This window comes from Mycobacteroides sp. LB1, assembly GCF_013449725.1.
GTDB lineage: Bacteria > Actinomycetota > Actinomycetes > Mycobacteriales > Mycobacteriaceae > Mycobacterium.
The window spans coordinates 346,029-459,043 of record NZ_JACCFF010000002.1 but is presented as its reverse complement, the minus strand read 5'-3'; the positions used below and the strand labels follow the sequence as shown (position 1 = coordinate 459,043).

Here is a 113,015-nt window from a genome sequence, read left to right as displayed (position 1 = left end):
TCGGTGCGGGACCGGCGCCGGCCGGTGGCGGTGCCACGGCCCCTTCCTCGGGTCCCACCGCTCCGTCGACGTTGCCGTCGCGGGCTTGATGCCACAGATCGCGGATCGTCCCCAGTGGGCCGGACCCGGACCCAGACCCGTAAACCGGGTTCGCGACCTCGGGCACCGATGGCTGACCGGGAGGTGGGGGCGGTGGACCGACAGGTTCGGTAGCCGCGGCTGCCGCGTCCGGAGTCGACGGCCCCGGCGGAGGCCCCGGCGCCACGGGATCAGCTCCGGCGGGGGGCGACAGAGACAACGCGGCGCCAGCGACGATCACGCCAGCGACGAACAGCTTGGCTGCGTCCATCCAGCCATCGTCGCATAGACGATCTGCAGCCGCTGGTCAGTGGCCGTGCAGCGCGGCGATGGGGCGTTCGCCGCCGTGATCGTCGATGCCCACGCCCTCTAGACCTCTCGCCTAGGATCGCCCACCTAGAATCACAAAAGGAACAGGCGAACAGGTAGGGAATGAACTCACTCGGAATGTCGATCGGGGCTACACAGCTGGTTGCCACCGATGGCAACTCCGACGGTGTTCCCGTCGTGCGAAGCTCGATACTCACGCTCCACGAGGACCGGCTCTCGGAAGTCGGCATTCCAACCGAACCGGGTTTGGCACTCACCGGATTCGTCGACCGAGTCGGAGACCCGGTGGGCATCGTCGGAGCCGACGGATCCGTGCACAGCGCCGATTGGGCCGCGGCCGAGGCCGTCCGGGTCATGATCGCCGACGCGGCCGTGGTCGCGGACTTCGACACTCCGCCTGTGCTCGCGGCCGCCGTTCCCGCACACTGGGGCGCGCACTCTCTTGCCGCGTTACGTGCAGCGATAGACAGGGTGCCCGCCCTTGCGCCGGGCGGAAAGCCGATGAAGTTGGTGTCGGACGCACATGCCGCCCTGGTGAGTATGGGCGACCGTATCCCCGATCGCGGCGTTATCGTGGTCTGCGACTTCGGCGGAACCGGCACGAGCATCACGCTGGCCGACACCGCGAGCAACTTCGACCGGATCGGCGATACCGTCCGCCATCGGGACTTCTCGGGGCAGCGGATCGATCAGGAGCTTTTGGCGCAGGTTCTTGCCGATCTCAACCAGGATCCGGACGGAACCGCGTCCCTCGGGGCACTGACCCGGTTACGTGATCGCTGCCGCGCGGCCAAGGAACATCTTTCGACCGACATCGCCACGGTTGTCCCGGTGGAACTGCCGGGAGCCACCGCCGATGTGCGGCTCACCCGCAGCGAGTTGGAAGACCGCATCCGCGAGCCACTTGCCGCATTGATTTCCAGGGTCCAGGAGACCCTGGAACATAACAACATTCCTCCCGCCGGAGTCAGCGCCGTCCTCACCATCGGCGGCGGTTCCGGCATCCCCCTTATCACCCAACAGCTTTCCGAGCGCTTGCGATGCCCAATCATCGCCGCACCGCGGCCCCAGCTCGCCGCGGCGTTCGGCGCGGCCATCCTGGCCGGTCGACCCGATGAAACACCGTCTCCCGAAGCAACCATGATGCGGCCGGTGCCCACCGGTGAGGACACCACGAAGAGTCCAGCATCCGCGCCCATGGACACCGTCGAATCCGGGCTGGCATGGTCGGAAGCCGACACTTCCCCGGAACTGGAGGAATTCCAGGACTACTCGACACCCGCTACCGCCGCGCGGCCAGAGGTGACGTTCAACCCCGCACCGGCCGACTATCGCGATACCGACCGAATGCGCTGGTTCCAACGACCCGCCCTGTGGTTTCTTGTCGCGACGGTGTTTTCGGCGGCGGTGTTCACGGCCCTGTTCATCGCATGGCAGGACCGCGACGACGCTCCATCACCGAGTATGCGGCCGTCGACCACGACGACAGCACCGAGTTCGCCGCACCCCTAGCAGCCTCGCGGCCACTTCCGCCTCGCCCGGACGGATGACGGCTGCCATGGGCAGATCCAATTGCGCTACCGCGCTGATCGTGTGTACTGGACGCATGACCGGCGCCAAACGATTCTGGATCGCAGTGTTGGTTGGGGTGACTACCGGTGCCCTGACGTGGACTCTGTTGCAGCGCTGGCAGGTTGCTCTCCTAGCGGTCGTCATCATGACCGCCGTCGTCAACGTCATGTGGTCACTGATTGTCTTGTGGCCCATGGATCCCGAACAGACACGTGCCCGTGCGAGCAGCGAGGACATGGAGGACGAGCTGGGCGATCTCGCGCTGCTGCTGATCTTGGTTGCCAGCCTCTCCGCCATTGGGATTCTTCTGATCTCTGCCAATGACGAGGACAAGGGTGCCTACGCGGGGCTGTGTATCGGGTCCATTCTGACCGTGTGGGCGATGCTGCATACGATCTACGCCGCTCGGTACGCACGGATCTACTACCAGGGCCACCCCGGTGGCATCGACTTCAATTCCGAAGTCCCGCCGCGCTATGTCGATTTCTACTACTTCTCGTTCAACCTCGGTATGACTTACCAGGTGTCGGATACCGCGGTGACCGAGTCGCATATCCGCGATGTTGTGCTGAAGCACTGTCTCTTTAGCTACATCTACGGGACCCTGATCATCGCGTGCACGATCAACCTGGTCATCAATCTCGTCGGCTAGTCCTGGGTGCTTCGTGCCCGCCGATACCGCGCGGTGTGGAAGTCGCGGTTGCCGAATTCTGACTCAATTGCGGTGAGACGCTTGAAGTAATGCCCGATTGCCAGCTCCTCGGTCATGCCCATGCCGCCGTGCAACTGGACGGCCTCCTGCCCCACCACGCGCGCCGCCCGCGAGATCGTCGCCTTAGCGGCCGACACCGCACGGGTGCGGCGCGGACCGTCGAGGTTGAGTGAGGCGAGATAGGAGGCCGCGACCGCCTGCTCGACCTCGATATGCATGTTCACCATGCGGTGTTGCAACGCCTGGAAATTGGAGATCGCCACGCCGAACTGCTGACGTTGCTTGGAGTATTCGACCGTGTCGGCGAGCACCTTGCGCAGCATGCCGACCGCTTCGGCCACGGTGGCGGCCGTAGCTTCGTCAAGCGCGGCATCGATCAGCGGCCACGCGGCGTCCACCTCTGAGATGCGTGCCGAATCCGGCACGCGCAGATTGGTTATCACGAGGTCGCTGGCGTGGTGATCGTCGATCGTCCGGTAGTGATGTGCGGCGATTCCTTGGGGCGGATTGGCGGGATCGAATGGCACCGCGAACAACGTCAGGCCCGCCGTGTCTGTGGCGTCACCGGAGGTCCGTGCGGTGACGAGCAGATGCGTGGCGATCGGCGCATCGGTCACCACGATCTTCTCCCCATCGAGTATCCAGTCCTGCCCGTCGCGGCGAGCGGTCGTCTGTACCGAGTGGAACGACTGCCCGGAAGTGGGCTCCAGAGCGGCGAATCCGGTCACCACATCGCCAGCCGCGATACCACCGATGAGCTCCTCGGCCAGGTCGCAGGTCGATCGGCGGAGCAGTCCGCCGCCGAGCACCACCGTGCCGATGAAGGGCTCCACGACGAGGTGGTGTCCGAGTACCTCGGCGATGACAAGAACTTCTTCCGCGCCGCCACCCAGACCTCCGCGGTCCTCAGGTAACGGGGCGGCGAGTATGCCGAGCTCCTCGGCGAAGGACTTCCACACCAGCGGCTGCCAGCCGACATCCGAGCGCGCCGCGCGTCGGCTGGTATCCAAGGCATACCGATTGGACAGGAAATCCGATACGGAGTTCTTGAGGAGTTGTTGTTCGTCGGTGAGGCTGAAATCCATGGTGATATTCGCTCTTGTCTATCAGAGGCCGAGTTGGGCCTTGGCGAGGATGTTGCGTTGAATCTCGTTGGAACCCGCGTAGATTGATCCGGCGCGGTCGTTGAAATAATGCAGCGGCGCCACTGCCTGCCATAGCTCACCGCTGTGGTAGCCGTCGGCCGGCGGGGTGTATTCGACAACCGGACCGCCCGGCTTCGTGACATGAGGCTGATACACGCGACCGCGCGGACCCGCGGCCTCCAATGTGAGCGTGGTGAGCTCCTGTGAAAGCTCGGTGCCGAGAATCTTGAGCATCGAGGACGCGGTGCCGGGATTGCCGCCACCGGCCACCACCGCAAGCACTCGGTGCTCGAGAACTTCCAACACGTCGACTCGGATGGACAGATCGGAGAGTTTGGCGGCGAACACGGGATCATCTGCCAGTGTTCCACTTTCGCTGGGCATCGCCCGTGCGGCAGCGCTCAGCTGATCGAGGCCCACCTGAAGCATCGGAGCCGCTGCCCCACCGCCGCGCTCGAACTCGAGCAGGTACTTGGCGACGGTCCAGCCGTCGTCGATCTCACCGAGGACATTGGACTTGGGGACGCGCACATTGTCGAAGAACACGACATTCTGGACCTCCTCCCCCGAGCTCATCACCAACGGCTGCACCTCGATTCCCGGCGAGGTGAAGTCGATGAGGATGAAGGTGATACCGAGCTGCTTCTTCACCCCCCTGGTGGTGCGAACAAGCGCGAACATCCAATTCGCCTCGCGCGCATGGGTGGTCCAGATCTTGGAGCCATTGAGGATCACATCATCGCCATCGGCGACCGCCGACATCTGCAGTGACGCCAGGTCCGAGCCGGACTCGGGTTCGCTGTATCCCTGGCAGAAGAACACCTCGCCGGTGAGTATGCGAGGCAGGAAGAACTTCTTCTGCTCCTGCGTGCCGAATTTGACGATGGCGTGTGCGACCATCCGAATACCCATGGGCGACAAGGCAGGTGCGCCGGCAAGGGTTGATTCGACCGCGAAGATGTAGTGCTGTGCGACGCTCCAGGGTAGGCCCCCGTGCTTCACCGGCCAGGACGGTGCGGCCCACCCCTTTTCATGCAGGATCGCCTGCCACTGCATGCTCGCCTCGTGGTCGCTGTACACGCTCGTTTGTAGACGCCCCGCCGCCTGTAGATCCTCGGTGAGGTTCTCCTCCAGGAACCCCCGGACCTCCGTGCGGAATTGTTCTTCCTCTGCCGAGAAGGCCAGGTCCATGTGCACTCCGTTGTGTCGAGTCTGCGGTGGGAAAAGCGATGAATCGCATTAATCTGGATGCAAGCGCATTCAGATTAATGCGCGTTCCGTTCCCGGGCAATACCGGCTCCTGCAAGACTGGTCGGGTGTCATCCTCAGCCGGCCGCTCGTATAGTGGCCTTCCCGCAGACGAACGCCTGGCTCGGCGTCGGCGGCAGCTGCTGGAGGTGGGGCTGGACATCCTCGGCGCCCCGGACGGACCCGGCGATCTCACCTTGCGCACCGTCTGTCAGCGCTCTGGTCTGGCGCAACGCTATTTCTACGAAAGCTTCGCCGACAAAGACGAATTCGCCGTCGCGATCTTCGATTGGGCCGTTGAAGGACTCACGTCCACCATCGAATCCGAGGTGGCTGCGGCGCTGCCCCGCCAGCAGGTTAGAGCGGGTATCAGCAGCGTGGTGCGTGTCATCAATGCGGACCGCCGCATCGGGCAATTGCTCTACAGCCCACATCAGGTCAATCCGGTTCTGGTTCGCAAGCGGTTCGAAGCCACTGCGATGTTTGTGTCACTGTTCGCCCAGCATTTGCGCGACTGGTTTCGTCGTGACGATGACGGCAGCCTTCCGGTGCTGGCTCATTTCGTCGTGGGTGGCGTTGGGCAGGCCGTCGCGGCGTGGCTGAATCAGGACGTCGCGGGCACCGAGGAGACCCTCATCGACCAGTTGGTCGACATGCTGCTGGCCCACGGACCCGAGCGCTCCACGCAGCTCTGAGGGTCAACCGTCGGGTCTTGTACCCATACCCCGCGCCGGTATACTGAGCATTAGCTGAGATCTCCGTGAGAGCTTCCTGATTTTCTTGAGAACGATGTAGACATACCTCCTGAAATTAATATATGCATAGATGGACATGAATCTGATCGGACGTGAATCGCCATCGGATCGATTAGCTGTTAGTTGAAAGTTTGGAGAGGTGCGGACATGAGAGTGTTGACGGCAGTGGGTTCGGCAATGGTCCTCGGCGTAGGCACGCTGATCGGGTCGCCGCTCGCGATGGCGGCGCCGGAGCCGCCGCCCGTTTGTTACGCGAACCAGCCGAGCGTCGGCTCCACCGAGTTCGACCCGTGTCTTGCGCCGGGTGATGTCGAGTACCAGCAAGGTGCGCATCAGCCGACCTATGAGGGCGCCAATCCGTTGACACCCCCCGGTGTCAATCCGTTCGTGCCAGATGGCACGAACAAGAACAACGCCGGCTAGCGAGCGACGCGACGCGCTGGGAACACCTGCTCGACACGCGGAAAAGCCCTTGAGAACACCGAGGTGGGCAGCCAAGGATATGGGTGTGAATTACGGTGAGGTGCTTGAGAAGTTGGTCGCGTGGGCGACTGAGACGGATACCGTCCGGGCGGTCCTTGTCACGGGGTCCGCGGCTACTGGGGATGCCCATCCCCTGTCAGATCGGGATATCGAGCTCTACGCGTCGGACCCCGATGAGCTGGTCGAGGACGATTCGTGGTGGTCATCGTTGGGTGAGGTCCTGGTCGTCGAGAGACTCGAGGATGAAGACCTCGGGTACCCCACCCGACTGATCTATTACGCAGGCGGAAAGCTCGACTTCACCCTGATTCCCTTCGAAGACCTCGCAGCGGCGGAGCACGACCGACCGTTTCAGGTGCTGCTCGACAAGGACGGCTGCGCACCCGATCCGGCCTCGGTGAGTGCGGGCGAGAGTGGACCGCCCGCGGAAGAAGAGTTCGAGGAGTGCGTGCATTGGGGCTACGCCGCGGCCCTGATGTGCGCGAAAGCGATAGTGCGCAATGAACTCTGGTCGGCGAAGCTGCGTGACCAAGACCTGAAGGAAGAGCTGCTGCGGATCATCGAGTGGGACCATCGCGTTCGGTATGGCACTGCATACGACACTCGATACCTGGGCATCCGCATGAACAGCTGGATGGACGCCGATGTCCGCGACGAAATCAACGGCTGCTGGGGCCATTTCGACGCCGGCGATACCACCGCGGCCCTGCGTCGAACGGTGGATCTGTTCGCGCGTCTGTCAGCGCGTGCTGGAGCAGCCCTCGGCTTCGAACCATTCCAGCACGAACGGCTACAGCACGAGATCGAGCAGATCTTGTCGCTGCGCGTCGAGGAGGTTGTCGCGCTTCCCTAATACCAGCACCCGCCGAGGACGGTGCTTCATGATGGATGCCATGGAGTCGTACCGCGTCGATCGGTGGCTGTGGGCGGTCCGGCTGACGAAGACACGGCCGGACGCCGCTGCGGCATGCCGAGGCGGGCACGTGCGGATCAACGATCGACCGGCGAAGCCGTCGACGACGGTGTCCCCGGGTGACGAGGTCCGCGCTCAGGTGGGTGACCTGACACGAATCGTGAAGGTGGTGCGGGTGATCCAGAAACGGGTTGGTGCCGCCGATGCCGTCACCTGCTACCTCGACCTAACACCTGCTCGGCCTGAGGTTCCTCCGGTTCTGGTGGCGTTGCGTGATCGCGGCGCCGGGCGGCCGACTAAACGGGACCGGCGAATGCTGGACAAATGGCGTGCGGGCCGGGAATGAGCCGTTAGTAGACGTCGCGCACGTATCGATGGCTCTTGATGAGCTCGTTGACGTACGCGTGTGCACCCGCGGCATCCATGTCGCCGCAACGGGCGACGATATCGTGCAGTGTCGCGTCCACATCCTTGGCCATGTGGTCGGCGTCGCCGCAGACATACACGTATGCGCCGGCCTGCAGCCAGTCGTACAGCTCTGCCGCGTTCTCCGCCATGCGGTGCTGGACATACCGTTTGGGTTCACCTTCGGCCCCGTCGCGGGAGAACGCGAGGTCGAGTCGCGTCAAGGTGCCCGAGTCGACGAAGCCTTGAAGCTCCTCGCCGTAGAGGAAACTGGTCGCACGGCGCCGGTCACCGAAGAACAGCCACGAACGCCCCGTTGCGGCCGCCGCCTGGCGCTCCTGCAGAAAGCCGCGGAATGGTGCGATACCTGTCCCCGGGCCGATCATGATGATCGGTACGTCGGCGGCGGGCAGCCGGAACGTGTGGTTGGGCCGCAGATGCACCCGCATCGACTGCCCGCGATCGGCCAGGAATGTCGATGCCACACCGCCATACGTGCGATCGGCATCGGTGTATCGGATCGTCGCCACGGTCAGGTGCACGGTGTCGGGGTGGACCGCCGGGCTCGACGCGATGGAGTAATCCCGGAATTGCAGCGGACGCAGGTTGTCGACCAGTTCGTCGACGGTCAACTCCCCCAACCTGATGAGGTCGAGGACGTCCTTGCCGTACAGCCACGAACCCGGCGCGGGAATGACATCCCCGCCGAGTGCGTCGACCGCCTCCGCGTTCTCTGTTCGAGTGGCCACGAGCGCCCGAAGTGTTCGCGAGGGGGTACGGATCTCCAGGTGCTCGGACAGCAGTTCACCGAACGGCTCATCGTGACCGGCTACCCGGTGATCGGCCGCGACGCCGAGCTCGGCGAGTATCGCCTCGACGAGGACGGGATCGTTCGCCGCGTGTACGGCAATCGAATCGCCTGCCTCATAGGCGATTCCGGACCCCGTGAGATCCACCTCGTAATGGCGGACTTCCTTATCGGAATCGGCAGCGGTGAGCAGTCGATTGACGAGAAGCCGGGCCTGCGCGGGTTCGTTGCGGTCGCGTTTGGGTGGGGCGGGCACCTCGGTCACGACGGTCGCCGTCGCGGGGCTGGCGTGTTCGGCTGCCAGGAGCTTGACCAGGTCGGTTGTCCAGTCCTTCGACTGCTGTAGGTAGGGGCCGTCGATGTCGATACGTTCCGCCAGCCGGGTGGCACCCAGGACCGCAAGGCGCTCATCGAGCAGCAGGCCCGCATTGCAGAAGAACTCGTAGCTGCTATCGCCCAGGGCGAGCACCGCGAAATTCAGATGCTCAAGCCGATCGGCGGCTTCGGCGCTGAGCGCCTCCCAGAACAGCAGCGCATTATCGGGAAACTCACCGTCGCCGAATGTCGACACCACCACAACGAAATGGGTGGCCGATTGCAGGTCCGCGATATCGACTTGATTGAGTTCGATCGCCTCGGACTTGATGCCGGTGGCCTCGTCCAGTGCCTCCGAGAACGACATGGCGGCGTCCTCGGCATTACCCATATCGGTGCCGTAGCCGACAATCATCGAGAAATCCGGCTGGGCGCCCACTGCACTCCCTCGCTCACGCGCGGGCTGGTCCCAGCGCTGGGTAAGGGCAACCTTACTTGGATGGTGACGGCCATTGGGAGCGCCCCCTCTTTTTGTCTGGGTGGACCGCGTATGAACCCGCTAGCATCCGAGAGTGGCCTGGCTGAATACCTGGTGGCAGTACGACGTGGTGGACGGTTACAAAGGTCCGCTCCTACTTGGCTTCGTGGCGTTCGTGGTGACCTTTGTGGTGACCCGCACCATCACCCGGCTCATCCGCGCGGGGAAGGGTCCCTTTCACAATATTTCCGGCGGTGGTGTTCACATCCACCATTCGGTACCGGGTGTGGTGATGTTGATAGTCGGTGGTTTCACCGCCCTCGGTTCGCCGCCACTGTCGGCGTGGACGTACCTGGCGGGCGCGTTGGTGGGGATCGGTGCTTCGCTGGTGCTCGATGAGTTCGCGATGATCTTCCACCTGCAGGATGTCTATTGGTCGAACGAGGGCCAGTTATCGGTCGACATGGTCACGCTCGCCGCCGCGTGCATTGGCCTCGCCGCCGTCGGTGTGTCTCCACTGAACGTGGACGGCCTGACCGGTGTCATCGCAATTGCGCGTGGAGTCGCGGTAGTCCTGCTGCTGGTTCACCTTGGGTTGGTGGCGATTACCGCGCTGAAAGGCAAGTACCCCACCGCGATGATCGGGATCTTCATCGCTCCCGTCGCATGGTTATCGGCTGCTCGTCTCGCCCGTCCGACATCCCCGTGGGCGCGGTGGCGTTACTCGGCCGAGAAGGTCACGCGGGCGCAGCGGCGGGCGCTGGCATTCGACCGCAGGTGGGGTCCGCTGCGTGAGCGCTGGCTCGACGCCATCGGTGGCACGCCAACACCGGAACTCCCTTAAACACCGACGCAGTCGCGGACCCGCTGAACAATCTCGGCGAGCGTTGACTCTTGGTGCACCGGCGCCGCCCACTCCGGGGCAATCGCCAGCTGCACCCAACTGGTACAGCCGCCGTGTTCGTCGCTGCGCCGCAGCCGCACGGGTGCGACCAATGGGTGCACTCGCACCACCAGCGCCGTGAGACGGTGCTTGGGTCGAAAATCCAGGCGGTCCGCGCGTATCGATTCGGTTGTCCAGATATGCAGTGGTGCAATCTGTTCGAGCCCGTCGGGTTGGTTGACTTCGATGGCGGCGACAACCTCGGCGCCGGCGCGCACGATGACTTCGGTTTCGGTGCTATCGGCCGCGGCGGCTTTCAGCAGATCGTGGTGCTCTGGACGTACCCGCTCGGTGTGGCCGTGCACGACCGTCGGGAAGAGTAAGAACCGGGAATCGGCAAGTGTGAAACGCTTTTCGTGAATTCCGCCCTTGCGCAGCAGAATCGTCTGCCGACCGTCGAGCATGCCGTGTATCGCAGCGCTCCACTCCTTCAACGCGAGCTGACTGTCGGTCACCCAGCGAGCCTACGGCCGGGGTGTCACCAGTACCGGGCAGGTCGCCTTGTGTATCAGCGCATGGCTGGTGGAGCCGAGGAAGAAGCCTGCGACATCACCGTGACCCCGGCTTCCGGTGACGATCAACTGCGCATGTTCGGCATCGTGGAGCAGTACGTCGGCAGGATGCCCGACCGCGACCACACGCCGGACCGTCACGTCCGGGTACTTTTCCTGCCATCCCGACAGACGCTCGGCGAGGATCTGTTCCTGGCGCTGTTCCTCCTCGACCCGATCGGTCGCGCTCCAGGCTGTGTAGGCGTAGACGTACCCCGGCGGAATGTTGTTCCACACATGCACCGCCACAAGCTCGACATCTCGCATCGCGGCCTCCTCGAATGCCCAGGCAATCGCGCCGTCACTGGAATCGGAGTCGGCGACGCCCACGACAACCGGTCCGTCTGCCGGTGCTCCAGATTCCCGGACGACGACGATCGGACTGTGTCCCTTTGCGGTCAACGTCACCGACACCGAGCCGGCCATCATCCCGGTGAATCCACCGAGTCCGCTGGAACCGAGCACCGTCATGACGGCGTTTCTGGACAGTTCGACGAGGATTGCCACGGGTTTACCGATCGCCTTGACGGTGGACACCTGAACATTCGGGTGTAATGCGTAGACGTGATCCTTGGCCTGACTGAGGAACTCGGCGCCGTCGGTATCCAGGTGTTGGAAGAAGCTCGCGGACGCCCCGAGGTTGTATCCGTGTCCGAAGCTGCCGTAGTCGACGGCATGGACCAGTGTCAGCGGCAGATTTCGACGCTCTGCCTCTGCCCCGGCCCAGGTCAAGGCGTGCAGCGCCGATGTCGATCCGTCGACACCCACGAGGATGTGGGGACTGGGCACTGTGGTGGTCATGGCTCCAACGCTATTGACCGCCTCGCATGGCCTCCATGGACCAATAGCCCCACTCTGAGTGACTTTCGCCCGTACATACGTGTGCTGGATCACGCCGTGCGGGGTCAGTCGTGTTGGCAGAGCAACTGTTTGGAGCCGAAGGTGTGGCAGTTCGCAGGACTAACGACTCTGCAGGTCCTGCTAGCGTGGTCAGTAACGGAATCCCATCGATGGTCGATATGCACGTCGGGGATGTGGCGGAAGGTAAACGAAAATGGCCTTGACGGCGAAGTTGATTGTTGGTTCTGGCGCGGTGCTGCTGTCGCTGGTCGCGGGTGGTGGGATTGCGTCTGCGGAACCTGACGTGAGTGCCATCGTCAACACCACGTGCACGTACCCGCAGATCATGGCGGCATTGAACGCGCAGTCGCCTGAGGCGGCGCAACAGGTGAACGCCAACCCGATCGCCGGAGCGTGGCTGCAGCAGTTTGTGGCCTCTCCGCGGGTCAAGCGTCAGCAGATGGTCAACGAGGTCAGAGGGATGCCTGCGGTTCAGGAATACACCGTCCTGATCAACCAGGTGGCCACCTCCTGCACTAACTACTGACCGGCAGTTCTCACCCGCGCGTGGCCGGTGGCGTCTGTTGATTCCGAAGGCCCTCGATACACCTGGTGTCGGTGTGACGAATGTCCCTGCAGCTATCCGACTTGATGTACTTAGGCTAGGCTTGGTTTAACTGACCTCAATGAGCCGGTCATCGGCTCCCTGTCGGTTCGAGACCAAGCGGAATGCTGGTCAGGGCGGGTTCGCTCAACGAACGAGAAACCCAACGTCACACGCTGGATACGCCGTGCGCGGCGCTGGGTGAGGAGGATCGGCTGAACGGGCTGTATGACCAGGACCAGGAGAAAAGTAGCTGCGGCGTCGGCTTCCTGACCCGCAAGGACGGCATTCAGACACATGATGTCGTGCGCAAACTCCACGAGGCGCTGTGCGCGGTGCCGCACCGCGGGGGAATGTCTTCCGAGGGCGTCGGTGACGGTGCCGGCGTCAATCTTGACCTTTCCCTGCGTTTTTTCTCCGAGTTGACGGGCAACCCGCGGCTGAGACTTGGACAGTTCGGTGTGGGTAACTTCTTCCTGCCCAACGACCCGGCGTTCCACGCCGAGGCCGAAACGGTGATCGAGCAGGCACTGCTGGCGCAGGGTTTCACGATTCTGCTCAAACGTGATGTGCCGGTGGACAACAGCGCGATCCGCCCGGCAGCCGTCAAATACCAGCTGCCGGTTCGGCAGTGGGTGTTCCTTTCTGATTCCGACCGCGAGACGCACGAGGCGCTGATGGCGATCGAGGCCACCGCCTACACGCGCCCGGAACTGCTGGGGCTCTACCCGCTCTCGCTCAGCACCCGCACCCAGGTGCTCAAGGGTCGGCTCAACTCGAACGAGGTAGTCCCCTACTTCAGCGACCTGTCCGATCCCCGCATGGAAGTGCACTCGATGTTCTTCCACACTCGTTTTTCGACGAACACCGCACCGAATGCCACCATGGCCCAGCCGTTCCGGTTGATGGCACATAACGGCGAGCTCAACACGGACAAGAAGAACCGCCTGTCGGAGAATGCGATGGCGCGTGCGCGTAATCGGGCGATCATTCGTCCCCTCGGGCAATCGGACAGCTGCCGGTTGGACCAGACCCTGCAGAGCCGGGTCCTCGAGGATGATCTCGACCTCGTCACCGCCGTCGTCGCGATGATGCCGCCGGCGTGGGAGAACGACACGACACTGTCGCCGCGGGTGACCGCCATGTTGGAGTACTTCAGCCTCTACGAGGAGAAGAATGACGGGCCGGCTGCGCTGATATTCGGTGACGGCAACATCATTGGTGCGCGCCTGGACCGGCTTGGCCTGCGGCCCCTGCGTACCGTCGAGACGGCCGAGTACCTGGGTGTGATGTCCGAGGCCGGGCAGGTGTACTTCGACCCTGCCGAGGTGCTCGAGCGAGGCCGTATCGAAGCGGGCGGCATGCTGTACTACGACCACAGCGAGCGCCGGTCGTACGGCACCATCGATGCGCTGGAAATGCTTGCGGCGCGGCATGATTACCCACAAATGCTGGCTCGGGCCCGGGTGAATATCGCGGATCTCCCGGACGTTTCCCCCGTGGACCAGGGCTCACCGGCGCGCTACGACGGTGACCTCGACCGCCACCAGCGGTATGTGGCCTACTCGCTCAACCAGGAGAGCTTCAAGTTCCTGATGGACCCAATGCTGGCCACCGGCCAGGAGAAGATCTCCGCGATGGGGTACGGAGCAGCCATCAACGCGCTCTCCAATCAGGAAGGCGGCGTTGCGAAGTACTTCTCGCAGCGGTTCGCGCAGGTGACCAACCCGCCCCTGGACAGCATCCGCGAAGCGGACGGCATGACCCTGCGCGTCGCACTCGGGGCGAAACCGAACAGCGGCGCACAGGGCGCCCCGCAGATCGTGGTGCCCTCCCCCATCCTCACTCATCTCGACATGCTCAAGATCCGGGATCAGCACCGCACCCCGGTCCGGCGCTTCGGGATGCGCTACCGGGTTGATCTCTCGGATGCGGTGTCTAACTCCGATCGGCTCGTGCAGTCGATCGACGAATTATGCGACACGGTAGAGGAATTCGCGCGGGAGACGGGCGGTATCGCGGTGATCTCCGATCGCCACGTCTCGCGTGACCGCGCGGCGATGCCTCTCATCATCGTGATCTCCGCCATCAACCAACGGCTGATCGAGGAAGGCCTGCGGTTGCGCGTCTCGTTGATCGCTGAAAGCGGTCAGCTGTGCTCCTCGCACCACGTGGCCGCAGTGCTGGGATTCGGTGCCTCCGCGGTGTATCCGCTGGCGGTGCAGATGCGGGCAGAGGAGAAGTACGGAACTGACGTAGACGACGCGGTCAAGGCATTCAAGCATTTCGCCAAGGCCGCCGAAAAGTCGCTGATGAAGACGATGGGCAGGGTCGGCCTCTGTACCGTCGAGAGTTACATTGGCGGGGAGTTCTTCGAGCCCAACTACCTGGACACCGCGGATTCGGTGTTGCGCAAGTATTTCCCCAACGTCATGTCGCCGGTGGCCGGTGTCGGCTTCTCCACGCTGGCGGCAGGCGTTGCCGACTGGCATGCGCGGGCACTCGCGGTAACGGGAGAGAAGGACGTTCCGCTCCTCGGTCTGTTCAAGGAACGGGCCGAGGGGGCGGGCCACTCCTACGGCACGACGGCGGTGCGCGGGTTCGTGGACATGACCGAGGAGTCGATTTCGTTCGGCGACGAAGCGCGGCCCGAGAACCCCGGCATGACTGACCCGGCCTATTTGAGGCTGCTGCCGCTGCACCAGCTCGAGGGTGCTTTCGGCCTGGACGATGATGCCTACCGCAACAACAGCTTCGACGAACTTCCTGCGCGCGCGGTCGACAGCTTCGATATCACTCCCGGGTACCGGAACTTCGTCCGATCGATGAACACCGAACGCACCCGGCGCCCGGCGGCGCTGCGTGATGTGCTGGCGCTTCCCGCCGACGTCAACTTCGTGCGCACGGCCGCCGAATTCCGAAGGGAAATGGGCCAGTTCGCCCGTTTCGGGAACAACGACTTTCAGGTGCGGGGGCTGTCCTGTCGGCAGGCGGGTGATGATTTCGTGCTACGACTCTCCCACACCCACGAGCGTCTCACCGCGCTTGCGGCCTCGCTGCGTGCGAGGTTCGGCGGCGAGATCACCGGGCAGGAGATCATCGACGGTGAACTGAGGCTGCGGGCGACGGGCCAGGCCGGGAGCTACCTGGCGAAGATCAGGACAGCGCCGGAATCGATTCCGCTGCCTGTGGTGCAACCGGCCAGCGAGATCACGCCCGCCCTCACCTCGGGAGCCATGAGCCACGGCGCGTTGGTGGCCCCGGCGCATGAGGCGGTGGCTCACGGAACCAACCTGGTCGGCGGCTTGTCGAACTGCGGTGAGGGCGGTGAGCACATCAGCCGGTATGGCACCATCCGCGGCTCCCGTATCAAGCAATTCGCGTCGGGCCGTTTCGGGGTGTGGGCGGGATATCTTGCCGACCCGATGCTCCAGGAGCTGGAGATCAAGATCGGCCAAGGCGCTAAACCCGGTGAAGGCGGCCAGCTTCCGGCGCCAAAGGTGACCGTTCAGATCGCGGCAGCGCGCGGTGGGACCCCCGGTGTTGAACTCGTCTCTCCCCCACCCCATCACGACACGTACTCGATCGAGGACCTGGCTCAGCTCATCCACGACTGCAAGGCGGCCCGTGTCCGGGTGATCGTGAAACTGGTGTCCTCCGAGGGCATCGGCACGATCGCGGTGGGTGTCGCGAAGGCCGGGGCCGATGTCATCAACGTGGCGGGGAACACCGGCGGAACCGGTGCGGCGGCCGTGACGAGTCTCAAATATGCGGGCAGGTCGGCAGAGATCGGTGTCGCCGAGGTCCATCAGGCGCTCTGCGCCAACGGTATCCGGCAGAAGGTGGTGCTGCGCTGCTCGGGGGCACACCAGACCGCCAGTGACGTCATCAAGTCGGCGCTGCTTGGGGCGGACAGCTTTGAGTTCGGCACCACCGCACTGATGATGCTCAAGTGCGTAATGGCCAAGAACTGCAATATCAAGTGCCCAGCCGGGCTGACCACCAATGCCGAGGTTTTCGAGGGTGATCCGCGTGCGCTTGCGCAGTACTTGCTGAACATCGCGCACGAAGTGCGAGAGATCTTGGCGACGCTAGGCATGAAGTCACTGCGCGAGGCGCGCGGGCGCAGCGATCTGCTGCACCTACTCGACCATCCCTCCAGTATCGGCAGGCTCGACCTGCGCCGAATGCTGGCGGTGGCAGAAGAATTCGTGGTCGATAACCCCGTGTATATGGAAAAGGACTACTCGGTGGACGACCGGTTCGCCGACCAGCTCGATTTCGATGGCGTGATGCTGCCGCCCCTGCAGCTGACCAACCAGAACAAGAGTGTGGGCGGGCAGCTGGCGATCGACATCGAGCGGACGCTCAACTATCGGGGGGGCGATGGATCGGCGGTCGCCGCCGACGAGCGTGGCCGTCGATATCTGTTGCCGGATAGCGTCATCGTCACGACCACCGGCTCCGCCGGCCAGAGTTACGGCGTCTTCTGTAATGACGGCATGGTGCTCACGCACACGGGCACCTGCAACGACGGCGTAGGCAAGAGCGCCTGTGGCGGCACGATCACGGTGCGCTCACCCGGCGGCGGTTCGGGCACTCACGGCGGCAATGTCCTCATCGGGAACTTCGCCCTCTTCGGTGCTTCCGGAGGTCGGCTCTTCGTCGAAGGACAGGCCGGGGACCGTTTCGCGGTCCGGAACTCGGGTGCGACCGCGGTGGTTGAGGGCGTTGGCGAATTCCTGTGCGAATACATGACAAACGGCGCGGTGCTCAATATCGGCGGCTTTGGTAAAGGCGTCGCCAACGGGATGAGCGGCGGGTTCCTCTACCAGTACGACCCGCAAGGCCAACTGCCGTCCAAGGTGAGCACCGACTCGGTGCTGGTACTCCCCGTCACCGACGCCCCGTTCCACGAGGCCGCCGCGCGCATCCTGCTCCAATGGCATGTGGAGGCCACCGGATCGGCGCGAGGCCAAGCCCTGCTCGATGATTGGCAGATCACCCGGCAGCACCTCGTTTACACGATGTCGCGGGCTCTGTTGCAGTACCAGGACTCCGACGCCATTCTGCAGGGCAAGACGCGCAAGGAGCTCCTGGACGAGCTCACCGCGGCCCTGGCCGGCTACCAGGTGCACAAATTCAAGCTGTCCTACCGTGACCAGCGCGATGTCCTCGGCGGTTCGGTGCCCGCATACGGTGAGACCGATACCGAGGGCATGTACGCGCTGCTCAACACCTACACGGTGCTGAACATGGCCCAGCAGCTCGCGCTGTCCCGGATGCCGAACGTCACGGACGTGACCGATCCGCGGATCGGCAGGGCGGTACGCAATCTCGTGCTCACCGAGGACTTCTTCTTGATTCAGAAGCTGCAGAAGTACGCGCGAGAGGCGATCGACGGACATACCGACGAGGACCTGGCCGTGCTCATCGCGGACAAGCGGCTCACCGACTACAAGGACGCGCTGAGCCAGCGCAACGTGCTGTCGATGGACAGCCCCGGCACCTATGGCTGGATCCTGCACCAGAGTGCCAAGAACATCGACAAGATCGGCCGCTTGCCTTCCTTCGAAGAGCTTTTCGCGCATCATGCACTGCCGGTCGTCGCCCTATCCGGTCCCGCCCTCCAGACCACGTGAAGAAGCCATGAAGATCGCATACATTCCCGAAGACGCCCCGTTCAACGAGGACCAGCGAGCCTGGCTCTCGGGTTTCCTGGCGGGCCTGCACTCCCGCCTCGCGATGAACCTGGCGTCGCCACCCCCATCGGCCACCGCCGACCTGACGGCTCCGCGTCCACCGCTGCGCATCTTGTACGGCACCCAAACCGGAAACGCCGAGATCGTGGCGGGCGATACCGCGGCGGCCGCCAAGGCTCAGGGATTCGACGTGACGGTTAGCGGACTCGACGAGATCGCTCTCGATGAGTTCGCCGGACTGAAATACGTCCTCATCGTCACGTCTACCTATGGCGAGGGCGAGATGCCCGATAACGCCGAATTATTCTGGGAAGCACTGTCTTCGACGCTGGCGCCGCGCCTGGAAGGGGTGTCGTACGGAGTGCTGGCGCTCGGCGACACCAGTTACGACGGGTTCTGTCAGGCGGGCAAACTCATCGATACACGGCTCGAGCAGTTGGGCGCGAGCCGTGTGGTCGGGCGCGCCGACTGCGATATCGACTACGAGGCGCAGGCCGCCGAGTGGGTCCTGGGTGCGGTGGGGAGCCTGGTCACCTTGGCCGGAGCCAGTGGCGGCCCGGGAACTCCCCCGCCGAGCATCGTGGTGCGCTCCGGTTGGACCCGGAAGAACCCGTTCCCGGCGGAGGTACGGGTCAACCGGTTGCTCTCACGGGCGGGTTCGGACAAAGAGATTCGGCACTACGAGTTCGCGCTCGCCGACAGCGGCATCGTCTACGAGGCGGGTGACGCCCTGGCTGTCATCCCCGAGAACGACCCGGCACTGGTGGAGGCGATCACGGATCACTTCCGTGTCTCCGCCGGCACCCTCGTCGACGGCGAGCCCCTGGGCGAGCTGCTGGGCAGGCGCTACGAGATCAGCACACCGTCGCGAGATCTGTTGAGCGAGGTGGAGAGCCGTGCGGAGAGCGAGGAGTTCTCGCACGCCTTGCGCGGCGGGGTGAAGGAGGTGCTGGACACCTGGCTGTACGGCAAGGACATTCTGGACATCCTTCGTATCGGCGGGGACGCGCTGAGCCTCGAGGAGTTCATGGGCCTTCTCAAGCCGCTGCCGCACCGTGCCTACTCGATCTCGTCGAGCTCGCTGGCCCACCCGGACCGCATCCACTTGACGGTGGCCAGTGTGCGGTACCAGAGCCTGGGTCGTGAGCGCGGCGGCGTGTGTTCCACCTTCCTGGCCGACCGCAGCGGCGATGCGCGAATCTTCCTGCAGCCCAACAAGTCATTCCGGGTGCCCAGCGACGGCGACGCTCCGATGATCATGGTCGGCCCCGGTACGGGCGTGGCACCCTTTCGGGCATTCCTGCAGGAACGCGAACAGAGCGGTGCGGGAGGCCGCAACTGGCTCTTCTTCGGTGATCGGCGCCGGGCCCATGACTACATCTACGAGAGCGAGCTCGAAGGCTGGCACGCCTCCGGTCTTCTCGATCGTCTCGACCTGGCCTTCTCCCGCGACCAGGCCGAGAAGGTCTATGTGCAGACACTGATGCGTGAGCATGGCAGGGATCTGTTCGCATGGTTGCAGGACGGCGGGCACTTCTACATCTGCGGTGATGCGACGCGCATGGCCAAGGACGTGGACAAGGCGCTGCACGAGATCGTCGGTGAGCACGGCAGATTCAGCTCCGATGAGGCGTCCGAATACATCAACACGCTCAAGCGGGAAAAGCGGTACGTCCGCGATGTGTACTGACGGCCGGCGCTGCGAGCATTGCTCCGCCCGGCGGATCGCCGCGGGGCCAAATGCCATTGCCGAAGCACTCTCCGCCCTTGGCACGGTGGTGGCGGTCACCGCGAACGATGCCGCCCTGCTGAGCCATACCGGCGAATACCTTGAACCCTCATTTCCCGGGGAGGCGCTCAGCTGCGATGAGGAGTACATCGCGCTCCGGCTGAATCCGGCGCTCGTCCGCGACGCGTTCCTGGCCCCGCGCGGCCTGACGATGGTCGGTGACACCGGTACTCACCGCGCCTATCTCACTCCGCTCTCGGATCGGCTGGTGGTGAGTGCCCTTGAGTTGGCGCCCGCGGTGATTCCGGAAACGTTCCCCGTCACCGACTGGTCTGAAGTCAACTGGCGTGACACCGACCAGCTCACCCATCTCGACGCGCTCACGCCCGGGCGTTACCGGATACTCCCGTTTACCGGTGCACGCAAAATTGACTCTGGGGTGGTCCCCTATCTCTTGGCGCACCTGGTGGACGTGGACATGCCGTTCACGATCGCGGTCCCCGGCGGCGGCTGCGTACAGCTGCACCGCGGCCACGCCGCGATGGTCGAACAGGCTGGTGCACATATCGCCGTCATTTTCGGGGCCTCGCGGTACGCCATGGACCCGGTGTTCATCGCCGAAAGCTGGGTGACATACGCGCATGGCACACAGGGGCTGACATCCTCGGTGGAGCTGTACGACCACAGTCACCGGTGTGTCACCACCATCACGCAGACGGGGCCGATCACGGCGCGACTTCACCAGGCGTGGGAACACATGGTTGCTTCGCTGCCGGACGGCGATTGACGGCGGTACGCCAGATACTTTGATGCGCTGCTCACAGCGGGCAACCGGTGGCGTGTGAACAGATTGAGATGTCCCGGTGAATTGGAGGCAGCGTCCGGGAAATTGTGCGGCTCTAGCGTGTGCGCATGGAAGCGACACCCGTAAGGCGAAGTATGGGCGGTGAACCGTGAGCGGCCTGGTCACGGTCGTCAATCCGATTCTTCCCGGCCGGAATGCGGAAACGCGGCAGGCGCAGTACTACCAGGATCTCCTCGGCGATCTGCATTCGGCGGCCCAGCGAGAGTTGGATGATCATCTGGCTTCTCTTGAGCGAAGAAGGCTGAGTGGCAAGCCGTCCAACCTCTCCCGCCTGCATCGGCTCGTCGGTGCTAAGCGCGCAGAATTGGCTGCCCTCGACCAATTGCTCGTGGCGCTGAGCGATCGATTCGGCGACCACTCGACTCGGTCAGCCGGGTAGCCTCGCCCGGCGGTACGACGTCCCCGGGTGGTCACCGCCAAGCCGGGGTCCAGCACCGCCGAGGTGCTGACGCAGGGTGGTTCGCTCCCGCTGATGCGGCACCCGGCCGCGGCGGCGCAGCTCGGGAACGACGAGGCGGCCGAAATCGGTGAAAGTTCCGGGAGTCGTGACGTACGCGATATTGAAGCCGTCGACATCGGCCTCATCGACCCAGCGTTCCAATTCGTCGGCGATATCGGAGGCGGAGCCCACCAGAACCGGCCCGCGGCCGCCTATCCCGATCTCTTCGGCCAATTCCCGCGCTGTCCAGGTGCGGTTCGGGTCTTTCGTGAACGAGGCCAGGGCCGAACGATTGGCATCGGTCTCGACGTGGCGCAACGGCTCGTCGGGTGCTGCCTCGGCCAGGTCGACTCCGGTCCAGCCGCCGAATAATGCCAATGCTCCTGTGGGGCTGACGAATTGGCGATATTCCTGCAGTTTGTCGACCGCCAGCTCGCGGGTCTCGGCGACGATCGGTGTCACCATCGTGAACACCTTGATGGACCGCGGGTCACGGCCCAGTTCGGCCGCGGCCGAACGCAGAGCCTGCACGGGCCCGCGGACCACCTCAGGGGTCGGGCCCGATACGAACACCGCTTCGGCATGGGCGGCCGCGAATCGGACACCGCGCGAGGACGCGCCGGCCTGGAACAACACCGGCGTGCGCTGCGGGGACGGTTCACACAGAAACGGTCCCGGGACGGTGAAATACCGCCCGTGGTGCGCGATGTCGTGGACCTTGGCGGGTTCGGTGAAGATGCCTCGCTCGCGGTCGCGCACCACGGCGCCGTCCTCCCATGAGCCCTCCCACAACTTGTAGCAGACCTGCAGGTATTCGTCGGCGATGTCATAGCGCCGGTCGTGCGGTATCTGCGAGTCCAGACCCAAATTCCTTGCCGCACTGTCCAAATAGGAGGTCACGATGTTCCACGCGACCCGCCCTTCGGTGAGGTGGTCGAGGGTCGATAGCCGGCGGGCGAGTGCATACGGCTGCTCATAGGTGAGCGACAGGGTGATCCCGAATCCCAGTGTCTCGGTGACCGCCGCCATCGCCGAGACGGCCAATGACGGGTCGTTGACCGGGAATTGCGCCGCGTCGGCCACTGCAGCGTCTCGTGATCCACCGTAGACGTCGTACGCGCCCAGCACATCCGCGAGGAACAGCAGGTCGAAACCGCCGGTCTCAAGTGAGCGGGCGAGCTCGGTCCAGTAGCTCAGCGTGCGATAACGGTGCCCTTGGTCCTCGGGATGGCGCCACAGGCCCGGTGATTGGTGGCCGACACACGCCATATCGAAGGCGTTGAGATAGATCCTGCTCACAGTGAATCTCCGATCCGGTCGCGGTAGGTCTCACGCGCAGCACGTGCCGAGGCGAAAGTGAGCGCCGCCAGCGCCAGGTAGTAGACGACGATGGGCCAGGGGTTGCCGTGATTCGCGGCCAGCAGCGCCGCGGCGATCAGCGGGGCGAATCCGCCGGACAGCACGGCACCGAGCTGGTAGCCCAGAGATGCCCCGCTGTACCGGACGCGAGTGTCGAAGAGCTCTGCGAACCATGCGGCCTGGGGCCCATACATCGCGTCGTGGACGACGTTGATCCCGAAAACGATCGACAGCACGACGAGGATCTCCGACCCGGTGCGGGCGGCCAGGAAGAACAGTGCCAATGCCACCGGGCCCGCGACGGCACCGAACAGATAGAGCGGCCGGCGCCCAAGCTTGTCCGAGAGCGCGGACCATGCGGGAGTGCTCAGCAGGCCGATCGCCGAGGCGATCAGGACGGAGGTCAACCCGACTTGGCTGTCCTTGCCGAATATGTCTTGCAGGTAGGTCAGCGAATACGTTGTCAACAGCACAAACAGTGCAATCTGCGATAGCCGTAAGCCAGTGGTCAGCAACACATTACGAGGCTGCGTGCGCAGCACCTCCACGACGGGAAGCCGTGCCACCTCCCCTCGCGCGCGCACCTTCTCGAAAACCGCCGAGTCGCTCAGCCGTAAGCGGATCGCCAGACCGACGGCCACCAGGATGATGCTACTGAGGAAGGGGATCCGCCAGCCGTAAGCAAGAAATGCCTCGGACCCGGTGAGCGCACGGGTCAGCGCGAAGACCCCAGTGGCCAAGAGCATTCCGGCGGGTGAACCCAACTGTGTGAAACTGCCGAACAGCCCGCGGCGGCCGGGCGGTGCGTGTTCAACCGCCAGCAGCGCTGCTCCGCCCCATTCCGCACCGGCGGCCAGCCCTTGTAGAACTCGCAAGGCGGCGAGGGCGATCGGTGCCAGGACTCCCACTTCGGCATAGGTCGGCAGCACACCGATCACCGCGGTGGCGATACCCATGAGCAGCAGCGCCCCGACGAGAACGGTTTTGCGCCCCACGCGGTCCCCCAGATGCCCAGCGATCACGGCCCCGACGGGCCGGGCGCCGAAACCTGCCGCGTAGGTGGCGAACGAGGCGAGAGTCCCGGCCGTCGACGAGACGGTCGGGAAGAACAGCGGTTTGAGGACAAGTGCTGCGGCCGTCGCGTAGAGGTAGAAGTCGTACCACTCGATCGTGGTGCCGACCATGCAGCTCAGTGCGACGGTGCGTGGACTCGGGACTCCCCTATCGGCCGGTCCACCCGCATGGACGGCAGGTGCCGCGCTGGTGGTAGTCACGTGACGCCATGGTGTATCACCGGGTTGCCGGCGGGAACCTTTGCGCTCGGCGGGATTTCAGCAGCGGACTAGACACCACCGGCCCGCATATCGGGCTGAGAATCCTCCAATGGGGCGAGGATGACGGTGAGCCACGTGAGCGCCAAGGTGGCAGCGGAAAGCGCCGCGGCCACTGTCCACCACAGCGGGTCGGATCCGTCCGCCGTCTGATGCCACCACAATGCGGCCAGGCTGATGACTGTGCTCAGCGCCGCCGTGTAGGCCGCCGCGCAACACCACCGGAAGTACCGGCGACGCAGCGCCACCGCCGAAACCACGCAGGCGACCAGGAACATGGCTGCTGTCCCCGGTACCACCGCGTCGACATGCAGGGTCGGACTGGCATGCGCACCCAGATTGGACCAACGCCCCACCGCGGCCACACCCAGGACGACAGTCGCCACCAGCGCGACTCTGCGCCGCGAGGGGCTCATCCACACGTCCTCGAGCACGCGCAGCTCGATAGCGCGCAGCGTGTCCTCGATCCCCGCGTCGTGCCGCTGAGTTCTCACCCGATGCCTCCTGATTCCGAACAGCCTCGACACTAGAGGTCGTACGGATCGGCGCAACAGTTCCCTAAGACCTTCATTCGAAATCGATCGACGTTGCGCGAAGCGGCATTTTATGTCCTCGGAGGCAGGCCGATAGCGTCCGATTGATGGAGTGGAGTTTTCGGTCGGCCGAAGAGCTTGCGACCGCGTTGCGTACCGGTGCGGTGACATCGGTGGCCCTGACCGACGAGGCAATCGCCCGTATTGAGCGGGACGATGAGGTGACCAACGCGATCTGTGTGCCGGACTTCGATCGCGCGCGGGCCGCCGCAGATTGTGCCGACCAGGCGCGCGCCCGCGGCGAAGACGGGCCGTTGCTCGGTATTCCGGTGACGGTCAAGGAGTCTTACAACATCGCGGGGCTGCCCACGACGTGGGGCGCGCCGCTGCACAGGAATTACCTACCGACCGAGGATGCGGTGCAGGTGTCGCGCCTCAAGGCAGCCGGGGCGGTGGTGCTCGGTAAGACCAATGTGCCGTTCATGCTGCAAGATCTGCAGAGTTTCAACGAGATCTACGGCACCACCAACAACCCGTGGGATCCCAGCCGCACGCCGGGCGGATCCTCCGGTGGATCAGCGGCTGCTCTGGCATCCGGATTCGGCGCACTGTCCATCGGCTCGGACATCGCCGGTTCCCTGCGGACCCCCGCGCATTTCTGCGGCGTTTATGCACACAAGCCGACACTCGGTCTAGCGGCGAGCCGCGGCATGGTCCCGCCGCGTGCGCCGGCATTGCCTGCCGACCGTGACCTGGCCGTGGTCGGTCCGATGGCGCGCACTGCCCGCGACCTCACGCTGCTGCTGGATGTGATGGCTGGACCGGACCCACTGACTCGTGGAGTCGCGTTCGACCTGGCTCTGCCGCCCGCCCGCCATGAACGGCTCTGCGACTTCCGTGTCCTGGTCCTCGATGAGCATCCACTCATTCCGACCGGGTCCGCGGTGCGGGCGGCCGTGAACCGAGTCGCCGACGCGCTTCTCGCGGGCGGCGCCGGCGTGGAACGGCGCAGTCCGGCGGTGCCCGATCTGACCGAGGCCGCGACGCTCTACATAGAACTACTGACGTCGAACGTCGCCGCAGGTTATTCGGTGGAGAGATACGCACAACTGCGATCCGACGCCGCCACCCTGAACACGGACGAACGGGGTTTTAACACGGCGTGGTTGCGTGGCCCGGTGTTCAGCCACCGCGACTGGATGGAGGCGAACAACCACCGCGAGCTGCACCGCCACGGCTGGCGGCGGCTCTTCGCCGAGTTCGATGTCGTGGTGTGTCCCATCACGCCGACTCCCGCGTTCCCGCACGACCACGAACCGAATCTGGGGGAACGGGGCATCGATATCGACGGAGCCATATACCCGTTCGTCGACCAGTTCGTCTGGGCCGGACTGGCGACTATGCCCGGCCTGCCCGCCACAGCCATACCTGTGGGCCTCTCCCCCGAAGGTCTGCCGGTAGGAGTGCAGCTCATCGGCCCGATGTTCGAGGACCGCACCCCGCTGCGGCTGGCCGAACTGCTCGAACAGAAAATCGGCGGCTTCCAGGGACCGAAGTAGGGATGAGCCGGCATGGCGTACATCTGGACGGGTCGACCATTTATTTGCGGTGACGGCTAGCATTGGGACATGACAACGCAGTTTGACGCCGTCATCATCGGTGCCGGTTTTGGCGGGATGGGGGCGGCAATTCAGCTCAAGGAGCTGGGCCTGACCAATCTCGCGATTCTGGATCGCGAGGATGACCTCGGTGGGACCTGGCATGTCAACCACTACCCCGGCCTGGCCGTGGATATCCCTTCGGCGACCTACTCGTACTCGTTTGAGCCGAACCCTTACTGGTCGCGGTTGTTCGCGCCCGGCTCGGAGCTGAAGCAGTATGCCGCCCACGTGGCCGAGAAGTACGACTTGCGCAAGTACATGCGTTTCAACACCCCGGTATCCGGCACGCGCTGGGATGAAGAGGAACAGCACTGGGTGGTGACGACCGAAGCCGGCGATACCGTGACCGGCCGCTATCTGCTGACGGCGACGGGATACCTGTCCCAGCCGAAGATGCCCGATATCGAAGGCATTGAGACCTTTGCCGGTAAGGTTATTCATACCACCAAGTGGGACAACAGCTTCCGCGCTGCGGGCCATAAGATTGGCCTGATCGGCACGGGCGCCACCGCCGTCCAGCTCATCCCCGAGCTCGCCAAGGATGCGCAGCACCTGACCGTGTACCAGCGCACCCCAATCTGGGTGGTGCCCAAGGCCGACGCAAAGGTCCCCGGCGTGGTCAAGCAGCTCTTCGCGCGGGTACCGCGCACCCAAAAATTGGCCCGCACAGTGGGGTCGGCGATTCTCGAGGCCATCATGGTGGGCGGGGTGCTGCATTTCCGCCAGTTCCGGAAGCTCAACACCGGGGCCGCAACGCTGGCCAAGGCGCACCTGTTTGTGCAGGTGCGTGATCGCGAGCTGCGCCGCAAACTCACCCCGGACTACGACTTCGGCTGCAAGCGCCCGACGTTCTCGAACTCGTACTTCCGTGCGTTCAGCAAGAAGAACGTCACCCTCGAGACGGCCTCGATCGAACGCATCGAACCCGATGGCATCGTCACCGCCGACGGCCGCAAGACAGTCATCGACACCCTGGTGCTGGCCACGGGATTCAACCTCTGGGAATCAGCCTTCCCGGCGTTCGAGATCATTGGCCGCGAGGACTACAACCTCGGAAAGTTCTGGCGGGACAGCCGTTTCCAGGCATTCGAAGGTATCGCAATACCCAAGTTCCCAAACCTGTTGACGCTCAATGGCCCGTACTCGTACAGCGGGTTGTCCTACTTCGACACGATCGAGTCGCAGATGCGTCATATCAAGCGCCTCTTCGGCGAAATGTCGCGCACCGGTGCGGAAACCTTCGAGGTCACCGAGGAAGCCAACACCGAATTCCTGAACCGCATGGTCGGTAACCTGGACAATTCGGTGTTCTATCTCGGCAGCTGCCAGACGGCGCGAAGCTACTACTTCAACCAGCACGGCGAGGCGGCGCTCCTGCGTCCGACCTCGACGGCCAGCGCCTACAAGGAACAGGAATCCTTCCCGCTGGAGGCGTACCAGCTCGTTTAGTCGGGTGCCTCAGGACTTACCTCAAGGCCTTACTTCAGGACACAGTCACCGCACACCGCGGAGCGGTCGTCGGTGAGCTGGTAGATGAGGCAGCAGCTCCGCCTACGGAAATCCGGTCCGGCACGCAGGGCGCCGTCATCGATGCGCGGATCGCGCAGGTACGTATCGGCCGTCTCGCGGGCGGTATCGGTCAGCTCGGGTCGCGATGCGGCGATAAGGTACGCGGCACTGTTCACGGCTGATCCGACGTTTCCCCACAGGACACGGTCACTTACGCCGGTGCGGTCGAGGAATCGCTGCGTGAGCACGACGACTGCCGGACCGAGACCGGTGCTCCCGGGTTCCGTCCGCACGGTTACCGACAGTGGAAACGGCCCGCCCAGTTGGTCCTGCCACCACAGATCATCCAACTCCTGTGAGATATGGGCCTGGCCGCATGCCATGGCGCCGATCACCGGCGCGATGATGCGTGCGACGAGTCCGAGGTGGGCGATGGAGGAAGCCACGCGGAGGTCGACGTCATCGGGGTCTTGTCCGGTGCGTGCGGCGAGGGCGTTTCTGACGGCGTTGATGCGAGTAGGCAGCCCTGCTGGTTCGTCGACGAGATCGGCCATCGGCCGCCACGGTGCTACCGGCGCATCGCCGACATCGTGTGTCTCGACGACGAAGAAGGGCCCGAATGTCGATAGCTCCGTGAGCACACGCCGATGATGCCACCGTCCGGGTAGTTCCGATCAAGATCCCCGCGCGTATTCCGTGCGTTAGGTTGAGGACTGTCAGCGCATTCGACAGGCGTTACAAGGGAGGGTGGGCCCGTGGTTGAGCAGGTCGGGGACCTCACATCAATCGGTTTTGAGTATCACTACTCGTGTCCCGCCAGCGGGGTGTGGTCGGTACTGACCTCTCCGTCGTTGTTCGGACAATGGGTCAAGGATTTCGACCCGGTCCGGTACGAGAAGGGAGTTGCCTTCTCGTTCAATGTTTTTCCGTTCGTGGGAAGCGGTTTCGTGGGTGCGATCGATGGTCGGTTCACCGATGCCGTCGTCGATCGGCTGTTGGCGTACCGACTGGCCACCCGCGATGGTTCGATCACCATAGACTCGCGCTGGTCGCTGAGTCCGGACGCGGAGGGAACGCGACTGGTGGTCGACGCGACGGGATTCGATCCGGGCGACCACGAGCAGATGAAATTCAGACAGCTGTGTGCGGTCGGATGGCCCGCGGTGCTGGACCGAATCGACGAGATTCTGCGGGAGCGGTCAACGCCGTGACGTGATGTGACTACTCGATCACGCGAACCAGGTAGGGGGTCATTGTGTCGAATCGAACCGGCGAGACCTGTACCGCGGGCTCGGATGCTTCCAACATGAGATTGTTCCCCAGGAACATCGTCACGCTCTGACTGCCCTCGGGACCGTAGAAGATGAGGTCACCCGGAATAGCTTGCGAGGGCGGTATTTTCCGCCCAATGTTGTACTGATCGTTCGACCTACGGGGCAACTTGATTCCGGCGGCGGCGTACGAGTACACCATGAGCCCCGAGGCGTCGAATCCTGGAACCTTCGGAGCGAGCGCAGGAGCCGGAGCGGGAATCAGTCCCAGCAGGCTTGTGGTGGCCGCGGGTGCGGCCGGTGTGTTATCGGTACTCGTGGTTGGGCCGTCGGTGTTGCCGCCCCCATAGGTGAATGGCACACCGCGTTGGGACAGCCCCCTCGCGATCACCGCATTGATGATCTTCTGGGTGTCGGCGGGGCGCCTGATGACGTCGGCGGAGGCCAGCCCCGGCGTAGCGAACAGCAGGGCGATGCCGAGCATGGCGGCGTAAGTGCGTTTCATTCGATTGTCGCTTCTCTCCGGCCGTGAACGCTGACCCCTCGGGTGGTACCTCCGGCCGGCGAGGACCACCAAGATCCTTTGTACCTCCGCCTGTCGTGATATCCCAATTAGGTTCTGCGACATAGCCAATGAGTTGTCGTACCGTGACCTAACGGTGACACTGAGCACCAGTCCGGCCGCAGGTCAACCCTTGTGCTCAACGTTTCCTGAGCGCCGTCGGCCCGCCGGTCGTAGGCTGACGCCATGACCGATCACGACCGCCTTGCCATCCGCCGCGAGATTGCCGACGCACTCACGAGTGCGTTCGAACGACGTCATGAAGTGCTTGATCTGATTGTTGAAGCCGATGACCGAAAGAGTGCGATCGACGCGATCGCTGCCTTGTTGGGAACCTCGCATTTGGGCGGCGAGGCCGTCATGGGTATGTCATTCGACAAGCTGACCAAGGACGCGCGCCGCCAGAATGCCGCAGAGCTCGAGGATCTCAACAGCCAGCTCACTTTCACGCTCATGGAGCGCCCCGCGAGCTCGGGAGACAGTCTCGAACTGCGCCCCTTCTCCGGGGACTCCGATATCGATATCTTCGCGGTACGCACCGAAGAGATAGGTGAAGCCGGTGACGGTTCGCGCGCCCCGGCGGGCGGTCTCGATGACGAGTTGAGGGCAGCGCTGGCTCGCATCGACGATGAGGAGGCGGCCTGGTTCGTCGCGATCGAAGGGCACAGCAAGGTGGCCATGGTCTTCGGCGAACTGGTCGATGGTGAGGTGAACGTCCGGATCTGGGTTCATCCCGACCATCGAAAGAGGGGTTACGGTACAGCGGCTTTGCGGAAGTCGCGATCGGTGATGGCGGCCTACTTCCCCGCCGTCCCCATGGTGGTGCGGGCCCCCGGGGCCAGCCCTGCTTGAGTGTCGACGCAACGGAGCGCTCGTCAAGATTGTTGATCAATGTGCTTGATGCACTGTCGAATTGGTGTGAGTCCCGTGGATGGCACTGATGAGGCATTCGGTGGCGACACGCCGCTCGGTCGCGTCGCTTCGGACGGTTGAACATTCGACATTCCGCTACTGTTAGCGCGGTATGAGCAGACACGAGGAATCTCCCATGGGCATCCTGGTGTCTCAGATATACCGGCTGCTGTGGTCACGAGCGTCGGTGATCGTGCGCGATTTTGGCGTGACGATTCCACAGATGGAGTGTTTGGCCGTGCTCTCGGCACAGCCCGGGATATCCAATGTGGAGATTGCCGCCGAGCTTCGGATTACTCCGCAGGCGGTGAGCCTGGTTCAGCGGTCCCTTGAAGAAGCCGGACTGGTTTCTCGTTCGCGTCGGCAAGCCGACGCCAGGGTGCTGACCACCGAGTTGACCGCCAAGGGTCGGAAGCTCTTCGAGCGTGCCGATGCGACTTTGCGCGAGGACGACGAGGAAGTTCTCGCCAATATGCCCGCGAAGGACCGGACCCAGCTGCGCAAGCTGCTGGGTGGGGTGATCGAAACGATGTCGACGCGGTAACTCCACCGCCTTCGAGTGCAAAAGTGCTCAGTGTCAACACTATTGATGACATTTGTCAGGTTCTTGATGCCGACCAGACCGTTTCTAACTTTTTTGGGAATTCCTGGACTCATTCCAGATAACTGAGGCATACTGGCGTTGTGTCCTTCACATCCGATGAGTACGCGGAGCTGCTGCGGACAGCTGATCTGCGCGTGACCCGGCCGCGGGTCGCTGTGCTGGAAGCCGTGGAAGTGAACCCGCATGCCGATACCGAGACCATCTTCGGTGTGGTGAGGACCGGTTTGCCCGAGGTATCTCGACAGGCCGTTTACGACGTCTTAGCGGCGCTGACCTCGGCGGGCCTGGTGCGCAAGATTCAGCCCTCCGGCTCCGTCGCGCGATACGAATCGCGGGTCGGCGACAACCACCACCATGTCGTATGCCGATCCTGCGGCGTCATCGCCGACGTCGACTGCGCCGTCGGTGCCGCGCCCTGCCTTACCCCGTCGGACTACAACGGATTCATTCTCGAAGAGGCAGAGGTCATCTATTGGGGTCTATGCCCCGACTGCGCTTCTTCGAAGGCCACATCACAAGTTTCGGGATCACACACGTGATCACAGCCCACATCACTATCCACTCCCGAAAGGAACGCTGTGTCTGAAGAACACCCGCCCATCGCAGAGGCAAACAACCAACCCTCGAATGGTTGCCCCGTCGCCGGAGGCCGCCTGAACTACCCCGTCGAGGGCGGCAACGCCAATCGCGAATGGTGGCCCACCCAGCTCAACCTGCAAATCCTCAAGAAGAACCCCCCTGCCGCGAACCCTCTCGGTGAGGATTTCGACTACGCCAAGGCCGTGCAGACGATCGATGTCGACGAGCTCAAGGCCGACGTCGAGAACGTGCTGACCGACTCACAGGACTGGTGGCCCGCCGACTTCGGCAACTACGGCCCGATGTTCATTCGCATGTCGTGGCATGCCGCGGGTACCTACCGTGTCGCCGACGGTCGGGGCGGCGCGGGCGCGGGTATGCAGCGGTTCGCCCCGCTGAACAGCTGGCCCGATAACGTGCTGCTAGACCGCGCCCGCCGCCTGCTATGGCCCGTCAAGAAAAAGTACGGAAACGCTCTGTCCTGGGCCGACCTGATTGTGTTCGCAGGTAACCACGCCATGGACACCATGGGGTTCAAGACCTTTGGCTTCGCCTTCGGGCGCGAGGACCGCTGGGAGCCCGAGCAGGATGTCTACTGGGGCCCGGAGCACACCTGGTTGGGCGACGAGCGCTACACCGGTGACCGTGACCTGGAAAACCCGCTTGCCGCGGTGCAGATGGGTCTGATCTACGTCAATCCCGAAGGCCCCAACGGCAATCCGGATCCACTCGCCGCCGCCATCGACATCCGCGAGACCTTTGCCCGAATGGCGATGAACGACGAGGAAACCGCGGCGCTGATCGTGGGTGGTCACACCTTCGGTAAGACGCACGGTGCGGGCGATGCCGGCCTGGTCGGGCCCGATCCCGAGGACGCGCCGCTCGAGCAGATGGGTATCGGCTGGAAGAGCTCGTTCGGCTCCGGTAAGGGTAACGACGCAATCGGCAGTGGCCTGGAAGTCGTCTGGACCCACACCCCGACCAAGTGGGACAACAGCTTCCTGGAGATTCTGTACGGCAACGAGTGGGAGCTGACCAAGAGCCCTGCCGGTGCACACCAGTGGAAGCCCAAGGACGGTGGATGGGCCAACTCGGTGCCCATGGCCCAGGGCACGGGTAAGACGCATCCCTCGATGCTCACCACGGACCTGTCGATGCGGTTCGATCCCATCTACGCGGAGATCACCGAGCGCTGGCTGGCCCATCCCGAGGAGCTCGCCGATGCCTACGCGAAGGCGTGGTACAAGTTGATTCACCGCGACCTGGGGCCGGTTACCCGTTACCTCGGTCCGTTGGTGCCCAAGGAAACCCTGTTATGGCAGGACGTCATTCCCGCTTCGGAAACCAACATCGGGGCCGATGACGTCGCCGAGCTGAAGAAGCAGATCCTTGCTTCGGGTCTTACTGTGCCGCAACTTGTTTCGACCGCATGGAAGGCCGTGGCATCCTATCGCAACAGTGATAAGCGCGGCGGTGCCAACGGTGGGCGTCTTCGGTTGCAGCCGCAGGCCGGCTGGGAGTCCAACGAGCCGGATGAGCTTGCCCAAGTGATCCGGACGCTTGAGGGTATCCGGGAGTCGGTCAACGCCGGTGGCAAGAAGGTGTCGTTCGCCGACATCGTCGTGCTCGGTGGTGCGGCGGCCGTCGAAAAGGCGGCTAAGGAAGCCGGATTCGACGTCACGGTGCCCTTCACACCCGGCCGTGGCGATGCGACTCAGGAACAGACCGATGTCGAGTCATTCGCATATCTGGAGCCGACTGCCGACGGATTCCGGAACTACCTTGGCAAGGGCGCCCAGATTCCGGCTGAGTACAAGTTGATCGATAAGGCCAACCTGTTGGCGCTCTCCCCGCCGGAGTTGACTGTCCTTGTCGGTGGTCTGCGTGTGTTGGGTGCCAACTACCAGGGTTCGGAGCTCGGTGTGCTCACCGAGAACCCCGGGACGTTGACCAATGACTTCTTCGTCAATCTGGTCGATATGGGCACCGAGTGGACACCGTCATCGGCCGATGACGGCACTTACGTGGGCAGCGATCGTGCCACCGGTGTGGTGAAGTGGACCGCGAGTCGGGTGGACCTTGTGTTCGGTGCCAACTCGGAACTGCGTGCTCTCGCAGAGGTTTACGCGCAGGACGACGCCAAGGAGAAGTTCGTGAAGGACTTCGTCGCGGCATGGGTCAAGGTGTCGGACGCGGACCGGTTCGACGTGTCCTGATCTGCAAATCGAGTGCGAGCCTGGCCCGAATTGCCGCGCCGGGCTCGCACTCGATTTGGGTTAGTCGTCCTTGGGTGAGGTCCGCGTCGTCAGCGGCACCTCGGCTTCCTCGAAGATCTCTTGGATGGTGTCCCAGTCCTTCTTCCCCACCGCGGACTTGATCCGCGTGACATCCTGTAGCACGAACCGGAATGGTTCATCGTCGGGAGTGCCGAATCCTCCACGCAGGCAATCGACAAGGGCGTCGAGATTGCTGCCGAAATAGCCACCCGGCCCATTCACCGCGCGCCCGAGCTCGGTGAAGAAGTCTGCCCGCGTGCGGATGCGGGAGCCGTCGACGACGTAGGTCTTCATGCGCCTTCAACCTCACAGAATGACTGGTAGTGATCGCCCGTGTAGTAGACGTGCGGCGGATCGTTCAGCGGAGTGCCCCCGGTGATGACGCGCCGCGTGCCGCGCGTCTTGCTGCCCGGCGTGCGGACCGTGTACTCGTGGTAATACCCGCGAGGCTCCGATGGCAGGACTCTCTCGCGGTTCTGGAAGACGACGCCGTCGTTTCGTGGATACGGGAACGGTCCATTGGAATGGATCAGTCCCACCGTTCCGGAGGCCTCGGAAGGCAGATCGGACAGGGCGCACCGAGTGATGGTGGCGCGGGCCGGTGTGGGCTCGGTGCAACCGATGAGCGTCAGTGCCAGGATCGCGGCACCCATGACACGCAAACGCGGCGACATGACCATCCTTTGTCGAGTAAGAGTTCGACTCGACGGTACGGCATGCGTTTGCCGTAATCCCCGAACATGGGGCGACGGCGGCTGAGCTATCGCGATCCTCCTCGTAGTGCAGCCAATTCCAGGCGCTCGGCGGCATGTTTGGCCTCTGCCAATGCCCGCTGCTCATCGGGTGGGTCGGCAGATAGAAACGAGCCGGTGCCGGGTGCGCCGGCCAGTCCCAGCTTGTTCACCCGCTTGGGTACCGCCGCGCCTTGGTATTCGAGCGGGATCACCTGGCCGTGCTCGTCCACTCCGGCCAATGGCTGGTGAACCTCGATATACGCGCCGTGCGGCAGCCGCTTGACGATGCCGGTCTCGACGCCGTGTTCGAGCACTGCCCTGTCGGCGCGCTGAAGGCCGATGGCCCACCGGTAGGCGATGTAGTACACGACAGCGGGCAGGACGACCATGCCGATGCGGCCGATCCACGTCGTTGCGTTCAGCGAGATGTGGAATGCGAACGCGAGGGTGTCATTCATGCACGACAGGGTCAGCAAGATGTACAGCGAAAAGGCCGCTGCCCCAATGGCGGTGCGGACCGGAGCATCACGCGGACGCTGCAATAAGTTGTGCGGTGTGCCCCCATTGACGCACTCGCCGGTGAAGCGTCTCTCTATCCATGGCCAGGCGACGATCACCGCGAACGCGGACATGATGCCCAGAACTCCCCACAGCACCGCGGGCACCGTGTAGCCGAAGATGTACAGCTCCCAATTCGGGACGAGCCGCAACAGGCCGTCGGTCCACATCAGGTAGATATCGGGGGGCGATCCGGCCGATATCTGGGATGGCTTGTAGGGACCTAGATTCCAGATCGGATTGATCTGCAGCAGACCGCCCATGATCGCGAGGATGGCCGTCACGACGGCGAAGAAAGCGCCGGATTTCACGGCGAACACCGGAACGATCCTTACCCCAACGACATTGGACTCGGTGCGACGCGGTCCCGGAAACTGGGTGTGCTTCTGGTACCAGACCAGGGCCAGGTGCACGGCGATGAGCGCGATCATGATGGCCGGAACGAGCAGCACATGCAGGACATAAAGTCTTGGCAGGATGATGTTTCCGGGGAAATCGCCACCAAAGAGGGCCCAATGCATCCAGGTGCCGATGATCGGCAACGACATCATGCCCTGGGTGACCACGCGAAGCCCGGTGCCGGAGAGTAGATCATCGGGTAGCGAGTAGCCCGCGAACCCCTCGGCCATAGCGAGGATCAACAGCACCGAACCGATGACCCAGTTGGCCTCGCGCGGGCGGCGGAACGCCCCGGTGAAGAAGATGCGGGCCAGGTGCACCACGATGGAGGCCGCGAACATCAGCGCCGCCCAATGGTGGATCTGCCGCACGAACAGTCCGCCGCGCACCTCGAAGCTGAGATGCAGAGTGCTTTCGTAGGCCTTGGACATCTGCATACCGCGCAATGGCTGGTAGACGCCGTTGTAGGTGACCTCTGCCATCGACGGGTCGAAGAAGAGTGCTAGATAAACGCCCGAGATCAGCAGCAGCACAAAGCTGTACAGCGCGATCTCACCCAGCAGGAACGACCAGTGCGTCGGGAAGACCTTGTTCATCTGTCTTCGCAAACCCGGTGACGCGTGATAACGCGAATCGACTGCTTCGGCAAGCTTCGTTGCTTGACCCATAGCTGCTCCCTGGGAAAGAGACTTTATGCCTACTACGGAGGGTAGTACGTAATTACTACTTCCGGTAGTAGTTTCTGGCGAGTTTGTTGAGCCGTCGTTTTTCATAACAGAGCGATTGCTCTGTTATTGTGCTTGCGTGCCGCGCCCGCGTATCCACTCCGTCGACGATCTGCTCGATGCCACCGAACGGATCGCGGTGGAGGACGGCCCGGCGGCAGTGACGGTTCGAGCGGTATCCCAAGTGACCGGGATTTCCAACGGCGCCATCTATCACGCCTTCGGATCGCGCGGCGAGATGGTCGGACGGGCGTGGTTGCGTGCCGCCCAGCGGTTTCTCGATATGCAATGTGGTGCCGTGGACGAAGCCCTTGCGGTGAGTGGACCCGTTGAGGCGGCAGCGGTGAACGCCGTCGTCGCCGCGGCCGACACCCCCGCCGTCTTCGCGGAACGGTTCCCCGAATCCTCGCGGCTCGTGCTCGGTGTGCGGCGTGAGGATCTCATCGGGCCCGATGTTCCCCAAGGCGTCGCCGCCGCGATAGCGAGTGCCGACGAGGTCCTCGTGGCGTTGTTCATTCGGTTGTCGCGAGTCCTGTGGGGCCGGGAGGACGGCCGCGCGGTACAGGTCATCGAGGACTGCATCGTGGGATTGCCCTCCGGTCTGCTACTTCGGGGGCGCCGTCCACCCGATGCCGCGACACGTTCGCGCCTGGAGGCGGCAGTACGCGCCGTCCTTGCCATCGACCCACCCCCAGCACGCCCAAAAACCAAGGGCACCAACATGAAAGGAAATATGCGATGACCGCCACCCTAGAACTTCAGGATACGATCGCCGTTCTCAACCTCGGTGAGGACGAGAACCGGTTCTCCCCCGATTGGCTTGATACGCTTGACGGTCTTCTCGACGATGTGCTCGTGCGCGCCCAGGCTCTGGTCACCGTGGGGACCGATAAGTTCTACTCGAACGGGCTGGACCTGGATTGGCTCATGTCCCACGGGGATCGCGCCGACTGGTACATCGGCCGCGTACAGGCGCTGCTCAGCAGGGTCCTCACGTTCGCATTGCCCACTGTCGCCGCTGTCAATGGTCACGCCTTTGGGGCCGGCGCGATGCTCGCCGTCGCCCACGACTACCGCGTAATGCGTTCCGACCGCGGATACCTGTGTTTCCCCGAGGTCGATATCAAGATCCCCTTCACCCCTGGAATGGCGAGCTTGATCCTGGCCAAGGTGACCCCGCAGACCGCGGTAACCGCCATGACCACCGGGCGCCGCTACGGCGGGGATGCCGCCGTAGCAGCCGGTTTAGCCGACCGGGCCGCCGTCGAACACGAAGTACTCAGCGACGCAGTCGATCTGGTGAGGCCACTGGTGGGTAAGGACAGCGGAACGCTGGGCGCCATCAAGTCGACGATGTTCGCCGCGGCCACCGCGGCCCTGGTGGCGTGAGGCGGCTCTACTGAGGAGGAATGACGGGTGGGCGGCACACGTTGCCCACCGGGTCCCACCACCAACCGTCATCGCAGCTCAACGGCGTTGTCGCTACCGGTGGCCGACAGGTGTTGGCCACCGGGTCCCACCACCCGTTCTCACAGTTGGGCACGAGCGGGTCGGCGGAACTGATCGCGGGCGAGATGGTCGCCAACGCGATCAGGGGAAGCAACGATCCTGGCGCGGCGATTGCCATCCGGCGCAGAAGCATCTTCATTCGGAACACCTCCGAAACAGTCGGGTACGTAAGCGCGTGCGAGCTTACTCCGCGCTGTCAGGTGCGCCGCGGCGTTCTCCGGTCGAGTAGCAGCCGCGCCGCCATATCCAAGGCGTAGCCCAGCACCCCGATGACGAGAATCACCGCAACGACCTGGTCGTAGGCAAGCTGGTCCCGCGCATTCAGTATCTGGTAGCCCAAACCCGATCGCACACCGAGCATTTCGGCGGGTACGAGAACCACCCAGGCGATACCCAACGCGATGCGCACGCCGGTCTGAACGTGGCCGCGGATGGCCGGGAGTATCACCGCGGTGAGGAGTTCGATGCGGGTGGCATGGAACGACCGCGCCACGTGCAGATACCCGGGTTCGATTCCGTGCACACCGGCGGTGGTGTTGATGAGGATCGGCCACACCGCAGCCGCCGCGATGAGGAAGACGACCGGTTGGCTCCCGATACCGAAGACCGCCACCGCGATAGGTGTCCACGACAGCGGCGAGATCATCCGCAGAAATTGGACGACGGGACGTGCGGCGCGTTCCGCGGTGGTGCTCACGCCCAGAAGCAGTCCCGCCGGGATACCGACCAGGGCGGCGACGGAAAGTCCGATCAGTAATCGCCACAGGCTGACTCCGATATCCGGCAGCAGCACACCGCGATTCAGCAGATCAATGGCCGCGGGCAATGCCTTCTGCGGAGCCGTCTGGCGCAGCAGTGAATGGGGTTCACTGAGCACTGAGCTTGCGAGCCACCAGAAGGCGATGCTCGCGCCGATGGCAAGTGCCGGTGGCCAGATCTTGGCGAGCAGCGGTGGCTTCTGTGATGCGGGCCCGCTCTCACGGGTAGTCGTGAGGGTGCGCTCGATAATGCTCATAATGCCCGCACCTGTTCAGTTCGAGTGAAATCGGCCGCGATACCGAAGGCCGCCGGTCCCCCGTGTGCGGTGATCGCCCTGCGTACAAAGGAGTCGTCGACGAGGTCGTCGTGCACTCGTGCCGGATCCAGGCGGTCAAGGAATCCGCGGTCGCCGTCAACCACGGTGTCGTGCATCGACTCGACGAGTCGCTGGGTGAAGCTCCGATACGGAAACGGCTGGTAGCCCAGGCGATGTGGATGCCAATCCGGATGTTTCAGTGGATACGGCGGATTCGGGTAGGTCAGCGCGGTCTGTATGGCGGGCACGGGCTGCGGAAGGTACTTACCGCCGCCGAGCGCGCTCGCCGCCGACTTTCGGTCGGCATCGATGCGGAGCTGCGCGGCCACCACGGCATCGGTGACACCCTGTACGGCGGACGCGCGACGTGCGATCACGTCATCACGTGTGACGAGCACGCAGCATGCGTGATCGCGCCACACATCGCCGAGAAATGTGTGAATCCGCCCGATCTTCTTGATCTGTGCGATGGCATTGAACGGATCGGCGACGACGTATCCCCCGATGGATCGATTGGCCAGGGCCGGCACCATATCGGAGGGGCTCATCACGACGAGTTCGACGGTGCGGTGGGCGCGGGACGCGGTGCTCCTGATCACCGGTCGCAATCCATGGCCGCGCAACAGCTGTTGCAGCACGATGTTGTGGATCGACCACCAGAACGGAATGGCCACCTGTGTGCCCGCTAGATCTTCCAGATATTCGATATCCGGTGCCACGGTGAGCGCGGATCCGTTGGTGTGATTCCAGCCGAGCACCCGCACGCCGTGTCCCAACACCTGGCGGAGCTGGATCGCCATGGGCATCAACAGATGCGCGACGTCGATCTGTCGTGCCATGAACGCCTCTGCCAACGCGGCCCAGCTGCGGAACAGCACCGGTTTGGCCGCACTGACCGTGCCGGCGGGATAGAGCCCCGCGGAATGGGCGATCAGCAGCGGGGCGGCATCGGTGATCGGTAGATACCCGATGCGTAGTTGGGCGGTGGTGTTCGTGGTGTCGGACGTTGCGGCACGGATCAGCCCAGTAGCGCCGAAAAGACCGGCCGCGGTGGTTATCCCGGCGGCGCCCGCGAGGACGGCGCGGCGCGAGGTAGTACCGTTCACTCGATCTCCGCGTCCGCCGGTTGGTACTGGGTAAGGATCTCGTGGCGTATCCGGTCGCGCTCCCCCGCCGAGTCGTCGAGCACCCACTCCTGTCGTATCCGGCCGTTGTTGCCAAGAAGAACCACCCGGTGTGCGAGCGTCAATGCCTCATCGACATCGTGGGTCACCAGGACAACCGTGACGGCCAGTTCGGCGGCCAGATTCGCCAGCCAGGATTGCAGATCGGCGCGGGTCACCGGATCGAGCGCGCTGAACGGTTCGTCGAGCAGCAGTAGTCGCGGGCGGGTCGCTGTGGCGCGCAAGATCGCGACACGTTGAGCCTGGCCACCGGAGAGTTGGTCGGGATATCGGTCGGCGAGCTGCTGGAGGCCGAAACGTCGGACCAAGTCGTCCACATGGTCATCGTCGAACCCATTGCGGTGCACCGTGAATCGCTTCGCGAATGCGATGTTCTCCGCCACGGTCAGCCACGGCATCAGTAGGGCATCCTGAAAGACGACGCCGGTTCGGGGTCGCCCTCCATCCGACGTCCAGGTGACGGTTCCGGAGCTCAGCTCCTCCAAACCCGCCAGTACCCGCAACAGGGTGGATTTTCCGCTCCCACTGGTGCCCAGGATGGCCAGGAACTCGCCGGACGTGACATGGACGTCGATCTCGCGGAATGCCACCGTCGGCCCGAAATGCTTGGTGGCACCCGTTATTCGTACTGCGTCAGTTCCCACCGCAGTTGTCCTTCCGAGGGTGACTGAATGGGTAGGAATGCGGCTTCGCGAAACCGCCGGTTTGCCGCGGTGCCCACTGCGTATCCGGCGCCGCCGACCAATGTGGCCTCCAGGCGCGTCGCCTGGCCGGCGAGCACGGCGGCGTCGAGCCGCAGCCGAAGGAGGTCGGCGATACTCGGTTCCGATGGTCTGGACGCGAATGCGTAAAGACGTTCTCGCTGGGCTTGATTCCGCTGTATAAGCTCGACCCGTTCCGTGGTGAACTGGTCGGCCAGCACGCCGCGCGCGGATTGTGCACCGTCAAGAGCGGCCGCGCCTACTCCGGAGCAGAAGGCGGTCTGGAGCAGAAGAAAGGCCGGCCGGATCCGGGCGACGAAACTCGGCAGGTCGGTGCTGATCACGTTCTCGATGGGGACGTGCACATTCTCCAGGTACAGGGATGTCGAGGCCGTTGCCTTCAGCGCCATCAGGTTCGGTGGCCGGTCGATCCGTACCCCGTGCGCGTTGATATCGACCGCCGCCACATAGGTTGCGCCATCTGCCCCGCATGCCGGTAGCACCATCAACGCATTGGGGAACACATTGGAAGCCCATCGGATCGGTCCGGTAATGCGCAGCCCGCCATGACGTGTAACGGCGCGCAGCGGCACCTCCCCCAGCCCCGCAACCTGTTTGAGGCCGGCTGCCATCGCGGTGACCCCGGTGCGGCGTCCGGTCATCAGCGCGGGCAGCTGCGCGGCGCGCAAGGCCTCCGGAGCCAGGCTCAGGTATTCGATGGTCATGCGATGCGCCCAGGCGGAGAAGCCCACGGCCAGACTGCTCGTCGCTACCCGTTCGATCACCCGCACCATGGGTGCGAGGTCCGTACCGCCAATACCGGTGGAGAACAGGCCCTCTGCTCCCAAAGCGGCTAGATCGGCGCGTACATCGGCTTGATCCGAGTCGAGAGCAGGCGCACGGGCGGCCACCTCATCGCTGACGCGATCCAGCGCCGCGTCCACATTCTTGGCCACGGCGGCCGTCATAGCGAGATATCCCCCAGTCCGTGCAGTCTGTCGACCGGAGTGTCAACGGCCTTACGCGCGCGGAGCACTGCCGCCTCATCGGGGGCGTCGTAAAAGCACAGGCATTTGTCCATGTCTTCGCGGACATACGTACGCAGGAAACTGACTTCGGGTACGTCGGCGTACTTCGGCGCCTTGGCCATTTTGCGCGCCAGGTAGGTCTGCATGTCCAGATCGGCGGGTAGATCCCATTCCACCAGGTACCCGGCGACCGGACGGACGGACTTCAGCTGGTCGAGATCGGCACCCACGAGGCGAACCGTGTGCGGTCCCGAAACCGACTCGACGCCGAGGGAATCCGCATCCAGTAGCGATGCGTCACCGTCGAATTCGGCGATGACGAAGACGCTGCGCGCCTCGCGTGTCACCTGCGCTTCGATCAATTCGCCGCCGTCGCGGTGAAGTCGCCCGTCGATCTCCTTGAGCAGTTGAGTGGCATCGGTGTTGTCGGCGGGTTCAATGGCGATCTCGTAGAGGTGCAACGTCACGGAACTCTTTCCTTACTTCGGTGGACCACTTGGGTGGGTGACAACTCGACGGTTTCATGGACAGACCGGTCTGTCTATGCGTCCTATCTGGGTTACCCTGCTCCCATGAGTCCCACGACCGCACCGAAGGCCGCCGACACCGCGTCGGGCCTCCGTGTGCTCGGACCCGCCGATCGGCTGCTGCGTGCGGCCTCAGATCTCTTTGCGGCGCAGGGAATTCGCGCCGTTGGCATCGACCAGATCCTGCGCGAGGCGGGAGTTGCCAAGGCGAGCCTGTACAGCACTTACGGTTCCAAGGATGCGCTCATCGTCGCCTACCTCGAAGAAATTGATCAGCGTGATCGCAACCGATGGAACGCTGCTGTCGCGGCGCAGCGCGATCCCGTTGCGAAGATCCTGACATTCTTCGACCTGGCCGCCACCGCCGCGAAAACAAGGAACTTCCGTGGGTGCCTCTACGCCAATGCCGCCACGGAATTCCCCGGAACAGTATGGGAACCGGTGCGCGCACATCGTGAGTGGTTCCGCGCGACCGTGACAGCACTGCTGCGCGAGGCTGGGGTATCACACCCGGACAACATGGCCCGACGAGTGCAGCTGTTTTACGACGGCGCTCTGACCGCATCCAAGATGGAGAAATCCGCAGCGCCGATAACGCTGGCGCGCAAACTCACTCGCGAATTGATCGGCTAGACGGCAGGACTCTGGTTGGATGGGTCATATGACTGAGGACGTCAGAGTGGTCTCGGCGAGCCGTGAAGTGAATGCGCCGGCAGCGGTGATCTTCGAGTTCATCGCCGATGCGGCACGGCAGCGTGAATGGGACGGCAACGAGAACCTTGCCGAGGCCGCCACCGGACAACGCGTTCATGGTGTGGGTGATGTGTTCGCGATGACCCTGACCAATGGTGCCGTACGCGAAAACCGCATCGTGGAGTTCGAGGAGGCGCGCCGGATCGCGTGGTTGCCCTCGGAAGTGGGCAAGCGACCACCCGGCCACCTGTGGCGATGGGAACTGGAACCGCTTGGCGACAGCCGTACCCGGGTGATCCACACCTATGACTGGACGAATCTCGCCGACGAGAACAGGCTGCCCCGGGCCCGTCGCACCACCTCGGAGCGGCTGCAGGACTCGGTGGACAGACTCGCAGCGCTTGCCGAGTCGGGCGAATAGCAGCGAACACCAAGGCATATGGATCTGCATCAGTTGGAGTGTTTCCTCGCGGTCGTCGAGGCGGGCACCTTCACCGGCGCAGCGAGGCGGGTACATCTGGCGCAATCGGGTGTCAGTGCCCACGTCAAGGCGCTCGAGCGCGAGCTCGGACAGCCGCTTTTCGAACGCCGTGCCCGTTCGGCGGTTCTTACTGCCGCGGGGCAGGCGCTTCTTCCTCATGCGCGTGCGGCGTTGGACTCCCTGGCTGCGGGACGCGCGTCCGTAGAAGGCTTGACCGGACTGCTGCATGGGCATTTGGTGATTGGAACGATCACCTCTATCTCGCCCCGCCATATCGATCTGCCTCGGTTGTTGACAACATTTCACCGCCAGCACCCAGGCGTTGAGTTATCGCTTATTGAGGACACCTCCGCGGTTCTGGCGCGACGGGTGACCGAAGGTGAACTGGACGTCGCCCTTGTGAGCCTCACCGATGATTCACCCGCTGGCGTCCATGCGCGGGAGCTCACCCGGGATTGCATCGTTGCAGTGTTTTCGCCCTCTCACCCCCTGGTGCGCCACGGTGACAGGGTTTCTCTGGCAGCTCTGGCGCAGTATCCATTGATCGCGCTGTCACCAGGGTCTGGTATTCGGACCCAGCTCGACAAGACGCTGCATGCGTCCGGAATTACCGCCCGCATCAGCTTTGAGGCCAGCGACCCAGATGTGCTGGTAGCGCTCGCCGCCCAAGGGCTTGGCATAGCCGTGGTACCGGAATCGGCGATGCGACAGACTAAGGGTGTCGTGCATGCTCAGCTGCCCGACGTGCCGCCCGGTCGCATCGGAATACTTTGGCGTAAAGGGAAATCAGTCAATCCTGCGGCCCCGGTGTTCGTTCGTCATGTTGTTGCCCGAGTGCGGGAGATGCTGACTTAGAGCCATTTCGTGGCGTGCGGAATCCAGTCCGCGCCAGCGTTTCGCATATGGCGTATCGACGCCGAACTGATCGAGGATGCGGGTCACGCTGTGATCCACGATGTCGTCGATGGTGCGTGGGTGGTTGTAGAAGGCCGGCATCGGTGGAACGATGCGTACGCCCATCCTGCTGAGTGCCAGCATGTTCTCCAGATGAATGGTATTGAGCGGGGTTTCACGTGGAGCGAGAACCAGTCGACGTCCCTCCTTGAGTACGACATCGGCGGCTCGACAGATCAGGTTGTCGGCGATTCCGTAGCGGATCGCGGCAACGGTCCGCATGCTGCACGGCACGACAATCATTCCGTCGGTTCGAAACGATCCCGAAGAAATTGCCGCACCCTGCTCGCCGAGCTTGTACGTCACATCGGCCAACTGGGCCACCTCGCGAACCGAGCGGGTGGATTCCATTTCGATATTGGAGCGGGCCCAGGCGCTCATTACCAGATGCGTTTCCACCGAGGGTATTTCGCGCAATGTTTCGAGAAGTCGGATGGCGAATGGAGCTCCGCTGGCGCCCGTGATCGCGACGATGATCCGGGTTGGTCTATCGGTCATCGAATGTCGCCTGTCGGGGGTGTGCGGCCGAGAGGGCGGACAGCATCGCGGTGCTCCGTTGCCAGTTCTCCTGCTGTGCCAGCCGTTCCGATGTTTGGAAACTCATGGGCTGCAGTGCGATTCCGATATCATCGTGGCGATATTCGGTCACCGTGAAAACGCAACCCATGAGCCCACGCTCGGTGACCGATCGCGTCATTCGCAGTTTGGCGTGATGGCATGCGGTGCCGTGGGCCGCGAGTAGGCTCGCGGCACCTGTGCGCTTTAGATTCGCGCGGGTGACCCGTCCGGCCACTACAACGAAGAGGCTCAAGCCCTCCGGACCGGGTTCCAGCTCGGAACGAGACAGCAGGGCGGAATGCGGATATCCGCCGGTGTCCACGGTGACGAATGGGAAGGCCTGCTCGCGAGAATCGACGCTGGGAAACCCGCGCAGCAATTCGCAGAGGTCATCGGGTAACGCCTTGGCGTTCATAGCGGGAGCGTCGCCTTCCACCGATCGCGGATCTGGGTGCGGTACGCCTGGTCGAAGCGGTTCGCCTTCGGATAGGAGTCCATCCACGAGAACGGCTTACACGCGTCGATGAGAACGATGCCCATGGACAAATCGTTGGCTTCCCGTTGCGCTGGTGACAAACGGGGGTCGATCGCTGTGGTGGGTGTCCGCACGATCTGAATTGACTCCGATGGGTTCACCCTTGTGAAGATCGCCCACAACACATGATTGATGTCAGTGATATCAATGTCGTCGTCGACCACGACGAAGTAGCGATCCATGCCACCGGTGCGTTTGCGTCCGGCGGCGGCCAGCAATGCCTGCATGGCATCTCCGGCACCGGTCTGCTTGAGGGATATCACCATCATGAGCTGGCGCGCATACGCCCAGACGCCCTGGATGTTCTGAACGCCGGCGGCTTCGAGATGGTCCCAGGTCACCGAGGCCGAGTACAGGGGTACGGCCTGATCGCCGGCGGGAACCGTAGGGATCATCGGGGGCGCACCGAGGATGATCGGATTATCGCGGTGCAAGATGCGCTGCACGCGCACCACAGTCTCGTTTCCTGCGTGAGTGAAGTAGCCTGTCCACTCGCCGAATGGTCCCTCGGGAACTGATTCCTCGGTAACCGGTGGCATCTCGCCCTCGATCACGATCTCGGCGTGTGCGGGAATCGGTAACCCGGTTCCCGGTGCCGCGAGGACCTCGACGCCGCTGCCGCGCAGACCACCTGCCACGTCGTATTCGCAGACCTCCGCCGGTGCCGCTATGGCCGCGGCCGTTGTGAGGATGGGATCGCAGCCGACGACGACTGCGATTGGGCAGGATTGGCCCTTGTCCCAATACTTTTTGGCGATCGCGAGTGCGTGCCGGTTGCCAAGCATCCACAATGACAGCCGGTCCTTGCCCTGCACGCAGCCTCGGTAGGTCCCAACGTTGACCCAGCCCGAATCGGGGTCGCGTGTGATCACCATGCAGGCGGTACCGATGTAGCGCCCGCCGTCACCGTCATGCCACTGAGGTGTTGGGAACACAGTGAGGTCGACATCGTCGCCCTCGATCACATTCTCGAGGATTGTGCCGCTGGAGACCTCCACCGGTGCAATGGGTTCGATGCGCTTGCTGAGGTCCTTCCAGGCACGGACGATGTCCATGGCCGGTGTTTCCACGGGCAGTCCCAGGGCCACCGCACACCGCTGGACGGTTCCCATGAAATTGGTGAACACCCGGTATCCGGTCGGGTAACCGGGAATGTTGTCGAACAACAATGCCGGTCCCTCTTTTTCGGCGAGAAGTTCAGTAATGCAGCCGATTTCGAGGTTCCAATCGGCTCCGTCGATCGTCATCACCTCTGCATCGCCCAGCTCACGGGTTAGCGTGTCGATGTAGTCCCGCAGATCACGAAAAGCAACCATGGTCTTTGTAGGCCGCGTACCTGTACGCCGCCTATCTCCTTCCATCCGTGGATATTTCGGTCGGCCTCGGATTTACCGGGCTGTCCGGTCCACTGTGCATCGAGAGCAAGATATAAGTCCAATAGCTAGTTCAGCTAGAAACCATCTGCTATGGAGATGGCAGCATCCTGACGGTTGTCGGCATCGATCGCAAGGAAGCTTCCAGACAAGTCCTTGACCTCAAGTTCACTTGAGAATGAACACTGGACGCATGACAACGAAGACATCGAATATGCGCCAGATTCGATCCGACCTGTGGGAGGCACGGACGGATAGCCCGTTTCCCGGACTGACCACCCACGCCTACCTGTGGACTCGTCCTGAGGGGAACGTGTTGTTCTACAGCCCGGCCACCGAGGCCGATTTCGAGGCCATCGCCGAGCTGGGTGGTGTCGCCCACCAATACCTATCGCATCAGGACGAGGCGGGACCGATGCTTGCCGTCGTGAAGCGACATTTCGGATCAAAGCTGCACGCCTCTGTCGAGGAACGGCATGAGATTGGCGAGCACGCGGAGCTCGACATTCCCACCGACGAACGCCATGTCGACGGCAACGGCGTGGAGGTGATTCCCACACCGGGACATTCACCCGGCAGCACAAGCTATCTGGTGACGGGCGCAGACGGCGACAAGTATCTCTTCACCGGAGACACGATGTTCCCCACCGAGGGGGGCGCATGGTCGACCTTTGTGGTGCCCGGGCGCGGTGACGCCGACGAGATGTGGTCGAGTCTGGAACTTCTAGGGAGTCTGTCGCCGGACGTCGTCGTCTCCAGTGCATACGGCGGAGACACCGCGGTGTACGAACTCCCCGAAGGCCGTTGGCGCGAACTCATCGCGCAGGCACAGCGGAGCGTACGGCGCGACTAGGGACGAACCGCTTGCGCGAAGCCGAAAACCTCGTTCGGATCGTAGGCGGCGGCAATCCGCCGCAGCCGCGGCAGATTCTCCCCGTAATACGCCGCAGCCCAATCGGGCATGCGGGGGTCGATGTAGTTCACATAGGCCGCGGCACCGCAGATCTCGCCGAGCCGGTCGCGTGCTTCGTCCACACGCTGAGACGCGATCGCGGAGTCCGCTCCGACCCCGTGGTAGATCTGGATCGATGCGACGGCATGTCGATGAGGGAAGGCGTTGGCATCGGCCGGAATTCGGCTCACTGCCCCGCCCAGGCTGTCGAAGATGAACGTGAGCCCGGGCTTGCCCACCAGGAGCGCCTCGATTCGGGCGGTGTCGACTCCGGCATGCGGGACCATCCGGGAGGACGCCACGAATGACTCCCGCTCCAACTGGCCAGGTGCACTCCCAGTCCACGACGGATGGCACTGGGCCACAGTCAATGTGGAACAACCGCCCATGAACTTCATGGCGCCCAGGAAGCTCTTCACGGCCTCGAATCGGTCGGTGGGGCCGATGCCGATTGCGCTGCGCAGATTCTCGATCAGTGCGCGCGGATTGGTGCTCCCAGCGATACACCCGACGATCCGGCATTGCGGTGCGGTGCCGCCCACGGCGTGCAGGGTTGTCCACAATTCATCGGGCGCATCGGCCATGAAGGTCAGCCACCTATGCATGATCGCGGCCGTGTCCCCCGGCGCATAGTCGAGGGTGAATACCGTCAGCTCGGTGGCTTCGGCCGTGGCAAAGGTGAACTCCGTTGCAATGCAAAAGTTTCCGCCGCCAACTCCGCGGATGGCCCAGAACAGGTCGGGTTCGGAAGTCGACGAAAGGATTCGGATTTTGCCGTCGGAGGTCACCGCTCGGGCAGAGATCAACTGGTCGCAGGTGAGTCCGAACTTACGTGTGAGAACCCCTACTCCGCCTCCCAGGGTCAACCCGGCGATACCCACGGTCGGACAGGATCCACCCGCAAGCATCCGGCCCGCCTCGGCGACACCGGCGTACACGTCGATCAGACGGGCTCCGGACCTGACCACCGCAGCGGTCCCAGTCATCGAGACCGTCGCCATGCGACCAAGATCGACGACCAATCCGTCGTTCGGGATGCAGTATCCGGCATAGCTGTGTCCCCCACTGCGTGCCGCAACAGGTATCGCGGCGTTCGAAGCGAACTCCACACAACGTGCCACATCCTCTTCGGAGGCGCAGAAGGCCACCGCGCCAGGATGATTCACATCGAACAGTGGATTGAACGCCCTACCGGCCTCAACCGACCCGGCCTCACCGCGGACCACCAGGGCTCCGGATAGGCTGCCGCGCAGGTCTTCCCATCGAGGAATGGCGGGGACGTCGGCCGGGTGCTGCCGGGAACAGCCCGTGATCGCCACTCCACCGAGAGCCACGGCCGCCGCGGCCGTTAGCACCGTACGTCTGGTGACCGATCGCGAGTGGTGCGGCCGCGGATCCATCGCGCCTCCTTTCGGTCGTGATACGGGTGATACCCATCTTGTCGCCTTTAGCCGGCGGCCGTGCCATGCAACGGTAGATTGGCCCACATGACGGTGAGCTCGGCAGCTGATCCGGCAGCCGATAGTGCGATCAGCCCCACCGGGCCGCAGGTCGGAGCATTTTTCGACCTGGATGGCACCCTCGTGGCCGGATTCACCCCGACCGCACATGCCCGTGATCGGATGCGTCGCGGGCAGGCCGGTATCGGCGAAGTTCTCGGAGTTCTGGAGGCCACCTTCCGGTACAAGCTGGGCCGCATGGAATTCGAGCGCTTAGTGGTGCGTGCGGCCGGATACCTGCGCGGAGACTCGCTAGCGGAACTCGAAGCCGTCGGCCAACGAATCTTTCACCAGCACAATGCCTCGATGATCTACCCGCACATGCGCGAGCTTGTGCGGGCACATCAGGACCTGGGCCACACCGTGGTGGTCAGTTCATCGGCGCTGACCATTCACGCCGAACCAGTGGCGCGCCACCTCGGGATAACCCATGTGCTGTGCAATCACTTCGACCTCGACGACCACGGACTGCTCACCGGTGGCATCCGCAAGCCAATCGTGTGGGGGCGCAATAAGGCGACCGCGGTCGCATTATTCTGTGAATCCAATGATGTTGATTTACAACGCAGTTACTTCTATGCGGACGGCGAAGAGGACATCGATCTGATGTCTCTTGTCGGCGAACCGTGCCCGGTCAACCCACGCGGCCGGCTCGCCGTCATGGCCGCCGAGCGGGGGTGGCCAGTACTGCGGTTGGACGATCCAAGACCACGTGGAGTGAGCTCTTCACTGCGCAGGCTCGCGGGCTTGGCCCGCCGATAAGCTTGGCGTATGGCGGGACGGTATGCGGCATTGGGAAGTTCGATGGCGGCGGGGCCGGGCATCATGCCGCGAGCACCGGGCTCACCCCGGCTCGCGGGCCGCTCGACCCGCAATTACCCGCACCAAGTTGCCGAGCGCACGGGATATCAGCTGGTTGACGTCACCTACTCCGGCGCAACCACGGCACATATCCTGACCGACCCGCAGCACACTGCTGCACCGCAAATCGATGCGCTCGACGGCACCGAGGAGTTGGTGACCGTCACCATCGGAGGAAACGACGTCGGCTATGTGCCGTTCCTGATGGCGGCATGCCTGCCGCGCTTCCTCCGAGCCGCGCCGGTGATTGGCGGGCCATTGCGCGGTGTCCTGGATACCGGGCAGCGGGAGGCGGCGCTGGCCGCGCTCGGTGAATCCCTGCGTGCCGTCGGTGAGCAGGTGCGCACCAGGGCACCACATGCCAGGGTGCTTTTCGTCGATTACCTTGTGCTGCTGCCGCCGGAGGGTGAGCCCGCGCCGCCATACACGGAGGCCGAGGCCGATTTCGGTCGTCATATCGCCGCGGAACTTGCCGCCGCCACCGCGGCGGCCGCTCACTCCGCCGACTGCGAGATAGTGCGCGTATCGGCGGCCAGTGTTGGTCATCACGCCTGGTCAGATGAGCCCTGGACGACGCGCCCCGGAATCCCCTGGCCGTGGCGTGCGGCTCCGCTGCACCCCACCGAGGACGGTATGAGTGCCGTGGCCGATCTGGTCGCGGCCGCATTGGACGCCGCGTCTAATGACTGAGGTTGCGCTATGGCGGGTCCACCGCATTGCGATACTTGACCTCATGACCGTGCGCCTAGTCCGCCTGCTGATGGTTTCCGTCGTCGGAATCGCGATCGGAGTCGGATTCGCCGGCCCCGCGGCGGCCGTTGCTCCCCCTGCGGACGGCACCTACCGGATGATCGAGGAAGGCCTTGGCCAGGTTGCCTGGAAGATGTCCGCTGTCTGTGTCCAGGCCTCAGGTACCCGCATACAGTCCGACTACACCGACCCCACCATCCAGGCCGATGGCTGCACGCTGACCGTCACCAGCTCGACGCCCGACATCCTCAAACACGGCGATAAGCTCCAGAACTACTCCATCCCGGCCAAGCTCGTCGATGACCAATGGACGTTCCTACACCCCCGGCCGCAGGGCATGACCTGCCCGGACGGGACTTTCGCACCCACCCAGGACAAGTACGTCTTCAACGACGAGACCCTGACCGGCGTGCACACCACCATCCACAGCGCGGTATGCGGCGGTCCGCCGGGGATGACGAAGAAGCCTTTCAGCCTGCAGTTCGTGGCACCGCTCGACGTGCCCGTCGATCGGTTCCCGCAGTACTGCGACGGGTTCGCCCACTGCTGGTGACCTGCTAGGGCAGTAACGGCACCCGCCAGAGCGCCATTCCCGGGTCGATGACCCACAGCCGCGTCATCGTCAACCGCGTGATCAGTAACGCCCCTCGGATCATCACCACGGCGAGCGGCAGCTCGGCGAGCACTGCGGCCAGGATCGCCCACCGCAGCTCCGACGGGCCCGCCGTCATCACGTCGAACCATGCGTCGCAGATCAGTAGCACGCCGGTGGTGAACGCGGTCAGCACCAGCAATTGGCGTCGCAGGAGACCCAGCACCGCGGTGGCCGCCATGAATGTCACCAGCAGGATGTCGAACCCGACCCACGTCGCCGTCCACCGCTGTGCCACGTAGTTTTCCGGCAGCGTGAACGCCAGATAGGTGATCCACGGGATCAATGTGATCGCGCCTCCGATCATCAAACCCAGCCGTAGAGTGCGAAACCTCGCCAGATTCGGCGGTGCCACCTCGCTGAGCGGGCGTTCCAGCCTTTGAATCAGGTCTTTTCGCTCGGACGCGGAGAGGCCGGCGATCGCCTCATCCGACAGATAGCTCTCGGTCATGGCCGTGGTGTCCCGCCTGTCTCGTAAAGGGGTGTCCAGGTTGCTCCCAGGAAACCTCATCACAATGTTTGCGTGCCACCGACCACAACCCCGACGCCCCCACCGCCGACGGTACCCACGCCGATACCGCAGCTGCCCGCGAACGATTTTCATCAGTTCAGCCACGGCGTCTCGGCACTCGGTGGCTGGTTTCCCGTCACCGTCCAGGTGCTGGCGATCGTTGCCCTGCTGGTGGTCATCGGCTGGCGGACCCGGCGCTGGCGTCTGCTGTGGGTACCCGTCAGCGCCGTCGTCGGCGCGCTCGGCGCCCTCGCGGCGTGGATATACACGAACTCCGAAGGGCTGGCATCGGACCCGGCGCCGTTCGCGCTGTGGGTATGGATCGGTGTGTTTGTCAGCGCGCTCGCCGTCGCCATCCTCGGCTTTCGCGGCGCACGGTGGTGGCGGCGTGGCGTATCGCTGCTCGCCATCTCCCTCACGCTGCTGGCGGCGCTCGTGTCACTGAATCGCTGGGTGGGTTACTACCCCACCGTGCAGGCTGCCTGGGGGGCGATCACCGCTGGGCCGCTTCCCGGTGAAACCGATATCAGTGAGCTTGCGGGACTGCGTAATTCACACCCGACGACCGGCAAGCTCGTTCAGGTGGACGTTCCCGGGGACGCGAGCGGATTCGCACATCGCGGCGAATACGTCTACCTACCGCCGGCCTGGTTCGCCGGTGACACCCCGCCGCGGCTACCGGTGGTCATGATGATCGCCGGCGAGTTCAATACCCCGGCCGACTGGGTCCGCACCGGTAACGCCACCCAGATGATCGACGAATACGCCAAGTCCCATGGTGGGCAGGCGCCTGTATTCGTGTTCGTCGATGTCGCTGGCAGCTTCAACAACGACACCGAATGCGTCAACGGGCCGCGCGGCAATGCCGCCGATCACCTCACCGAAGACGTTCGCCCCTATGTGGTTTCGCAGTTCGGGGCGTCGGCGGACCCTGCCAACTGGGGTGTTGTCGGCTGGTCGATGGGCGGCACATGTGCCATCGACCTAACCGTGATGAACCCGAATCTGTTCTCCACTTTTGTCGATATCGCCGGTGACCACGGCCCCACCGCCGGAACCAAGGAACAGACGATCGAGCGACTTTATGGCGGCGACGCCGCCCGTTGGGATGCCTTCGACCCGCGCACCGTGATGGCCAAGCACGGGCCGTATACGGGTGTGACGGGATGGTTCGAAGACGCCATACCGCCAGCCGGGAGCAAGAAGCCCGGCGGTGCCAAACGACCGACGGCCGACACCCCGACCGGGATCGGTGGGCACGACGAGGTGACCGATGACGATCGGGACGGTGCCTCGGCGGACCTGTGCGCGGCCGCGCAGCAGGTGCAGATCTCCTGCTCGGTCCACCAGATGATCAGCGGGCACACCTGGCAGTTCGCCAGCCGAACATTCTCGGACGCGCTGCCATGGCTGGCGGCGCAGATCAGTGATCGGTGATCTGAGTGCGCAGCGACTCGAGCAGCTGCTGCCACCATTCGCCGTGACGCAGCAGGAACACCCCATCGGGGAAGGAATGCCGAGCGGCGTTGTCCACTGGCACCGTCTCCCAGCCGAGATGCTCTACGGTGACTCGGGTTTCGTCTCTCACCGACTCGAAGCGCACCTCGACATTGGTAATCTGATCGTCGGCGAAGCTCTCCTGCCGCCACGTGAATCCCAGTCGGGATCCAGGCTCCCAGGTCGTCACCATGCCGATCTCGAACTGGGACCCGTCCGGATAGGACTCGGTGAAGCGGCCGCCCGGCTCGGGCTCGAACGCGAGCGTGCCGCGGCTGCGTCTGGTGAAGCCGAACAGTGCGCTGGGCTGCCACCAGAGACCGATGTCGTTGACGAATACGTCGAAGGCGTGCCGCGGGGTGGCCCGGACACGCAGTGAAACCAGGATGCGTGAAGTCATCGGTCAGACTGTCGCTCGATGTGATCTTTGAAGGCCACCAGCTGGGTGGCCCAAAGCTTCTCGATCTGGTCGATCCATGCCTTCAGTTCTGCCATGGGAGCAGGCCGCAGGGTGTAGATGCGCACACGCGCGTCGAACTCGGGGTGGGATTCCTGGACCAGCTCGCTGGCCTTGAGGGTGCGTAGGTGCCTGCTGAGTGCCGCCGGGCTCAGGCCGACGACCTGCGCGATCTCCCCCGCACGGCACGGCCGATCCCGAAGCGCCTCAACGATTTTTCGTCGATTCGGATCTGCCAGCGCGGCGAGTGTGCGATCTATGCTTGCGGGCGGCACTAAGGGCCGCGTCAAATCCAGCCCTCGATCTTCAGGCCGCTGGCCTTCTCGGCGTCCTCACGCGACACGGCCCGCATGGTCTGCGCGAATGCCCACACGTGACCCTCGGGATCGCGGGCGCGGTACACACGGTCACCGTAGAACTGGTCGGTGGGCGGCATCAGGATCTCGGCACCGGCGGATTGCGCCTGCTCACAGTGCGCGTCGACATCTTCGTCGAGGTGCACATGGATCGACTGGGTACACCGTCCGCCCACGGATTTGGGGCTGGCCACGGTCTCGTCCCACTCCGACCCCACCATGAGATAGCAATCGCCGAAACGCATTTCGGAATGTTCCAGCTTGCCCTCGCTGTCGGTGATGACCATGGATCGTTCGAATCCGAAGGCCTTCTCCAGCCAATCCAGCGCTGCCGACGGATCCTGATAGACGACCGCCGACGCAAAGCTTGGACGTGTGCTCATATCCGAACCACCTCGTTCTCAGTAGGAGTACCCGATGGTTGATATTTAACGCTCGCGTTGAATAACTGTCAACGTTGTTTCCGGCGAGCAGACGCTTATTGCACAGAAACGCCGGGTGGAGCGTGCAACAAGCGTCTGCTCGCGGAATCAGACCTTGGAGATGACGCGCTCGGCGAAGCTCTCCAGGTTCTTGATCTTGGTATCCAGTGGCTCGGTGTCCGACCCCACGATGTACGGAATGCGGAAGCCGACGATGACATCTGTTACGCCCTTGTCCTCCAAGCGCTTCACACCGTCGACCGTGAATCCGTCGAGAGAGATGACATGGACTTCGAACGGCTTGTCGGCCGTACCGTCCTCCGCGCGGAACCGGTTGAGCTTGGCCAACAGCTCGTCAAGATCCTCGGTGCCGCCGCCGTGCATCCAGCCGTCACAGCGCGCGGCGCGCCGCAGTGCGGCATCGGCATGTCCACCGATGAGGATCGGAATCGGCTGTGTGGGCGCCGGGCACATCTTGGTCTTGGGAATGTCGTAGAACTCGCCGTGGAACTCGAAATAGTCGCCGGTGGTGAGTCCTTGAATGATCTCGATGCACTCGTCCATACGCTTGCCGCGCTTGGCGAACGGCACGTTCATGAGCTCGTAATCCTCGGGCCAGGGGCTCGTCCCCACGCCCAGGCCGAGTCGGTTGCCGGTCAGGGCGGCGATGGACGAAGCCTGCTTGGCCACCAGCGCCGGCGGCCGGATCGGCAACTTGAGGACAAAGATGTTGAACCGGAGTGTCGAGGTCACCGCACCGAGTGCCGCCGTCAGCGTGAGCGCTTCGATAAACGGTTTGTCTTCGAGGAATTCGCGGTTCCCATCGGGAGTGTACGGATACTTCGCATCCGATTCGTGGGGATAGGCCAGGCTGTCGGCGATGGTCATGCCGTGGTACCCGGCCGCCTCGGCTGCCTGAGCCAACGGGATGTAGTACGACGGATCGGTCATCGCCTCGGCGAAGGTGAACCGCATAGATTCCTCCTGAAATACCTGAGTATGCGCAACTGCTGTCGGTAGTACGCACTCTAGCGGTTCGCGAAATCTGAACTCGCGTATTGGTTTTGCTACCGCGGTGCGGCCCCCGATTGAACCGAATTCGCCTTCTCGTCGGCCCCTGCGATGGCGAAAAATAGTGCGGGAATGGCAATTTCGATGGCGAGCATGACGATCCAGAACGAGTGCGGCTGTCCCCTATCGATCAGGGAGGCCACCCGGCCGAGCCCGCCCACCAGTAGTCCGGCTGCCAGGAACCGGATGGCGACGCCGGGGATGGGCGACTGGCGGGCAACCCAGATCCAAGTCGCACCGTAGACGGCGAACAGCCCGGCGAAGAATCTCTCCTGGCTGTCGGTGCTCGCGGTGATGTCTCCCCCGCCGATGACCGTTTCTGCGCCGCCGATGAGGTGATACAGGCCGATGGCCAGACAGATCACACCGGTCAGGATTGCCAGGTACTTGAGCGCTTTGTCCATCGCCGTGTTCCTTCGCGATCGCAGGATCGAACTTGATAGATCGTTCTAATTGGACCGTACAATGCCCTTGGACCAGACACAAGAGTCTCCGGAAGGACGCACCATGCCCGCCGACACACGCGACCGCATCGTCGACGCCACCTGTGAGTTGTTCCGCCGACAGGGCATGACCGGTACCGGGCTCAAGCAGATCGCGCAGAGCGCGGGCGCGCCCTTCGGGTCGATTTACCACTTCTTTCCCGGAGGTAAGGCGCAGCTAGCTGACGAGGCCATCCGGACCTCGGGTGCGATGTATCGGGACCTGGTGCTGGCGATCTTCGATGAAGTCGGCCCCGATCTACCGTCCACCATCCGTGCCGCATTCGCGGCCGCGGCCGACAATCTCATAGCCACCGACTACACCGATGCCTGCCCGATCGCCACCATCGCACTGGAGGTGGCGAGCACGAATGAAACGCTGCGACTCGCCACGGCCGACGTATTCACGGACTGGATCGACCAGGGGGCCGAACGCATCGCCGGATCAGGTCTCCCGCATGAGGTGTGCCGGAGCCTCATTCTGGGGTTCATCACCAGCCTGGAGGGCGCCTTCGTCCTGAGCCGGGCGCTGCGCAGTCCCGAGCCACTGAGGGCCGCCGGTGCGACGGTGTCGGCTGCGGCGACAACTGCTCTCGCCGAGCATCAAGGGGTGACCGTTCGTTCGTCGGAATAAACCGGACTGCAGTCCGGTTAAGTAGGTATCGGAACAACCACGAGGAGGTTCTCATGCCAGCTATTACCGCCGACACCCTGACCCTGCCACGCATCCCTACGCCCGAACCTGCTGATACCGAACGTCCGGTGCGGTCGATCACCACTGGGTCCCGGGGATACGAGGGGGAAGGCTTCCCCGTCGTGCGTGCCTTCGGCGGCGTGCCGTCCGCAGAGTTGGATCCATTCATCCACATGGACCAAATGGGTGAAGTCGACTATGAACCGGGTGAGCCGCGCGGGACTGATTGGCATCCGCACCGCGGCTTCGAAACGGTCACCTACATGATTGACGGGAGATTCGCGCACCAGGATTCCCATGGCGGCGGCGGCCTCATTCACGACGGTGCCACCCAGTGGATGACGGCCGGATCGGGAATCCTGCATATCGAAACTCCCCCAGCAGAATTGGTGGAGAGCGGCGGAATATTCCATGGCATCCAGCTCTGGGTCAACCTGCCTGCGCGCGACAAGTTCCTGACCCCCGCCTACCAGTCGATCGAGGGAACGGAAACCACACTGGTGAGCTCGCCCGACGGCGGCGCCCTGGTGCGGATCATCGCCGGAGACATCGGCCCGTATCACGGTCCGGGAAGTACGCACACACCAATCACCCTGGCGCACGCGACCATTGAACCCGGGGCCGGGATAAACGTGCCCTGGAACCGGGAGTTCAACGCGCTCGTCTACGTGCTTTCCGGACGTGGTTCGGTCGGCGCGCTGGGGCATCCGATCGAACAGGGGCAGCTCGCCGTACTAGGGCCCGGCGATCGGATTACGGTGCAGGCCAATGCGGGTCAGGACGGAAATCGCCCGGCGATGGAAGTGCTACTGCTGGGCGGCCGACCCATCCGTGAGCGTGTGGTCGCCTACGGGCCATTCGTGATGAACACGAAGGCTGAGCTGATTCAGGCGGTGGAGGATTATCAGGCGGGCCGCTTCGGTGTCATTCCGCCCAACGCTCTGATGCCACACGTCGTGCGCTGACCACGAACCGCCTACCGTCGGAACGCCCGGCGGTAGGCGCTCGGCGTTGTCGCGGTGACCTTCCGCAGATGCGTCCGCATGGCCGTAACACTGCCAAAACCGCATTGTGTCGCAATGGATTCCATGGTCATTTCGGTGTTCTCGAGCAGTTCGCGAGCGCGGGTGGCGCGCTGCGCGTCGAGCCACCGCTTAGGCGTGGTCCCCACCTCCTCGCCGAAGCGCCTGTTGAACGTGCGGAGACTCAGATGCGCGTGCCGCGCGAGTGAGGAAACATCGTCGATATCGGCGATGTGCTCGGCCGCCCAGCTCAGCGTCGGACCGAGGCCGCCGGAATCGTGAGAGGTCTTGGTGGGCGGGATGAACTGCGCCTGGCCACCATCTCGGTGCGGTGCCATCACGTTCCAGCGGGCCAAATCGGATGCCACGGCGGCGCCCAGCTCGCGTCGCACGACATGCAGGCACAGGTCCATGCCCGCGGACAGTCCCGCCGACGTGAGGATGTCCCCATCGTCCACGTACAGCGCCTCGGGTCGCAGATCGACCAGCGGATAGAGCCTGCGCATATCGTCGCAGTACTCCCAATGTGTGGTGGCGGGGCGTCCATCCAGCAGGCCCGCCGCAGCGAGAACGAACGCACCCAGGCAGATGCTGAACACCACGGCGCCGCGTTGGTGCGCGCTCACCAGCGCGTTCAATACATCGTCCGGCGGCGGATGGTCATGTGGAGCCCGCGCGGGTACGACGACGATATCCGCGGTCTCTAGCGCGTCGATGCCCTGTTCCACCTCTAGGGCGAAACCATCTGGCGTCCAGACGGTTCCGGGCCGGCGACCGCACGTCACCAGGTCGAAACCATCGGGTTGCCCGGCGCGCCCCGGTCCTCGCCGGAACATCTGCACGGCGCACGCCAGGTCATAGGTGATGACTCCGTCGAGCGCGAGTGCCGCCACCGTCTTGGTGCCCATGCCTCACTATGGCATGAATCCGAGTACCTGTGGCATTTCTGCCACTGGCTGTTTCCGGTGCATCGGCCTTGACTGAGGTGGTGATGACGATCGACTTGGACTGGCAGTGGGCGACCCGGACCGGCGGAGAGGTCTCGACAGCCCAGCGACGGGTATTGTTCGGACGCTTGTTTCGCGCGCTGCCCGGAATGGTCGGCGATGCCGTCAAGACCCGGGTAGGCCGCCGTGGCCAGGGGCGAGTCGAATTCGGATCGATCGCGGTGCCCGATTCCGCACTTGCGTTTGCAGCGGAGCAGGAGGCGCGCGACTCTGTAACTCCGCATGTGCTCGAGCACTCCTACCGCACCTACTTTTTCGGAAAGGCGCTTGCCGCATTGGACGGCGTACAGGTCGACGACGAGCTGGTTTACGTCGCGAGCTTGTTGCACGATCTACAGCTTGAGCATCCGACGCCGGGGCGATGCTTCGCCGTGGTCGGCGGTGAGCGTGCCGCCCGATTCGTGCGGGACCAAGGGGTCGGCGAGGACCGTGCCCAGGCGGTGGGTGCGGCGATCGCTGCACATATCACCCTGGGTGCCAGCGAAAACCTTTCAGACGCAGGAGGATTTGTGTCGGCGGGCGCAGGAACGGATGTTTTCGGGCTGCGGTTGTCGGACCTCGAGCCCGCATGGGTGGAGGAGCTGCTGCGGCGGCACCCTCGTCTGGAATTCAAGCGGCACATGCTCAAAGCCTGGGCGGCAGAGGGTGCCGCGGTACCGAAGGGCCGCGCGGCGTGGCTGACCCGCTACGCGGCGTTTCCGCTCCTGGTCAAGGCCGCCCCCTTTACGGAGTAGGGCTACCCTGCAACAGCCGGCGCAGCAAATGTAGCGCGACGGTGGTGGCACGCTCACGAATCTGGTTGCGATTTCCCGGGATAACGATCCGGAGCTCGGCCTTCTCCCCGGTCGCGGTCTTGGCGCAGAAGCACACCGTGCCCACGGGTTTCTCCGGTGTTCCACCGCCGGGCCCGGCAACACCCGTCGTCGAGACCGCGATATCGGCGGCCAACGTCGTCAATGCGCCGTCCGCCATGGCCTCGGCGACTTGCGGCGACACCGCGCCATGGCTCGCGAGTAACTGTGGATCTACGTGCAGTTGGCCAATTTTGACATCGTTGGCGTAACTGATGATGCCGCCCAGGAAGTAATCCGAGGAACCTGGCACATCGGCGATCCGTGCCCCCAACAGTCCCGCGGTACATGACTCCGCAACGGCCAGGCGCCTACCGTGCAGAAGTCCGGCCACCAGTTCGTCGACAGTCGTACCGTCTGAAGAGAACAGGGCCGAGCCGTGCCGTGTCTCGATGAACTTGTAGAGACGGTCCCACTGCGGGCGGTCGGACGGTTCGAATCGGGTGACCACCTCCACCTCGCTGCGTCGCAGGCACGTCGTGATCTCCAGTGCAGCAAGGTTTCCCAATTCGCCTTCGGCCAGGCGCAGAGTCTCGGCGATATCCGGCTCGGTGATGCCGTACAGGCGCAGAGTCGTCTGTTCGATGGCTGCGGCATCGTCCCCCACGAGCACGCGGAAGGGCTCGGAGCCGACGGCCGACGGCCACATTCGCTGGAGCTCATGCGGTGGTCCGGGTAGCACCACGATGACTACCCCGCCGGCGTGCATGACCGCGCCCGGTGCAGTGCCTACCGGATCGAGCACCTCCCCCTGCGCCGGAACGAGTGCTTGTTTCGCGATGCCGACACGCAACGCGTCCCAGTCGACGTTCTCCCAGCGGTTCGCCATCGGCCGTAGCCGATCCATGATGGAAGTTTCCAGGTTGGCATCGAAAACCAGTGTGGTACCAGCAAATTCGGCCACGGTTGGCAGGGTCATATCGTCGGCCGTCGGCCCCAGGCCCCCGGATGTGACGATGAGGTCGACACCTTGACCGGCGAGGAATGTCAGCTGTGCGGTCAGATCGTCTTTGCGGTCTCCGCATACACAGATATGCGCTACGTCCACTCCCACTTCTCGTAGACGTTCGGAAAGCCACGGCCCGTTCGCATCGGCCACCCGCCCGGTGAGGACCTCCGTGCCTGTGACGACGATTCCGGCGCGCAACATGTCAGCAGCCTAGGCCGGTAGGTTTATGGCATGGATGAGGGAGCCATCATCGAGTACATCATCATGACCTTCCCGGACCTCCAGCACGAGGTCGTCGAGGGGAATTGGTTCTTCTTCGGCGGCACCAAGCGGCAGGTGCCCGTCATCACCCTGATGTCGAATGAGGCGTTCGACAAATACTCGGATCTGGCGCGCCCATCGGTGTACCGGCTCAATATCGGCGTCAGTGGTGACACCTTCGCCGGGGTCGTTGAGATGCCCGGCGACGAGACGGCCGACATCGACTACGCGGAGTTCGATCGAGTCCTGCCGCATCCCGAATACGGGGGCGCCAAGTGGGTATGCGTGGTCAATCCCGGTGAGGGCACCTTCGCTGAAGTCATCCGGCCGCTGTTGGCCGAGGCCTACGCGCGTGCCCATGGTGACTAGCGGATTCTGAGCAGCGTCCACATCCGCCGGGGAGTAGCCACTTCGCCCAGGGTCGGTGGCGCCTCGCCCTCGTCGATAAAGCCAAGCGATGCAAGCCGATTCGCGAGCGAGGTGTCAATGTCGCGGACGGCAACGACCGTCCGGCGAGACCCATCCGGGCGGTCTGCGAGATGGCTCGCAAGTGCGGATATCGCTGATACGCGGGCGTTGTCAGGTGCCCACGAGCTGAATCGTGGCACCAATTCCGTTGTCGACGTGCCAATATCGGAATGAACCTCAACCGAACCGCAAGGACGCTGGGCCACCGAGACGCGGTATCGGTCTTGAGCTGTGGGCTCGATGCGCACCAATTCCCCACTGTTGGGCGAGATTTCGAGTGCGGTCTGGCGTGGAGTTGATTGCAGCATGACGTTGCATACCTGCTTGGTGCGGATCGCCTGGTGTCTGCCCCATGCCACGAGATACTCCAGGCTTGGCGTGCGGTGCGCGGAGGGCGTGAAAGGTCTTTCGGTAGAGGCAATTTCTGCTAAGCGGTGCCTAACCGCATCCCGACCCTCGGATGTATTCGCGAGCATCCATATGTGATGGTCAGATACCTGCCCGTCGTACCTGCGCAGCGCGCGACGTGTCTGCAGCTGAAGCCAATCCAGCGATGCAAAGAACCTGTTCGCACGTACATTTGATGCCGCGGCGGGCGCCAATACAAACGGGATATTGGGATTTCCCTCGAATGCGGATAGGACGGTAGTCAGCAGCGCCCACGCACTCACGGCAGGCGGAACATCGGCGGCCCAGGTCGACATCTCGGCGCCGCCCGTGCGGGGATCGCGTCCGGCCATGAAGAAATGGCCGACAACACGCTCGATCTCGTCGTCCATGCGCACCAAAAGATACGAGACGCCACCCGCCCTCGCATCGGCGAGGGCCGTGCGCCAGGTGTACGCCCACATGACGGGTGAGTGAGCGTTCTCCCAGTCCATATCATCGCGACCGAACGCTGGTGACAGCCTCTCGGTAAACCTCAAGCAGGTTTGCCGCCAGGATGGGCCATCCGACAGCCGGGGCGGGCGTAATACCACTGTCACCCCGTCGATCGTGACTGGACCGTGGCTGACGGTCGACCCGGTTCGGCATTTGCCACGCACCGCGCCAGGCTACCGCAGAAACGTTCGCTATGCGCAAACAGTCAGATGGCGGGTACGAGGACGAGTGGAACCCTCTTTGCGCCGATGAGGCGATGTGACACCGACTGTCCGAGAAGAGTGTCGAGCGCAGATGCGGGTCCTCCGCGCGGACTCCCGAGAATGATCATCAGTGCCTCGTACTGCTGTGCCACCGCGAGAAGCGCAGCTGCGGCACGCCCATGCGCGCGGTGGTATTCCCAGGACACGTCGCTGCCGGCGAGCTCTTCACGAGCCGCGGTCTCGTCAGCGGCCACAGCCGTGGGCGCCTGGGACTCCCAACTGTTGGTGTCGGGGTCCAACGGTTCGTCGTCCATGTCCAGAATGTGCACAATGTGCACGCACGCGTCGAGCCGTTGGGCCAGATCGATCGCGAAGTGCAGCGCGGCAGTGCTCGGCGGATACCTGTCCCATCCGACGACCAGATGCACCGCGGGCGACTCGGCCATAGCTATATCCTCACGCCAACAGCCACCCGAGCGCCAGCCCGGCGGCACATGCCCCGATGGTGCCGAGCAATGTGCCAAATGTGTTGTACAGCGCGAGGGACCATTGCCGCTGCTCGATCAACCTCACCGATTCGACGCTGGCGGTGCTGAAGGTCGTGTAGCCGCCGCAGAAGCCGGTTCCGAGGATGGCAAGTAGATCGGATGACGCGTGGTGGAAGATCACCACTCCGGCCAGCACGCCGATGAGTGCCGACCCAGAGACATTGATGAGCAACGTTGTCCAGGGGAACCGATGGGTCCATCGATGCTTGATGCTCGAATCGATGACGAACCGCAATACCGCGCCCAGGGCCCCGGCCACGACGATGGCCATGACAAAGGCGATGTCCATCACCCGGAACCCCCCGAATAGCGCGCGAGTGCTCTTGCCGCGGTGGCTATCCCGGCCAGCGCGGCGGCCAAACCCGCCGCAACGCTGACCAATGCGTACCCCAGGCCGATGCCCGGAAAGCCGTGGCGCGTGAGCGTGCTGACCTCCAACGCGAGCGCGCTGTACGTGGTGAACGCGCCGCAGAGACCAGTCCCGAGGAACAGCCGGGCGCGCTGACGCCAGCCGCTATCGGATCCCAACAGAGTGACGGTTTCGAGGAGCGCGCCGAGGATGAATGCTCCGGATAGGTTGGCCGCGAATGTCCCCCAGGGCCACGAAGCGCCTGAGGCCGGCCACATCTGCTCGAACCAATACCGCAATCCGGTCCCACACATGCCCCCGAGGAATACCCACAGCAGCGCCGCAGGTCGCAGATGGACGGGCCGCATGGACTCGCTGCGCTCTTCGCGGTATCGACCTGTCACATGCGGGCCCCATCGTGTTACGTCTCATCAACACAGGAACTATCAGCCGTCAGTGGCGGTTCGGGACAAGCCCCGGCGAGATCCATCGCGCAATGCGACTATAGCGTCGCGTTGGCACCGCAGCGATCAGTAGACGTCGCGGACGTAGCGTTTCTCGGCTACCAGGTCCTTACGGAACTCGAGTGCCTCTTCCCCCGACATCCGCCCGTACTTTTGGGCGATCGTGAGCAATGTGTTGTCGACATCCTTAGCCATGCGGCTGGCATCTCCGCACACGTACAGGTGTGCGCCCTCGGACAGCCACTGCCACAACTGCGCCCCCTGCTCCAGCATGCGGTGCTGGACGTAGATGCGTTTGTCCTGGTCACGCGAGAAGGCGAGATCGAGGCGACGCAGGGAGCCGTCGCGTAGGAATCCGTCGAGCTCCTCGCGGTAGTAGAAGTTTTGGGCGCGGTGCTGGTCGCCGAAGAACAGCCAGTTGCGTCCGGTATGCCCGAGCGCGCGACGTTCCTGTAGGAACCCTCGGAACGGCGCGATACCGGTTCCGGGTCCGATCATGATCATCGGCGTGTCCGACGTACCGGGTGGGCGGAAATGCGGAGATCGCTGCAGAAAGATCGGGACAGGAAGTCGCTGCGCACGGTCGGCCAGGAAGGTCGAGCCCACGCCGCCGCGCGCTGAGCCGTCCGGCCCGCGGTACCGGACGATGGACACCGTCAGCGCGACGGATCGCGGGCTGACCAGGGGGCTCGACGAGATCGAGTACTGGCGCGGGGTCAGCCGGATGAGAACCTGTTGCCATTCGTCGATATCGGCGCGGATAGGAAACTCGCGCAGCACGTCGAGGGCGTTGCGGCCCTGCAACCACCGCTCACGTGCCGTGCTATCGCGACCACGCAATAACTTGATGGTCGGCTTGTCGCTGCGCCTCTCGGCAATGAAACGCAGCAGATCGTCGGTAACGCGACAGATGTCGTAGTGCTCGGCGAGGGCGGTGGCCAACGGAAGCTCGCCCCCGTCGATCGTGATCGGCAGCTCGCCGTCGAAACCGGTTGCGTCGAGCCAGCGTCGGACGTCATCCTCGCGGTTCGTCGGATAGATTCCCAACGCGTCACCCACCGAGTAATCGACATCGTGACCGGACAGGTCGAACTCGATTCGCCGTACTTCCTTATCGGAGTCGGGCGCGGAAAGAATCTCGTTGTGCGACAACGCCGCCAGAATGGGTGCGGCACGGGTGCAGGGTTCCGGAGCGGCTGCGGGCAGCCCATCGCTGCGCAGCCGCCGGACCGTCTCGGTGCTGGCGGCGGTGCCCTCCCCGATCGCCTCCAGAAGATCCGCAGTCCAGGACGCGACCAGCGATCGGTTGGTGGCTTCGCCATCCACTCGGCCGAGTACCGGGACGGCGCCCAGCTCCTGCAGCCGGGCGTCGAGAGCCTTTGCGTGGCCGCAGAAATCCGCGTATGCACGATCGCCGAATCCCAGCACCGCATAACGCATGTGGTTCAAGGGTTTTGTTCCCTCCGAGAGTCCTGCGAGCGAGGACCAGAACCGCGCGCCGTTATCGGGTGGCCCGCCCTCCCCGAAGCTGCTGGCGATGACCAATGCCGTGCGGACCTGGCTGAGATCGGCTGGGTCGCATTCGTCCATCGCGGTCAGTGTGGCCGATATCCCCGCCGCTTCCAGGAGGTCGTGCACCGAGATGGCCGCGGTCTCGGCGTTGCCGGTCTGCGATGTCCACAGAATTGCTATGTCCCCCAGTGCTTGTGCCTGCGAGTCGGATGCTCCATCGACGACCGTCCGCCCGGTGGGGCGCAGTGCGACGGCACTGACCTTGAACTCGGGCTGCAGCGAATCCGCGTCGACGGCGTCGTTGGTCACCGCGTTTATCGTCAGGCCCGGCCCTTGCGTGTCATTCCAGTGAAAGGGGGCAAAACAGCTGCCGCGCCTGACATTCTCGCTGACGACCACCGGTAGCTCGGCGCTGCCGCGACGTGAGGCGATTTCGACGATATCGCCCTCGACGATTCCGAGTGTCACGGCATCGTGCGGGTGTACCTCCACGAACGGTGACGGATGGAGTCGATCGAGCGTCCTGATGCGGCCAGTTTTGGTGAGAGTATGCCAATGATGTTGCAAACGACCGGTATTCAGGATCATGGGGTATTCGTCACCGGGAAGTTCTGCGGGATCGCGGTGCGCCCGAGCGTGAAACGCGGCTCGGCGCGACGGGGTGGGAAACGCCAGTCGCGGCACGGTGCCGTTTTCGTCGACGTGCAGGTCCTGGCTGACCCCGTCGTTCAGGTAGCGAATCGGATGTCTATCCGCAGAGTCCCCCGAATCACTCGGCGGGCACGGCCATTGCACCGGGCCCTGCCGAAGCCGGGCATAGCTCGCGCCACGCATGTCGTATCCGGTGCGCGGATTCCAGAATGCGCGGATCTCTTCGAAGATCTCCTCGCTCGAGGAGTAGTCGAAGGCATCCCCGAATCCCATCGCGGCGGCGATATCGCAGATCAGATGCCAGTCGGGGCGGGCATCGCCCGGGGCATCGATGGCCCGGTTGGTCAACGTCGCCGTGCGCTCCGAGTTGACCGAGACGCCATCGGACTCGGCCCACAGGGCGGCGGGCAACATGACATCGGCATACTCGTTGGTGGCCGTAGTCAGGTAGGCATCTTGGGTGATCACCAGCTCGGCGCGGCGCAGTCCGTCGATCACATTTTGCCGATTCGGCACTGAGGCAACCGGATTCGTACAGATAATCCAGCACGCCTTGATGTGCCCGGCCGCCATCTGGGCGAACATGTCGATCGTACCGGCGCCGAATTCCGCACGGATGGAACCGGGTGTCAGCTGCCATTGCTGCTCAACGAAGGCCCGATCGGCGGCAGACTTAACAGACCGCTGGCCCGGCAGCCCCGGCCCCATGTAGCCCATTTCCCTGCCGCCCATCGCATTTGGCTGGCCGGTCAATGAGAATGGTCCACTCCCGGGGCGACAGATGGCCCCGGTCGCCAGATGCAGATTGCAGATCGCGTTGGTATTCCAGGTGCCGTGGGTGCTCTGGTTGAGGCCCATGGTCCACAACGTCATCCACTCGCGCGCCTCCCCGATCCACCGCGCGGCGGTGCGGATATCGTCCTCGGCCAGCCCTGTGACGGCCGCGACCGCGGAGGGCGAATAGGCGGCGAGGAACTGCGGCATACCCGGCCAGCCCTCGGTGTGCTCGGCGATGAACTCCTGGTCAATATCTCCGCTCTCGACCAGCAGATGCAATAGTCCGTTGAGCAGGGCAAGGTCGGTACCCGAAGTGATCTGCAGGAACAGATCGGCTCGTTCGGCGGTGGTGGTGCGTCGTGGGTCCACCACGATCAGCCGTGCTCCGCTGCCTAGCCGGTCGGCCATGCGCAGGAACAGAATCGGATGGCAGTCGGCCATGTTCGCACCGATGACGAGGAACAGGTCGCTCTGCTCGATATCGGAGTACGACCCAGGCGGTCCGTCCGCACCGAGAGATTGGGTGTACCCGGTGCCGGCGCTTGCCATGCAGAGCCGAGAGTTGGATTCGATATGTGTGGTGCGGATGTAGCCCTTGGCGAGCTTGTTGGCGAGATACTGCGCTTCCAGGCTCATCTGACCGGACACGTACAGGGCGATCGCATCGGGGCCGTGGGTGTCGAGGATCTGGCGCAGCCGCCGTCCCGCGTCGGTGGTTGTTGCCGCCAGCGGTGTGGGAACAGGCTCCGACCCGCGCGCGGGACGAATATGCGCCGTCGTCATGCGCCCGTCGGTGGCCATCAGCTGTGCGTGGGTGGCGCCCTTGGTGCACAGGCGGCCGTGGTTACTCGGATGCAGCGCATCGCCCTCGACGGTCGCGATGGTGAGCGGGCCCGAGCCCGTTGGGCCCGAATCGGAGCGCACCACCACACCGCAGCCGACACCGCAATACGAGCATGCGGCACGGCGCGCGGTGGGCGGCGCGCTGAGATCAGTCACCCTGTCATGGTGAGTGAATCAGATTCCCGAATGCTTCCACTGAGGTTATCCGGGCGTCACAGCCTCCTCACCATCGCCGTTTTCGCAACGTGAGAAAGCGTTGGGCTACTTCTTCCCGGTGACCAATTTGACGAGGAATAGGAGAACTACAGCCCCGAGTATTGCGGTGAAGAAGGTGAACCACCACCCACCGCTAGCGGTGTTGAATGCGAAACTCAGCAAAAATCCGCCGAGGAATGCACCGATAACGCCGACAACGATATTGAGAAGAAGTCCCATCTGCTGGTCGGTGCCCATGATCTTGCTGGCGATCCAGCCGGCCAGCGCGCCGATGATCAGGTATCCGACGATCCCCACGCTGGTCGTTGTGGTCGAGCGCGCGAGAAGTTCTGCCGTCATAGCAATGTCGATCATTCATCCTCCTGCTAAATCGCTGAGCGAATGTGAGCTAAATCGATGATAGCCCTCGCGACAATGCGCGTGGGGTATTGCGCCACCCGTACCGGGACGCGAATTCAGGTCTAACAGCGGAATGCCTCCGGATGAATACCGCAGGAAAAGCGGCGGTTCGCGAATGTAAATCCATGAACTGGCCGCCTACCGGATGTCAGACCGGGACGCCGGGCGCTGGTGGTGCTGGTGGGGGTACGGGCTGCCCCGCGGGAACGGGTTCGGGGGCCGGCGCACCTGGTGCCGCGGGAGCCGGCGGTGGCGGTGGCTGGTTGGGATCGGCCGGCGGGGGCGGCGGCTGGTTCGGGTCCGCAGGTGGCGGGGCCGGCTGGTTGGGATCAACCGGCTGCCCGGCCGGAGGTGTCGGCGGAGTCGGTGGGGTCCAGGGACGGATCGACTCGGTCAGGGCCTTCGCCACGCCCTTGTCCACCGGTGATGCGGAGGTACCGAGCCACACGATGAACCAACGGTCTTTACCCTTGCCCACGGCCGCGGACCAGATCTGGCCGGGGTCCTTGGCGGCGTCGTCGAACTTGACCTCGTAGTACGAGGATGCCGCGGGCATGCCCGCGACCTCGAAGCTCTGATCTTCCATGTTGAGGCGGTTACCCGGGTACGGCATGAAGAACTCGCCCATATCCGAGGCGAGTCTGCGGGCGGCCTTTTGGTTGTCGGGCTCGGCGCCCGCGAAAAGCTTGAGGTCCAGACGACCCAGCAGGATGCTTCCGTTCGGTGCGGCCGGATTGGTCAACAGTGCCGATCCGTAGGTCAGCCTGCGTGCATCCGATGGTGTCCAGCCTTGGGGCACAACGAAACTGAAGCCACCCTGGTCATTGTTGACGCGGCTGGCATCAGCGGGTGCCGGAGTTGCCGGTGCAGGCGCCCCGGCGGGCGCGGGCGTGCCGGGCGCCGGTGAGGCCGGAGCCGTGGTCACGGTGGTAGGCGTCTCCGGGTTGGGCGCCGGCTGTCCCGGGGCGGGCGGCGGAGGCGCATCGGTAGTCACCAGGTGGATATCCGCCGTGCGTACCGATGGCGGCGCCTGGTTGGCCGGTGCGGCGACGAGCGTGATGGCTCCTGCCCCGGACAGCGAGGCGACCGCGACGGCAGCTGCTATTACTCGTGCCCGCTGCGCCCGCTTGGCTGCTGATGTTGCCCGTGGTTGCTGCATGTCCATGAACGTACCGGTTTGTCGAGCACGTGCAAGCCTAACCGGCAATCGGCGCGCCCGATTTGCCGAAAGCCGCCAGCGGCGCCACTTCAAGATCATTCGGCGCGGTGACAGGGGGTTTGGTTGCTCAGACGCAAACATGTGATTCCTCTCGAAATCCCCGTCCCCAGCTATGACGCCGCCTGAATGACGACCTCGTGAGCCTTCACGGCAAAGTATGCCGGCGCATCGGGCGTCAGCCTTAGTTCTGCCGCGGCGGCCGCGGTGATATGTGCGGTGAATATCGTGGTCCCGGCGGTTGCCGTTACAACGACGCTGTCACCGTGCGCGATAAGCGTCGTGACAGACACGGGGATGACGTTGCGCGGGCTACCTCCTGGCGGGGACAGATGCACGCCGACGGCACGGGGCCCGAACACCGCGACGGCGTGCTGGCCACGCGAATGGCTTCCGGTGTCGGCCCAAACACCATGGATGGCCAAATCGCCGACGTGCAGGGCGCCATCCTCGCCCACGGTGCCGTCGACGAGGTTCACCCCAGCGAACCGCGCGCCGAACTGGCTGGTCGGGCGCGCCAGGACCGTGGCGGTATCACCCAGCTCGGTGACGCGGCCGCCGTCCAGCACCATCACCCGGTCGGCGATGGCGACGGCATCCATGATGTCGTGGGTCACGATCAGGGCACTTTGTCCGTCACGGCCCAGCACCCGCCCCAGCAGTGCCCGAATGGCAGGAGCGCTGTCGGCGTCGAGACCGGCGAGCGGTTCGTCGAGCAGCACCAAGTCGGGTTCGGTCGCCAGCGCACGTGCGATGGCCACTCGCTGTGCCTGTCCCCCGGACAACTCGCCGGGGCGACGCCGTGCCAGATCACGCGCGCCCACCGATTCCAACCAGTGATCCCGCGTGGTCGAGACCTCGTCGCGGCCGCGTCGCCTGCTGCGCAACCCGAACTCGACGTTGGCCGCCACCGTCAGATGCGGGAACAACAACGCTTCCTGCAGCAGAAGCGCCGTCCGTCGTCGGTGGGTGGGGACGAAAGTGCTTGTGGCGCAGTTCGTCAGCACGTGGTCGCCGAGCCGGATCTCGCCGGTGTCGGGTCGAAGCAGACCCGCGATGAGTGCGAGCAGTGTGGACTTGCCGGCTCCGTTTGGGCCGACGATCGCCAGTGTCTCCCCGGGTAGGACCGTGAAGTCGGCATGCACACCGCGTCCGGAATGTCCGGCGTCGAATCGCAGTTCGCTCATCACAGCCACCCGCCGGGGCGCCAGGTCCGCGCACCGACGATGGCTAGGACGACCGCGGCCACCGCCACCAGCAGCAGCGAGAGCGCAACAGCCGATTGTGCGTCGGATTCGCGTTGCAGGTAGATCTCCAGTGGGAGGGTGCGCGTCACGCCCTGCCGGGATCCCGCGAACGTCAAGGTGGCGCCGAATTCCCCCAGTGAGCGCGCGAACGCCAACACCGTGCCCGATATCAGTGCGGGCATCACCAACGGCAGCGACACGCGACGCAGCACGGTGGTGGGCGGCGCCCCCAGACTGGCGGCCACATGGTCGTACCGCTCGCCCATCGTGGCCAGCGCACCCTGAAGGCTGACGACGAGGAACGGCAGCGATACGAAGGTCTGCGCCAGGACTACGGCAGAGGTGGAAAACGCAATCCGGATACCGGCCGCATCCAGGTAGTGGCCGAGCAGCCCCAGCTTGCCAAAGGCGTACAGCAGCGCGATGCCGCCGACGACCGGCGGCAACACCAGCGGCAGCAGAATCATCGGACGCAGCAGCCGGGTCAGCCGTTCGGGCCCGCGGGCGAGGACGACGGCCAGCGGCACCCCGAGCAGCAGGCACAGCACCGTGCTGGCGAGGCACGTCTTCAAGCTGAGCAGGAGCGCCGCCTGCGAGGCCGGGCTTGTGACCAGCGCCGGGAACTGAGCCCAGTCGGCCTTTACCAGCAGCGCCAGCAGCGGCAGCACGATGAGCAGCGCCCCGACGGCCGCCGGCAGGTATACCCACCGGGGCAGGCCGGGTGACCGGGTCACGGTGCGGCGAACCCCGCCTCCGCCAGAATCTTGTGTCCGACATCCCCGGTGACGGTTTCAATGAACTGGTTCGCGCGCTCCGGGTTACGCGAATTCGCGGTGACCGCAATCGGATAGGTGTTGACGATGGTCCGCGCCTCAGGGAATGGGACCGTGGTGACCTTGTCGCCGGCAGCCTTGGCATCGGTGACGTACACGAGACCGGCGTCGGCCTGCCCGGCGATCACCTTGTTCAGCACGTCCGTCACCGAGGACTCCTCGCTGACGGGATTCAGTTGCACACCAATCTCTTTGGTGGCAGTCGTGGTGGCCGCACCACACGGAACCTGCGGAGCGCACACCACCACATCGAGACCGGGGCGCGCCAGGTCCGCGAAGGTGGCGATGCTCTTCGGGTTACCCGGAGCGACCACGATCGTCAACGTATTGGCGGCGAAGTCGACAGGGTTGATGACGGTGTGCGCCTTCCAGGCCTTGTCCATGTTGGCCGAGTCCGCGGTGGCGAGCACGTCGGCCTCGGCGCCCTGGGTGAGTTGGGTCACCAGATCGGAGGAGCCGGCGAAGGTGAACTCAACGGTTGTCCCCGCGTGTGTGGTCTCGAAATTCTTCCCGATTTCGGTGAACGCCTTCCGGAGCGATGCCGCGGCCAGCACGTGCAACCTGACGGCGGCAGAATTCGTGGCCGTCGACGTGGCCCCTGTGCTGGCTGTGTCGTTATCGGAGGTCGTGCGTGAGCCGCAGCCCGACACGGTCAGCGAACTCGCGAACAGGAGTGTCGCGAGGAGCTTTAGTGGGCCCAAGATTCGTCCGCTGGTCACCGGCACAACCCTAGCCATTGTCTGCCACCGATGCGGCGGTCAAGGGTATTGCTACCGTCCAGTAATATTGGGGGTCAAACCCGTGCGACCCGGCCGCCAAATCCGGGGTATGAGGTCCGGGTTGTGTCACGATCGTGCTGGATCATCGCTGGTTCGGTAGGGAAAAGTGCACGGGACAGCGTGTAGGTGCCGTGCCTGCAAGTTAGGTGAGGAAGGACCCGCCATGGACGTACTGGTAACCGGAGCGGTTAACGAGGTCGGCCGAGCGGTGGCCGCGGAGTTCCGCAACGCCGGCCATCGCGTGGTCATCACCGGGCCCAACGCCGACGAGCTGGAGATCGCAGCCAAGGAGCTCGAGGTCGATGCCGTTGTATGCGATAACGCCGACCCGGACAGCCTGGAAGAGAACGTCGAGCTGTTCCCCCAGTACCTGGACGCCATCGTCAACATCCCCAATCCCGTGTGGAGTGAGCCCGGACCGCATCTGGGCACCCTCACCGATACCGGCGAGGCATGGCTGTCCCGGTACGAATCCAGCGTGCTGACCGCGGTGCTGACGGTGCAGGCCGTCGGGGACCGCCTGCGTTCCGGTGCGGCCATCATCAACCTGTGCATGCTGGGCACCCATGACCGGTCCGGCGCAACCACTGCCGCCAAGGCCGCGTTGTCCGCGTGGACCGCCGAACAGGCCGAGCGGATGGGTACCCGCGGGATCACCATCAACACCATCGCGCCCGGGCAGCCGGCCGAGGCCAATTACGACGGTCTCGACAGTGTCGGGGATGCGCAGGAGCTGGTCGCCGCGGAGATCGCCCGCTTGGCGTTGTTCCTCACCAGCTCACAGGCGCGTCACATCACCGGTCAGACCCTGCACGTCAGCCGCGGCGTTCCCGCCGGCGTCCGTTAATCCAGACCTGGAGTGCACTCCAGGTTTTTTGTCGAATTGCCTTGTAACGCAAGATCAATGCTGTACCTGCGATTCGGGCGTACGCTGACCGAGTGACCATTCGGCTCGGTTTGCAGATCCCCAATTTCTCCTACGGCACCGGCGTCGCCGAGCTCTTCCCCACCGTCGTCAGACAGACGCGTGAGGCGGAGGCGTCGGGCTTCGACACGGTCTTCGTGATGGACCACTTCTACCAACTGCCCATGATCGGCGCCCCCGACGAGCCGATGCTGGAGGCGTACACGGCGTTGGGTGCGCTGGCCAGTGCCACCAGCACCATCCAGCTCTCCACATTGGTCACCGGCAACACGTACCGGAACCCCACACTGCTTGCGAAGGCCGTCACCACGCTCGACGTGGTCAGCGGCGGACGCGCGATTCTGGGTATCGGCGCGGGTTGGTTTGAGCTGGAGCATCAGCAACTGGGTTTCGAGTTCGGCACCTTCACCGACCGCTTCGAGCGGCTGAGCGAGGCGCTGGAGATCATCCCGCCGATGCTGCGCGGTGAGCGGCCCACCTTCGATGGCAAGTACTACCGCACCGAGACCGCCATCAACGAGCCCCGCTACCGATCGAACATCCCGATCATGATCGGCGGCAGCGGCGAGAAGAAGACATTCGGTCTGGCGGTGAAGTACGCCGATCACCTGAACCTGCTCAGCGCGCTGGACGAGATCCCGCACAAGTTGTCGGTGCTGCGGCAGCGCTGCGAGGAGGCCGGCCGCGATCCATCGACCCTGGAAACCTCGGCCTTCTTCTCGGTGTTCGTCGACGAGGATTCGGCCGCAGCCTGGAAACAGGCCGGTGAGCACCTGCGCAAGAACGGTCTGGACTTGGAAACTCTGCCCGAGGATGTCAAGGCGCAGGTACTCGGAAGGACACTGGTGGGCAGCCCCGAAGAGATCGCCGAGCAGGTGCAGACTCGCATCCTCGATCAGGGAATCGACTCCATCACCCTCAACGTGCCGGGTAACGGGCACATCCCCGGCGTGGTGGAATCGATCGGTAGCACTCTTCGCCCGCTGTTCAAGGACTAGTCGGCCGGATTCGGTCTGTATCGCGCAATCCTTCGGCAGGATGTGGGATATGGATGCGCCATTCAGCCTGCAACCCGCCGCAGCGGCGGTGGAAGCACTTCTTCCCGGAGTGTCTGACAACGACTTGGGTAACCCGACTCCCTGTGCGGAACTCACGGTTCGTGCGCTGCTGAATCACCTCATGGGTCTGTCGATGGCCTTCCGATTTGTCATCCAGCCGGAGAAGGCCGCGGCGTTGGGCATCGACCTGTCGGGACCGTCCTTCACGGAGGACCTCGATCCGGAGTGGCGGACGCTGCTACCGCAGCGGCTGACGGATCTCGTCGCGACATGGGCGGAGCCGCAATCCTGGGAGGGCGAGGCGACGATCGCCGGAACCGTCATGCCCAACGATCAGGTGGCGATGGTGGCCCTCGACGAATTAGTGCTGCACGGCTGGGATTTGGCGGCCGCGACGGGTCAGCCGTTCGACCTGCCCGAAGGCACGGATCCGGGTCTGTACGGGTTCCTCACTGCGCTGGCCTCGGATGGCGGAACACCGGGTTTGTTTGGCCCGCAGGTGCCGGTCCCCCCGGGAACCCCACGGTTCGATCACATGCTTGCGATGTCGGGACGTGATCCGGGCTGGCACCCAAAGGCTTTGTGAGATATTTCGCTAAACTAAGTGACGCGACGTGCATGGAAATCCCGACTACGGTTGTGGTGTTGCACCAAGTGTCAATCAAGGTTAATAACCCCAGTTGAGACGCCATTCGACGAGGAGTGATCGATGAGCACGACACCAGACGCCGCCAGCCCCGCGGTGCCTCATGTCGCCGACGCCGCCAACCCACAGTCCAAGATCAAGGATGCCCTGTCGCCCAGGCACCGCGTGGTCATCATCGGCTCCGGATTCGGTGGGCTCACCGCCGCCAAGACGCTCAAGCGAGCCAACGTTGACATCACCCTGATCGCCCGCACCACGCACCACCTGTTCCAGCCGCTGCTGTACCAGGTGGCCACCGGGATCATCTCCGAGGGTGAGATCGCGCCGCCGACCCGGCAGATCTTGAAGAACCAGCACAACGCTCAGGTAGTTCTCGGAGACGTGACCGGCATCGACCTGGAGAACCAGTTCGTGCACTCCACGCTGCTCGGGCATGACTACAAGACGCCATACGACAGTCTGATTGTCGCTGCCGGCGCGGGTCAGTCCTACTTTGGCAACGATCAATTCGCCGAGTGGGCCCCCGGCATGAAGTCGATCGATGACGCCCTGGAACTGCGCGGAAAGATTCTCGGCGCCTTTGAAATGGCGGAGCGCTCCAGTGACCCCGAGCGTCGTCGGAAGCTCATGACGTTCACGGTGGTTGGCGCCGGGCCCACCGGAGTCGAGATGGCCGGGCAGATAGCCGAATTGGCCAACGAGACGCTCAAGGGCACCTTCCGTCACATCGATCCGACGGACGCGCGGGTGATCCTGCTGGATGCCGCACCCGCGATACTGCCGCCGTTTGGCGAAAAGCTGGGCAACAAGGCGCGCAAGCGGCTGGAGAAGATGGGTGTCGAGATCCAGCTGGGCGCCATGGTCACCGACGTGGACCGCAACGGTTTGACCGTCAAGTACTCGGACGGCACCACCAAGCGCATCGAATCCTCGTGCAAGGTGTGGTCGGCCGGCGTGTCCGCGAGCCCACTGGGCAAGACGTTGGCCGAGCAGTCGGGTGTCGAACTCGACCGCGCCGGTCGCGTCAAGGTGGGTCCGGATCTGACGATCCCGGGGCACCCCAATGTGTACGTGGTCGGCGACATGATGGCCGTGGATGGGGTGCCCGGTGTGGCCCAGGGTGCTATTCAGGGTGGTCGTTACGCCGCCAAGCAGATCAAGGCGGAACTCGGTGGCCGCAGTCCTGAGAACCGCACCCCGTTCAAGTTCTTTGACAAGGGGTCGATGGCCACCGTGTCGCGCTACAGCGCGGTGTGCAAGATCGGGCCATTGGAGTTCAGCGGATTCATCGCCTGGCTCATGTGGCTGGCGCTGCACCTGGTGTACCTCGTCGGGTTCAAAAACAGGCTCGTGACGCTGATTCTGTGGTCCATCGCGTTCGTCACGCGATCGCGGGGCCAGATGGCCATCACCGAGCAGCAAGCCTGGGCGCGAACACGTTTGGACCAACTTGAGGAGCTCGTCGCCGAAAAGAATGGCGAAGACGAATCCAGCGACGAGGTTGCGCGGGAAGAAGAAAAGGCCGCAAGCTAATCTGCCGGTAGACGCCGTCCCTGCCACGTGAGCAGGGTGGCGTCGCCGGCGAGGTGCAGCAGGGTGGCATCGATAGGGCTTGTCTCTATGGAATCCATTGTTGGATAACGTAGTTCGCTGATCAATGCCAACGGGCAGCCCAGCTCGTCATCCGTCACCGATCCCGCACCGAGTTCGACGCGATGCCGTAGCAGGGGGCGATCGCCCACATCCGCGTCAAGCCGGCCGCTCCAGAATCCCGAAGACTCCCCTGCCCTGCCGATCTGCACGCGCTCCCGTAGTCGCAGGCTGGCGCCCGCTGATCCGTGCACCGTGACGTGGGAATGGTGGGCGGCGTTGGCCGCGACGATGGTGGGCGCCGGGTCGAGATCCAGTTCGCCCTCCACCGAGCAGGCCCATGCGGTCGAGGAGTGGACGGTATCGCGGCCGGGCAGGGCCACCGTGGCCGCCACGGATCGCACCCGCAACACCGCGTTCTCACCTACCTCGATATGCACCGAGATCTCATCGCCACCAAGCGGACTCGCGGCCACTCCGACAAGATGGACGGTATCGGTGGAGGTGAGTCGGGCCTGCAGACTTCCGGAGCAGCGCATCCGCGGCAGCTGCCCCTTGGTTGCAATGAGGACGACCTCAGTGCGCATGGTCGGCAGCGCGCGCCTCGTCGAGATGATTTCGCACCCAGGCCAACACCTCGGCGGCCGTCGGGTCCTCGGTCAACGAGATCATCGCGGTTGGACGTCCCTGGCGCACGGCCGTCGCATCGCGGGCCATCACCCCCAGATCGGCGCCCACCATGGGGGCCAGATCGGTCTTGTTGATGACGAGAAGATCCGAGAACGTCACGCCGGGACCGCCTTTGCGTGGCACCTTGTCACCACCGGCCACGTCGACGACAAAGATCTGCACGTCGATCAGGCCCGAGGAGAAGGTGGCGGTGAGGTTATCCCCGCCCGATTCGACGAGGATGAGGTCGAGTGGATCGTTGGCGGCGATCAGATCTTCGATGGCATCCAGGTTCGCGGTGATGTCGTCGCGGATCGCGGTATGCGGACAGCCTCCCGTTTGTACCGCGGTGATGCGTTCATCGGGAAGCACGGCGTGCCGGCGCAGGAAGTCCGCATCCTCGGTGGTGTAGATGTCGTTGGTGAGCACCGCCACCGAGATCTCGTCGCGCAGCGTGCGGCACAACGCGGCGACCAGCGCGGTCTTGCCCGATCCCACCGGTCCGCCGATCCCGATGCGCAGCGGCTCCCCCGGCTGACGTACACGACGTGGCCTGTCGATGTGGTGATGGGGCTGGCCGTCAAGGAGATGCGGTGGCATATCAATCCAATCGTGGTAGTGCTACAGAAGTACTACTAAAAAACTACGAAACAAAAAGCGGGCGTTCGCGTGTGAGGTGCTGCTCGGCGAGAACATCCTGTAACGGATCGGACAAGCTGGCGAGCTCGGTGGCGGCCAGTGTCGCCGTCTCCTCGCATAGGCCCATTAGGGCCAGCGTGCCCACCGCCACCTCCGCCGGATCCAGCGCCAGCAGGCGTTGGCCTGCGGTGGCCGACCCGGTCAGGGTGGTGTAGACGACGACGAGCGCGATCTCACGTCCCGTCAACCCTGTAGCCGCTCCGATGATGCCGTAGACAACGGCCAGATGCGGCTGCCGACCGTGTGGGCTCCAGTCGATCTGCGGCCAGGCCGAACCGGCCAGGCGTCGGAGCCCGCGGCCCTGGGCGCGAGAGGCGTGCCGGGCGGCCTGTGACGGAGTCCGCGCATCCGTTTCGGCATCCGCTCGCACGGGATCCAGCCGCCCGGATGTGATGGCGGCGGCGATAGACGCCGCGACCAGGCCGTGAGTCCGAATGCGACGCCGCAGAAAGGCATTGAGCGTCACGCAGTCCCGTACGAGGCCCTGGGCGATGGCCTCCTCCGCCCCACCGGAATGCACATGTGAACCGGTGGGCAACCGGGAATCTGCCAGCGACAGCAGCAACGCCGTGGTCCCGGAAGTATCCGTAGCTCCCATCAGAATAGAAAATACCGTTGTGCCATGGGCAGTTCCGTGGCCGGCTGCTCCTGCCACACCTCGCCGTCGATGCGCACCGTGAAGGTGTCGGGATCGACCTGGATATCCGGCATCGCATCGTTGAGCGGTAGGTCGGCCTTGCCGCGATGACGGACATTGCGGGTGGGAACCAGTCTGCGCCGCAACCCAAGTCGGGCCGCCAGATCGTCCTCGATCGCGGTCGGTGACACGAAATGCACGGCCAATCCGGGGGCCACATTGGGCATGGCGCCGAACATCGGCCGTGGCAGGACGGGTTGCGGGGTGGGAATGGAGGCGTTCGCATCACCCATGGCAGCCCAGGCGATGGCACCGCCCTTGATGACTATGTGCGGCCGCACCCCGAAGAACGCGGGTTCCCACATCACCAGATCGGCGAGCTTGCCTACCTCCACCGAACCCAACTCGTGATCGATGCCATGGGTAATCGCCGGGCAGATGGTGTATTTCGCGACGTACCGGCGTACCCGGTTGTTATCGGCAGCTCCGTCCCCCGGGAGTGCGCCACGGCGCTTCTTCATGACATGCGCGGTCTGCCAGGTACGCATAACCACCTCGCCGATGCGCCCCATGGCCTGGCTGTCGCTGCCGATCATCGAGATCGCACCGATATCGTGCAGTAGATCCTCGGCCGCGATCGTCGACGGGCGAATCCGGCTCTCCGCGAACGCTAGGTCCTCCGGCACGGCGGCATTGAGATGATGGCAGACCATGAGCATGTCGAGGTGCTCATCGAGAGTGTTGATCGTATGTGGACGCGTCGGGTTGGTGGAACTGGGCATCACATTCGGGTGGCTGGCAACGGTGATGATGTCGGGAGCGTGACCGCCACCGGCACCCTCGGTGTGATAGGCGTGGATTCCGCGCCCGGCGATGGCCGCCAGCGTGCTCTCCACGAACCCCGTTTCGTTCAGCGTGTCCGAGTGCAGCGCGACCTGGACATCCGCCTCGTCCGCGACCCGCAGGCAGGCATCGATGACCGCCGGTGTGGTACCCCAGTCCTCGTGCAACTTGAAACCTGCTGCCCCGCCGCGTAATTGCTCCCACATGGACTCGGGGTTGACGGTGTTCCCCTTGCCGAGTAGAAGCACGTTGACCGGCCATTGATCCAGGGCCTGCAGCATCCGCCCCAGATGCCAGGCGCCGGGTGTGACGGTCGTGGCCTTGCTGCCCTCGGCGGGCCCGGTGCCGCCACCGATCATGGTGGTGATACCGCCGCCGATGGCCTCGTCGACCAGCTGCGGACAGATGAAGTGGACGTGACAGTCGATTCCGCCCGCTGTGACGATCCGGTCGTTACCGGCAATGATCTCCGTCGACGGGCCGACGATCAGCTGAGGATGGACCCCGTCCATGATGTCGGGGTTGCCGGCCTTGCCGATGCCGACGATACGACCGTCGCGAATGCCGATGTCCGCCTTGATGATTCCCCAGTGATCAATGATGATGGCACCGGTAATGACGGTGTCCGGCGCTCCTTCGGCACGGGTCAGTCGACTCTGTCCCATCGACTCGCGCAGTACCTTGCCGCCGCCGAAGACGGCCTCTTCGCCCGCCAAACCAGGTCCGCCACAGCGATCTTCGGTGATCTCGATAAGCAGATCGGTATCGGCCAACCGGATCCGATCGCCTGTGGTTGGTCCGTAAAGCTTGGCGTAGTGCTCCCGTGACAGTCTTGTCATGCCGGGCCCCGGCCATCTGCTCTTCGCGCAAGCGGCTCATCGCCGTCTAACTTGCCTGGGGCATCGAGCGTGAGCCCGTGCACTTCGCGGCGGCCACGTAGCGGTACCAGCCGAACTCTTTGGGCGACACCGGGTTCGAATCGCACCGCAGTACCGGCCGGTATATGCAACCGACGGCCGTGCGCGGCCGTCCGGTCGAAGTCGAGCGCTGGATTGGACTGTGGGAAGTGAACGTGGCTGCCCACCTGCACCGGGCGGTCTCCAGTGTTGACGACGTCGAGCTCGAGGACCGCGGCACCCGCGTTGAGCTCGATATCGTCCGGTGCGAACAGATACTCGCCGGGAATCATCTGGCTCATCCGATCGGGTGGTGAACGGTAACGAGTTTGGTGCCATCGGGGAAGGTGGCCTCCACTTGGACATCCGGGATCATCTCGGGCACACCGTCCATGACGTGGTCGCGCCCCAGCACCTCACGTCCGCTGACCATCAACTCCGAGACGGTCCGGCCGTCGCGGGCACCTTCGAGGAGATGGTCGGCGATGATCGCGATGGCTTCGGGGTGGTTGAGGCGCAAACCCCGAGACTGGCGTCGCCGTGCCAATTCCGCGGCATAGGAGATCAGCAGCCGTTCCTGCTCGTGCGGGGTCAATCGCATAAACGGCGATCCTGCCACGATCTGGGCCACGCGGCATCGTCGGCGTCGTGAGGTGCGTGAAACAGTCCGCAAGCTGCACCCGCGCTCGATGGCAACCATGTAACACTAGGCACCAGCGATCCGATGTAGCCATGATTTGGGTCGATATGCGTCTGAATCGATATGCGTCTGAATCGACAGGGAGGGACTTGGATGCGTCACGTGTTGGCCGCCGGATGGCTTGGCCTGGCAGCGATACTCGCAGTGAGCTGTAGTACGGACTCCGGTGGCATCAAACCGCTACCGGTCGGTGCGACCGCGACATCGACTGCCTCCGATCGCGCGCAGGACCAGGCGATCGCGAGCCCTAAGTCCAGTGCCCCACCGGTCACGACCTCGCTGGAACCGCCTCCGCCGGTGCTCGTCACGCCCGACAAGGCGGACTCGATCCTCATTTCCGCCGATGACGTCGGCAGACTGGTCGGATCCCCGCTGACGTACGAGTTCAAATCCACTAGTCCGAGCGACTCGGCCGCGAGCGGTAAATGTCAGGCACTCGCGGGGTTGCGTAGCGAAAGCCTCGGCGAGGAATGGACGACCTACCGGGGTTCTCGCCTACAGGAAACGGAGAAGCGGTACGACCACATCGTGTGGCAGGCCGTCGTGCTGTTCCCCGACGCGAAGGCTGCGGCGAGTCAGCTTCAGGCGGCGTATCCCCCGTCGCTGACTTCATGCCAGGACTCCCGCCAGACCGAGGGCGACACCGAATGGCGAATCGGCGAATTCACGAACAATGGCACGAGTGTGAAATGGGTGCGACAGGAGCTTCAGGACGGAAAGCCGGCCGGATGGCGTTGTTTCTACGACTACCGGGTCAAGAACAACGCGCTTTTCGGGGGTCTGCTGTGCCAAAACGGCAATGGCGCTCCGATAGTCACCGCGATCGTCGACCGCATGGCGGAATGGATTCCGGCATGACCGCGACCAAGAGCACGGCAGGGGGTCTGATGAACAGCACAGTGATGGGGACGAGGGTGCGGACATTGCTGTGTGCGACGGCGATCACCGCGCTGGCGCTGACCGGATGCTCCGGCCAGAAGCAGGCTACCGAAACATCGACGCTCGCATCGACGACCTCACGGTCGGTGAATGCGCCCGCTCCGGCCCCTACGAGCAGCGGTCCGGCCGGTCTCACGGGATGGCCGGGGCAGGACAAGATCACCGAGGAAGCCATGGTGTCGGCGCTGTTCACCGACGAAGAGATTGCCAAGGTTTTCGATACAAGTGTCGCCAAGACGAACAAGCGGGACAAGCCCTTCACGGCCACGGAGTCCGACAACGCGAGTTGCAATGTGACACAAGCGCTGACCGTCGAATCTGTGGGGAAAGAGTACGAGACGTTTCGCGCGACCGAGATGCTGCTCGGAGACAATGCCAAGAACCCCGAAGCGCAGGTCTATCAAGCGATCGCGGCATACCCGGATCAGAAGGCCGCACAGACGCAGTTCGTGAAGGCCGCTGACGAGATCAAGGAATGCGACGGAAAGACCTACAACTTCACCGATCCCGGCGGACAGAAGGTGCCCGTGACGGTGTCGGTCTCGGCGTCGACCACCAAGAAGGTGAATTGGGCGCTCGTGTACGGCCCGAGTAAATACCGCTGCTTTGTGTCGTTCAACGGCGTTGCGAATGTGATTGTGCAGACGCAGGTTTGCGCACAGAGCAACTCAAAGCAACTGGTGCAGAAGATGGCCGACAGGATTGTCGACAAACTGCAGCTGAGCTGACAAGACTCCCGGATCCAAGTGGGGACTCGGATCCGGCAGGGGGGACGGAGATGGCGGCCCGACCATCGGGGGGCTGGCCGCCATCTCTCGAAATGAGCTCGGGTGGACGCACGGGGGTCGCGTCCACCCGAGTCTCACAAGTTCTGTAGGCGCACCTGCCCGCGCGCGATCGTCCGATCCTCGTCATCGGTGATGGTGACGAGCCACAGCTGCTGACGGCGGCCTCGGTGTATCGGGGCGGATGTCGCGGTGAGCGTGCCCGACGAGATGGCGCGCAGGAAGTCGGTGTTGTTGTTGACCCCGACGACCGCGCCTTCCTCGCCCAGCGCGTTGGCCCGCCAGACAAATGCGGACACACTGGCCACGCTCTCGACCACCGAGCAGTACACGCCGCCGTGCACGATCCCGTTGGGTTGCAAGAGGTTTTCGGTGATGGTCAGAGTGGCGGACACTCCGTCGGGTGTGAGCGATGTGTATTCGAGCCCCACGAGCTTGTCGAATGGCGCCCTGTCCATCGCCTTGAGGATCTCGGGAATGTCAGACATGCACCCTTTCTTATCAGACCGGGTTATCAGACGGGGTCGCGGAGAAACCAGATGCCCGATAACGAAGAAGGACCTCATGTGCCGAAGCACATGAGGTCCTTCCTTCGTATGGACCGGGGGTCTCTGCAGCCCTCAGGACTCCGCGGCGGTCCGGGTGTCTTGTCGCGCTGTAGCGCGTTCGACATGTTTAAGGATAGGCAAGGCTGCCCTAAATTGCAAGCCCTTTGTGGCGGACCGGCAATCCGAGGGTCACGAATCGGTCCAGGATCGCCTGGCCGCGCCGCATTCCGTCGGTCTCGCTCGAGCGCGCCAGCAGCGGAACATGGGTCGCCGCCCCCACCACGGTCGATCCGACCAGCTGCCACATCTGCCCGATTTCCATTGCGCCGGAACTGATCTGCGACAGCCGCGTGAACAACGGGGCCAGTGTGCGGTGGCACCGGTGCGCGGTCCATGCGGCGAGTGCGTCCTCGCCGGGAAAGACCACGACCTGTCCGCGGTCTCTATCGGGGTCGTCGGGCAGCACGCGCAGCGTCGGGTCGACGACGCCGGCCCAATCGATGCATCCCTCGGAGTCGAAGTAGACCCATAAATTCCCGAGCCCCGGATCCCAGGCGCGTCCCTCCAAGACGACCAGCGCCACCAATCGGCCGACCACGGTGTGGACGAGGGCGTCCGCGAGCTGATGGACGGCGACCGCATCGCTGCCGGTCTCCTCGATGGCGCGGGCGTACATCTGCTCAAGGCGATCGGTGTTCAGTGCGCGCGCCAGCGGCCACCATCGGCGGCGTCCGACATCGGACATCACGGCGACACCATAGGCACGTGGGCATTCCGGGTACAGCTCACGAAGCCGGGCGCTCGATTCGTGCAGTGCCAGTGATTGGCGGATGGACATCCCCGCGATCAGCGGATCATCAATGGCCAGCGTCACGATTGGCAGCCTCCTTCACGTAGACAAGATAGGTAAGCCTAACCACATGTAGGATGACATTGCCAGGTGCGGGTGTTGTGAGAGCCCTCACCAAAGCTCCTGATCATCGGGCTGTGCCGGTAGATACGGCCCACATGGTGAGATCGATTCGGCGGCCGGAACAAAGGTCGTACCCCGGATCGTTGGCTGTCAGGATCAGTACGACTCCATGTAGTACGGCATTGCGTCGGAGGTGAACGTAGAATGTTCGGAATGGCACGCCTGGGCGAACTTGAACGCGCGGTGATGGATCATCTGTGGTCCTCCCCCGAGCCCCAGACTGTCCGCCAGGTCCACGAGGCACTGTCGACACGGCGCGACCTTGCCTATACGACCGTGATGACCGTCCTGCAGCGCCTCGCCAAAAAAGATCTGGTGGTGCAGCATCGCGATGACCGTGCGCACCGCTACGCGCCTGTGCACGGCCGTGACGAACTTGTTGCGGGCCTGATGGTGGACGCGCTGGCACAGGCCAACAACTCGGGCGCCCGCGAGGCCGCATTGGTGCACTTCGTGGAGCGTGTCGGCCCCGATGAGGCCGACGCATTGCGCCGGGCTCTGGCCGATCTCGAAGCGAAAGATCCATCTGCTGGCGGTCGCCCCACCCCGTAAGGGACACTAGTGATGTGTCCGCCGTGGCGTTTGCGATCCTCGCGCTGCTCCTGACCGGTCCTGTACCGGCATTGCTTGCGCATGCGCAGTGGACCTACCGTGCACCACGTGCCGCCATGGTCTTGTGGCAAGCCATTGCCGTGGCCGCTGTGCTCTCGGCATTCAGCGCCGGGCTGGCGGTGGCGAGCAGGCTTCTCGTCCCGGGCCCAGACGGCCACCCGACTGCCACGATTACCGGCGAAATCGACCGTCTCGGTTGGGGTTTGTGGCTCCTCTACGTGGTGGTGTTCGCGATCACCATTCTCATCGGCATCCGGCTGATGGTGTCGGTCATTCGGGTCGCTGTCCGTACCCGCCGCCGTCGTGCCCGCCACCGGGCGATCGTCGATCTGCTCGATCACAGCCGATATTGCGAGAACTGGCGTGGCGGCTACGACATCCATCGCCGCCGGGATCACGACCTGCGGGTGATTGAAGTCGACGAGCCACTCGCCTACTGCTTACCGGGTGTACGCAGCCGGGTGGTCGTCAGTGAGGGAACGCTGAGCACGCTGGGGCACAACGAGGTCGCCGCGATCGTCGCGCACGAGCGTGCCCACCTGCGTGCGCGTCATGACCTGGTGCTGGAGGCATTCACCGCCGTCCACGACGCGTTCCCCGTGATCGTCCGCAGCAGGAATGCGCTGGACGCGGTCAAACTGCTGGTGGAGCTGCTGGCCGATGATGCCGCAGTGCGCACGGCGGGGCCCACACCCCTGGCACGTGCGCTGGTCGCGTGTGCGGGCGGCCCAACGCCGGTCGGCGCGATGGCCGCGGGTGGACCCACCACGCTTATCCGGGTCCGCCGCCTGGGCGGGCGCGGAAACAGTCTTCTCCTGTCGTGCGGCGCCTATGCCGCCGCTGCGGCGATATTGGTGGTGCCGACGTTGGCTGTCGTCATCCCATGGTTCACCGAACTACAGCGTCTGTTCGGTAGATAACCCACGAGTAGGTGACCCGCGCTCGCGGGCCGAATGTGCCTGCGCGAGAATCCGTGGAGCACAACACGTCAACGAAAGGATGTGCCGGTGACGGCTGCAGAGGGCGCTGCGCGCGGAAGCGCGCAAGGATTGGCACAGATCGGCGTGACGGGTTTGGCCGTCATGGGCTCGAACATCGCGCGGAACTTCGCACGGCACGGATATACCGTCGCCTTGCACAACCGGTCGGTCGCGAAGACCGACACGCTGCTGGCCGATCATGGATCCGACGGCAACTTCATCCGCAGTGAGACGGTCGAGGAGTTCGTCGCGGCCCTCGAACGCCCGCGCCGCGTCCTGATCATGGTGAAGGCCGGCGACCCCACCGACGCGGTCATCGAAGAGCTCGCGGCCGCGATGGAGCCCGGTGACATCATCATCGACGGCGGCAACGCGCTGTACACCGACACCATCCGTCGTGAGGCCGCGCTGGCCGCTCGCGGGCTGCTTTTCGTCGGCGCCGGAATCTCGGGCGGCGAAGAGGGTGCGCTGAACGGTCCGGCCATCATGCCGGGCGGCCCGGTCGAGTCCTACAAGGCGCTGGGTCCGCTGCTGGAATCCATTGCGGCCCAGGTCGATGGCACGCCCTGCTGCACCCATATCGGCCCGGACGGTTCTGGGCATTTCGTGAAGATGGTGCACAACGGTATCGAATACTCCGATATGCAGCTGATCGGCGAGGCCTACCAGCTGCTGCGTGACGCGTTGGATATGTCGGCACCGCAGATCGCCGAGGTGTTCACCGACTGGAACGGCGGTGAGCTGGAGAGCTACCTCATCGAGATCACCGCGGATGTGTTGGCCCACACCGATGCCAAGACCGGTAAGCCGCTGGTCGATGTCATCGTCGACGCCGCCGAGCAGAAGGGCACCGGCCGCTGGACGGTGAAATCTGCCTTGGACCTCGGGGTACCGGTGACGGGCATCGCCGAGGCGGTTTTCGCCCGTGCGCTGTCCGGTTCACGGCCGCAACGTGCCGCCGCCGCAGGGTTCACCTCCGGAGCGCTTGGCCAGAAGCCGAGCGATGCAAAGCAATTCGTCGAAGACGTGCGGCAGGCCCTGTATGCGTCGAAGATCGTCGCGTATGCGCAGGGGTTCAACCAGATCGCCGCGGGCAGTGCCGAGTACGGCTGGAACGTCCATCCCGGTGACCTGGCCACCATCTGGCGAGGCGGCTGCATCATTCGAGCGCAGTTCCTCAACCGCGTCAGGGAGGCGTTCGCCGACGAGCCGGACCTCGCCACGCTGATCGCCGCACCGTACTTCCGGGCCGCCGTCGAAAACGGAATCGACAGTTGGCGCCGCGTCGTGGTGACGGCCACGCAGTTGGGAATTCCGGTTCCCGGTTTCGCCTCGTCGCTGTCGTACTACGACGGTCTGCGCACCGATCGCCTGCCCGCCGCCCTCACCCAGGCCCAACGCGACTTCTTCGGCGCACACACCTATGAGCGTGTCGACTCCCCCGGCAAGTTCCATACGCTATGGAGTGGTGACCGTTCGGAAGTGTCTGCCTAACAGGGCGGTTGGCTCATGAGATTTCTTGACGGGCAACAGCCGCCATACGACCTCACCTACGACGACGTCTTCGTGGTGCCGAACCATTCGGATGTCGTCTCGCGCTTCGATGTCGACCTGACCACCGCCGACGGCACCGGCACCACGATCCCGATCGTGGTCGCCAATATGACGGCGGTGGCAGGACGGCGGATGGCCGAGACCGTCGCTCGCCGTGGCGGTATCACGGTGTTACCGCAGGATCTTCCGGTGCAAGCGGTGGCGCAGACCGTCGAGTTCGTCAAGAGCCGTGATCTGGTCTACGACACCCCGGTGACCCTGGCGCCGGACGATTCGGCCGGCGAAGCGATGGCGCTGATTCACAAGCGGTCGCATGGGGCCGCGGTGGTGGTCGAGCACGGCAAGCCGTTGGGGCTCGTCACCGAGCTGGCATGTACCGGTATCGATAGGTTTACCCGTGTGCACGACATCGCGGCCATCGACTTTGTGACAGCTCCGGTGGGGACCGATCCGCGGGCAATCTTCGATCGCCTGGAGGGTGCGCACATCCCGGTTGCGGTACTGACACGTCCGGACGGAACCATGGCGGGAATCCTCACCCGCACCGGGGCGATCCGGGCGGGTCTGTACACCCCTGCCGTCGACACGAATGGGCGCTTACGCATCGCCGGTGCGGTCGGTATCAACGGAGATGTCCGGGCCAAGGCGACCGCTTTGGTGGAGGCCGGGGTGGACCTGCTGGTCATCGACACCGCGCATGGTCATCAGCAGAAGATGATCGAGATGCTCACCTCGGTCGCGGAGTTGTCGCTGGGTGTGCCGATCGCCGCGGGCAATGTGGTGTCGGCCGAGGGTACCCGTGATCTGATCGAGGCCGGTGCCGGCATCGTCAAGGTGGGCGTGGGCCCGGGCGCCATGTGCACTACCCGGATGATGACCGGGGTGGGACGTCCACAGCTCTCGGCAGTCATCGAATGTGCAGCCGCGGCAAGGGAACTCGGTGCGAACGTGTGGGCCGACGGCGGGGTTCGTCATCCGCGGGATGTTGCGCTGGCGCTCGCCGCGGGTGCCGCCAATGTGATGATCGGTTCCTGGTTCGCAGGCACTCACGAATCTCCCGGAGACCTGCAGCTCTCGGCCAGCGGCCGCCGCTACAAGGACAGCTTCGGCATGGCGTCGAAACGCGCGGTGGCCGCCCGCACCTCGGGCGACAGCGCCTTCGACCAGGCACGCAAGACCCTCTTCGAGGAGGGTATTTCCACCTCGAGGATCGAATTGGACCCGCAACGTCCCGGTGTCGAGGACCTGATCGATCACATCATCTCGGGGGTGCGCAGTACCTGCACCTATGTAGGCGCACGCACGTTGGCCGAGCTGCACGAGCGGGTGGTTCTGGGTGTCCAGTCCGCCGCCGGATTCGCCGAGGGACGTCCGCTTCCCGAAGGTTGGTGACCGCCCTCCGCGACGGTTGAGTACCTGCCGGCCACCTGCACCGTTACCATGAGCCTCACGCCGGTCACACCGTGTGACCACTCAACTTAAGGGGCCCGCCAGCGGTGACGGTCTTACTCACCGGGCTGAGCTTGCTTGCGTTCGTCGCCCTGACCGCAGGGACCGCGCTCTTCGTAGCGGCAGAGTTCTCCCTGACCGCGTTGGAACGAAGCGCCATCGAGGCCCGTGCCAAGACCGGTGACAGCCGGGACAGGATGGTCAAACGGGCGCACGGCACGCTGTCGTTCCAGCTGTCGGGGGCCCAGCTCGGTATCACCATCACCACGCTCGTCACCGGCTACCTGGCCGAGCCGGTGATCGCGCGCCTGCTCACGCAGTTGTTCGGCTACACCGGAGTGGCGGTAAGCAGTGCGATATCGCTGGCGCTGGCGCTGATCATCGCCACCTCGGTATCGATGATCTTCGGTGAGCTGGTCCCCAAGAATTTCGCGCTGGCCCGCCCCATCTGGACCTCACGCGCCACCTCGGGTCCCATGGTGCTGTTCTCGGCGATGTTCAGCTTCGCGATCCGGGCATTGAACGGCATCGCCAATTGGGTGTTGCGCCGCATGGGTATCGAACCCGCCGAAGAGCTGCGGTCGGCGCGATCACCGCAGGAGCTGGGGTCGTTGGTGCGAACCTCGGCTCGCAGCGGCGCGTTGGACGAAACCACCGCGCTGCTGGTCGACCGGTCGCTGCGATTCGGGAGTCGCACCGCCGAGGAGCTCATGACGCCGCGCACCGAGATCGAATCGCTCGAGGCCACCGACACGGTCGCCGATCTGGTCGCCCTTGCCGTCGACACCGGCTTTTCTCGATTCCCGATCACCGAAGGCGATCTCGACGCAACGATCGGCATCGTCCACGTCAAGCAGATCTTCGAGGTGCCACCGGGTCAGCGCGCCACGACCACGTTGGCCAGTCTCGCCCGGCCGGTCGCGGTGGTGCCCTCGACCCTCGACGGTGACGCGGTGATGGAGCAGGTCAGGGCCAACGGTATGCAAACTGCGCTGGTGGTCGACGAATACGGAGGCACCGCAGGCCTGGTGACGGTCGAGGACATGATCGAGGAGATCGTCGGCGACGTCCGGGACGAGCACGATGACGCGACCCCCGACGTGGTGTCCTCCGGCGGAGGTTGGGTGGTATCGGGTCTGCTGCGCATCGACGAGGTCTCCGCGGCGACCGGTTACCGGGCCCCCGAAGGTGAGTACGAGACGATCGGCGGCCTGGTGCTGCAGGAGCTCGGCCACATCCCGACGGTCGGCGAGACTGTCGAGTTGTCGGCGGTGGTGCCCGACCATCCGTTTGCCGAACTGCCGCGATGGCGTGCACGGGTGGCGAGTATGGACGGACGCCGGATCGACCAGATCGAGCTCACCGAGATGACCGACACCGCCGGTCGGGGGGCATGACCACGATGGGTGGCGACATACTAGGTGTACTCCTCACCGCGGCATTGCTTTTGGCGAACGCCTTCTTTGTCGGTGCCGAATTCGCGCTGATCTCGGCCCGCAGGGACCGGCTGGAGGCGCTGGCGGAGGCGGGCAAGAAGCGCGCGGTCACCGTCATGATGGCCGGCCAGAAGCTGTCGCTCATGCTTGCGGGCGCCCAGCTTGGCATCACGATCTGTTCAATTCTGTTGGGCCGCATCGGAGAACCGGCCGTCGCCCACCTGCTTGAGAAGCCGTTCGAGCTGTTGGGCGCGCCCTCTGCGGTGACGCACACCGTCGCGTTCGTGATCTCACTGTCGATCGTGGTGCTGCTGCACGTGCTGTTCGGCGAAATGGTGCCCAAGAACATCGCCATCGCGGGCCCGGAATCGGCGGCCATGCTCTTGATTCCGCCGTACCTGGTCTACATCCGGTTGGCGCGGCCGCTGATCGGCTTCTACAACTGGTGCGCCAACGCCGTGCTGCGGCTCGGCAAGGTGCCGGTGAAGGACGAACTTGAGATCACGGTGTCCACCGTGGAGCTATCGGAGATGATCGCGGAGTCGCTGTCCGAGGGCCTTCTTGATGAGGAAGAACACACCCGGTTACGTCGCGCATTGCAGATCCAGCACCGTGTGGTCGCCGACGTGGTCGTGCCCGCTAACCAGATTCGATCGATTGCCGTATCGGGCGCCGCGCAGGGGCCTTCGGTGGCGACCGTGGAGCGCGCGGTGGCCGAAACCGGGTATTCACGATTCCCAGTTATTGGACCCGGCGGGGATTACCTGGGCTATCTGCACATAAAGGACGTCTTGACCATGGGCGACGATCCGGAAGCGATCGTGGACCCCGCATTCATTCGGCCACTGCCTCGGTTGCACGGTTCGGTTCCGCTAGCGGAAGCGCTGTCGACGCTTCGCCGCAGCAACAGTCATCTGGCCCTCATGTCGACCACCGACGGGAGCGTCGTGGGCCTCGTCACACTTGAGGACTTGGTGGAGGATCTTGTCGGCACCGTACGTGACGGAACGCACCGCATTTAACGCGGTTTCGAGGTTGATCGCTACCAGTGAGTAGGATCAATATCCACCGAATCGCACCAGAGCGACCGACCAAACTCAGAAGGAGCTGCGATGAGTGATCGCGTCGATGTTGGCAACCTGCGCGTGGCACGGGTGCTGTACGACTTCATCACCAATGAGGCGCTGCCGGGCACCGGTGTGGATGCCGACGCGTTCTGGGGCGGGGTCGACAAGGTAGTCGCCGATTTGGCTCCGCGGAACCGGGAGCTCCTCGAGCGACGGGACGACCTGCAAACCCAGGTCGATCGCTGGCACCGGCTGCGCGCACTCGAGCCCCTGGATCATTCGGCGTATCGGGAGTTTCTCACCGAGATCGGGTACCTCGTTCCCGAGCCCGAGGATTTCACCATCACCACCGCCAACGTGGACGACGAGATCACCACAACGGCCGGCCCGCAGCTGGTCGTTCCGATCCTGAACGCCCGCTTCGCGCTCAACGCCGCCAACGCGCGCTGGGGCTCGCTGTACGACGCGCTGTACGGCACCGATGTCATCCCGGAAGCCGATGGTGCCGAGAAGGGCTCGTCGTACAACAAGATCCGCGGAGATAAGGTCATTGCCTACGCCCGCGAGGTCCTCGACGGTGCCGCACCGCTGGCGGCCGGAACGTGGAAGGACGCGACCGGCCTGAAGATCGACGAGGGGCAGCTGCTCATCACACTGGGCGACGGTCTCTCGACAGGGCTCAAGGACCCCGGGCAGTTCATCGGCTACACGGGCAAGCTCGGGAAGCCGCAATGGTCGGTGCTGCTGGTCAATCACGGTCTGCATCTGGAAATCCTGATCGACCCCGACTCCCCCGTCGGATCCACCGACAAGGCCGGCATCAAGGACGTCGTGCTGGAGTCGGCGATCACCACGATCATGGACTTCGAGGACTCGGTGGCCGCCGTGGACGCCGAAGACAAGGTGCTCGGGTACCGAAACTGGTTGGGGCTCAACAAGGGCGACCTGGCAGAGCAGGTCTCCAAGGGTGGCAAGACGTTCACCCGGGTGCTCAACATGGACCGCGTGTTCACCACCCCGGACGGTAAGGGCGAACTGACCCTGCCCGGCCGCAGCCTGTTGTTTGTCCGCAATGTCGGTCACCTGATGACCAACGACGCGATCGTCGACGCTGAAGGGAACGAGATCCCCGAGGGCATCCAGGACGCGTTGTTCACCAGTCTCATCGCCATCCATGGGCTGCGCTCCGGTAAGAAGAACGGCGTTCTGAAGAACAGCCGTACCGGGTCCGTCTACATCGTGAAGCCCAAGATGCACGGCCCCGAAGAGGTGGCGTTCACCGCCGAACTTTTCGGCCGCGTAGAAGAGGTGCTCGGACTTCCGAATGCGACTCTCAAGGTCGGCATCATGGACGAAGAGCGTCGTACCACCGTCAACCTGAAGGCCGCCATCAAGGCCGCCGCCGACCGCGTCGTGTTCATCAATACCGGCTTCCTGGATCGCACCGGCGACGAGATCCACACCTCGATGGAGGCCGGGCCGATGTGCCGCAAGGCCGTCATGAAGTCGCAGCCGTGGATCCTGGCGTACGAGGACCACAACGTCGACACCGGACTGGGCGCCGGCCTGGCGGGTAAAGCGCAGATCGGTAAGGGCATGTGGGCCATGCCCGACTTGATGGCCGATATGGTCGCGCAGAAGATCGCGCAGCCTCGTGCAGGGGCCACCACCGCCTGGGTGCCTTCCCCCACCGCGGCCACCTTGCACGCACTGCATTACCACCAGGTCGACGTTAAGGCGGTGGACCAGGAGCTGGCCGGTAAGCACCGCGCCGAACTGGATTCTTTGCTCACCATCCCGCTGGCCGAGTCGCGCCGCGACTGGACGGCAGAGGACATCCGTGAGGAGATCGACAACAACTGCCAATCGATCCTGGGCTACGTCGTCCGCTGGATCGATCATGGTGTCGGCTGCTCCAAGGTCCCGGATATCCATGATGTGGCGCTCATGGAGGACCGCGCCACCCTGCGTATCTCCAGCCAGCTGCTGGCCAACTGGCTGCGTCACGACGTGATCACCGAGGACGAGGTTGTCGAGGGCCTCCAGCGGATGGCTCCGATTGTCGATCGGCAGAACGCCGGCGACAGGGACTACAGCCCGATGGCCCCGGACTTCGACAGCAACATCGCCTTCCAGGCCGCCAAGGAGCTCATCCTGGAAGGTAAGGATCAGCCGAACGGATACACCGAGCCGATCCTGCACCGCCGCCGCCGCGAGTACAAGGCAGCGGCGGCCAAGTAGCGGATGGCGGTCTGACATGCCCCAATCCCCCAGCGACGCTGGGTACGGCGCCATGTCGATTTGGGTGCGGTTTGGTTGCGCGTGCCGTGGTAACGGTGCCCTGGGACAGTAGACTCGGGCGGACGCGGGGCGGGTCTCGCAGTAGCCGAAAGACAGCACGAAGAAAGGTCGCGACGACACCATGGGCAGGCACAGCGCATCTGGGTCGGATAGCCCAAGCGGCGGAGACGACAACGACGGTTGGGATGCGGACCAGGAGCCGGAGCACGAGTCGAGTTCCGGCTCAGAGTTCGACACGGGCAGCTTGCAGCGTTCGCATCGCAGCAGCGACGGCAGTAACTGGGGTGTCAGTAAGGGGCTGATCGGCGCGATCGCCGCCGTGCTCGTGGTGGCCGTATCCATCGGACTGTGGTGGTACTTCGATGGGCGGACCTCCGACAATCAAGCTGAAGCCTCGGCCACCTGTGTACACGGGGACAACACCATCGCCGTGGTTGCCGACCCCTCCATCGCCGACAGGATCGGCGAGTTCTCCGAGCGGTTCAACAAGACGCACGAGGTGATCGGCGACTACTGCTTCACCGTGTCGGTCCGTCCGGCCGATGCCACCAATGTGATCAAGGGGCTGACGGGCCAGTGGCCCGCCGAGCTCGGCGGGCAGCCGGCGTTGTGGATCCCGGGGAGCTCGGTCTCGTCGGCACGTCTGAAGGCGGCATCGAAGACCAATATCGTGAGCGACAGCCGGTCGTTGGTGAGTACGCCCGTCGTGATCGCGGTGACGCCGAGACTGCGCCAGGCCATTCCCAACGACAAGAGCTGGGCGGATCTGCCTGCACTGCAGAGTGTTCCGAACTCGCTGGACGGCCTTGGCCTCCCCGGTTGGGGCTCGTTGCGGTTGGCGCTGCCATCGAGCGGTAACGCCGACGCGGCGCAGCTCGCCGGTGAGGCGGTGGCGGCGGCCAGTGTCCGCCCCGGAGAGTCGCCCGAGCTCGGCGCGGGTGCGGCCGCTTCGCTGGCCGCGACGGCCCCCAAGCTGCCTGCGAACAGTCTGTCCGATGCCATGGGCGCGCTGCTGGACGCCGGCGAGCAGCCCGGTGCCGCTGTGCACTCGGTGGTGACCACCGAGCAGCAGCTCTATGTCCGCACCCGCAGTAACCCCGATGCCAAGAAGGTCATCGCCGCGTGGCAGCCCGCCGGTGCGACTCCGGTGGCCGACTACCCCACCGTCCAGCTGGACGGTCCGTGGCTGTCCGAAGAACAGCACACCGCGGCAAGCCAATTCGCGCGGTTCCTGGGAGAAAAGGATCAGCTCAAGGCGCTGGCCGACGTCGGCTTCCGCGCCGAGGGTGCGGATCTGCCCAGTAGCGATGTGGTGAGCTTCGCCACGATCGAGAAGCCGCTGAGTATCGAGGACAAGGTGCGCGTCGCGCTGGCCGACGGCACCGCGGCCACGCCCGGGACTACCACGATCATGCTTTCTTCCTCCCCTGCTCCCGACATCAAGCTGTCGGATATCACCGGGGCGCTGGCCAGTCGAGTTCGCGCGATCTCCCCGAATTCGGGTGTGGGCCTGTGGGTCTACGACGGCAAGGAGGGCAACACCGTAGTGCGGCTCGGTGGCGCCGGCGATGACGTCGAAGGGATGCCACGCTCACAGAGTGTTGCCGATTCGCTGGCCGCGCTGCAGCCGACCGGCAATGGAGCCGTTGCGTACACGACACTCCGAGCGCTATACCAGGACGCTGTCGGTGGTTTCCGCCCGAATCAGGTCAACTCGGTGTTGGTGGTGGCCGGGCGATCGCATACGGACCAATCCCTGGACGGGCCGGGTCTGATCGACACCATCAACCGCCTCAAAGATCCGGCGAAACCGGTGCGCATCAACGTGATCGACTTCGGTAACGACTCCGATCAGCAGACCTGGCAGGCGTTGGCTCAGCAGACTGGTGGCGTGTACCAGAACCTGGCGGTCTCGAACAGCCCGGAGCTCACTGCGGCCATCACGCGGTTCGTCTCTTAGTCACGAGCAGTCCCCCGCAAGCGGGGAGACTGCTCGTGACGAGTTTCTACTCTGCGAAGGCCTCGATCGGTGGGCAGGAGCACACCAGGTTCCGGTCACCGTAGGCACCGTCGATGCGGCGCACGGGCGGCCACACCTTGGGGCGGAAGCCCTTTCCGAGCGGGTAGGCGGCCTCGGTCCGGCTGTAGGGGTGATTCCACTCGTCGGCAGTAACCGATTCGGCGGTGTGGGGCGCCCCGCGCAGCGGATTGTCCTCCACCGGCCACACTCCGGAGCCGACCTTGTCGATCTCCGCCTTGATCGCGATCATCGCCTCGCAGAAGGCATCCACCTCGGCCAGGCTCTCGCTCTCGGTGGGCTCCACCATGAGCGTGCCTGCCACCGGGAAACTCATCGTGGGTGCGTGGAAACCATAGTCGGCCAAGCGCTTTGCCACATCGTCGACGGTGACGCCGGTGTTCTTGGTGATCTCCCGCAGATCCAGGATGCATTCGTGTGCCACCATGCCGGTATCGCCGGTGTAGAGCACCGGGTAGTACTCGTCGAGACGGCGCGCCAGGTAGTTTGCCGAGGCGATGGCCGTCAGCGATGCGGCGCGCAGGCCGTCCGGCCCCATCATCCGGATGTAAGCCCAGGTGATCGGCAGGATCGATGCCGAACCGTAGGGGGCCGAGGACACCGGAGGTCCGTCGGGTAGCTCCGCGGCGTACGGGTGTCCGGGCAGATACTGCGCGAGGTGGCTGCGCACCGCGACGGGTCCGACACCTGGCCCGCCACCGCCATGGGGGATGCAGAAGGTCTTGTGCAGATTCAGGTGGCTCACATCGCCGCCGAAACGCCCGGGACGGGCAAGTCCGACAAGGGCGTTGAGATTCGCGCCGTCGACGTACACCTGCCCCCCGGCATCATGCACGGCCGCGCAGATATCGGCGATGTCGTGCTCGTAGACGCCGTGGGTGGACGGATAGGTGATCATGATCGCGGCCAGCGTGCTGGCATTCGCGGCGATCTTGGCACGCAGGTCGTCCAGGTCGACATCGCCGTTCTCGCGGCATGCCACCACCACGACGCGCATCCCGGCCAGCGCAGCGGAGGCGGCATTGGTGCCGTGGGCGCTCGACGGGATCAGGCACACCTCGCGGTCGCTCTCGCCGCGATCGATGTGGTATTGCCGGATGGCAAGCAGCCCCGCGTATTCGCCCTGTGATCCAGCGTTGGGCTGCAGGCTCACCTTGTCGTATCCGGTGATATCGGCCAGCCAGCCTTCGAGATCGGCGATCAGGGTGCGCAGTCCGCGCGAATCACCGGCCGGGGCGAACGGGTGCTGTGCGGCGAACTGCGGCCAGGTGATGGGTTCCATCTCGGCGGCGGCGTTGAGCTTCATGGTGCACGATCCAAGTGGAATCATGCTGCGGTCCAGCGCAATATCCTTGTCGGACAGCGCTCGCAGGTATCGCATCATCTCGGTTTCGCTGTGATAGCGGTTGAACGCCGGATGCGTCAGATAATCCGAGCTGCGGGTCGCGATATCCGAGGTGCTCAGGGACCCCGCCGTACCCTCGTCAATTTCGGTACCGAATGCGCGCAGGACCGACACCAGGTGTGGCAGCGTCGTCGCCTCGTCGCAGGCGATCGAGACATGGTCACCGTCGGGGCTCCAGATGTTGATGCCCTCGGCCTTGGCGGCGGCCTGGATCTCTGCGGCCTTACCGGGGACGTGCACCAGCACGGTGTCGAAGAATTCGTCGTGCACCACGGTGTGGCCGCCGCGAGTCAGCCCGGAGGCCAGCAGCTGTGCGTTGCGGTGGACGCGGGTGGCGATGGCGCGCAATCCCTCTGGGCCGTGGTAGCTCGCGTACATGGCGGCCATGATCGCCAGCAGCACCTGTGCGGTACAGATATTGCTGGTGGCCTTGTCACGGCGGATGTGCTGTTCGCGGGTCTGCAGTGAGAGCCGGTACGCCGGGGCGCCATCGGCGTCCACCGACACCCCCACGAGGCGTCCCGGCAGCTGTCGGGCGTGAGCGGTGTGCACCGCAAGGTACCCGGCATGTGGTCCGCCGAATCCCATGGGTACACCGAAGCGTTGGGTGGTACCGAAGGCGACGTCGGCGCCGATGTCACCGGGCGGCGCGTTGAGGGTGAGCGCCAGCAGGTCGGCGCCCACAGATACCAGTGCGCCGCGGGCATGAGCCTCGGCGATGAGCTGTGTCCAATCGCGAACAGCCCCGGATGCGCCGGGCAGCTGCACGATCACCCCGAAGAAGTCGCCGTCAGGCAATCCTTGGGCGAGGTCAACGGTAACCACCTCGATGCCCAGCGGCGCGGCGCGGGTGCCAATAACGGCGGCGGTCTGCGCGTATAGATCGGCGTCGACAACCAGACGGTTGGATGCGGACTTCCCGGCGCGATGCATGAGCGTCATCGCCTCGGCGGCGGCGGTGCCCTCGTCGAGCATGGAGGCGTTCGCAATATCGAGGCCCGTGAGCTCGGCGACCATGGTCTGGAAGTTCAGCAGCGCCTCAAGGCGTCCCTGACTGATCTCCGGCTGGTACGGCGTGTAGGCGGTGTACCAGGCCGGGTTTTCCAGGATGTGGCGGCGCAGCACGGGCGGCGTCAGCGTTTCGAAATAGCCCTGTCCGATCATGGACACGGCAATCGTGTTGTGGCTAGCGAGCTTTCGCAGCGCGTCCAAGGCCTCGTGTTCGGAAGCTGCTGCCGGCAGCGCGTCGAGACCGGTGGCGATGCCACCGTGAAGTGTGTCCAGGATGCTGGCCGGAACTGCCTTATCGGCGAGTTCGTTGAGACTGGCCACCCCGATGGTGGTGAGCATGGTGTCGATATCGGCGGCGGTGGGACCGATATGGCGGTCGGCGAAAGTGGCTGATGAGCCGGTTGCGCGAAGAGAGCTGGACACGTTACTCCCGGAGGGCCGAGTCGCGCGGCTGGCACGCGACAAAATCTCCCCTCCCTCTGTCATCGACCCGCTAGGGGCGCCTGAGAGATTCAGCGTCAAAATCTGGCAAAAAAAGCCAGTTCAGAAGCCTTTCCCCGTCGGCGGGCGGTCCGGGCGTAGGCCAGATCACCGCTTTCCAGAGGCATCGGGGCCGAGAGCGGTTCGGGGGCCTGAGAGATTGGCGGAGAGGTGTTGCTCCTTCGGCGGTCATGACTGGCGGTCATGACACTCTCCCGCCCACGGGCGATGCGGAACCAGTTTACGCGAGTACAGCCTCTGGTCCAGACCGGTAAGGCGGTAGAGCTGGATCAGCCGATTTTGCGGGCGCGATCCTTGCGACGGGAGGCCAGTTCGTCCTCGGGCGCCTCGATGGCCTCGCCACCGTCGGCACGCTCCCCCGGAAACTCGGCGATGGCGCCGGTCAGCTCGCGCATGGCGCCGCTGACCGCGATGCCGAATACACCCTGTCCGCCCTGCAGGAGGTCGACAACCTCTTCAGCGGAGGTGCATTCATAGACGGTGGTGCCGTCCGAGAACAGCGTGATGTTCGCAAGGTCTTCGACCCCGCGCTGACGCAGGTGTTCGACGGCAACCCGGATGTTCTGTAGGGAGATCCCGGTGTCCAGCAGTCGCTTGACGATCTTGAGAACCAGGATGTCCTTGAACGAGTACAGGCGCTGGCTACCCGAACCGGCGGCGCCGCGAATCGAGGGAACCACGAGTGAGGTGCGGGCCCAGTAGTCCAGTTGGCGATAGGTGATGCCAGCAACCTGGCAGGCGCTGGGACCGCGGTAGCCGACGAGCTGATCTGGAAGTGAGTCATCCGGGAAGAGGCCCGGCTGGACAGGTCCAGGCGACACGGAGGACCCAGCGGAACCCGCTACGCCAGTGTCCAGCGTCATATCCAGCTGCCCCTGCTCCGGCTGTTCGACCACTTCTGCTCCCTCTCGCCGATCGCTTCCCCGGTTGTCTGTCCCGTGGGTTCCTTGAGAACCTTAGGAATCCGAGTCCGCCGGTAGTGCGTTCGTCCAAGCACGAATTCTCCGAGCATACGCCCCTTGCGTTGCCCCGTGCCGGCCGCTGAGTCAAATTATGGCCCCCGTGAAATCCCGGTCAACGCGACGCGCCCGGGCGGTGACTGTCAAGGTCAGGTTGAGACTTAGTCGTTACTTAAGGCCTGTTACGGGCCTTCTGTGGCCTTGAAGTCGTCGGGCGACACGCTATCGAGAAATTCTTTGAACTTCTCTACCTCGTCTTCTCGCAGCGCTCCGCCGGAGTCCTCGTCGTCCTCGTCGGGAATGATCAAACCTGCCTCGGCGAGTACGGCCTCCTCGACGTAGATCGGAACCCCGACCCGCAGCGCGATTGCCACCGAATCCGAGGGTCTTGCCGACACCCGGATATCGCTATCGAAGACCAGATCCGCGTAGAACGTACCCTCCTGCAGATCCACGATCCGCACTTCCTTGAGCGAATGCCCAAGGGCCGCTATCAGATCACGGATCAGATCATGGGTAAGCGGCCGCGCCGGCTCTACTCCCTGTTGCTCCAGGGCAATGGCCGCCGCCTCCGACTGACCGATCCAAATAGGCAGGTATCGATCACCGCCGGACTCCCGCAACAACAACACCGGCTGGTTCTGGGGCTGTTCCACGCGGATTCCCACGACTCGAACTTCGCTCATCGTGCCTCCAACACCAGTACGTCCGTCGTACCGCGAGTCTAGTACTCAGCGATCGAGGACGCCGCGCACCGCGGACTTGATCATGGCGCCGTGGAGCGCGATCGACAGCGCCGCCACCTCCCGGATCAGGTCATCGGCGCGGTCGCGGGCCCCTGCCTTGTTGGCCTTGACGGTCGGGCCGACGATCTGGGCGATCAAATCGGTCTCCCGATCGACGGCCGATCGGAAGGTGCGCAGATGCCGTGGCTCGACGCCGTAGTCGGCCAGCTCAGCGGCGCACTGGACGATCAGGACCGTGTATTCGTCGAAGAAACCGCCAGGTCCGGCGGTGATGATTCCCGCTTTGATGAGCGAAGTCAGCAGCACCTCGTCCGCGCCCGAACGCGAGAGCAGGTCCTCGCGGCTGAGCCGTGTGGGTCGGACAGGCGGAAATCCTTGACGGGCAACACTGTTGGCGCTGTCGCCATCGGTGATGGCAAAAAGACGAGGACCGCCGGTAAACCCCGTCGCATCGGGCAGTGCTCCGTCTGGCTGAGCGTCGAGCTGTTCCTTGATCACCTTCAAGGGCAGATAGTGATCGCGTTGCGCAGTCAGGATGAACCGAAGCCGCTCGGCGTCATAGGCCGAAAACCGGCGATACCCCGACGCGCTACGCGACGGGGTAACCAGTCCCTCCGATTCGAGAAACCGAATCTTCGAGATCGTGACGTCGGGAAACTCCGGACGCAACAGGTCGAGTACCGACCCGATCGACATTCCGGTGAGAGCCGGCCGGTCGGGAGCTGTCACGTGCTGATCACTGCCCGCCCGCGGCGTCGTCGCCGGCCGACTTGGGGCCCGTCAGGAAAACCAGACGGAACTTCCCGATCTGCACTTCGTCGCCGTTGGCGAGGACAGCTGAATCCACGGGCTCGCGGTTTACGTAGGTGCCGTTGAGGCTGCCCACGTCGACGACCTGGAATTCGTCACTGTCAAGGCGGAATTCGGCGTGACGACGGCTCACCGTGACGTCATCGAGGAAAATGTCGCTGTCCGGATGGCGTCCAGCCGAGGTGGTTGCCTGATCCAGCAGAAAACGCGATCCCGCATTGGGTCCGCGCTTGACGACCAACAGTGCCGATCCGGCGGGCAATCCCTCGACACCGGACACGTCGGAACCGGCCTGTGCGGGCGCTTCCAGCTCGGTGGCGAAATCGGCGCGGAACACCGAAGTCGTTTCCGCGGTGACCTCGCCTGACGTGTCGTCCTTGTCGTTATCGGTCACCATGGCTCCTTCTTCCTCGCCCCTGGAGGATTCGATTGTCAGTGCGGATCTCGTTGAGCATGACGCTCTTCACGACCCTCATCGCCGCTCATTTTCGACCGTACCGTCTGACTGCCCATAACGGGCCACCTCTGCCGTATCCGCAGGCGGTCGGTCAGAAATTTTCGTCATCGGACTGGATGGAGAACAGGTGCCCTCCTAGTCGGTGGCGTCACCATATCCCGATGCGTCTAAGAGGTCATTAAGAGCCGTGTCGAGGTCTGCCGCACTGGCGACCTCAAGATCGACCAACCAGCCCTCACCATACGGATCGGAATTGACCAGTTGCGGGTTGGAATCCAAATCGCCATTCGCGCCAACGACTTTCGCTGTGATGGGCGCAAACAGGTCCGATACCGACTTGGTGGATTCGACCTCGCCGAACGTGGAGCCAACCGCGAGATCGGCGCCGACATCCGGCAGTTGGACGAACACCACGTCACCGAGCTGCGACTGCGCGTAGTCGGTGATCCCGATTCGCACGGTCGTGTCACCCGTGCGCCGCACCCACTCGTGTTCCTCGGTGTAGTGCAGGTCGGCAGGAATTTCGGTCACGGTGAGTCATCCTTGCTCTCGGTGAGTGGTCTGTGGTCGCTGGGCACGGAGGTTACTTGCCGGGCTGAGCGTATTGGCGCGGTTTCGGTTCTCGCAAGGTGGTGATGTCCACGCGCGCCGGCTGGTCGATGGTAACGCTCCCACCTACCCGCGAAACAGTATCGACAGCGCCACCCGGAATGTTCATCGCGGCCGCGAGTGTCGGCGGATCGCCTATCGCGAGAACCGAATACGGCGGGCTCAATGGCACACCATCGACGGTGAGTTGTCCGGGGGTCCCGGTGACCCACGAATCGGCACCGATACGCACCGATTGGTTGTTCGCTTTGATCTCGATGGCCTCGGCGCCGGCCGCCCGTAGTTCGTTGATGATGTCGAGCAGGGATTCCGGTCCGAGACCCTGTCCGGGGTCGTTGACGGTGAGAATGACGCCCGGTCCGGTGGCACCGACGGTCCCCACCATGATCGACAGTGCGGACAGGCGAGCCTTGGCGTCGTTGATCACCGCCTGATTGCCGGTTCCACTGGCGCGCATGGTAATAAGGCCCTGCTGCAGGTCCGCAATTTCCTTGTTCAGGTTGGCGTCCCGCTGTTGCAATGAGTCGAGCAGTACCAGCAGGTCGGCCGGTCGCGCGGTATCGAGGCCATCACCCGATTCGGTCTGACGAACCTGGGTGGTGATCGCCAGGCCGAGCAGCGCGCATAACACCACGCCGAGCACTCCGAAAGTGATCTGGGTGCGCGTAGTCGGCCGGCGCGTTTTGGGCATCTCGTGCTTGCCGGGGTGTGCAGCGCTGTCTGCGGCCTTCCCCGGGGGCTGGTCCGGGGAAGGAGTCTGACCTTGCGGCGCGTTAGACGAATCGGTCACCGGCTCACGCTCCAAACAACCTGCGCCGCAAGGCGGCAGCGTTTCCGAAGATGCGAATGCCGAGTACGACGATGATGGCCGTGGACAATTGCGTGCCGACCCCGAGCTGGTCGCCGACGAACACGATCAGGGCCGCCACCAAGACGTTGAACACGAAGGACACCACGAAGACCTTCGAATCGAATATCTGGTCCAGATATGCGCGAGCACCGCCGAACAGTGCGTCGAGCGCAGCCACCACCGCGATCGGCAAGTACGGGGCGACGGCGTCAGGAACGTTCGGGTGAAACACCAGCCCCAAAACCACGCCGATCGCCAGCGCGACTATGCCGATCATCGTCTACTTCCTCTCCACATCACGGTATGGGTCACGTCACCGGTTACCCGTCGGAATTTCTTTGGCATACTTCACATCCCGATTGGCCGCCGGCGCCATGTGCACGTCTTCTTCGGTGGCGAGGGTGAGCCTGATGCCGTAGGACTTCTGCAGTAACCGCATCCGGGCCATTCCCGGGCTGCGTTCGAAGGAGGATTTCATCGTGTTGGCCGGACCGATCGCCACGATCCGGTACGGCGAGCTGGTCGGCTGGTTGTCGACCAGGATCGCTCCCCCGGCCTGACGCATCGTCACATTCGGGCCGATGCGTAGGTCGGAGACCGAAATCGCCTCTGCGCCACTGGTCCACAACGAGTTCACGACAAGCTGCATGTCACGGTCCAGAATGACCTGCTGGCTGCGCGGGACACGTTCCTTTGAGACGTCCGACAGATCGCCGGCGCTGCCCGGGTCCGCCAGCGTGACGATGAGCGCAGGCCCACGTACCTCGGTGCTCGCTGCCGCAAGACCCAACTGGTCCAACCGATTCAGCAGCTCCTTGCCCTGTGTGTTGCCTTCCAGCTGAGTGCGTCGAGCGCCGGCCACCTCGGCTGACAGACGGTCACGAGTGGATTCCAGCGCGCTCGAATCGCGCTGTTCACCGCGGATGCTCACCAGCAGCCCCTGCTTCTCTTGCTTCATGCCGGGTGCGATACGGGTGGTCTGGGCGACGGCCGCCGCGAAAACAGCGGCGATGGTGATGGCAGCGATTGCCTGCCAACCCCATTCGGCCCAGCGTGAGCGCGGCATGGCTCCGCTCCGACGGGCGGCAGCGGCCTCGGCGTATCCGGCATCCAGATGATCGGAGAGCAGCGTGCGCAGCAGCGAGGGCACCGGATTGCGCTTGGGTCGGTTGGCGGTGTGGTGTCCCAGGCCTTCCTCGGGTTCGAAACCACCCATGAGATGTGTCCCGTTGCCACGCACCGGGTCGGGGGTACTGCTCTCATCGGTCATCTCATGTGCTCACTTTGGGCAGCTGACGTACCACCATGACAATCTGCGCGATGTAGAGCACGAACGTCCACAGGTAAATCCCGAGTCCCCACATGAGGAACGCCCACCCGCACGGGCCGATCACCTTGCCCCACAACGAGTCCCATTCGCCGATGAGGATGAGTGGGAATGCGGACATCAACGCGAAGGTCGCGGCCTTGCCGAGGTAGATGACCGGGAGCGCCTCGATTCCACGCCGGCGCACGATCGGCAGCCCGAGGGTGAGAATGACGTCGCGGGCCAGCAGCGTGATGACGATCCACCACGGCACAATGTCTCGGATCGCGAGGGCGATCGGGGTGGTCACCATGTAGAGCCGGTCGGCCGCCGGGTCCAGGAGTGCCCCGAGATGAGACGACTGGTTCATCAGCCGGGCGATCTTGCCGTCGGCCCAGTCGGTGAAGCCGCTGAGCATCAGGATGGCGACAGCCCAACCGTCAGCGTGCTTTACCAGCACCAAATACAGGAAGAGTGGGATGAACGCCAGCCGAATGACGCTTAGCACGTTCGGGACCGTCAGAATCCGATCGTCTGCGTCCGATGTTCTTCGCCCAAGAGGCTCATCGCCGGTGGAGGGCTCTGCGCTTCCCATCCGGCCAGCCTCTCATATCCGCGCAGTGATACCGCGCGCAAACAGACAGCCCGTTATCAGCTGAAGACGCCCGGCAGGTTCAGGATCGAGAGACTGTCGTTCTTGCGCGGGTCGTCGTGGATCATGTACGTCCACGTCGACGTCGGCCGCGCGAGCTTCGACAGATCCAATCCCTGTTCCTCGTCAACCAGATTCGCGGTGTCGAAGGTCTGCTGTGCCGCTTCCACGGCGTCGGCCGCCAGCGATGCGAAGGCGTCGACGGCCAACCGGTGGAACTCATCGATCGGGTTCTGCCGTCCGAGCGCCCGCAGATGGATGCTTTCGCGCACATCGGAGAGGTACGCCAGGTGGTCCGCCCACCCGCGGTCGAGGTGGTACAGCATGATCTGCCGCGAGATGCGTTCCAGCCGCTCGTCGGAAAGTTCCTCAGCCAGCTCGTCGTAGCGTTCCGACGAACGCTCCTGTAGCTCCTTGCGTGCGGTGTCGGTGCGCAGCAGGGTCTCGCGACGGTCGGCGATGATGGCCCGCTGCTGGGCGATCAGCTGGTTGTATCGCCAGGTGTTGGCGTGCAGGTCGAGCATTGCGCCCTCGGCGACGCGCTGCGCGTGGTCGATGAGGCTGCCGGCCTTGGTGCTGACGATCTGGCCGTCATCATCGGTTTCGGTGGGGAGTTTGGCCGAATCCAGGTGTGCCACAACGACCTCGTCCTCCCAGCTGGAGAAGAAGACCGACGATCCGGGGTCGCCCTGACGTCCCGCACGTCCGCGTAGCTGGTTGTCGAGCCGTTCGGTGCGGTGCCGGCCTGTGCCGACGACGTGCAGCCCACCGACCTCCACGACCGCGTCGTAGTCGGACTCGTCGGAGCCGCCCAGGCGGATATCGGTACCACGGCCCGCCATCTGTGTGGAGACCGTGACGACATTGAGCGCGCCGGCCTCGGCGATGACGCGGGCCTCCTCGGCATCGTTCTTGGCGTTTAGCACGACTGCGGGAACGCCCGAGCGCACCAAACGATGATGCAGCGCCTCGGATTCGGCGACATCGTGGGTGCCGACGAGTACTGGCTGGCCGGTGGCGTGGATCTCGGCGATATGCGCGACGATGGCGTCGTTCTTGCTCGCTTCGGTGATGTACACGCGGTCGGGCTGGTCCTCGCGGATGTTTGGCGTATTGGGCGGGATCGGTGAGACGCCCAGCTTGTAGAACTGCCGAAGCTGTTCGCCGGCCGCGAGCGCCGTACCGGTCATACCGGAGACGCGCGGGTACCTGTTGACGAGCGCCTGCACGGTGATGGTGTCGAGAACCTCACCGGTGTCGGTGGTTTCGATGCCCTCCTTGGCTTCGACCGCTGCCTGCAGGCCGTCGGGCCAGCGTTGCAGGGTGGCGATGCGGCCACGTGAGGCGTTGACCAGATGCACGGCCCCGTCGCGCACGATGTAGTGCACATCGCGCTCCAGGAGCACATGTGCGTGTAGGGCCACGTTGACCTCGGTGAGGGTGGTCCCGACGTGATGCTCGGAGTACAGGTCGATGTTCCCGAGTCGCTTTTCGAGCTTCCGGGCACCGATGTCGGTCAGGAAGATATTGCGTCGATCGTTATCGGCCTCATAGTCCTCGCCTGCGGTCAGGTCGCGAATCGCCTCGATAACCTCGAAGCTCGGGGCCTCCCGGTGGCTCGTGCCTGCCAGCACCAGGGGCACCAATGCCTCGTCGACCAAAACCGAGTCGGCTTCGTCGACGACCGCGACATCGGGGCTCGGTGACACCAGGTCGTCGACGTCGATGGCCAGCTGGTCGCGGAGCACGTCGAAACCGATCTCGTTGACTGAGCCATAGGTGACGTCGGCGGCATAGGCCTCACGACGTTCGTCGGCGGTGGATTCCTCGGTGATCCACCCAACCGTCAACCCGAGCCGTTCCAGGAACGGTCCCATCCATTCGGCGTCACGGCGGGCTAGGTAGTCGTTGACGGAGATGACGTGCACGCTGCGCCCGCCCAACGCGTATCCCGCGGCGGTGATCGCACCGGTAAGCGTCTTGCCCTCGCCGGTGGCCATTTCGATGACGTCGCCGTCGAGCATGCGCAACGCGCCTAGCAGCTGAACGTCGAACGGCCGCTGTTCGATGGTTCGGTCGGCGGCCTCGCGCACGATCGCGAGGAACTGGCCGATGTCCTTGGACTCGACGCCGTCAGTCAGGTCGAGTTTTTTAGCCGCCTTGGTGAGCTGCTCGTCGGTGAGGTCCTTGGCCTTCTCGTCGTACTTCTTCGAGGCGTCCACGAGGGCCAGTGACTGGCTCTGGTCTTTATCGGTGGTCGCACCGAGCAGCTTCCAGAACTTCTCGGTGAACCGTGAGGCGGTGTTCGACTTGCGCACATGGACACGGTACGCGGTGTGGTGGCATGGCCTGGCGCAGCCGCGTGGCGGACTCTGCCAGAAGTTGCGGCCACGTCTTCGCCGAGTGCTCGTCCACGCAGAAAATCTCGCTCGAATCTCTGTTTGAACGCACACTCGGCGAAGTAGCCAGGGGCCTGGGACCCTGGGCCCTATCCGGAGAGCAGGCCCTTGGCGATATGGGTGATTTGCACCTCGTTGCTGCCGGCGTAGATCATGAGCGACTTGGCGTCACGCGCCAGCTGTTCGACCCGGTACTCGGTCATGTAGCCGTTGCCGCCGAAGAGCTGTACGGCGTCCATCGCGACGTCAGTTGCAGCCTCCGAGCAGTAGAGCTTGATGGCCGATGCTTCCGAAAGCGAGGGTGTCTTTCCCTCAGACATGCTCTCGATGGCGTGGAACATCATGTTCCGTACGTTAATCCGGGCCACTTCCATCTTGGCGAGCTTGAGCTGGATGAGCTGGAACTGGGCGATCTCCTTGCCCCACAGGGTGCGTGTCTTCGCGTAATCCAGTGAGAGCCGCAGGCACTCTTCGATGACGCCGAGCGCCAGTGCGGCCACGCCGATGCGCTCCATCGAGAAGTTCGCGCGTGCGCTGTCTCGGCCGTCGCCCTGGTCGCTGGTCTCGGTTTCACCGAGTAGACGGTCCTTGCCGAGCCGGACATTCTCAAAGAACAACTGGCCGGTGCGCGAGCTGTGAATGCCCATCTTGCGGAACGGCTTTGACTGCGCAAAGCCCTCCATGCCCTTATCCAGTACGAAGGTCAGTACCTTGCGGTCCCTCTTGTCGACCGAAGGGTCCTTTTCATCCAATTTGGCGTAGACGACGATCACATCGGCATCGGGCCCATTGGTGATGAAGGTCTTCTGTCCGTTGAGGATGTAGTCCTCACCATCGCGCGTGACATAGGTCTTCATACCGCCGAACGCATCAGAGCCCGAATCGGGTTCGGTGATGGCCCACGCCCCCACCTTCTCGTAGGTGACGAGCTCGGGCAGCCAGCGCTCCATTTGGGCGGCGGTGCCGCGGGAGGCGATGGTCGGCACGGTGAGGCCCATGCTGACACCCATCCCCGTGACCAAACCCATACAGACGCGGGAGATTTCACTGGTCAGTACGAATCCCATACTGGCCGACCCTCCTGCCATGCCCATGGCGCCCCCGTCATCGGACTTCTTGGATTCCTCGAGGGGTTGCCCGGCCGCTAGTGCGGCCTCGCGAGCCTTCTTCTTCTCGATCTGCTTCTGCAAGCCCTCTTTGGCGAGAGCGTCGATACCGAAGGTGGCGAACATTTTCCGGATGACGGGGTACGGCTCCATCTCGCCGGACTCGAGCGCGTCGACGTGAGGCCTGACCTCCTTGTCGATGAACTGGCGAACGGCGTCGCGTACCGCAAGGTCAATGGGTGACCAGTCGAGCATGAGTCCTGCTTTCTCCGTTGAAAGTGGTTGAGGTCAACGAGTCCGGTTAGCCGAGCTCCTTGGCCAGAAATTCCTTGAGGCGGGTGACGGAGTTCTCGAGTTCCTCCTGGACGGCCTTGTCGATGGCCGTACCGATGGCTCCGGTGAGCATCTGCCCGCTGAAGGACGAGTCGACGTTCACTCTGGTGTTGTCGCCGTCGATCTCTTCGACGCTGGACTTGATGATGGCCTCGACTCCAGCCATGCCGGTGCCGCCCAGCTTGAAGGAGCCCTTCTTGGCCGACAGCACCTCGTCGGCGGGGGTGAACTCCTGCACGGTCCACTCGACCGTGTTGGCCATGCCCATCAGGGTGACGATTTCGGAGAACTTGGTGCCGACCTTGATGTCCTCGATCGCGGGGACATCGCCCTTGAATCCGGTGTGGATGGTCATCCACTCGTCGTACTTGTTGAGGTCCGGCAACACCGACCAGAGCTTGTCGATGCTGTACGGGAGGTCGATGCTGGAGTGCAGCTCGGACATGGGCGAAGACTCCTTTGTCAATGGTCTGGCGTGGATTGATACCAACGGTTCCGAACGTAACATACATACCCTCGTGTATGTAAGATGCAATTACCGCAGATCCCGACCGGAGTTGCGACTAAATGCAGGTGTATAGCGGTTAGATACCGACAGGCCTGTGGGTGGTTGCCTCGGAATCGACAGCTACTTGACGGTAACCCAGCGCAGGTTACATACATCTGTGCTCGTATGTATTACAGTGGCGCTCATGAGCACCCCCGAGGGCGCGGGCAATGACGCGGCGCTGCTCGCTTCCGGATTGCCCGAGAACGGGAAACAACGACCCACCTCGGAATCTACCGCGGAATCACCCGTGGCGGCGGCGGATTCGCGACCTGTACGTGGGTCGATCGATATCGAGATCACCCGCCCGAAGGTCAAGCTGAATCCACCGCCGCTGCGGGTTGAGGCCCGGCGTTTTGGCCTCACGGTTACCCGGCTGATTGGGTCGGGAGCACGCCTGCTGGCGAGGCCTCGACGTGGAAGGTCGCTGGAGGTGCGCGCGGCGCACGAGCTGCGCCGGACGTTCGCACTCATGGGACCGACGTACGTGAAGTTGGGGCAGCTCATCGCTTCCTCCCCCGGTGTCTTCCCCGAAACGCTGTCCAATGAGTTCCGCACGCTGCTCGACAGGGTGCCCCCTGCGTCGTCACAGCTGATTCACCAGAGCGTGCGGGAGCAGTTAGGTGCTCATCCCGCAGCGATATTCGCGACATTCGACGACAAACCGTTCGCCTCGGCGTCCATCGCTCAGGTGCACCACGCGACACTCAAGACGGGTGAGCGGGTGGTGGTGAAGATCCAGCGGCCGAAGATCCGCACCAGGTTGGCCGCCGATGTCCGCATCATAGGTCGTCTCGCGCGTGTGATCGTCAAGACCGATCTGGGCCGGGCCACCAATGCCACGGAGATCGTGGAGGACTTCGAGCAGAACCTCAATGAGGAGCTAGATTTCGCGGCCGAGGGTCACGCCATGGAACAGTGGATGGCAAGCCTGGCCGACACCGAGTACGGCGACAAGGTGCGAGTCCCCAAGGTCTTCTGGGAGTACACCACCGAACGCGTACTCACCATGGAATACGTCGAAGGCATACGGATCGACAATGTCGCGGAGCTGGCGAAGGCCGGCTTCGATGGTGTCGCGCTGGTGAAGGCAATCGTGTACTCGCTGTTCGAGACGGGCTTTCACAAGGGCCTTTTCCACGGGGACCTCCATGCGGGGAACCTGCTGGTCGACTCTGACGGCCGGATCGTCTTCCTGGACTTTGGAATCGTCGGCCGGATCGACGAGCGCAGCCGGAGGATCTTCACCGAGATCATGGTCGATCTGTTTGTGAAGAACGATCATGCGGCGGTGAGTCGGGGCATCTACAAGCTTGGTGCCATTGGCGACCGGGGTAAATCCGTCGACCCCAATACTGCTGCCAAGACGATCTCCGATTTCACCAATCCCCTGCAGCAGTCAAAACTTTCGGCCATCGAGTACGGCCAGCTTGGCAAGCAGCTGGCGACGATGGCCAAGCAGTACGACGTTCGGTTGCCCCGCGAGCTGGTGTTGATCTCCAAGCAGCTGCTGTATGTCGAGCGCTACATGAAGCTGCTGGCGCCCGACTGGGCACTGCTGTCGGACCCGTCGTTCATCGGCTTCTTCGGCAACATGGTGATCGCGGCAGAGGAAGCTCGGGCCGCGGAAGCCGCCAGTGCGGCAGGTGAGTCCGCTCCGAAGGCGAACTAGGGTCGGCCGGGCGGGAGCGGAGCGACTTTGGGGATCTAGTCGGACAGGGTCAGCTTTCCGGTGTCCATCGTGCGCAACGCGGAGTCGAGCGGCGCACCGACCGTCGGTGACTCGACGATGGTCAACAGCATCGCCTTGGCGCGCGCCCAGCGTTGATCGCGGACCTCCTGCGGTGCGGTCATGCTGTTCACCAGTATTCCGCGAACAGCATCCATTGCGGTGAGGGTGACATTGCGGATCACGCGAACTTCCTCATCGGTCTGGCCCACCGACTGGCCCAGTGTCGAGAACTGCTGCATGACGATGAATTCGAATTGATCCATCTGCGCTGATAGTTCGGTGTCGGTGCGCGCGGCTATCCACAGCTCCATGGTGGCGATGAACATCGACCCCTGGTGCATCCGCCAGAGGGCGTCCAGGCAGCGGCTGACGAAGTCGGCGTCGCTTTCGCGGTCCAGGGCGATCAGCTCGGAGAGAATCTCCTGCCCCTGTTTGAACGCCAAGTGCCGCACCGATTCTCCGAGCAGCTCGGATTTCGATTGGAAATGGTGCACCAGCGCACCGCGCGTGACGCCGGCGCGTTGTGCCACCCGCGTGGTTGTCGTACCCGCGTATCCGTACTTGACCAGGCAGTCCACCGTGGCGTCCAGTAGCCGTCCACGCATCGCGGCGCTGCGCTCCTCCTGGGTTCGCCGTTCTCCGCGATGATTACGGGTGGTCGACTGTGCTGGACTACCAACGGTCCGTGTCATTCTCCGAGCCCGTCCTTGCTGTCGTTGATTTCTTCGCGGGCTTGCTGGTACTCCGATATCAAGGTGCCGAAGTAGGTGAGAATCTCCGGGTCCCCCACCGGCTGCCAGTCGGGCGCAAGTAGTTTGGTGTACCGCTCGACGTAGAGCAGCTGCTTGCCCACCAGGATGAACTCCTTGGGGAGGATGGCGTCGTGTTCGCGCCCCAATGCGGTGAGCTGCCGACCGATCGTGCCGTAAGAGATCTTGCCCAATGAGGTGCCCATGGGGCGAGTCACCTTTCGGAGCGACTCGGCAACCTTGGCGGGGTCGGCGCCGGGGTCGATGGCACCCAGTCTGATCAGCGTTCGCGCGGCCGACTCATCATCGGGTTCGATGATGAGGGCGCCGATCAGCTCGCGCAGTGTCTTGCGGGTCCGCTCATCGAGTCGGCCGACAATTCCGAAGTCCAGGAAGACAATTCGCCCTTCCGGGTCCACCATCAGGTTTCCGGCGTGGAGATCGCCATGGAAGGTGCCCGCGGCGAATGCCGAGTCGAAGAGGGTGAGCATCAGAGTCTTGACTACCGCGGGACCGTCGAATCCCGCCGCGCGGATCTCGTCCGCGTTGTCGATCCTGATGCCTTCCACGTATTCCATGGTGAGCACCTTGTCGGTGGACAGATCCGAATAAACTTGGGGTACGCGCACTTTCGGCGCGTACTTGGAGTCTGCCAGGCCCGCCGTCCAATCGCTCATGGCTTGGGCTTCCAAGGTGAAGTCGAGTTCCTCGGCGAGGTTGGCCTCGAAATCTTCCATCACCTCGTAGATGTTGGACATCCGACCCATTTCGGTGAGTTCGAGACCGCGGGCGATTTGTTTGAGGATCTGCAGATCGGCCGCGAGCCGGGTGCGGATCGCGGGGCGCTGGATCTTGACGACAACCGAGGTGCCGTCCTGCAGCGTTGCCTTGTGTACCTGGGCGATTGAGGCCGATGCGAACGGGACCGCGTCGAACGAGGCAAATACATCCTCGGGTGGTGCGCCGAGCTCGTCGGTGAGCATCGAACGGATGGTCTGCGGGTTCGCGGCGGGCACCTGATCGAGCAACGACCGGAACTCGGCGGAGAGGTCCTCGGGGAACATGCCCGGGGAGGACGCGATGAGCTGCCCGAACTTGACGTAGGCGGGTCCGAGCTCGGCGAATGACCGGCGCATCTCCCTGGCGACCACTTGGCGCAGGTCGCGCTCGCTGGGGCGTTGACTCAGGATCCGGGTACCGGCCTTGAGGAGTTGACCTGCGGTCGCGGCGAGCCGATCGAACTGGATCTCGGCGGAAACCGGATCGAGTTT

The 113,015-nt window shown here is 64.0% G+C and carries 113 protein-coding genes and 2 riboswitches (2 of these 115 cut by a window edge); of the genes, 48 read left to right on the top strand and 65 right to left on the bottom strand.

Annotation, left to right across the window (positions count from 1 at the left end):
* Positions 1–349 carry the 5' portion of a hypothetical protein gene (locus MLB1_RS12965; protein ID WP_180750205.1) on the bottom strand. Its footprint begins 185 nt before the window's first position, so 349 of the gene's 534 nt are visible here — the first part of the coding sequence; its start codon is at positions 347–349; its stop codon lies beyond the left edge, outside the window.
* A gap of 161 nt (positions 350–510) precedes the next feature.
* On the opposite strand from MLB1_RS12965, the gene MLB1_RS12960 reads away from it, so the two are divergent.
* Both MLB1_RS12960 and MLB1_RS12955 read left to right on the top strand, forming a co-directional pair.
* Positions 511–1,920: an Hsp70 family protein gene (locus tag MLB1_RS12960; protein ID WP_180750204.1), complete on the top strand. Its 1,410-nt coding sequence runs from the start codon at positions 511–513 to the stop codon at positions 1,918–1,920.
* 94 nt (positions 1,921–2,014) lie between these two features.
* Entirely contained in the window at positions 2,015–2,632 is a 618-nt protein-coding gene (locus MLB1_RS12955; RefSeq protein WP_180750382.1) for a DUF1345 domain-containing protein, read from the top strand.
* On the opposite strand, the gene MLB1_RS12950 is transcribed toward MLB1_RS12955, so the two are convergent.
* Together MLB1_RS12950 and MLB1_RS12945 are read right to left on the bottom strand one after the other, a co-directional pair.
* Entirely contained in the window at positions 2,629–3,777 is a 1,149-nt protein-coding gene (locus tag MLB1_RS12950) for an acyl-CoA dehydrogenase family protein (protein WP_180750203.1), read from the bottom strand. The genes MLB1_RS12955 and MLB1_RS12950 overlap by 4 nt on opposite strands.
* A gap of 21 nt (positions 3,778–3,798) precedes the next feature.
* Positions 3,799–5,028, bottom strand: coding sequence for an acyl-CoA dehydrogenase family protein (locus tag MLB1_RS12945; protein WP_180750202.1), 1,230 nt, complete (start codon positions 5,026–5,028; stop codon positions 3,799–3,801).
* Between the two features lie 125 nt (positions 5,029–5,153).
* Here MLB1_RS12945 and MLB1_RS12940 point away from each other — a divergent pair, with 125 nt between their 5' ends.
* From MLB1_RS12940 to MLB1_RS12925, 4 genes are all read left to right on the top strand, one after another.
* Positions 5,154–5,780 carry a TetR/AcrR family transcriptional regulator gene (locus MLB1_RS12940; RefSeq protein ID WP_180750201.1) on the top strand — a complete coding sequence of 209 codons (627 nt, stop codon included), beginning with the start codon at positions 5,154–5,156 and terminating at the stop codon, positions 5,778–5,780.
* 207 nt (positions 5,781–5,987) lie between these two features.
* Positions 5,988–6,263: a hypothetical protein gene (locus MLB1_RS12935; RefSeq protein WP_180750200.1), complete on the top strand. Its 276-nt coding sequence runs from the start codon at positions 5,988–5,990 to the stop codon at positions 6,261–6,263.
* Between the two features lie 85 nt (positions 6,264–6,348).
* Entirely contained in the window at positions 6,349–7,176 is an 828-nt protein-coding gene (locus tag MLB1_RS12930) for an aminoglycoside 6-adenylyltransferase (protein WP_180750199.1), read from the top strand.
* Between the two features lie 40 nt (positions 7,177–7,216).
* Positions 7,217–7,582: an RNA-binding S4 domain-containing protein gene (locus MLB1_RS12925; RefSeq protein ID WP_180750381.1), complete on the top strand. Its 366-nt coding sequence runs from the start codon at positions 7,217–7,219 to the stop codon at positions 7,580–7,582.
* 4 nt (positions 7,583–7,586) lie between these two features.
* Here MLB1_RS12925 and MLB1_RS12920 read toward each other — a convergent pair whose 3' ends face one another.
* Positions 7,587–9,203: a sulfite reductase flavoprotein subunit alpha gene (locus tag MLB1_RS12920; protein WP_180750198.1), complete on the bottom strand. Its 1,617-nt coding sequence runs from the start codon at positions 9,201–9,203 to the stop codon at positions 7,587–7,589.
* Positions 9,204–9,336: 133 nt separating this feature from the next.
* On the opposite strand from MLB1_RS12920, the gene MLB1_RS12915 reads away from it, so the two are divergent.
* Positions 9,337–10,086 (top strand): hypothetical protein, encoded by a 750-nt coding sequence (locus tag MLB1_RS12915; RefSeq protein ID WP_180750197.1) that lies wholly within the window; start codon positions 9,337–9,339, stop codon positions 10,084–10,086.
* Here the strand turns inward: MLB1_RS12915 and MLB1_RS12910 are convergent.
* Together MLB1_RS12910 and MLB1_RS12905 are read right to left on the bottom strand one after the other, a co-directional pair.
* Positions 10,083–10,640 (bottom strand): DUF1802 family protein, encoded by a 558-nt coding sequence (locus tag MLB1_RS12910; RefSeq protein ID WP_371750615.1) that lies wholly within the window; start codon positions 10,638–10,640, stop codon positions 10,083–10,085. The two genes, MLB1_RS12915 and MLB1_RS12910, sit on opposite strands and share 4 nt — an antisense overlap.
* A gap of 9 nt (positions 10,641–10,649) precedes the next feature.
* Positions 10,650–11,537, bottom strand: coding sequence for a universal stress protein (locus MLB1_RS12905; protein WP_180750196.1), 888 nt, complete (start codon positions 11,535–11,537; stop codon positions 10,650–10,652).
* Positions 11,538–11,790: 253 nt separating this feature from the next.
* Here MLB1_RS12905 and MLB1_RS12900 point away from each other — a divergent pair, with 253 nt between their 5' ends.
* From MLB1_RS12900 to MLB1_RS12880, 5 genes are all read left to right on the top strand, one after another.
* Complete coding sequence (locus MLB1_RS12900) at positions 11,791–12,123, top strand: hemophore-related protein (protein WP_180750195.1); 333 nt, start codon at positions 11,791–11,793, stop codon at positions 12,121–12,123.
* A gap of 272 nt (positions 12,124–12,395) precedes the next feature.
* The gene (locus MLB1_RS12895; protein ID WP_180750379.1) at positions 12,396–17,822 is read left to right on the top strand and encodes a glutamate synthase-related protein; all 5,427 of its coding nucleotides are present in this window, start codon (positions 12,396–12,398) and stop codon (positions 17,820–17,822) included.
* A gap of 7 nt (positions 17,823–17,829) precedes the next feature.
* Entirely contained in the window at positions 17,830–19,572 is a 1,743-nt protein-coding gene (locus tag MLB1_RS12890) for a sulfite reductase flavoprotein subunit alpha (RefSeq protein ID WP_180750194.1), read from the top strand.
* On the top strand, positions 19,562–20,398 hold the full coding sequence (locus MLB1_RS12885) for a hypothetical protein (RefSeq protein ID WP_180750193.1): 837 nt from the start codon (positions 19,562–19,564) through the stop codon (positions 20,396–20,398). The genes MLB1_RS12890 and MLB1_RS12885 overlap by 11 nt, the downstream gene beginning before the upstream one ends.
* Positions 20,399–20,564: 166 nt before the next feature.
* Positions 20,565–20,855, top strand: coding sequence for a hypothetical protein (locus MLB1_RS12880; RefSeq protein ID WP_180750192.1), 291 nt, complete (start codon positions 20,565–20,567; stop codon positions 20,853–20,855).
* Here the strand turns inward: MLB1_RS12880 and MLB1_RS12875 are convergent.
* From MLB1_RS12875 to MLB1_RS12865, 3 genes are all read right to left on the bottom strand, one after another.
* Positions 20,844–22,214, bottom strand: a complete 1,371-nt coding sequence (locus MLB1_RS12875) for an LLM class flavin-dependent oxidoreductase (RefSeq protein ID WP_180750191.1) — start codon at positions 22,212–22,214, stop codon at positions 20,844–20,846. The genes MLB1_RS12880 and MLB1_RS12875 overlap by 12 nt on opposite strands.
* On the bottom strand, positions 22,211–23,458 hold the full coding sequence (locus tag MLB1_RS12870) for an MFS transporter (RefSeq protein WP_180750378.1): 1,248 nt from the start codon (positions 23,456–23,458) through the stop codon (positions 22,211–22,213). Before MLB1_RS12870 ends, MLB1_RS12875 begins: the two co-directional genes overlap by 4 nt.
* 158 nt (positions 23,459–23,616) lie before the next feature.
* Positions 23,617–24,099 (bottom strand): hypothetical protein, encoded by a 483-nt coding sequence (locus MLB1_RS12865; RefSeq protein WP_180750190.1) that lies wholly within the window; start codon positions 24,097–24,099, stop codon positions 23,617–23,619.
* 146 nt (positions 24,100–24,245) lie between these two features.
* Between MLB1_RS12865 and MLB1_RS12860 the strand changes: the two genes are divergently transcribed.
* A complete protein-coding gene (locus MLB1_RS12860; RefSeq protein ID WP_180750189.1) occupies positions 24,246–25,697 on the top strand; it encodes an amidase in 1,452 nt (483 codons plus the stop codon).
* 69 nt (positions 25,698–25,766) lie between these two features.
* Positions 25,767–27,248, top strand: coding sequence for an NAD(P)/FAD-dependent oxidoreductase (locus tag MLB1_RS12855; protein WP_180750188.1), 1,482 nt, complete (start codon positions 25,767–25,769; stop codon positions 27,246–27,248).
* A 29-nt stretch (positions 27,249–27,277) separates the two neighbouring features.
* On the opposite strand, the gene MLB1_RS12850 is transcribed toward MLB1_RS12855, so the two are convergent.
* Positions 27,278–27,949 (bottom strand): (2Fe-2S)-binding protein, encoded by a 672-nt coding sequence (locus MLB1_RS12850; RefSeq protein ID WP_371750614.1) that lies wholly within the window; start codon positions 27,947–27,949, stop codon positions 27,278–27,280.
* 114 nt (positions 27,950–28,063) lie between these two features.
* Between MLB1_RS12850 and MLB1_RS12845 the strand changes: the two genes are divergently transcribed.
* Positions 28,064–28,519, top strand: a complete 456-nt coding sequence (locus tag MLB1_RS12845) for an SRPBCC domain-containing protein (protein ID WP_180750187.1) — start codon at positions 28,064–28,066, stop codon at positions 28,517–28,519.
* Positions 28,520–28,529: 10 nt separating this feature from the next.
* On the opposite strand, the gene ripD is transcribed toward MLB1_RS12845, so the two are convergent.
* Positions 28,530–29,084, bottom strand: a complete 555-nt coding sequence (ripD, locus tag MLB1_RS12840) for an NlpC/P60 family peptidoglycan-binding protein RipD (protein ID WP_180750186.1) — start codon at positions 29,082–29,084, stop codon at positions 28,530–28,532.
* Positions 29,085–29,327: 243 nt separating this feature from the next.
* On the opposite strand from ripD, the gene MLB1_RS12835 reads away from it, so the two are divergent.
* From MLB1_RS12835 to katG, 4 genes are all read left to right on the top strand, one after another.
* Positions 29,328–29,993, top strand: coding sequence for a GNAT family N-acetyltransferase (locus MLB1_RS12835; protein ID WP_180750185.1), 666 nt, complete (start codon positions 29,328–29,330; stop codon positions 29,991–29,993).
* 196 nt (positions 29,994–30,189) lie between these two features.
* Positions 30,190–30,597 (top strand): MarR family transcriptional regulator, encoded by a 408-nt coding sequence (locus MLB1_RS12830; protein ID WP_180750376.1) that lies wholly within the window; start codon positions 30,190–30,192, stop codon positions 30,595–30,597.
* Positions 30,598–30,737: 140 nt separating this feature from the next.
* Positions 30,738–31,196: a Fur family transcriptional regulator gene (locus MLB1_RS12825; RefSeq protein ID WP_180750184.1), complete on the top strand. Its 459-nt coding sequence runs from the start codon at positions 30,738–30,740 to the stop codon at positions 31,194–31,196.
* Positions 31,197–31,235: 39 nt separating this feature from the next.
* The gene (katG, locus tag MLB1_RS12820) at positions 31,236–33,452 is read left to right on the top strand and encodes a catalase/peroxidase HPI (RefSeq protein ID WP_180750183.1); all 2,217 of its coding nucleotides are present in this window, start codon (positions 31,236–31,238) and stop codon (positions 33,450–33,452) included.
* Positions 33,453–33,512: 60 nt separating this feature from the next.
* On the opposite strand, the gene MLB1_RS12815 is transcribed toward katG, so the two are convergent.
* The 3 genes from MLB1_RS12815 to MLB1_RS12805 all read right to left on the bottom strand — a co-directional run bounded on the left by MLB1_RS12815 (position 33,513) and on the right by MLB1_RS12805 (position 35,871).
* A complete protein-coding gene (locus tag MLB1_RS12815) occupies positions 33,513–33,806 on the bottom strand; it encodes a barstar family protein (protein ID WP_180750182.1) in 294 nt (97 codons plus the stop codon).
* Positions 33,803–34,192: a ribonuclease domain-containing protein gene (locus MLB1_RS12810; protein WP_180750181.1), complete on the bottom strand. Its 390-nt coding sequence runs from the start codon at positions 34,190–34,192 to the stop codon at positions 33,803–33,805. Before MLB1_RS12810 ends, MLB1_RS12815 begins: the two co-directional genes overlap by 4 nt.
* A gap of 80 nt (positions 34,193–34,272) precedes the next feature.
* The gene (locus MLB1_RS12805) at positions 34,273–35,871 is read right to left on the bottom strand and encodes a cytochrome bc complex cytochrome b subunit (protein ID WP_180750180.1); all 1,599 of its coding nucleotides are present in this window, start codon (positions 35,869–35,871) and stop codon (positions 34,273–34,275) included.
* Between the two features lie 136 nt (positions 35,872–36,007).
* On the opposite strand from MLB1_RS12805, the gene MLB1_RS12800 reads away from it, so the two are divergent.
* Positions 36,008–36,670, top strand: a complete 663-nt coding sequence (locus MLB1_RS12800; protein WP_180750179.1) for a TetR/AcrR family transcriptional regulator — start codon at positions 36,008–36,010, stop codon at positions 36,668–36,670.
* Complete coding sequence (locus MLB1_RS12795; RefSeq protein WP_180750178.1) at positions 36,667–37,317, top strand: enoyl-CoA hydratase-related protein; 651 nt, start codon at positions 36,667–36,669, stop codon at positions 37,315–37,317. Before MLB1_RS12800 ends, MLB1_RS12795 begins: the two co-directional genes overlap by 4 nt.
* 7 nt (positions 37,318–37,324) lie before the next feature.
* On the opposite strand, the gene MLB1_RS12790 is transcribed toward MLB1_RS12795, so the two are convergent.
* Genes MLB1_RS12790 through MLB1_RS12765 form a run of 6 tightly spaced genes read right to left on the bottom strand, consistent with a single transcriptional unit; the run spans position 37,325 to position 41,892 of the window.
* Positions 37,325–37,576 carry a hypothetical protein gene (locus MLB1_RS12790; protein ID WP_180750177.1) on the bottom strand — a complete coding sequence of 84 codons (252 nt, stop codon included), beginning with the start codon at positions 37,574–37,576 and terminating at the stop codon, positions 37,325–37,327.
* A gap of 57 nt (positions 37,577–37,633) precedes the next feature.
* Positions 37,634–38,452: an ABC transporter permease gene (locus MLB1_RS12785; protein ID WP_180750176.1), complete on the bottom strand. Its 819-nt coding sequence runs from the start codon at positions 38,450–38,452 to the stop codon at positions 37,634–37,636.
* Complete coding sequence (locus MLB1_RS12780; protein WP_180750175.1) at positions 38,449–39,618, bottom strand: ABC transporter substrate-binding protein; 1,170 nt, start codon at positions 39,616–39,618, stop codon at positions 38,449–38,451. Before MLB1_RS12780 ends, MLB1_RS12785 begins: the two co-directional genes overlap by 4 nt.
* Entirely contained in the window at positions 39,615–40,340 is a 726-nt protein-coding gene (locus MLB1_RS12775) for an ABC transporter ATP-binding protein (RefSeq protein WP_180750174.1), read from the bottom strand. The genes MLB1_RS12780 and MLB1_RS12775 overlap by 4 nt, the downstream gene beginning before the upstream one ends.
* Entirely contained in the window at positions 40,316–41,365 is a 1,050-nt protein-coding gene (locus MLB1_RS12770; protein WP_180750173.1) for an acyl-CoA dehydrogenase family protein, read from the bottom strand. The genes MLB1_RS12775 and MLB1_RS12770 overlap by 25 nt, the downstream gene beginning before the upstream one ends.
* A complete protein-coding gene (locus tag MLB1_RS12765; RefSeq protein WP_180750172.1) occupies positions 41,362–41,892 on the bottom strand; it encodes a DUF4242 domain-containing protein in 531 nt (176 codons plus the stop codon). Before MLB1_RS12765 ends, MLB1_RS12770 begins: the two co-directional genes overlap by 4 nt.
* A gap of 105 nt (positions 41,893–41,997) precedes the next feature.
* On the opposite strand from MLB1_RS12765, the gene MLB1_RS12760 reads away from it, so the two are divergent.
* Genes MLB1_RS12760 through MLB1_RS12750 form a run of 3 tightly spaced genes read left to right on the top strand, consistent with a single transcriptional unit; the run spans position 41,998 to position 43,981 of the window.
* On the top strand, positions 41,998–42,585 hold the full coding sequence (locus tag MLB1_RS12760; RefSeq protein WP_219602990.1) for a TetR/AcrR family transcriptional regulator: 588 nt from the start codon (positions 41,998–42,000) through the stop codon (positions 42,583–42,585).
* Between the two features lie 28 nt (positions 42,586–42,613).
* A complete protein-coding gene (locus tag MLB1_RS12755) occupies positions 42,614–43,066 on the top strand; it encodes an SRPBCC family protein (RefSeq protein ID WP_180750170.1) in 453 nt (150 codons plus the stop codon).
* A gap of 18 nt (positions 43,067–43,084) precedes the next feature.
* Positions 43,085–43,981, top strand: a complete 897-nt coding sequence (locus tag MLB1_RS12750) for a LysR family transcriptional regulator (RefSeq protein WP_180750169.1) — start codon at positions 43,085–43,087, stop codon at positions 43,979–43,981.
* Here the strand turns inward: MLB1_RS12750 and MLB1_RS12745 are convergent.
* Genes MLB1_RS12745 through MLB1_RS12735 form a run of 3 tightly spaced genes read right to left on the bottom strand, consistent with a single transcriptional unit; the run spans position 43,913 to position 46,471 of the window.
* The gene (locus MLB1_RS12745) at positions 43,913–44,578 is read right to left on the bottom strand and encodes a non-oxidative hydroxyarylic acid decarboxylases subunit B (RefSeq protein WP_180750168.1); all 666 of its coding nucleotides are present in this window, start codon (positions 44,576–44,578) and stop codon (positions 43,913–43,915) included. The two genes, MLB1_RS12750 and MLB1_RS12745, sit on opposite strands and share 69 nt — an antisense overlap.
* A complete protein-coding gene (locus MLB1_RS12740; RefSeq protein WP_180750167.1) occupies positions 44,568–45,053 on the bottom strand; it encodes a hypothetical protein in 486 nt (161 codons plus the stop codon). The genes MLB1_RS12745 and MLB1_RS12740 overlap by 11 nt, the downstream gene beginning before the upstream one ends.
* Positions 45,050–46,471, bottom strand: coding sequence for a UbiD family decarboxylase (locus MLB1_RS12735; RefSeq protein ID WP_180750375.1), 1,422 nt, complete (start codon positions 46,469–46,471; stop codon positions 45,050–45,052). The genes MLB1_RS12740 and MLB1_RS12735 overlap by 4 nt, the downstream gene beginning before the upstream one ends.
* Before the next feature lie 268 nt (positions 46,472–46,739).
* On the opposite strand from MLB1_RS12735, the gene MLB1_RS12730 reads away from it, so the two are divergent.
* On the top strand, positions 46,740–47,399 hold the full coding sequence (locus tag MLB1_RS12730; protein WP_255485837.1) for an MBL fold metallo-hydrolase: 660 nt from the start codon (positions 46,740–46,742) through the stop codon (positions 47,397–47,399).
* Here the strand turns inward: MLB1_RS12730 and MLB1_RS12725 are convergent.
* Positions 47,396–48,898, bottom strand: a complete 1,503-nt coding sequence (locus tag MLB1_RS12725) for an FAD-binding oxidoreductase (protein WP_180750166.1) — start codon at positions 48,896–48,898, stop codon at positions 47,396–47,398. The two genes, MLB1_RS12730 and MLB1_RS12725, sit on opposite strands and share 4 nt — an antisense overlap.
* Before the next feature lie 87 nt (positions 48,899–48,985).
* Here MLB1_RS12725 and MLB1_RS12720 point away from each other — a divergent pair, with 87 nt between their 5' ends.
* Genes MLB1_RS12720 through MLB1_RS12710 form a run of 3 tightly spaced genes read left to right on the top strand, consistent with a single transcriptional unit; the run spans position 48,986 to position 51,161 of the window.
* Entirely contained in the window at positions 48,986–49,759 is a 774-nt protein-coding gene (locus tag MLB1_RS12720) for an HAD-IB family hydrolase (protein ID WP_180750165.1), read from the top strand.
* Positions 49,760–49,768: 9 nt separating this feature from the next.
* The gene (locus MLB1_RS12715; protein ID WP_180750164.1) at positions 49,769–50,548 is read left to right on the top strand and encodes an SGNH/GDSL hydrolase family protein; all 780 of its coding nucleotides are present in this window, start codon (positions 49,769–49,771) and stop codon (positions 50,546–50,548) included.
* Between the two features lie 49 nt (positions 50,549–50,597).
* A complete protein-coding gene (locus tag MLB1_RS12710; protein WP_371750621.1) occupies positions 50,598–51,161 on the top strand; it encodes a hypothetical protein in 564 nt (187 codons plus the stop codon).
* A 4-nt stretch (positions 51,162–51,165) separates the two neighbouring features.
* Here MLB1_RS12710 and MLB1_RS12705 read toward each other — a convergent pair whose 3' ends face one another.
* Positions 51,166–51,711, bottom strand: a complete 546-nt coding sequence (locus MLB1_RS12705; protein WP_180750163.1) for a hypothetical protein — start codon at positions 51,709–51,711, stop codon at positions 51,166–51,168.
* A gap of 72 nt (positions 51,712–51,783) precedes the next feature.
* On the opposite strand from MLB1_RS12705, the gene MLB1_RS12700 reads away from it, so the two are divergent.
* Positions 51,784–53,208 (top strand): alpha/beta hydrolase-fold protein, encoded by a 1,425-nt coding sequence (locus MLB1_RS12700; protein WP_180750162.1) that lies wholly within the window; start codon positions 51,784–51,786, stop codon positions 53,206–53,208.
* On the opposite strand, the gene MLB1_RS12695 is transcribed toward MLB1_RS12700, so the two are convergent.
* From MLB1_RS12695 to MLB1_RS12675, 5 genes are all read right to left on the bottom strand, one after another.
* Positions 53,195–53,668, bottom strand: a complete 474-nt coding sequence (locus tag MLB1_RS12695; RefSeq protein ID WP_180750161.1) for an SRPBCC domain-containing protein — start codon at positions 53,666–53,668, stop codon at positions 53,195–53,197. The two genes, MLB1_RS12700 and MLB1_RS12695, sit on opposite strands and share 14 nt — an antisense overlap.
* On the bottom strand, positions 53,665–54,000 hold the full coding sequence (locus tag MLB1_RS12690; protein ID WP_180750160.1) for a metalloregulator ArsR/SmtB family transcription factor: 336 nt from the start codon (positions 53,998–54,000) through the stop codon (positions 53,665–53,667). Before MLB1_RS12690 ends, MLB1_RS12695 begins: the two co-directional genes overlap by 4 nt.
* 11 nt (positions 54,001–54,011) lie before the next feature.
* Positions 54,012–54,464 (bottom strand): VOC family protein, encoded by a 453-nt coding sequence (locus MLB1_RS12685; RefSeq protein WP_180750159.1) that lies wholly within the window; start codon positions 54,462–54,464, stop codon positions 54,012–54,014.
* Positions 54,465–54,611: 147 nt separating this feature from the next.
* Positions 54,612–55,478, bottom strand: a complete 867-nt coding sequence (locus tag MLB1_RS12680; RefSeq protein ID WP_180750158.1) for an LLM class flavin-dependent oxidoreductase — start codon at positions 55,476–55,478, stop codon at positions 54,612–54,614.
* A gap of 92 nt (positions 55,479–55,570) precedes the next feature.
* On the bottom strand, positions 55,571–55,978 hold the full coding sequence (locus tag MLB1_RS12675; RefSeq protein ID WP_180750157.1) for a DUF4345 domain-containing protein: 408 nt from the start codon (positions 55,976–55,978) through the stop codon (positions 55,571–55,573).
* A 103-nt stretch (positions 55,979–56,081) separates the two neighbouring features.
* On the opposite strand from MLB1_RS12675, the gene MLB1_RS12670 reads away from it, so the two are divergent.
* Together MLB1_RS12670 and MLB1_RS12665 are read left to right on the top strand one after the other, a co-directional pair.
* Entirely contained in the window at positions 56,082–56,690 is a 609-nt protein-coding gene (locus MLB1_RS12670) for a TetR/AcrR family transcriptional regulator (protein WP_180750156.1), read from the top strand.
* Positions 56,691–56,743: 53 nt separating this feature from the next.
* Positions 56,744–57,715, top strand: a complete 972-nt coding sequence (locus tag MLB1_RS12665) for a pirin family protein (RefSeq protein WP_180750155.1) — start codon at positions 56,744–56,746, stop codon at positions 57,713–57,715.
* An 11-nt stretch (positions 57,716–57,726) separates the two neighbouring features.
* Here the strand turns inward: MLB1_RS12665 and MLB1_RS12660 are convergent, their stop codons facing one another.
* Positions 57,727–58,680: a helix-turn-helix domain-containing protein gene (locus MLB1_RS12660; protein ID WP_180750154.1), complete on the bottom strand. Its 954-nt coding sequence runs from the start codon at positions 58,678–58,680 to the stop codon at positions 57,727–57,729.
* A 29-nt stretch (positions 58,681–58,709) separates the two neighbouring features.
* On the opposite strand from MLB1_RS12660, the gene MLB1_RS12655 reads away from it, so the two are divergent.
* On the top strand, positions 58,710–59,513 hold the full coding sequence (locus tag MLB1_RS12655; protein WP_371750613.1) for an HD domain-containing protein: 804 nt from the start codon (positions 58,710–58,712) through the stop codon (positions 59,511–59,513).
* Here the strand turns inward: MLB1_RS12655 and MLB1_RS12650 are convergent.
* Positions 59,503–60,780 (bottom strand): competence/damage-inducible protein A, encoded by a 1,278-nt coding sequence (locus MLB1_RS12650; RefSeq protein WP_180750152.1) that lies wholly within the window; start codon positions 60,778–60,780, stop codon positions 59,503–59,505. The two genes, MLB1_RS12655 and MLB1_RS12650, sit on opposite strands and share 11 nt — an antisense overlap.
* Before the next feature lie 30 nt (positions 60,781–60,810).
* On the opposite strand from MLB1_RS12650, the gene MLB1_RS12645 reads away from it, so the two are divergent.
* Complete coding sequence (locus MLB1_RS12645) at positions 60,811–61,209, top strand: DUF6194 family protein (RefSeq protein WP_180750151.1); 399 nt, start codon at positions 60,811–60,813, stop codon at positions 61,207–61,209.
* Here the strand turns inward: MLB1_RS12645 and MLB1_RS12640 are convergent.
* From MLB1_RS12640 to modA, 10 genes are all read right to left on the bottom strand, one after another.
* Positions 61,206–62,189 carry a hypothetical protein gene (locus MLB1_RS12640; RefSeq protein WP_180750150.1) on the bottom strand — a complete coding sequence of 328 codons (984 nt, stop codon included), beginning with the start codon at positions 62,187–62,189 and terminating at the stop codon, positions 61,206–61,208. The two genes, MLB1_RS12645 and MLB1_RS12640, sit on opposite strands and share 4 nt — an antisense overlap.
* A 206-nt stretch (positions 62,190–62,395) precedes the next feature.
* Entirely contained in the window at positions 62,396–62,839 is a 444-nt protein-coding gene (locus tag MLB1_RS12635) for a universal stress protein (protein ID WP_180750149.1), read from the bottom strand.
* Positions 62,840–62,849: 10 nt separating this feature from the next.
* Positions 62,850–63,212, bottom strand: a complete 363-nt coding sequence (crcB, locus tag MLB1_RS12630) for a fluoride efflux transporter CrcB (RefSeq protein ID WP_180750372.1) — start codon at positions 63,210–63,212, stop codon at positions 62,850–62,852.
* 17 nt (positions 63,213–63,229) lie between these two features.
* Positions 63,230–63,658, bottom strand: coding sequence for a CrcB family protein (locus MLB1_RS12625; protein WP_180750371.1), 429 nt, complete (start codon positions 63,656–63,658; stop codon positions 63,230–63,232).
* 62 nt (positions 63,659–63,720) lie between these two features.
* Positions 63,721–63,793: riboswitch (Fluoride riboswitch) on the bottom strand.
* Between the two features lie 27 nt (positions 63,794–63,820).
* On the bottom strand, positions 63,821–67,693 hold the full coding sequence (locus MLB1_RS12620; RefSeq protein WP_180750148.1) for a bifunctional nitrate reductase/sulfite reductase flavoprotein subunit alpha: 3,873 nt from the start codon (positions 67,691–67,693) through the stop codon (positions 63,821–63,823).
* A gap of 105 nt (positions 67,694–67,798) precedes the next feature.
* Complete coding sequence (locus tag MLB1_RS12615; RefSeq protein ID WP_180750147.1) at positions 67,799–68,107, bottom strand: GlsB/YeaQ/YmgE family stress response membrane protein; 309 nt, start codon at positions 68,105–68,107, stop codon at positions 67,799–67,801.
* A gap of 193 nt (positions 68,108–68,300) precedes the next feature.
* Positions 68,301–69,311 (bottom strand): APA family fibronectin-binding glycoprotein, encoded by a 1,011-nt coding sequence (locus tag MLB1_RS12610; protein ID WP_180750146.1) that lies wholly within the window; start codon positions 69,309–69,311, stop codon positions 68,301–68,303.
* A gap of 170 nt (positions 69,312–69,481) precedes the next feature.
* Complete coding sequence (locus tag MLB1_RS12605; RefSeq protein WP_180750145.1) at positions 69,482–70,555, bottom strand: ABC transporter ATP-binding protein; 1,074 nt, start codon at positions 70,553–70,555, stop codon at positions 69,482–69,484.
* Positions 70,555–71,349: an ABC transporter permease gene (locus tag MLB1_RS12600; RefSeq protein WP_180750144.1), complete on the bottom strand. Its 795-nt coding sequence runs from the start codon at positions 71,347–71,349 to the stop codon at positions 70,555–70,557. The genes MLB1_RS12605 and MLB1_RS12600 overlap by 1 nt, the downstream gene beginning before the upstream one ends.
* Complete coding sequence (gene modA, locus MLB1_RS12595; protein WP_358149282.1) at positions 71,346–72,167, bottom strand: molybdate ABC transporter substrate-binding protein; 822 nt, start codon at positions 72,165–72,167, stop codon at positions 71,346–71,348. The genes MLB1_RS12600 and modA overlap by 4 nt, the downstream gene beginning before the upstream one ends.
* Positions 72,168–72,390: 223 nt before the next feature.
* On the opposite strand from modA, the gene MLB1_RS12590 reads away from it, so the two are divergent.
* The 4 genes from MLB1_RS12590 (at position 72,391) to MLB1_RS12575 (ending at position 76,389) form a co-directional block, all read left to right on the top strand.
* A complete protein-coding gene (locus MLB1_RS12590; protein WP_180750142.1) occupies positions 72,391–73,074 on the top strand; it encodes an SDR family oxidoreductase in 684 nt (227 codons plus the stop codon).
* Positions 73,075–73,166: 92 nt separating this feature from the next.
* On the top strand, positions 73,167–74,150 hold the full coding sequence (locus MLB1_RS12585) for an LLM class F420-dependent oxidoreductase (protein WP_180750141.1): 984 nt from the start codon (positions 73,167–73,169) through the stop codon (positions 74,148–74,150).
* 49 nt (positions 74,151–74,199) lie between these two features.
* Positions 74,200–74,796 carry a TIGR03086 family metal-binding protein gene (locus MLB1_RS12580; RefSeq protein ID WP_180750140.1) on the top strand — a complete coding sequence of 199 codons (597 nt, stop codon included), beginning with the start codon at positions 74,200–74,202 and terminating at the stop codon, positions 74,794–74,796.
* 123 nt (positions 74,797–74,919) lie between these two features.
* Positions 74,920–76,389: an NAD(P)/FAD-dependent oxidoreductase gene (locus MLB1_RS12575; protein ID WP_180750139.1), complete on the top strand. Its 1,470-nt coding sequence runs from the start codon at positions 74,920–74,922 to the stop codon at positions 76,387–76,389.
* Here the strand turns inward: MLB1_RS12575 and MLB1_RS12570 are convergent.
* The 6 genes from MLB1_RS12570 to MLB1_RS12545 are packed head-to-tail and all read right to left on the bottom strand — an operon-like array spanning position 76,386 to position 80,791.
* Positions 76,386–77,033, bottom strand: a complete 648-nt coding sequence (locus MLB1_RS12570) for an urease accessory protein UreD (protein WP_180750138.1) — start codon at positions 77,031–77,033, stop codon at positions 76,386–76,388. The two genes, MLB1_RS12575 and MLB1_RS12570, sit on opposite strands and share 4 nt — an antisense overlap.
* Positions 77,023–77,715, bottom strand: coding sequence for an urease accessory protein UreG (gene ureG / locus MLB1_RS12565; RefSeq protein ID WP_180750137.1), 693 nt, complete (start codon positions 77,713–77,715; stop codon positions 77,023–77,025). The genes MLB1_RS12570 and ureG overlap by 11 nt, the downstream gene beginning before the upstream one ends.
* 43 nt (positions 77,716–77,758) lie before the next feature.
* Positions 77,759–78,412 (bottom strand): urease accessory UreF family protein, encoded by a 654-nt coding sequence (locus MLB1_RS12560; protein ID WP_180750136.1) that lies wholly within the window; start codon positions 78,410–78,412, stop codon positions 77,759–77,761.
* Positions 78,412–80,133, bottom strand: a complete 1,722-nt coding sequence (locus MLB1_RS12555) for an urease subunit alpha (RefSeq protein ID WP_180750135.1) — start codon at positions 80,131–80,133, stop codon at positions 78,412–78,414. The genes MLB1_RS12560 and MLB1_RS12555 overlap by 1 nt, the downstream gene beginning before the upstream one ends.
* Positions 80,130–80,483, bottom strand: coding sequence for an urease subunit beta (locus tag MLB1_RS12550; protein ID WP_180750370.1), 354 nt, complete (start codon positions 80,481–80,483; stop codon positions 80,130–80,132). The genes MLB1_RS12555 and MLB1_RS12550 overlap by 4 nt, the downstream gene beginning before the upstream one ends.
* A gap of 5 nt (positions 80,484–80,488) precedes the next feature.
* Entirely contained in the window at positions 80,489–80,791 is a 303-nt protein-coding gene (locus tag MLB1_RS12545; RefSeq protein ID WP_180750369.1) for an urease subunit gamma, read from the bottom strand.
* A 192-nt stretch (positions 80,792–80,983) separates the two neighbouring features.
* Between MLB1_RS12545 and MLB1_RS12540 the strand changes: the two genes are divergently transcribed.
* Both MLB1_RS12540 and MLB1_RS12535 read left to right on the top strand, forming a co-directional pair.
* Complete coding sequence (locus MLB1_RS12540) at positions 80,984–81,748, top strand: sensor domain-containing protein (RefSeq protein ID WP_180750134.1); 765 nt, start codon at positions 80,984–80,986, stop codon at positions 81,746–81,748.
* Positions 81,745–82,557: a sensor domain-containing protein gene (locus MLB1_RS12535; protein ID WP_180750133.1), complete on the top strand. Its 813-nt coding sequence runs from the start codon at positions 81,745–81,747 to the stop codon at positions 82,555–82,557. The genes MLB1_RS12540 and MLB1_RS12535 overlap by 4 nt, the downstream gene beginning before the upstream one ends.
* A gap of 134 nt (positions 82,558–82,691) precedes the next feature.
* Here MLB1_RS12535 and MLB1_RS12530 read toward each other — a convergent pair whose 3' ends face one another.
* Together MLB1_RS12530 and MLB1_RS12525 are read right to left on the bottom strand one after the other, a co-directional pair.
* On the bottom strand, positions 82,692–83,102 hold the full coding sequence (locus MLB1_RS12530; RefSeq protein ID WP_180750132.1) for a PaaI family thioesterase: 411 nt from the start codon (positions 83,100–83,102) through the stop codon (positions 82,692–82,694).
* Between the two features lie 208 nt (positions 83,103–83,310).
* On the bottom strand, positions 83,311–84,000 hold the full coding sequence (locus tag MLB1_RS12525; RefSeq protein ID WP_255485929.1) for an iron reductase: 690 nt from the start codon (positions 83,998–84,000) through the stop codon (positions 83,311–83,313).
* Positions 84,001–84,279: 279 nt separating this feature from the next.
* Here MLB1_RS12525 and MLB1_RS12520 point away from each other — a divergent pair, with 279 nt between their 5' ends.
* The 8 genes from MLB1_RS12520 to MLB1_RS12485 all read left to right on the top strand — a co-directional run bounded on the left by MLB1_RS12520 (position 84,280) and on the right by MLB1_RS12485 (position 95,494).
* Positions 84,280–84,687, top strand: coding sequence for a BlaI/MecI/CopY family transcriptional regulator (locus tag MLB1_RS12520; protein ID WP_180750130.1), 408 nt, complete (start codon positions 84,280–84,282; stop codon positions 84,685–84,687).
* Between the two features lie 14 nt (positions 84,688–84,701).
* A complete protein-coding gene (locus MLB1_RS12515) occupies positions 84,702–85,667 on the top strand; it encodes a M56 family metallopeptidase (protein WP_180750129.1) in 966 nt (321 codons plus the stop codon).
* A gap of 87 nt (positions 85,668–85,754) precedes the next feature.
* Positions 85,755–87,221: an NADP-dependent phosphogluconate dehydrogenase gene (gene gndA / locus MLB1_RS12510; RefSeq protein ID WP_371750612.1), complete on the top strand. Its 1,467-nt coding sequence runs from the start codon at positions 85,755–85,757 to the stop codon at positions 87,219–87,221.
* A 15-nt stretch (positions 87,222–87,236) separates the two neighbouring features.
* Entirely contained in the window at positions 87,237–88,673 is a 1,437-nt protein-coding gene (locus tag MLB1_RS12505) for a GuaB1 family IMP dehydrogenase-related protein (protein ID WP_180750127.1), read from the top strand.
* Positions 88,674–88,777: 104 nt separating this feature from the next.
* Positions 88,778–90,127: a hemolysin family protein gene (locus MLB1_RS12500; RefSeq protein WP_180750126.1), complete on the top strand. Its 1,350-nt coding sequence runs from the start codon at positions 88,778–88,780 to the stop codon at positions 90,125–90,127.
* 5 nt (positions 90,128–90,132) lie between these two features.
* On the top strand, positions 90,133–91,188 hold the full coding sequence (locus MLB1_RS12495) for a hemolysin family protein (protein WP_180750125.1): 1,056 nt from the start codon (positions 90,133–90,135) through the stop codon (positions 91,186–91,188).
* A 90-nt stretch (positions 91,189–91,278) separates the two neighbouring features.
* A complete protein-coding gene (locus MLB1_RS12490) occupies positions 91,279–93,474 on the top strand; it encodes a malate synthase G (RefSeq protein WP_180750124.1) in 2,196 nt (731 codons plus the stop codon).
* Between the two features lie 181 nt (positions 93,475–93,655).
* Positions 93,656–95,494 carry a substrate-binding domain-containing protein gene (locus MLB1_RS12485; protein ID WP_180750123.1) on the top strand — a complete coding sequence of 613 codons (1,839 nt, stop codon included), beginning with the start codon at positions 93,656–93,658 and terminating at the stop codon, positions 95,492–95,494.
* A gap of 46 nt (positions 95,495–95,540) precedes the next feature.
* Here MLB1_RS12485 and gcvP read toward each other — a convergent pair whose 3' ends face one another.
* The 13 genes from gcvP to MLB1_RS12420 all read right to left on the bottom strand — a co-directional run bounded on the left by gcvP (position 95,541) and on the right by MLB1_RS12420 (position 109,161).
* Positions 95,541–98,327, bottom strand: a complete 2,787-nt coding sequence (gcvP, locus tag MLB1_RS12480) for an aminomethyl-transferring glycine dehydrogenase (RefSeq protein ID WP_255485928.1) — start codon at positions 98,325–98,327, stop codon at positions 95,541–95,543.
* 271 nt (positions 98,328–98,598) lie between these two features.
* A riboswitch (glycine riboswitch) is annotated at positions 98,599–98,696 on the bottom strand.
* 62 nt (positions 98,697–98,758) lie between these two features.
* Positions 98,759–99,385 (bottom strand): MerR family transcriptional regulator, encoded by a 627-nt coding sequence (locus MLB1_RS12475; protein ID WP_180750121.1) that lies wholly within the window; start codon positions 99,383–99,385, stop codon positions 98,759–98,761.
* A gap of 245 nt (positions 99,386–99,630) precedes the next feature.
* On the bottom strand, positions 99,631–100,134 hold the full coding sequence (locus MLB1_RS12470) for a bifunctional nuclease family protein (RefSeq protein WP_180750120.1): 504 nt from the start codon (positions 100,132–100,134) through the stop codon (positions 99,631–99,633).
* Between the two features lie 45 nt (positions 100,135–100,179).
* Positions 100,180–100,923, bottom strand: a complete 744-nt coding sequence (locus MLB1_RS12465; RefSeq protein ID WP_180750119.1) for a MerR family transcriptional regulator — start codon at positions 100,921–100,923, stop codon at positions 100,180–100,182.
* 7 nt (positions 100,924–100,930) lie between these two features.
* Positions 100,931–101,401 carry a glycogen accumulation regulator GarA gene (gene garA / locus MLB1_RS12460; RefSeq protein WP_180750118.1) on the bottom strand — a complete coding sequence of 157 codons (471 nt, stop codon included), beginning with the start codon at positions 101,399–101,401 and terminating at the stop codon, positions 100,931–100,933.
* A gap of 195 nt (positions 101,402–101,596) precedes the next feature.
* On the bottom strand, positions 101,597–101,992 hold the full coding sequence (gcvH, locus tag MLB1_RS12455; RefSeq protein WP_180750117.1) for a glycine cleavage system protein GcvH: 396 nt from the start codon (positions 101,990–101,992) through the stop codon (positions 101,597–101,599).
* A 52-nt stretch (positions 101,993–102,044) separates the two neighbouring features.
* Complete coding sequence (locus MLB1_RS12450) at positions 102,045–102,761, bottom strand: DUF881 domain-containing protein (protein ID WP_255485927.1); 717 nt, start codon at positions 102,759–102,761, stop codon at positions 102,045–102,047.
* A 103-nt stretch (positions 102,762–102,864) separates the two neighbouring features.
* Positions 102,865–103,197, bottom strand: coding sequence for a small basic family protein (locus MLB1_RS12445; protein WP_005058551.1), 333 nt, complete (start codon positions 103,195–103,197; stop codon positions 102,865–102,867).
* A gap of 36 nt (positions 103,198–103,233) precedes the next feature.
* The gene (locus tag MLB1_RS12440; protein ID WP_180750116.1) at positions 103,234–104,190 is read right to left on the bottom strand and encodes a DUF881 domain-containing protein; all 957 of its coding nucleotides are present in this window, start codon (positions 104,188–104,190) and stop codon (positions 103,234–103,236) included.
* A 1-nt stretch (position 104,191) separates the two neighbouring features.
* Positions 104,192–104,821: a CDP-alcohol phosphatidyltransferase family protein gene (locus MLB1_RS12435; RefSeq protein WP_180750115.1), complete on the bottom strand. Its 630-nt coding sequence runs from the start codon at positions 104,819–104,821 to the stop codon at positions 104,192–104,194.
* Between the two features lie 56 nt (positions 104,822–104,877).
* A complete protein-coding gene (secA2, locus tag MLB1_RS12430) occupies positions 104,878–107,196 on the bottom strand; it encodes an accessory Sec system translocase SecA2 (RefSeq protein WP_180750114.1) in 2,319 nt (772 codons plus the stop codon).
* 170 nt (positions 107,197–107,366) lie between these two features.
* Positions 107,367–108,638 (bottom strand): acyl-CoA dehydrogenase family protein, encoded by a 1,272-nt coding sequence (locus MLB1_RS12425; RefSeq protein ID WP_180750113.1) that lies wholly within the window; start codon positions 108,636–108,638, stop codon positions 107,367–107,369.
* 46 nt (positions 108,639–108,684) lie between these two features.
* Positions 108,685–109,161 carry an SRPBCC family protein gene (locus MLB1_RS12420; RefSeq protein ID WP_180750112.1) on the bottom strand — a complete coding sequence of 159 codons (477 nt, stop codon included), beginning with the start codon at positions 109,159–109,161 and terminating at the stop codon, positions 108,685–108,687.
* A 247-nt stretch (positions 109,162–109,408) separates the two neighbouring features.
* Here MLB1_RS12420 and MLB1_RS12415 point away from each other — a divergent pair, with 247 nt between their 5' ends.
* Positions 109,409–110,935: an AarF/UbiB family protein gene (locus MLB1_RS12415; RefSeq protein ID WP_180750111.1), complete on the top strand. Its 1,527-nt coding sequence runs from the start codon at positions 109,409–109,411 to the stop codon at positions 110,933–110,935.
* A gap of 35 nt (positions 110,936–110,970) precedes the next feature.
* On the opposite strand, the gene MLB1_RS12410 is transcribed toward MLB1_RS12415, so the two are convergent.
* Positions 110,971–111,600 (bottom strand): TetR/AcrR family transcriptional regulator, encoded by a 630-nt coding sequence (locus MLB1_RS12410; protein ID WP_180750367.1) that lies wholly within the window; start codon positions 111,598–111,600, stop codon positions 110,971–110,973.
* Positions 111,601–111,683: 83 nt separating this feature from the next.
* Positions 111,684–113,015: the 3' portion of an AarF/UbiB family protein gene (locus tag MLB1_RS12405; protein ID WP_180750110.1), read on the bottom strand. The gene runs 36 nt beyond the window's last position; 1,332 of the gene's 1,368 nt are visible here — the last part of the coding sequence; its start codon lies off the right edge, out of view — the gene reads right to left on this strand; its stop codon occupies positions 111,684–111,686.

Excerpts from the sequence above, each read along its gene's own strand:
- MLB1_RS12960 (WP_180750204.1), top strand. The coding sequence starts at position 511 with ATGAACTCACTCGGAATGTCGATCGGGGCTACACAGCTGGTTGCCACC.
- MLB1_RS12955 (WP_180750382.1), top strand. The coding sequence starts at position 2,015 with ATGACCGGCGCCAAACGATTCTGGATCGCAGTGTTGGTTGGGGTGACT.
- MLB1_RS12950 (WP_180750203.1), bottom strand. The coding sequence starts at position 3,777 with ATGGATTTCAGCCTCACCGACGAACAACAACTCCTCAAGAACTCCGTA.
- MLB1_RS12945 (WP_180750202.1), bottom strand. The coding sequence starts at position 5,028 with ATGGACCTGGCCTTCTCGGCAGAGGAAGAACAATTCCGCACGGAGGTC.
- MLB1_RS12935 (WP_180750200.1), top strand. The coding sequence starts at position 5,988 with ATGAGAGTGTTGACGGCAGTGGGTTCGGCAATGGTCCTCGGCGTAGGC.
- MLB1_RS12925 (WP_180750381.1), top strand. The coding sequence starts at position 7,217 with ATGGAGTCGTACCGCGTCGATCGGTGGCTGTGGGCGGTCCGGCTGACG.
- MLB1_RS12905 (WP_180750196.1), bottom strand. The coding sequence starts at position 11,537 with ATGACCACCACAGTGCCCAGTCCCCACATCCTCGTGGGTGTCGACGGA.
- MLB1_RS12900 (WP_180750195.1), top strand. The coding sequence starts at position 11,791 with ATGGCCTTGACGGCGAAGTTGATTGTTGGTTCTGGCGCGGTGCTGCTG.
- MLB1_RS12890 (WP_180750194.1), top strand. The coding sequence starts at position 17,830 with ATGAAGATCGCATACATTCCCGAAGACGCCCCGTTCAACGAGGACCAG.
- MLB1_RS12885 (WP_180750193.1), top strand. The coding sequence starts at position 19,562 with ATGTGTACTGACGGCCGGCGCTGCGAGCATTGCTCCGCCCGGCGGATC.
- MLB1_RS12870 (WP_180750378.1), bottom strand. The coding sequence starts at position 23,458 with ATGGTCGGCACCACGATCGAGTGGTACGACTTCTACCTCTACGCGACG.
- MLB1_RS12860 (WP_180750189.1), top strand. The coding sequence starts at position 24,246 with ATGGAGTGGAGTTTTCGGTCGGCCGAAGAGCTTGCGACCGCGTTGCGT.
- MLB1_RS12855 (WP_180750188.1), top strand. The coding sequence starts at position 25,767 with ATGACAACGCAGTTTGACGCCGTCATCATCGGTGCCGGTTTTGGCGGG.
- ripD (WP_180750186.1), bottom strand. The coding sequence starts at position 29,084 with ATGAAACGCACTTACGCCGCCATGCTCGGCATCGCCCTGCTGTTCGCT.
- MLB1_RS12835 (WP_180750185.1), top strand. The coding sequence starts at position 29,328 with ATGACCGATCACGACCGCCTTGCCATCCGCCGCGAGATTGCCGACGCA.
- MLB1_RS12830 (WP_180750376.1), top strand. The coding sequence starts at position 30,190 with ATGGGCATCCTGGTGTCTCAGATATACCGGCTGCTGTGGTCACGAGCG.
- MLB1_RS12815 (WP_180750182.1), bottom strand. The coding sequence starts at position 33,806 with ATGAAGACCTACGTCGTCGACGGCTCCCGCATCCGCACGCGGGCAGAC.
- MLB1_RS12810 (WP_180750181.1), bottom strand. The coding sequence starts at position 34,192 with ATGGTCATGTCGCCGCGTTTGCGTGTCATGGGTGCCGCGATCCTGGCA.
- MLB1_RS12805 (WP_180750180.1), bottom strand. The coding sequence starts at position 35,871 with ATGGGTCAAGCAACGAAGCTTGCCGAAGCAGTCGATTCGCGTTATCAC.
- MLB1_RS12795 (WP_180750178.1), top strand. The coding sequence starts at position 36,667 with ATGACCGCCACCCTAGAACTTCAGGATACGATCGCCGTTCTCAACCTC.
- MLB1_RS12790 (WP_180750177.1), bottom strand. The coding sequence starts at position 37,576 with ATGAAGATGCTTCTGCGCCGGATGGCAATCGCCGCGCCAGGATCGTTG.
- MLB1_RS12785 (WP_180750176.1), bottom strand. The coding sequence starts at position 38,452 with ATGAGCATTATCGAGCGCACCCTCACGACTACCCGTGAGAGCGGGCCC.
- MLB1_RS12770 (WP_180750173.1), bottom strand. The coding sequence starts at position 41,365 with ATGACGGCCGCCGTGGCCAAGAATGTGGACGCGGCGCTGGATCGCGTC.
- MLB1_RS12760 (WP_219602990.1), top strand. The coding sequence starts at position 41,998 with ATGAGTCCCACGACCGCACCGAAGGCCGCCGACACCGCGTCGGGCCTC.
- MLB1_RS12755 (WP_180750170.1), top strand. The coding sequence starts at position 42,614 with ATGACTGAGGACGTCAGAGTGGTCTCGGCGAGCCGTGAAGTGAATGCG.
- MLB1_RS12750 (WP_180750169.1), top strand. The coding sequence starts at position 43,085 with ATGGATCTGCATCAGTTGGAGTGTTTCCTCGCGGTCGTCGAGGCGGGC.
- MLB1_RS12745 (WP_180750168.1), bottom strand. The coding sequence starts at position 44,578 with ATGACCGATAGACCAACCCGGATCATCGTCGCGATCACGGGCGCCAGC.
- MLB1_RS12740 (WP_180750167.1), bottom strand. The coding sequence starts at position 45,053 with ATGAACGCCAAGGCGTTACCCGATGACCTCTGCGAATTGCTGCGCGGG.
- MLB1_RS12730 (WP_255485837.1), top strand. The coding sequence starts at position 46,740 with ATGACAACGAAGACATCGAATATGCGCCAGATTCGATCCGACCTGTGG.
- MLB1_RS12725 (WP_180750166.1), bottom strand. The coding sequence starts at position 48,898 with ATGGATCCGCGGCCGCACCACTCGCGATCGGTCACCAGACGTACGGTG.
- MLB1_RS12720 (WP_180750165.1), top strand. The coding sequence starts at position 48,986 with ATGACGGTGAGCTCGGCAGCTGATCCGGCAGCCGATAGTGCGATCAGC.
- MLB1_RS12715 (WP_180750164.1), top strand. The coding sequence starts at position 49,769 with ATGGCGGGACGGTATGCGGCATTGGGAAGTTCGATGGCGGCGGGGCCG.
- MLB1_RS12705 (WP_180750163.1), bottom strand. The coding sequence starts at position 51,711 with ATGACCGAGAGCTATCTGTCGGATGAGGCGATCGCCGGCCTCTCCGCG.
- MLB1_RS12695 (WP_180750161.1), bottom strand. The coding sequence starts at position 53,668 with ATGACTTCACGCATCCTGGTTTCACTGCGTGTCCGGGCCACCCCGCGG.
- MLB1_RS12685 (WP_180750159.1), bottom strand. The coding sequence starts at position 54,464 with ATGAGCACACGTCCAAGCTTTGCGTCGGCGGTCGTCTATCAGGATCCG.
- MLB1_RS12680 (WP_180750158.1), bottom strand. The coding sequence starts at position 55,478 with ATGCGGTTCACCTTCGCCGAGGCGATGACCGATCCGTCGTACTACATC.
- MLB1_RS12675 (WP_180750157.1), bottom strand. The coding sequence starts at position 55,978 with ATGGACAAAGCGCTCAAGTACCTGGCAATCCTGACCGGTGTGATCTGT.
- MLB1_RS12670 (WP_180750156.1), top strand. The coding sequence starts at position 56,082 with ATGCCCGCCGACACACGCGACCGCATCGTCGACGCCACCTGTGAGTTG.
- MLB1_RS12665 (WP_180750155.1), top strand. The coding sequence starts at position 56,744 with ATGCCAGCTATTACCGCCGACACCCTGACCCTGCCACGCATCCCTACG.
- MLB1_RS12660 (WP_180750154.1), bottom strand. The coding sequence starts at position 58,680 with ATGGGCACCAAGACGGTGGCGGCACTCGCGCTCGACGGAGTCATCACC.
- MLB1_RS12650 (WP_180750152.1), bottom strand. The coding sequence starts at position 60,780 with ATGTTGCGCGCCGGAATCGTCGTCACAGGCACGGAGGTCCTCACCGGG.
- MLB1_RS12645 (WP_180750151.1), top strand. The coding sequence starts at position 60,811 with ATGGATGAGGGAGCCATCATCGAGTACATCATCATGACCTTCCCGGAC.
- MLB1_RS12640 (WP_180750150.1), bottom strand. The coding sequence starts at position 62,189 with ATGGACTGGGAGAACGCTCACTCACCCGTCATGTGGGCGTACACCTGG.
- MLB1_RS12635 (WP_180750149.1), bottom strand. The coding sequence starts at position 62,839 with ATGGCCGAGTCGCCCGCGGTGCATCTGGTCGTCGGATGGGACAGGTAT.
- crcB (WP_180750372.1), bottom strand. The coding sequence starts at position 63,212 with ATGGCCATCGTCGTGGCCGGGGCCCTGGGCGCGGTATTGCGGTTCGTC.
- MLB1_RS12625 (WP_180750371.1), bottom strand. The coding sequence starts at position 63,658 with ATGCGGCCCGTCCATCTGCGACCTGCGGCGCTGCTGTGGGTATTCCTC.
- MLB1_RS12615 (WP_180750147.1), bottom strand. The coding sequence starts at position 68,107 with ATGATCGACATTGCTATGACGGCAGAACTTCTCGCGCGCTCGACCACA.
- MLB1_RS12610 (WP_180750146.1), bottom strand. The coding sequence starts at position 69,311 with ATGCAGCAACCACGGGCAACATCAGCAGCCAAGCGGGCGCAGCGGGCA.
- MLB1_RS12605 (WP_180750145.1), bottom strand. The coding sequence starts at position 70,555 with ATGAGCGAACTGCGATTCGACGCCGGACATTCCGGACGCGGTGTGCAT.
- MLB1_RS12590 (WP_180750142.1), top strand. The coding sequence starts at position 72,391 with ATGGACGTACTGGTAACCGGAGCGGTTAACGAGGTCGGCCGAGCGGTG.
- MLB1_RS12580 (WP_180750140.1), top strand. The coding sequence starts at position 74,200 with ATGGATGCGCCATTCAGCCTGCAACCCGCCGCAGCGGCGGTGGAAGCA.
- MLB1_RS12575 (WP_180750139.1), top strand. The coding sequence starts at position 74,920 with ATGAGCACGACACCAGACGCCGCCAGCCCCGCGGTGCCTCATGTCGCC.
- MLB1_RS12570 (WP_180750138.1), bottom strand. The coding sequence starts at position 77,033 with ATGCGCACTGAGGTCGTCCTCATTGCAACCAAGGGGCAGCTGCCGCGG.
- ureG (WP_180750137.1), bottom strand. The coding sequence starts at position 77,715 with ATGCCACCGCATCTCCTTGACGGCCAGCCCCATCACCACATCGACAGG.
- MLB1_RS12560 (WP_180750136.1), bottom strand. The coding sequence starts at position 78,412 with ATGGGAGCTACGGATACTTCCGGGACCACGGCGTTGCTGCTGTCGCTG.
- MLB1_RS12555 (WP_180750135.1), bottom strand. The coding sequence starts at position 80,133 with ATGACAAGACTGTCACGGGAGCACTACGCCAAGCTTTACGGACCAACC.
- MLB1_RS12550 (WP_180750370.1), bottom strand. The coding sequence starts at position 80,483 with ATGATTCCCGGCGAGTATCTGTTCGCACCGGACGATATCGAGCTCAAC.
- MLB1_RS12545 (WP_180750369.1), bottom strand. The coding sequence starts at position 80,791 with ATGCGATTGACCCCGCACGAGCAGGAACGGCTGCTGATCTCCTATGCC.
- MLB1_RS12540 (WP_180750134.1), top strand. The coding sequence starts at position 80,984 with ATGCGTCACGTGTTGGCCGCCGGATGGCTTGGCCTGGCAGCGATACTC.
- MLB1_RS12535 (WP_180750133.1), top strand. The coding sequence starts at position 81,745 with ATGACCGCGACCAAGAGCACGGCAGGGGGTCTGATGAACAGCACAGTG.
- MLB1_RS12530 (WP_180750132.1), bottom strand. The coding sequence starts at position 83,102 with ATGTCTGACATTCCCGAGATCCTCAAGGCGATGGACAGGGCGCCATTC.
- MLB1_RS12525 (WP_255485929.1), bottom strand. The coding sequence starts at position 84,000 with ATGTCCATCCGCCAATCACTGGCACTGCACGAATCGAGCGCCCGGCTT.
- MLB1_RS12520 (WP_180750130.1), top strand. The coding sequence starts at position 84,280 with ATGTTCGGAATGGCACGCCTGGGCGAACTTGAACGCGCGGTGATGGAT.
- MLB1_RS12505 (WP_180750127.1), top strand. The coding sequence starts at position 87,237 with ATGAGATTTCTTGACGGGCAACAGCCGCCATACGACCTCACCTACGAC.
- MLB1_RS12495 (WP_180750125.1), top strand. The coding sequence starts at position 90,133 with ATGGGTGGCGACATACTAGGTGTACTCCTCACCGCGGCATTGCTTTTG.
- MLB1_RS12490 (WP_180750124.1), top strand. The coding sequence starts at position 91,279 with ATGAGTGATCGCGTCGATGTTGGCAACCTGCGCGTGGCACGGGTGCTG.
- MLB1_RS12485 (WP_180750123.1), top strand. The coding sequence starts at position 93,656 with ATGGGCAGGCACAGCGCATCTGGGTCGGATAGCCCAAGCGGCGGAGAC.
- gcvP (WP_255485928.1), bottom strand. The coding sequence starts at position 98,327 with ATGCTCACCACCATCGGGGTGGCCAGTCTCAACGAACTCGCCGATAAG.
- MLB1_RS12470 (WP_180750120.1), bottom strand. The coding sequence starts at position 100,134 with ATGAGCGAAGTTCGAGTCGTGGGAATCCGCGTGGAACAGCCCCAGAAC.
- garA (WP_180750118.1), bottom strand. The coding sequence starts at position 101,401 with ATGGTGACCGATAACGACAAGGACGACACGTCAGGCGAGGTCACCGCG.
- MLB1_RS12450 (WP_255485927.1), bottom strand. The coding sequence starts at position 102,761 with ATGCCCAAAACGCGCCGGCCGACTACGCGCACCCAGATCACTTTCGGA.
- MLB1_RS12445 (WP_005058551.1), bottom strand. The coding sequence starts at position 103,197 with ATGATCGGCATAGTCGCGCTGGCGATCGGCGTGGTTTTGGGGCTGGTG.
- MLB1_RS12440 (WP_180750116.1), bottom strand. The coding sequence starts at position 104,190 with ATGACCGATGAGAGCAGTACCCCCGACCCGGTGCGTGGCAACGGGACA.
- MLB1_RS12435 (WP_180750115.1), bottom strand. The coding sequence starts at position 104,821 with ATGGGAAGCGCAGAGCCCTCCACCGGCGATGAGCCTCTTGGGCGAAGA.
- MLB1_RS12425 (WP_180750113.1), bottom strand. The coding sequence starts at position 108,638 with ATGCTCGACTGGTCACCCATTGACCTTGCGGTACGCGACGCCGTTCGC.
- MLB1_RS12420 (WP_180750112.1), bottom strand. The coding sequence starts at position 109,161 with ATGTCCGAGCTGCACTCCAGCATCGACCTCCCGTACAGCATCGACAAG.
- MLB1_RS12415 (WP_180750111.1), top strand. The coding sequence starts at position 109,409 with ATGAGCACCCCCGAGGGCGCGGGCAATGACGCGGCGCTGCTCGCTTCC.
- MLB1_RS12410 (WP_180750367.1), bottom strand. The coding sequence starts at position 111,600 with ATGCGTGGACGGCTACTGGACGCCACGGTGGACTGCCTGGTCAAGTAC.